Source organism: Mucilaginibacter dorajii (assembly GCF_024808255.1).
Taxonomy (GTDB): Bacteria; Bacteroidota; Bacteroidia; order Sphingobacteriales; family Sphingobacteriaceae; genus Mucilaginibacter; species Mucilaginibacter dorajii.
This window is the reverse complement of record NZ_JANTYS010000008.1, coordinates 57,672-173,014: the sequence shown is the minus strand read 5'-3', so window position 1 is coordinate 173,014 and position 115,343 is coordinate 57,672. Positions and strand designations below refer to the sequence as shown.

Below are 115,343 nucleotides of genomic sequence, written 5' to 3'. Positions count from 1 at the left end.
TAAGCTTCCAGATCCTCGTTACCGGCAAAACCGGCCGCTCCTACTTTTTGGGCAGGTGTGGTTTGCATTTTATTTACTGCCTCAAAAACTTTTTGCGCATCAAAATCGCGGATGCCCATTTGGTAAGCGCTCACCAAAAGTGGAATTTCGTGTTCGGCAACCATCACCGGTACGTAGTTCATCCCTGCCGGGCCTTTGGCCAGCCAGCCGTTAGCATCATACATAGCCAATTGCGAATGCACCCATTTGGACGACCACTCCGGCGTAACCAAATTCCAATACTGGTTCAAATTCCAAAACGTGTTCCAAAATGCGTCGCACCCTAAAGCCACCGAATTTGCATCTTTAAATTGCTGCACCCGTTTTGATGCATCAATCCATTGCCCGTTTACATCGCTCCAGGTATTGCGGCTGGCAAGGCCACGGTACATGTTGGTATAAAAACGCATTTTTTCGCGGTAATCATTGCTGCTGATCTCCAGCCGGCCAAATAAATTATTCCAGGTATCTTTTTGCGATTGACGTACTTTATCAAAGCCCCAGCCAAAAGGTTTGGTAATTTCTGTTTCCAGGTTTTGACCGGCATTATCAATACTCACCAACGAGATCCCCGTACGTACCTGGATCACCGGATTAACATTGGTATCAAACTCTACAAATGCGCCTGCTTTTTTGGGGTCGATAGCGGCATTTACATCTTTATCAGTAACCTCGTTATTTACCCAGGTACCAAATTTTTTAAATGGCCGGTCAAACTCAATCACAAAGTGGATGGTATAATCCTGATCGACCCCGCCCGACCATACATCTCTTGAAAACTGCTTGCTGTAACCCTCAATACGGGTATCACTGATCTTTTTAAAGCTGATGTCCTTCAGGTTATACCCGTACTCGGCAGGTATTTTCAAATCGATCATTACCCGGGCATTGGTACCCCTGGGATAAGTGTAACGCATAAAGCTGCAGCGGGTAGTAGCGGTTAGCTCAGCTTTGATGTTATAATCGGTAAGCTGTACCTTATAATACCCTATTTTAGCTTCCTCAGTAGCTTTGTCAATTTTTGAACGATAACCATCGCCATCTTTGGCCTCATCGCCTACCCTTGTTTTTAACGCTCCGCTTGTCGGGAAAATCCCCAACCCGGCCATTGTCCATTCATGAATATGGCTAAAAGTGCCCACACTTTCAAAAGCAGGATCGTACCCGGCCGACCAGCCCGCGTTTTGATTATCCGGACTTAGTTTAACCATACTGAAAGGCATCCATGGGCCGGGCGCTATCATCCAGCGCGAATGGGCGGTACCTATACGGGTGTTCCCATAGTCGGCAGGAGTAGCAATCGTTTGTGCAGATCGTTTAATCGTACCGCTCTGCAACAAGACACCATTACTATACACGGCATAGGTGCTTGTTTTGGCGGATGTAACCGCGGGCATAGGAATCTCTAACTGGTACCTTGCCGAATCGATGCTTTGCTCAAACACCTGTTTACCATCAAGCTTAACCGAAAGCTTTGGCGTACCGCTTAAGTGCTGCACATCAACCAACAGCGGCTGAAAGTAAGCGCCGTTATCATTAACCTCATAATCGGCGGCTTTAACCTCGCGCACAAAAATATCTTTGGGCTTTACCAACTCCAGCTTTTGCGGCCCGGTCATCACCACCTGGTCAAAAACCATCCAGGAGCCATCAAGCGTGGTCAATTGAATTTCGTTGCCCCCTTTATGCAACATGCCTGGTTTTATGTCGATAACTATTTTATAAGGATTGCTTTTTTTTAAGTTGCCGTAAATTGAACTATCTTTTTCTGCCTTTTTGGGAAACTGGTATTTAAACTCCCGTCCGTTTACCACTACCTTAAACAATGGCGGTTTCTCGTTATTATAACCGGCAAGATTAATTACAAGGCTACCAAATGTGTTTTGAGGCAAATTTGATATCCCAAAAAGGATATTCAACACATTGGTACGCGTGCCAGATGTAGAGCCGGTACCGCCCCAGCCATCTTTAATGCCGGGTAAAGTATACGGCCAGTCGGTTTCTGGTTTAGAGAAGCCTATGAGATAATAGCGGTCTTCCCAGCCAAAATCCTTGTATAAAAAATGATCGTAATCGGCAGGGGCTAATGCCATGCCGGCGCTGCTGTTATCGGCTTTGCCTATTTGCCATATCACTTTTTGCTGCGCCGATGTGGTTAACAGGTTAAAGCATAGCAAAGTTGTTAAAATGAATAATCCTTTTTTCATGTACATACGGAAGCAATCCGATTTATTTGTTGTATTGTACAAACATATTAAATTAGATTAAATTTACAAGCCATCTAACAGAGATTTTTTGTTGAATTTCATTTTCATGAACTTTACTGCTTTAATATAAAAAGGTTACTTTTTTGAGGTTTCTATAACACCTTTAGGCCCTGCTTCAAGTGTAAGTTCATTACCTGCATAATAAATGTTAGATAATTTTCCCGAAAATGAACGTGGTGTAGATGGATCAACAAGAATACGCGCATTATCGGCTTCAGGACCAAAGCCGAAAAAAGTAGTTATCACAACATCACTAAAGGCTACGCCACTAATACATTCTTTCATACAACCCTGCCTTTCTGCAATACGCACTGGTGCGTCGTATCCTGCACGGTTAGCACCAAAAAACTCCCGGGCCTGGGCAAAAGGACCTTCGCTTGTAACCACTGCCGTACGGCAATAGAATTTATAGGCGCTATCAGGATCGCCCAGATTCCACATGGTATTAACAGTTAGCGGAATCCAACCGTCATAGGCTCCCATTGGTCCGTGATCCGGCCGGTCTGAATTAATCGCCGCAGAATCCTTTAAGCTCATTGCACGCATCCAATCACGGGTAAGCAGTTCATGTTTAACAAATGAGATCATCTCTGATTTTTGCGTTGCGGAGATATCTCTTTTTAAAGCGTTGCCGGCATAAATAAAATCTACACAGTGACGTAGTTCCACATGCTTGCCATTTAACTGCCAGGTATTCCACACACCTGTACCTGGCTTGTAAAGCGCCATCACTTTGGGAAGCAAAGTGGCAGCTTTTGTTTCGAGTTCTTTTGCACGTGCCATATTATTATGCCGCGCATACCACTTTGCCGTTTGCCGCATCATCCAAATATCCTGCGCGTTACATGAGGGTACACAATTGATATAAGCCGGCGCGCATTCAAGAAGGTTATTATTCTCGCCGTAATTGGCCAGTCCATTATGCCCCTTTGGCAGAGTTTCCCAATCCGTGGCAAGCGCATCTAACGTTTCTATAACGCTCTTGCCATTCTCCAGTTTTTCATCAAGGAAAGCGTAATCTTTTGTCACACGCAGGTATTCGTCTACCGTTTTGAAAATAGTGCAGGCGTTGAATGCATAACCATTGATGCGGCTATAATGAGTTGTATCAAATCCTTTGATACTCCTTAAATCAAGCGCATATCCGCTGGCCTGCCCACTCCGCGGGTTTTGCACCAGCCACCGGCGTAGTGTTACCTTCATACCTATAGGTTCAAGGAGCGCCCATGTAGTTGCCTGCATAGATGCATCCCAATAATACTGGGTGCCATCTTCGCGCTCACCACTGGTAACAAACGAACGTTTGTAAACCGGAAACTGGGTACGTTCTAAAGCTAACATTGTCCATATACCCACATAATAGTTGCGTATAAGTGCAGCGTCATTACTTTTCAAAATGGGTAAATGTCCTGAAAAATGTTTGTTTCCCGGTGTGAAAGCATCGGCCCAGCGATTCTCCCAGCTTTCTTTACAAGCATCGAAACAAGAGTTAAACCTTGCGGCCCATTTAGTGACATTAACGTCGGTTTGAGCACTTTGCGCTGCAGCCTCATCTCCTACAGCAAATGCAATATTTGTAGACCCTCCTTTAGGAAGTTTCACTATCCAGCGCCAAATTACGGTATCCTTTTCCACTGATACTGCATCAGGCTTACGTGCCGGTCGTACAATAGACACCACACCCGTACGTTGCCAGTTATTTGAAACGCCAATACCATCGGCCATAAGCTTACCCGGCACACGGAGAGTAAGCGTGATACGCCGCTGCAATATGGTTGTATTGGTTGCAGTAATACGGCACATTACATTTCTTGATTCATTAAGCATGCGAATATCGGTTTCCACAGATGTGCCATTGCAATACCGATTGCGGCGAAGAGCCTTATAGGGAAAACAGCGGGTTTCCATTGCTTGATATTCCTGCCCATCTACGGTCAATCCTATCATGGGATGTCCTTTTTTCCTGGGATACAATCCACCAGGGTAATAAAAATAGGAAGTCAAATCACGATTTACTTCCAACATATGGTTGAAATTATGAACAGCCGGCATATTTTCAACCTGCGTCATCGTAACCCAGTCGCCAGCCAGGTTATCAAGTGTTGGAATACCTAATGCTTCGGCGCGCCTTGCTGGAGAATTTGAAATAGCGCTGCCAGGGTGATTGTGCAAAGCAGCGACTGAAAGTGCGCTAAAAATAGAAGAAGCGAGAATGAAGTAAGCTGTATAAAATTGTTTTTTCATTACAATATTTCTTTAGGATTAGAAATCAGGCTTTGATAGAAGGGGCATATATTTTTACCCTACCATAATTTATAAGGTGCTTCTAAAGATCCCCGATCCGTTTTACTCTTTAAGTATGTATTTGCCTATTTACATTAAGCGGTTTAATTATGAATTATATATAGGTCTTTATTGGGCCATCCGGCATGTATTCTGCTATATTTGATTGAACCTACATAATTGTTGTAATGTACATACATGTATGCTAATATCATAATTTGTTTTACAATTTAAAGCTGAATAACGCTTTTACCCCAACAGTATAGCGCTAATGGCAAAATAAAATTATACTTAGCAGACCTGTAATTATGGCATGCTGCACTCAAATAGCCGTTATCAACATAAATCGCAAAAAAGCCATAATTGCATTTACCTTTGCCCTCACCGGCATTGAAATACACCACTAAATTTACCAATACTTAGGTTTTTATATCTGATGATTACCATGATATTTTGTTACTGTTCTATGGTCACTTCCGTTATTCGTCAAATTTGAATAGTAACGAAAACAAAAAAAGGAATATAAAAACAAAAGAATAAGAAAGACAAAATTGAATTTTGATACAGTTAATTAGTTTTGCGGCGGAAAATTATAAGGTATCCATTGCGGGTAAACAGAAAGTTCTTTATTTACGCTATCGCTGATGGTTACGCCCCAGGTGTTCCAAAATGGCGCCAGGTTTCTTTTTACGATGTTTGAATAGGTTTTTACCCATAAATCCCGGCTTTGCTGATCGTTTAACTCACCAATGCCCGGGCCAATTTTTTGGTATTCTCTAAAAAAAGCTTTAAAGCTTTCCCATCCAAAACCCTCTTGCATTTGGCGGAACATGATTAAACCCAAAAACGGGTCTTGTTTCCATTTTTCGTAATTAGCACCTTCGGCAAAATACTTTTTCATCTGCTTTTGTGTGTTGGCATTTGAAATTGCTGTGTGTGCATTATCTCGCCCACCCATCAGCCTATCAAACATGTACAACGAGAAAAAATTATTACTTACCTCGGTAGTACCGCCAAATACCCAGTTCAGATTTTGCATATTATGGCCTATTTCGTGAAAAAAGCCCCAATTGGCCCCACCACCGCTGGGTTTCATCAAAAGCCCGGGATTGGCCATAATTTCGTTGGATAACATATGTTTTGTAGGCGAGTGATGTATCATTATTGGATAACCACTATGCATATAGCCGCCGCCAATTTGCTCATCGGGCACCAAACGCTGCGCTCTGTAAAATGGCAATGGCATTTGAGCAAGTTCCATTTCTCCCCCAATAATCAGGTCCCACAACTTCATTACTTCCTGTGGGTTTTTAACGGTTTGCAAAACACTATCGGGCAAGGTTAAAATTACGTTTCCGGTAGCCATTTCACCCCAGGGCGCTTTGTTATTTTTGAGCTGGTTCTCCCATTCGCTTTGTGTGGTTTTGCCCAATACAAAAAGCGGGGCGGTTACTACATGACTAATTTTAAGATCGATTTTTCTGCTTTGGCTTTTCGGGTTTAAGTTAATGTAGATTAAACCACCAAAAGGCGAGGCCAGTCTGTTTACACCAATCACCAATTTTTGTGTTTTGGTAATAACTGGCATACGGCGCCAATCCTCAGTGCCCGCTACCCAATAATCCAGCCTATCAGAATGAGCACCAATTTGCACTTCCAAGCTATCGGTATTGGTATTTTTGGGTACATCTATCTCAATATACTGCCCGGCTACCGCATACAGGCCGGTACTATACATGATATCATGATCGTAACCCGAATAGCCTAAAGTGGATACAATACCTACCAGGCTATCCACTATTTTTTTGTGCCAGATACTTACAGTTTGGCTTATCAATTGATAACCTGGTTTTACCGCACCCGGAAAAACTGCCGATGAAGATTGCGCTTTAATGTTTCTATAATTGGTACTTTTCAATATTTCATCGCTCCATTTCACTATTGCTTTTCTAAAATCGGTATCGTTTTTAGAAAGGGTTTGGTGAGGTGAAATAAGAACTGTTGCCGGATCTTGTTTGACGGTCTGTGCGTATCCGGTAAGCCCGGCGACTAAAAATACAATGGTTAATAACTTCTTCATTAAGTGATTATATACAATATGTGATAAATTTAGCATCAGGTTATTTCCGATCTTGTTAGCAATAACCGTTGGATTTTTTGGTGTCCTAAATATAGAGTCCGGATACTAACAATCGCAATAAAACACTGCACAAACGTTTGATAAGTTACTATTTAGCTGCTCCTTTTTGCATATCGCCCCTCAATTCTTTTTTAATATAAGGCTATCTGATTTCCCTGATTAATGATTTTACTGCTATGGCATTTGCGCCTTTATATTTTAGATGCTAAAAATTGACACTTACACTAAATATATTTATCAACTTTGCCAAATGGCCGGCATCTATATCCATATTCCTTTTTGTAAACAGGCATGTCATTACTGCGATTTCCATTTTAGCACATCGCCCCAATATAAAGACGAACTGGTACAGTCCCTTGTTGCCGAAATTGGCCTGCAAAAGAGTTACCTGAATGGTGAAACCATCGAAACCATTTATTTTGGTGGTGGTACGCCATCTGTGTTGGCGGCCGACGAGATCCACCTGCTCATCAATACCATTACCGAACTGCATACCGCAGCATCAAACGCCGAGATCACCCTGGAAGCTAACCCTGATGATTTGGATGCCGCCAAAATAAAGGCTTTGCGCCAAACAGATGTTAACCGCTTAAGCATTGGCATTCAATCTTTTTTTGACGAGGATTTGGTTTGGATGAACCGGGCGCATAGAGCTAAAGAATCAGAAGCGGCCGTAAAACGGGCGCAGGATGCCGGTTTTGAAAACATCACTGCCGATCTGATTTATGGCTACCCCCTGCTTACCGATACCAAATGGAAACACAACCTTGATAAAATGTTTGAGCTGAACATTCCGCATATATCGGCTTACTCCATGACGGTTGAACCCGAAACCGCGCTGGCAGCATTCATCAGCAAAAAGAAACAACCGCCCATGAACGAGCAGCAAAGCGCCGCCCAGTTTATGGTACTGATGCAGGCCATGACCGATCATGGCTTTGAACATTACGAGATCTCGAATTTTTGTCGCCCCGGCCATTACTCCAGGCATAATTCAAACTACTGGCAGGGCGTAAAATACCTGGGCATAGGGCCATCGGCACACTCCTATAACGGCGAAACCAGGCAATGGAACATAGCGAACAATGCCAAATACACCAAAGCCATTACCACCGGCAAAATACCCGCCGAAACCGAAACCCTGACGGAAGAAAACCGCCTGAACGAATACATCATGACCTCCATCCGCACCATGTGGGGGCTCGATCTTAACCGGTTAAACGGTATAGCAAAAGGCTCGGCAGATGAGTTGATGACAAGCGCAGACGAGTACTTTGATAAAGAATGGGTCACCCAAAAGGATAATACCCTGTTTTTAACCCCCACCGGTAAATTATATGCCGATCATATAGCCGCGGGTTTATTTTTTTAGCAAAAACCGGTTTCAAATAACAATTTGGCAAGTATTATAGTGGTGACATTATTTTGTCAGTACACAAGGGTTTTTCGGGATAAAAAATACCAATTTTAGCGTAATGCACTAATACACAGCGCTTAAAGCGTTCCAGACTACCAACTTTTCAACAATACCTAATTTCCTGATTATCAAAAGCATGAGTGTTCCGGGTGTTCCATGCGTTCCACCCGTTCCGGTGGAACACTTATAGTGATTAGTCCTGCATTTGGTTTACACGTCGTTGCCAGCACTACGGGTTATAAAGCACCCGGATAGTCAGTAAAGGTGTAAGAAACACGGGCGCGATTAAAACCGGATTGCAATACCTCCCGTATCTTCATTAAATAACATACACTACCAGGCGACGGAAATATCAAGAGCTCGTGATTATTTCATCGCCTAAAAACAAAAACAGGCTGCACATTACGTGCTGTTAAACAAACATTCATAAACGAAATTACAATCATGAAAAAATTGATCATAGTGGCGCTTGCATTAGCAACCTTTGCATTAGCGCCAAAAGCAAATGCCCAAACTAAAATGGTAGGTGGCGCAGCCATGTACCCAACTAAAAACATTGTTGAAAACGCGGTAAACTCAAAAGACCACACCACTTTGGTAGCTGCTGTTAAAGCCGCGGGTTTAGTTCCTACTTTAGAGTCGGCCGGTCCGTTCACCGTATTTGCACCAACTAACGAGGCTTTTAACAAATTGCCGGCCGGCACAGTTGACAACCTGGTTAAGCCAGAAAACAAAACAGCTTTAACCAAGATCCTTACTTACCATGTTGTAGCCGGTAAATTAAGTGCGGCCGATTTGTGGGCAAAGGTAAAAACAGGTACGGGTAAGGCCGAATTAAATACCGTAAGCGGTGGCAAATTAACCGTAATGGCCAAAGGCAAAAAACTATACCTGGTTGATGAAAAAGGCGGCAAATCATGGATCACCATTGCCGATGTTAACCAAAGCAATGGGGTTATTCACGTTGTAAACGCTGTTTTACTGCCAAATTAATCAGTTTGCAGTGGGCGGTTAGCCGTTTGCTTTGCTACTTTTCCAACTTTGAGTTTGCAGCCTGTTGTGTGCAGTTTGCAAACTCATTTTTGTTTTATGGAGATTAGTAAGGTGTGTTTCATAGCACAGTTGCATTATTTTAGCTTAGGGTAGATACCTTTTGAGATTTTATTTCGTTCCTTTGTTTACTTTTTGGTAATATAAAAAGTATCCTAATTTAAATTAACACAACCGGAAGGTAACATATATGAGTTTTATACTTAACCCGATTGATACTGTTGAAAATATTTCTCCTGAAGATTTTAAGAAGAACTATTTAGATCCACGCCGCCCCCTGGTAATTAAAGGCCTTACCAAAACCTGGCCCGCCCGCGAAAAATGGACGCCGGAATACCTTAAGGAAGTAGTTGGCAAAAAGGTGGTGCCTTTGTATGATAACTCCAAAGCCGATCCTTCAAAACCCATCAACTCATCGGCTACCGAAATGCCTTTTGATGAGTATATGGACCTCATACGCAGCCAGCCTACAGAATTGCGCATTTTCTTTTTCAATATATTTAAACAGGCACCACAGTTGCTTAATGATATCGTATTACCCAAAGACCTGATGGGTGGCTTTTTAGAAAGCATGCCGGGCATGTTTTTTGGGGGATCAAACTCGGTTACGTTTTTGCATTATGATATTGACCTGCCGCATATTTTCCATACCCACTTTGGCGGCCGCAAACATGTGATATTGTTTGAAAACAAATGGAAGCGCCGTTTATATTGTATACCCAATGCCACGTACGCGTTAGAGGACTATGATGTACTAAACCCCGATACCAAAAAATTCCCCGCACTGGATGGTGTAGAAGGAACTGATGTGCATCTGGAACATGGCGATACCCTATTTATGCCTACCGGCTACTGGCACTGGATGAAATACATTGATGGCTCATACTCGCTGAGTTTACGTGCCTGGGATGCATCGTTAACCCGTAAAGCTGCGAGCCTTTATAACCTGGCCGTAAAAGGCGGCGTAGATAGCGTACTTAAAATGGTATTTAAAGAAAAGTACGCCAAATTTCGCGAAGAGCTGGCCGTAAAATGGGCCAACAAGGAATTGGCCGCAGGTAAACCTTATTAAGCTTAGGTTCGGGTAGCGTAGTTCCGTGTTGGGGATTTGCTTAATGGAAATTTTAATTTAATTACTTTACAAGCTAAGTTTATACATATATTTGCCGGATATTTAGCTTTTATATTACACAATATGAAAAAGATTTTAGGGCTCGCAGTTACATTCGCCGGTATTTTAGCTGTTGCATACGGCTTTATTTTTACCCCAAAACATACTTTTAACGCTGCCGACTCAGTTAGCGGTTTAGATGCTTCAGCAGCATTGGTTTTTAGTGGTTTAATTGTATTTGGTATCGGCCTTGTAATTTTCATGGGCACCCTGCCTTACGCCGGCGAAAAGAAAGCCGAAGCATAGTATTCTTTCAAACCCGTATATTTCTATTATACCCAATAATAAAAAGCGTACCTGTTTACTTGTTAAACAGGTACGCTTTTGCGTATAAGCGAAAAATTAAACAACAGTTTTCTGATACCTCAGATCGGCGCGCTTGGATAAGATTGCGCTTTATAAATTTACACTTCCGGTTTTTATATACTGCACAGCCGCCTTGCCGGCTTTCTCAAACCGTTCGTCCCAGTCATCGCCCTGGATTAACACATATTTGATATCCCGTTCTGCTAATTCACGTTTATGACTTTCGTCGAGTTTAACCCTGTCCTCTTCATTAAGCCGGGTACCATCTTGTACGTAAGGAGCATCTACATCAAGATACAGGTACAAATCGAAATGATTGGCGGCTTCTACCCATTCGGGCACTTGTAGTTCCTTATCAAACAAAAACCGACTATAGGATCGGGTAATGTTAACATCGGTATCAACAAACAGGATTTTATTGGCCCGCTTTATTTGTTCGTTAATGGCTTTGGCGTGCAGTTCGGCTATTTGCAGCAGATCGGCTTCGGTACACTCATTGGTATGCTCCAAAATATCGCGCGCCATTTCGGGTACATCTATAGTATGAAAGTGATGCGCCAGCCTTTTAGCCATGGTAGTTTTCCCGGTAGATTCCGTACCTAATAGGCAGATCTTTTTAGTAAAGTAGGGTTTGGCAGCATCGGCCAAAAAGTTCCAATAAGCAAAAGGTTTTTCCCTGATCTGGGTAGCAGATACGGGAACCATTGTTCGCGGCTCGTCAAAAATCACGCTTTCGCAATTCAGGAAACGCCCCATATAAGCGCCATAAGGTTCGGATGCAAAGATCACATCAATAGGCGGCAGATGTTTCTGCAGGTAATTGGCCCAAATACGGGAAACCCCTTCTGATGATACCGAGGTATTGGGCAAAACAGCCTCATCGTAGTTAAGCAGCCAGGGCCTTACTTTAGTGTTATCCTTGTAAGTTTCTTTAAGCCACTCCAGCCTTTGACTGCCCCATATGGGTTCATCGTAACTGGCGCTTACCAAAACTATCAGGTCATCGCATTGCTGCAAAGCAAAATCAATTAAAGCGATATGCCCCTTATGCAACGGCATAAACTTGCCTATAACCAAACCTGTTTTCATGCATTAAGCTCTCGCCGCAAATGTAAAGTTTTTGAGCAAATCTCAAATCAACATTAAAAGAGCGGAGGTAGCATTTTGGAGTTGGATATTTTTTATCTGGACCTTGATTCACCAGATTGAAGAATTAACGTTTTTCATCGTAGCACACATGTCAAATCCAGGAAACTGCTAAAATCTGCAGAATCGCGGTTCAGACAGAATCCTGTCAAATCTTTAAATCCTATAAAAAATCCCCAAATCCTGTATATCTTTGATTTTACAGGCCTAACAACAATCTATTTATGAAAAATCAGGTATTATGCTTTGGCGAAGTTTTATGGGATGCCTTTGGCGATGGTAAAAAAGCCGGTGGCGCGCCAATGAATGTTGCCCGTCACTTAGTGCAGCAAGGGATTAATGTTGCCCTGGCAAGTTCTGTAGGAATGGATAACAGCGGCGATATACTGATTGAGTTTCTGAAATCAAACGGATTATATAGTGACCTTATTCAACAGGATGATGAACACCCCACCTGCGAGGTTACCGTTCAGCTTGATGAAAACAACCAGGCTACTTATATTATACCCGAGCCGGTTTCCTGGGATGCTATTGAAACAACCGATGCACTTAACATGGCGGCAAAAAACTCTGCTGCTATTGTATATGGTAGTTTGGCCTGTCGCCTGGCTCAAACCCGCGAAACCTTGCTTAACCTGCTTGACGAAACCGATGCGTTGAAAATATTTGACGTCAACCTTCGGCCCCCACACTATACGCTTTCAACCATCGAAACATTAGTGGCCCGTGCCGATGTAGTGAAGATGAATGAAGAAGAAGCGGCCCTGCTTATAGGAGGTAGCAGACGCTCGCTAAAAGACCAGATCAATGAGTTTCGCTCCAAATATCACAGTCGCACCATTTGTGTTACCCGTGGCGAACATGGCGCTATAGTTTGGCACGATCATGAATTTTATGAAAGCCCCGGCTGCCCCGTACAAGTAGCAGATTCGGTAGGCGCCGGCGATTCCTTCCTAGCTACCTTTATAGCCGGCATCATGGCCAACCATCCCATGCAACGTGTGGTTGATAAAGCCTGTTCGGTAGGAGCCTTTGTGGCCAGCCAACGCGGTGCAAACCCCGTTTACCCGCCGGAGTTGCTGCATAGCCTGGCGTATTTGTAAAGGCAAAATTCAAAAGTAAAAATTCAAAAATAGGAACAGTCGATAGCTAAATAGCTGTCGACTGTTCCTATTTCAAAGGCTTTGCATTTTCAAATTCTCAAATCTTCAAATTCTCAAATCAAAAACCAGCACATCTACCTTTTGTCATACTTACCTAACAATTCATTATAATAGCCGTGCCGCCAAACTTTTCCTGAAAATTATCCGTTCCTTTATAGTACAGAAAGGATAAAATATGCGCGGTTTTGGATTTTCCAAGTTTAAACCCAACCAGATCCCTAAAGGCGGATTTGAAGAATTATTGAAATTATTCCTTGAGTTGCTCAACTATACTGCGGGCGATGCAGGCGAAGCTTTAGCCTGGCTAAACGAGCTTGATAAACAATATAACCTTACCAACGATGATTATGGTATGGGCGATTTTATTGATGAGCTTAAACAAAAAGGATACCTGAGCGATGATCAGCAAAACGGGGGTTTTAACATCACTGCTAAAACTGAACAAAGCATTCGGCAATCGGCATTGGAAGAAATTTTTGGCAAGCTCAAAAAATCGGGCAAAGGCAATCACCGCTCGCCACAATCGGGCCAGGGCGATGAAAAAAATGCCGAACGCCGCGAATTTGAGTTTGGCGATAGTTTGGACCAGATAGATATGACCCAATCTATCCACAATGCCCAGGTTAACCACGGCATCGGCGATTTCATGATGACCGAGCGCGACCTGGAAGTAGAAGAAATGGATTATAAAACCCTAACTTCTACCGTGTTGATGATCGATATATCGCACTCCATGATCTTATACGGCGAAGACCGGATAACCCCGGCCAAAAAAGTAGCCATGGCACTGGCCGAGCTCATCCGTACCAAATACCCTAAGGATACATTGGACATTGTTGTATTTGGTAACGATGCCTGGCCTATTACTTTACAGGACCTGCCCTATTTACAGGTTGGCCCTTACCATACCAACACCTATGCCGGTTTGGAGTTGGCTACAGATCTGTTACGTCGTAGAAAAACGCACAACAAGCAAATTTTTATGATTACCGATGGTAAACCTACCTGTTTAAAGGAAGGTACCAAGTATTATAAAAACAGTATAGGACTGGATAGAAAAGTGGTTAACAAAACCCTGAATATGGCCGCCCAGTGTAAACGCCTTAAAATACCCATCACCACCTTCATGATAGCTAAAGACCCTTACCTGCAACAGTTTGTACGTCAATTTACCGAAACAAACGGAGGCAAGGCTTTTTACAGCTCATTAAATGGCTTAGGCGAGTACATTTTTGAGGACTATATCAAAAACAGAAGAAAAACGGTAAGATAAAGCCCCCCAGCCCCCTAAAGGGGGAGCGAAAACGGCTGTTATCGACTTAAAAAACTAATCGGTGGAATCACTTTTCTATCGGTGAAATCAACATAAAGAATGAACAAATTACAAGATATTAAAACCCTTGGCGAACTAAAAAAAACGAACTATAAAAGCCGTTCGGTTAAAGATGAATTACGTGCCAATTTAATTGAGCAGTTAAAAAAACGCGAAGGTGGCTTTGAAGGAATTATCGGATTTGAAGATACCGTGATTCCAGATCTGCAGACTGCTATTTTATCGCGTCACAATATTTTATTGCTTGGTTTACGTGGTCAGGCTAAAACCCGTATCGCGCGCTTGCTGATCAACTTATTGGATGAGTATGTGCCATACATTATTGGCTCCGATCTGTTTGATGATCCTTACGCCCCAATTTCATGGTACGGGCATAACGCTATAGAAGAAAAAGGCGATGATACTCCAATAGGCTGGATCCATCGCTCCGAACGTTATACCGAAAAACTGGCTACCCCCGATGTTACCGTTGCCGATTTGATTGGCGATGTTGACCCAATTAAAGCAGCCACGTTAAAGCTAACTTATTCTGATGAACGGGTTATCCACTTCGGCCTGATCCCGCGCGCGCATCGTGGTATTTTTGTGATCAACGAACTACCCGATCTACAAGCCCGTATCCAGGTATCGCTATTTAACATTTTACAGGAAAGAGATATCCAGATCCGTGGCTTTAAATTACGCCTGCCTTTAGATATCCAGTTTGTGTTTACAGCCAACCCCGAAGACTATACCAATCGTGGTTCGATAGTAACCCCACTTAAAGATCGTATTGAAAGCCAGATCCTGACACACTATCCGCGTACAGTAGAAATCAGCCGGAAGATCACCCAACAGGAAGCCCAGCTTACCGATGAGCAACGTAAAACTGTTGAAGCTGATGACCTGGTGAAAGACCTTGTTGAGCAAATTGCTTTTGAAGCACGCAACTCCGAATACATTGATAAAAAATCGGGCGTGTCGGCTCGTTTAACTATATCGGCCTATGAAAACCTGGTCAGCAATGCCGAACGCCGCATGATCATGAACCATGAGCCAAGCACCTTTGTACGCATTACCGACTTTTTAGGTGTTATTCCTGCCATCACCGGTAAAATTGAGCTGGTTTATGAAGGCGAATTGGAAGGCCCGGGTAAAGTGGCTAACATACTGATTGGCAAAGCCATTAAAACACTGTTATTAGCATTCTTCCCTGATCCTGAAAAAGCTAAAAAAGCAAAAGGTGTAAACCCGTATGCCAGCATCATCAATTGGTTTGGCGAAGGCAATAACCTGGCCCTGGTTGATGATATGCCATTCCAGGATTATAAAAAGGAATTGAACGAAGTTGCCGGATTAAAAGACCTGGTTAAAAAACAGCACCCGCGTTTAAACGAAAATCAGCAGCTATTATTGATGGAATTTGTACTGCATGGTCTGTCAGAGTTTTCGCAATTAAATAAAGGATTTTTAGATAATGGCTTCGCGTTTTCAGACATGTTTAACAGCCTGTTTAATTTACAGCCCGATGAAGATGACCTGGATTTAGACGACGACCGCTATTAATCGCTACCTTTGTTTAAATGACCCTGGAAGCGCTTAATATTTTACTCATCGTTTCGGCACTATTACTTGTTGACCTGTACGTGCTACACGGACTGCGGGGCGCATTCCCAAAATGGAAATTCCTGCACAAAAGAGAATTTAACTTCTTTTATTGGGCAGCTAATATCTTGCTAATTTGTGGGTTATTAACCGGGGCCTATATCCGTTTTGTTGGCCTTGGAGTACGTGCAGCCGGCTTATTGGCGTTTTCACTCCTGTTTATAGGAAAGCTGGCCTTTTTGCCTTTTTTATTGATAGATGATATAAAACGCCTGCGCATATGGCATAAAAACCGGTTCAAAAACTTATCGGCCGATAGCCCTGCTGTTCCTATTCCAGACGCTATCCCACGTTCAGAATTTCTATTAAAAGCGGGCTTATTGGCAGGGGCGGTGCCATTGGCTGCCATAAAAATAGAAATGCCCAAAGGCTTGTACGATTACCACGTAAGGTATCAAACCCTTTACCTGCCTAACTTGCCAAAAGCGTTTGATGGTATTAAACTTGGGCAGATCTCCGATATACACTCTGGGAGTTTTTATAAAAAAAAGGCCGTGTTGGGTGGTGTGGAGATGCTGCTGAAAGAAAAGCCCGATCTTATATTTTTTACCGGTGACCTGGTTAACGGGCAGGCCAGCGAAATGACGGATTACCAGGATATTTTTGCTAAAGTAAAAGCCCCCCTGGGAGTTTATTCATCTTTAGGGAACCACGACTACGGCGATTATGGCGACTGGCCGAATCCGGCTGATAAAAAGAAAAACCACGAGGATTTGATTCTTACCCATAAAAACATGGGTTGGGATCTGTTACTGAATGAAAACCGCCGCCTTAAGGTAGATGGTGAAGAAATAGGTATCCTTGGTATCGAAAACTGGGGCGAATACAGCCGCTTCCCCAAATATGGCCGCATGGACCTGGCTACCAAAAATACCGATGATCTGCCTGTAAAATTACTATTGTCACATGATCCATCGCACTGGCGGGCCCAGGTTTTAAAAGACTATCCGCAAATAGATGCCATGTTTTCGGGTCATACCCACGGGATGCAGTTTGGGGTACGTACCAATGAGTTTCAATGGAGCCCGATAGAAATGATTTACAAAGAGTGGGCGGGGCATTACCAACAGGGCAACCAACAGCTATACGTTAACGTTGGTTATGGCTTTGTTGGCTTGTACGGAAGAGTTGGAATATTACCGGAGATTACGATATTTACATTAAAAGCCGGCCATGATCCCGCTGTTAAACAGACATAAAGATCAAGGTGGTCCAGTCATTACCGATGAAGAGAATATTTAAACTTGTTTTTGATTTTCTGCTGTTCAGTAATATTTTCATGGCTCTTTGCGCTGTGGCGCAGGCTTTGGTTACTTTTCATTTAATAGGTTCAAAACCTGTTTTGTCTGTTTTAGGATTGTTGTTTACATCTACCCTCGGCATTTACAACTTTTGTATTATTGTTACCAAGCCTAAAAAGCCCGAAACATCTCCTTATTTTAGGGTACGCTGGTTTTTTGCCCACTACAGGCTCATGGTTACGTTTACCATTGTATCGCTGCTTTGCCTTATTCCCCTCTTTTTTTTGATCACTACCGAATCAAAAATATTGCTCATCTTTTTGGGCGCATTGTCGTTCTCTTACAGCTTGCCATTATTTGCCATTGGCGAACAGAAATTTGGGTTACGCAATATCCCTGGCTTAAAGCCATTTTTGATTACACTGGTGTGGACTTTAAGTTGTGTGTTATTTCCGCTGTTGGAGTCTATGCACCTGCATCTAACAAACATTTCGATGCATGATACCACTTTGCTTATTGCCAAGCGCTTTTTATTTATTGGTGCGCTCACAATACCATTTGACATCCGCGACCTGTTTGACGACCTTAAAATGGGCCTTAAAACCATCCCTACTGTTTGGGGCGAAAAAAAAGCTTACCTGTTTTGCCAGGTATTGCTTGCCGGTTACATTGTGTTACTTTTCCTGTTCAGACAAAACGGTTTTAGTGTCGATTTCTTCGCATTAACCCTCACCACCTTTTTAGCCGGATGGCTCATTTTTAAATCTGCCTGGAAAAAAGACGAATACTATTACTTCTTTTTTATGGATGGTGTATTGATCCTTCAATATGTAGTACTTGTGTTAGCCGGCCTGATATTCAAAAGCCATTGATATGGCTGCCAATTTTAATAATTCTGCCTGGTTTTATGATCGTTTATCCCGGTTGGTTTATGGCAAAGCCATCATCAGCGCGCAGCTTTATTTAATTGGCCATATAAAACCGAATAGTAAAATCCTTATAGTTGGCGGCGGCACCGGCTGGATATTGGAAGAAATTACCAAACGTTATCCTTCGGGCCTGCAAATTACGTATGTAGAGGTGGCCGCGGCTATGATGAGCCTATCTCAGAAAAGAAACACCGGCGATAACGAAGTAATTTTCATTAATGACGTAATTGAAAATGTGACCTTAGCAAACGATTTTGACGTAGCCATAACTCCGTTCCTGTTCGACAACTTTACCGAGCAAACTTTAAAAACCGTATTTAATCAAATCCACACTTTACTTAAGCCAGGAGCGTTATGGCTTAATTGCGACTTTCAATTAACCGGTAAGTGGTGGCAGGCGTTTCTATTGAAAAGTATGTTTTTGTTTTTTAGAGTGCTATGTGGTATTGAGGCGGGTAAGTTGCCGGGGATAGTTGCCTGCTTTGATTTGAAACGGTATAACGTTATAGCTGAAAGGACTTTCTTTGGTGATTTTATTGTAGCAAGAGTATATGGGAAATAATCAGGGTAGCCATTCTATTTGGGTTAACATAACTTAACATATTTTAGATAAAATACATCATAATTACCTAATAATCAATATTTTATATTTTTACATGGTTAACACAAAAATGATGTACCGCGCAACTTAGGCACACCCAATATTTGTGCCTGCTGCTGGTCAATAAAAGTACCGTTTGATGCTTATATCTTCCTGACGTCATAAGCCAATTCCGTTACCTATTATTAAATAACAGCTTATCCCCGTTAATTATTTAGATACGTTTGCCCTGGGGAAATAATAGCCTTATTGCTATACGATTCTTAAATTGTTATATTTGATTATGGAAAGATTGATGATACAGGTTCCCGAAAAGAAATCAAAATTGATAAAGTCCCTGCTTAAAGAGTTAGGTGTAATTATTGAGAATGATAGTTTCAAACTTGCCACAGAGTTAAACGCCATGATTAAACGTGGTAAAAAGCCTACTATGGATGAAATAGTTGAGGAAGTACGTGCTGTTAGAGCAAAGCACTAATGATTGTTGTACTTGACTGTAATATCTGGGTATCTCTTGCACTAACACAACAATTAGATTTCATATCTCATCTTCAAAAAAGCAAAATCACAATAGCCGCCTGTCAGGAGTTACAAATTGAGCTCATAGAGGTTCTTTTAAGGCCAAAATTTAAAAAGTATTTTACTAAAACTTACATCGGGCAATTAATTCAGTTCTATAAGTTAACTACTATACAGTTTGAAATTATAATAGTTACGAAAGTGGTAGCCGATGAAAAAGATGATTATCTATTTGCTTTATGCGAAACTGCAAATGCGGATTACTTTGTTACCGGGGATAAACTTTTGCTTAGAGAAGTATCCTATAAAAACACTTCCGTTATTTCATTAACAGCGTTTAAAATAATGACAAATAAGTAAAGTATACCTTACTTTGAGCATATCATACTAAAAACGCCATTGCTTCATATGCAATGGCGTTTTATATTAAACCACAAACCCGAAGTTTCGGTTATTGATTATACACAAACTTATACCCAATCCCCCTAACAGTTTGTAAATACTGAGGCGAATCGGCATTGGTTTCTATCTTTTTACGCAGGCGAACAATGTGCATGTCCAGGGTACGGGTATTTACATCGGCGTTATAGCCCCAAACTTCCATCATCAGCTCTTCGCGGTTAATTACCTTGTTTTTATTTTTCAAAAAGTAAAGCAGAATCCGGTTCTCCAATATCGTTAACTCAATTTTACGACCATCCCTGATAAGCAGATGGGTATTTGGCAAGTGCTCCATGTTGGCAAACTTGTATGATTCGGCCTTTTCACTGTTCAGGCTGAATTTAATCTTGCTGTCAATCATCGCCACCAGTACATCCATATTAAATGGTTTGGTAATGTAGTCAGATACGCCAAAATTGTAAGCCTCAATCTTGTCAACATCCTGGGCTTTGGCGGTCATCATAATCACCAGTTTATCATAGCCCTTTTCACGAATGCTGCCGCAAACTTCGGAGCCAGTTTTGCCGGGCAGCATCCAGTCAAGCAGCACAATATCCGGCTGCTCGGCCAGGATCATTTCTTCGGCATCGCTGCCATTGTCGGCTTCCAAAACTTTATAACCTTCGGTTTGCAAACGCTCTGCAACCAGGAAACGCAGGTTCTCATCATCTTCAACCAGCGCAATCTTAATTTCTTTATTCATAATTTAATTTTCGTTTGGAAGCGTAACTATAAATTCCGAGCCCTCATTAACTTTACTGTTAACAGTGATTTCTCCGTTCATAAAATTAACCAGTTCTTTACAAAATGCCAAACCCAAACCTACGCTTCCGTTTTGGTTATATTGGTTCTCTATTCTATAAAATTTCTTAAAGACATTTTGGTGCTCGTTTTTAGGAATCCCTATCCCTCTATCAATGAACGAAAACACCAGGTCCCCTTTTTTTTGCGTAATGTTTATGCTCAATTCCTTCTTTTTAGGATGCGAGTACTTGTAAGCATTCTCTATCAAATTTTGAAAAACACTGCCTAAAAGCACTGGATCTGTATAAAAAACATGAAGGCCATCCGCCTTGTAATTTATCTTAAAATCGGGATATTTAATTTTAAAAGTATCTATATAGCGGCCAACAAAGTCATCAACCACAACTTCCTCTTTTTTAATGTTGATGGATTTATTTTCGAGTTGGGTGAATGATAACAACTTGTTCATCAAATCGTTTAACTTATCTGCCTCTTCATCCAAAATTTTACCATAGTGCTTGCGCTGCCGTTCAGTTAACTCTCCATCGCCCCGCAAATTGGAGCCCGCAATTTTAATTACGCTTACCGGGGTTTTAAACTCATGGGTAAAATTGTTAATAAAATCGTACTGTAGCTTAAACAGCTTAAGGTTAACATTCAGATTACGATAAATAAGCCAGCCTATAGCTACTAAAAACAGGGTGATCACCAAAACGGCTGCACCAATAGGCATAAACCTGCGATTGATCTCGGCCGTAAGATATCCCTGGTCAGAACTGAAGAACAGTTTATAATCTGAGAATGCCTTCGGGAAAGAAACTTCGGTGATCAGTTTATTTCCCTCACTGTCAATGGGGTCATAAACCAGTGGCTGGATAGATACATTCTGATATAACTCGTGATGCGTATTTTTCACCTTGAGCAAAAAAGGATCAAGATAAAAGGTCATCATGTTTTGCTTATAGGCCTCTGAAGGCACGATGCCATGCTGCAATTCGCGAAACACCTTTACATCTTGCCGGCGCAGGATATTGGTATAGGTTATTTTGTTTGGCTTTACATCCCAAAAGGTTTTGTATAACTCATCCTGGCTGGATACCCGTGTAGTATCAGAAAAAGCAATATAGATGCTTAGCTTGGCCGCCATCTGCCTAAAATCCGATTCATCGGCAGGGTGTATTTGCTTCGTACTCCAAATTCCATCTTTATTATGCCCAAACACGTAAGTTGCCTTAAGCGAAATATCCAAATTATTAAGCCGGGTACTAATGGCAGTGGGATGCCCGCCAATTAAAGCATCATAAAAAACTACTTTCTTAACAAACCCGTAATCCTGAAAAACCGAAGCAACGTATTTACGGGCCGATGTGGAATCAAGAAACCCCTGATAAGAGGTGATCTCGGGAATCTTGTTCTGAAAAAAATCGTTATAGGGCTTAATGGTTTGCTCCAATACTTCTATTTTTTTTGATGCGAATTCATTCTCCACATATTTTGAAGTAAGATTATAAGAGATGAAAAGTGCTACCACAAACGTGATGGAAATGAGCACCAGGAAAATGACGATCAGCGAAAAATTTTTTCGGTAAGCATTCTTTTGTACCGGCATAACCTCTATGGTTTAACCCTCATATTATCCGCCAAAAATCGCTCTATCTCGGTATACATTTCAAGGCGGTTATGCTCACTTCTAAAATAAGCACGCTCATTGGGTTTTAAAAAGTATTTAACATCCACATCGTGCTTTCGCAATTCGCGCACATACTGGTTTAACTCGCTGATATTGGCCCGCTGGTCTTTTGCCCCCTGGAAAATGATCAGCGGCACTTTTATTTTATCTGTATGAAAAACCGGCGAAATAGCCCGGAACAAATCGGCATCAGTTTCGGGGTTGCCAACCATTTCGTAGGTCATTTTTAAATACGGCTTAACAAAAGGCGGCGCATCTTTGATATAAGTAAAAAAGTTGATCAGCCCATATTGAACCACAGCACAGTTGTACAATTCGGGATGGAATGATAAGCCATATAAAGCCGAGAAACCACCAAAACGGCCACCAAAGATTGCGATCTTTTTAGGGTTGGCAATCTTTTTATTGATAAGCCAATGTACACCATCAGTTATATCCTCCTGAATTTTACCGCCTACCTGTTTGTAGCCGGCGCTTCTGAAAGCCTTACCATAGCCCGTTGATCCCCGGTAATTTACCTGAAAAACAGCATAGCCCCGGTTGGCCAAAAACTGCACCTGCTCATCGTACCCCCATGAATCGCGCGCCCAAGGGCCATCATGCGGCAACACCACAACAGGCAGGTTAGTTTTTTTATCACCCAAAGGCATCGTTAAATAGCCATTGATGGTTAAACCATCGCTTGCCTTGTAACTTATTGGCTGCATAGCGCATAATTCACCCGGCACTAAGGATGAGTTTACGTCGCCAAGCTTACTTAGCTTGCAGGTACTACTTTCATACAAGTAAAACGACCCCGGGTTACGGTCGGTATAGGTACTCAGAATAAATTTATTTTCAGAACTATCACGATCAACCACTCTTATTTCATTGCCTTTTAACTGCTCCTGTAACGTGTTGTAAATATGTTCAATATCTGGTGCCAAAAAATGTTTATGGGGCCTTGCGTCGTCCCAGCTGGCAAATTCAACACGATGTTTGTTTTTGGAATACTCCACAAACATCACATCGGCACGATCATTACTAAAAATAGTGCGTTGCTCTTTACCATCTTCCGCGTTAATTTCCACCAAAGCTGTTTTGTCGCGGTTTACGTTTGATAGCGCGTAGAAATTATTTTTCACACCGGTAAATGCAATGGGCCTTACCGAATTTTTAAAATTATTTTGAATAATAGGTTTAAACGGCGATGCATCATCCGGGCGGTACAAAATAGTTTCGTCCACCCCGTCGGATGCCCTCACCAGGCGAATCTTGCCATCAGCATCAGGAAACCATTCCGTTATGTTACCTGGGTTTATCAGATATGGGGTAAGTTCGCCGGTTTTTATATTGAGCCTGTAAATATCAAAATTAGCAGGATCACGCTTATTCATTTTAACGGTTATTATATCCGGCTGCTGTCTGTTGCGGTTTACCAGACTTACCCTTACTTTTTCTAACGATAAAATAGTGCGCATCTTTTGCGCGACCACATCCAGCGCGTACATTTTAAACCCATCGTTAGCCACAATATCCTGGTTAAAAACCAGTTGATTATTGTACGTCCAAAAGTAATCGCCACGTACGGGATAATCCTCAAAAGAAGTTTCCATATGTTCCGCACCATCGGCAAGCGATTGGATAAACAGGTTTTGCTTGTCTTTATAGGGCTTTAAATAAGAAATGTATTTGCCATCGGGCGATATTTTAAAAGCGCTTTTTTCTGGTGTTTTAAAAAAATCGGCAATAGGAATTTGCTTGATATGCTCTTTGCAGGAGCATATAAGGGTAACCGAAGCAATAAATAACAAAATCCTTAAGCGATGAAGCATATTCAACTTATCGTGTTTTATTAATCAGGTCAAATTAGATAAATAAGTTAACGTTATCAAAATGTCACTACAATTTTACCCTGTTGTACCGTTATACGAATAATAACTAAAAACGGCCGTGGTATAAATATTAATTACCTATTTTTGATTAGATGAGGGTTTTATTTGCAATTATTATTTTTGTTTTGGCGGGTACAGGCACCCTGTTTGCGCAAGACAACGAACTGCAGCTTGCCATGCAATATAACACCAATGGCGAGCCTCAAAAAGCATTGGAGATTTATCAAAAACTTTTTAAACAAAACAACGAAACCTACTACTCCTATTACGTTAACACCCTGCTAAGCCTTAAAAAATTCAGCGAAGCCGAAAGCATCACCAAAAAACTGATCCGCAAGCACCCTAACGTTAATGAATACCAGATAGTATTAGGTACGGTATACACCCAGCAAGGCAGCCTTGATAAAGCCAACGGCATTTACGATGATATGCTGAAAAACCTGCCTGCCGATCAAATGGAGATTGCCAACCTTGCTAATCAGTTTTACCAGAGTACTAATACAGATTATGCGATAAAAATTTTCTTACAGGGTCGTAAGTTGTTAAAAAACGACGAATTGTTCACTTATGAGCTCATCAACCTGTACCGTTTTAAGCGGGATAAGGTTTCGCTTACCGAAGAGTATCTAAATTTTTTGCCAACCAACCCTAATTTTATTACCCAGGCCGAAAGTAACTTTGCTACCATATTTGAGGGTGAGGCCGATTACGCGCTATTAAAATCGGCCTTATTGAGGCGGATACAGAAAGACCCTCAGCAAACCATTTATGCAGAATTGCTTACCTGGCAATACATGCAGCAAAAGGAATATGACCTGGCCCTTAACCAGGCACTGGCCCTTAGCAGGCGGCAAAATGACGAGGGCAATAGTATTTATGAGCTATGCCGAACGCTTACTACCAACGAAGCCTATGATACTGCCATCCGTGGTTATGAATATATTATTGCCAAGGGCACGGGTAATCCACTGTATGTTCCAGCCAAAATAGAGCTTATCAATACCAAAAACCTAAAGGTTACCACCGGTAAATATTTACCTGCCGACCTGTTAGGGTTAGAACAGGATTACCTTGCTTTACTTACCGAATTTGGCCGCAATAATAACACCGTGTTTGCCATGCAAAAGCTGGCCAGCCTGCAGGCCTTTAAACTCCATAAGCTTAACGACGCGCAAAAATTGTTAGAAAGCGCCGTTGCCATCCCCAATATCCGGGCCGAACTATTAGCCTCCTGCAAATTGGATTTAGGCGATATTTACCTGTTAAATAACCAGCCATGGGAAGCAACCCTGTTATACAGCCAGGTTGAAAAAGATTTTCCTAATACCCCCATTGCCCAGGATGCCAAATTTCGCAACGCAAAAATGGCTTACTATACCGGTGATTTTACCTGGGCTAAGGGGCAGCTTGATGTGTTGAAGGCCGCTACATCACAACTGATAGCCAATGATGCCCTTAATTTGTTACTGCTGATTAATGATAATGTGGCCATCGACAGCTCGGGAGCCGCGTTAAAGACCTATGCCCGGGCCGATCTGCAAATCTTTGCCGAACAGCCCGCCAAAGCGTTAGTGGCGTTGGATAGCATTGATAAAAAGTTTCCGGGTAATAGTTTAAGCGACGATATCCTGATGGCCAAAGCCCGCATCCTTATTCAACAAAAAAATTATACTGATGCGGTACCCTTGCTCAAAAAGATCTTTGATGACCACCCAACCGAGCTTTGGGCCGATGACGCTGTTTTTATGTTGGGCGACATTTACGAAAACCATCTTGATGATAAAACCAACGCCAAAAACTGGTACCAAAAGATCATAACCGACTACCCCGGCAGCCTGTATATCAACGAAGCCCGCAAACGGTTCAGATTGCTGAGGGGCGATAAGGCGGATTCGTGATTTTGGTTCATTCGTTCACTGGTTCATTAGTTCATTGGTGAAAAGTTCATTAGCTAATTTAAATTAACACGGATAGATTAAGTTCGCAATAGCCCGACGCCATTGGTAAAAAGCTTACTATCTAAAATTAATACTAATGAACCAGTGAACTAATGAACCAATGAACTAAATTTGAAGCCATGATTGTATACAACGATACCATAATATTAGATGAGGCCATACAGGACGAATGGCTTCATTACATGAAAACCATTCATATCCCGGCTGTAATGGCTACCGGTTTGTTCAGTTCATATCGCATTTTAACGGTTATCGATTCGCCAAACGAAGGCGTTACCTATTGCATTCAATACCATGCCGAAACTATCGAACATTTTCAGCAGTATTACATGAACCACCTGCATAAGTTACAGGCAACGCACCAGGCAAAGTTTGATGAAAAGTTTGTGATTTTTAATACCTTAATGGAAGAGGTAGAATAAAGCTATGAAAGACTTACGAAGTTTTAAAAACTTCGTAAGTCTGGCTTTTGTGAAACGCCTATTTCTTCGCTTCGGCTTCAACCAGTTTCCCCACCCGGTTGTTAAAATTCGCTTTAGTAATTCCGGTTATCTTTTCCAGCGCTTTAAAATAGTTTTCATTATCGGCTTCCTTTTTACCGCAGCTAATCAGTTCAATTACCGCGGCAAATCCCTTATCCTTTTCAAGCTGTTGAACGATCAGGGCGTTAATTACATAGGATACGTATAGGTGATATTGCTGATTAACACCAAAGTTTTTATTATCGTTAAAAGCCGTCAACCAATCTTTATTATCGCCCATATAGCTTTTAAACCGTTTAAATATCTCGGGCCAGCTTATGCCCCAACTGCCACCGTATAAATAGGCGCTGGCTTCATCAAGTGGCTTGTTTATCACTGCTACAGATACCGCACGGTGCAGCCTGCTATGCCAAAGATCGTGCAGATCTAAAGCCGCCGGATCATTTACCTCCCGGCCCGTTAGGGATAGGTCAATGTTATTTTCAAAGGCCGATAAATTACTCTGACCGTAACCGTTGTAATCCAGTTTATAGTCAATCCCCAGCAGGCGCATGGCGTTGGGCAGGTTATTGCACAGGTAAATTTGCGTTTGGTAAACAGGGGCATGCAAACGCTTATCAAACTCCCTGGCCTTTTTCACATAAATATTTACCTTATCCAGGTTAAGCGCAGTGCTGTAGTAAAAAGAAAAGCTTCCATCACTTTTGAGCTTCCATCCCCTGGTATTACTTTTCAGTGGCGAGCTAAAATAAAACCGGCCTTCGGCTTTTTGCGCGGTAAACGTAAAGGCGGCCCGCAATACGGGTACCGAATTAGTTACACCCATGTATGCAAGCTGAATCAGGTAGCTTGCACTATCTAACATAGCCGCATTGGTTAAATAACAAGGGTAAATATCCTTTTTATCCGCGCCCTTGCCATCGGTCATGTTCCTCATTTCATCAAGCAGGGCAGATGTTTCTGGCAAAGCATCTTTTAACACCAGGGTATTTTCTTTGTTCGGCTTTGATAACTGGCTTAAAAGATCATTCAATGATGCTATCAATTGCTTTCCTTGAACCGAGTCACCCTGTATGTGGAGGTATGGCGGAATAATAACCGGTTTTGTTTGGGCATAGCTGCCAATTGCGCACAGTGCAAGCAATAAGGCAAATGTGTATTTCTTAAACATGTGAAATATTTTAGGTAAACTAACCTACATAATATTTTTCATGATTACTATTTGCATTGAAGCAGCTTCTTAGAAGCTGTTTAAAAATAAGAAAAATAGATTGTTACTGCCTTTGGTAAGATTTTCGATATCTGAAGGACAGCATGACGTGAACAAGGCGCAGACGACTCACCCCGACGAGGCTACGCACGTCTTCCCCTCTCTCCGACTGCGTCGCATAGAGGGGGCGGAAAATAAAAACAGTTTTTACCCTCTTTGCGGCTTTAGCCGGAGAGAGGGTCGGCCAGCGAAGCGCTGCCGGGGTGAGTCGTCTCCAGCGTTCTACCGATACCAAGAAAACGAAATACATCATTATGAACGTAAACAACGAAGCAATGCGATTTTTTTGACTGTAATATCTTTCCAGAACCGTTTTTAAACAGCTTCTGAGTGTTATAAGTCAAATTTATAGCGTTGCCTGCTGCCCGTGCTATCCGCTCATACTACACAGGCCTTAGCCCAACGCCATTAAGCTAAGAGCTTGAAAGGTTGCTCCATCGGAGCAAAAGCTTTGTAGCCATATGGAAATTAAAATTTTGCGTGCCGTAGGTACGCTACCCCAGGGTTCCGTACCTACGGCACGGAGCTTCATTTTTGGCTTTTTGCTACAAAGCTCTTCCCCCGCTGGGGGAGAAAATCCTCTAAATTAATGATATTCAAAACTGACTCGTTCGCCCAAATAACGAAAACGCTCCCGAATTTCTTCGGGAGCGTTTTTGTTATTTGGTGATCAGGTTGTACAACTCATCCAGTTTTGGTGTTAACACAATCTCAATTCTTCGGTTTTTTGTTCGCGCCTCGTCTGAATTTGTGGCATCTATCGGCTGAAACTCGCCCTTACCGGTAGCTGTTAACCTGTGCGGATCAACCATTTCAACTTCGGTTAAATAGCGCGTTACCGATGTGGCACGCAGTACGCTCAAATCCCAGTTGTCTTTGATCTGCCCAAGGTTTTTTACTTTCTTATCGTCAGTATGGCCTTCAACCGCCATGTTGATATCGGGTTCTTTGTTCAATACCACGGCCAATTGTTTAAGGGCCTGTTTACCTTTATCATCAATAATGATACTACCCGATGGGAACAACAACTTATCGGCAAGAGAAACATATACCTTTCCATTACGGATATCAACAGATAAGCCGCTGGCCTGGAAACCAAGCAAAGCCTGCTGTAGCTTATTCTTAAGGGCATTGGTTGCTTCATCACGCTTTTTCAGGATGTCCTCTACTTCCTTTAACCTGGCTTCCCGTTTTTGCAGGTCGGCAGACAGCTTTTGCAAATCGGCACTTAATTGATTGGCTTTGGTTGATGTTACATCAAGGTTGTTGTTTAGCGCCAGGTTATTATTGCGCAGATCATTAATCTGCTTGTGCAGGCGCATGGTATCGTTTTGCAGTTGCGCCAATTGTGTCTCCAGGGTTTCGGTACGTGTATTTAATGAATCGCGTTGCGCGACCAGGGAGCGGTACTCTTTAGGCGACAGAATTTTGCACGAGCTAAAGCCAATGCAAAGGGTAAGGGCTAATAAAAGATATTTAATTTTCATGTGCGTAAATTATTATGCAAGGGCATTTTTCAAAAATACATTAAGCGGATAAATTTTGCTACAGGCATCGGCAACTAATTGTACCGCGTTACTGCCGGTAATTTCCTTATCAGTAATTTTATGCCAGCCCACAAAGCTTTTCAGCTTCAGCAGGTCGATATTCTCATTATCCGCGCCATATTCCCGCGGAACGGATTTCAATTGCTCCTGCTTCTTAAAATCGCCAAAAAGCTTCACAAATTCCTTGTCGTCGATGATCTGCCTCAACTCGCCGGCATTATAATCAATTTCCTGGCGAATGGTTTTTAAATTAGGCGCTTCGGGCATCCAGTAACCGCCGCCAATAAAGGAATTGCCGGGCTGGATCTGTAAATAAAACTCAACGGTACCGGGTTTCGATCCCATGGAAGGAATACTTACCCCAAAGTTATTCTTATAAGGTGTTTTGTTTTTGCTGAAACGGATATCACGATAGATGCGCATTACCCGTTTTTTCGGGTCCGTGCTTTCGTCGATAGCGGGATCAATCTTTTGCAGCTTGGCAAGCAGCTGCGCCGTAAAATCAACTACATTATCTTTGGCAACATCATAACGTTCACGGTTGGCTAAAAACCATTCGCGGTTATTATTCTCTGCCAGATCTTTTAAAAAATCAAGACTTTCCTGGTAAATCATCGGTATCTAAGTAAGCCTGGTAGTGTATTTTGGGCGATAACCAATATAACAGCAACACCCGCGAATATCTGAAATTTATAGGTGCCAGTACAAAGCAGCCTAATATTATCACACTAAGATATAACCAGGGCGAATCGGAATTATGTGTAACTAAATAGGTTAACCAGGCCAAACCCAATGCTTCGCCAACGTTAAGCGCGTAGCTCACATACATGGCCGCGTAAAAGTATCCCGGCTCAATTTCAAAGTGCAGGTTACAATGCGGACAGTTTAAATTTATTTTGTTTGCAAAGCTGTAGGCACCGCCCATAAACATATTGCCTCTTCGGCACCGGGGGCATTTACAATGAAGCATGGCCCATGCTTTGGGGGTTTCGGGCATGGCAGGTGTTTAAAATAATCGGGCTATTAGTTAAGGTTTAATTTTTCGTCGCGCATGTTAAGGTTAACATTTTTACGGCGATAGTTTTTATACCAGACATAACCACCTGCCGCTACAGCAAGGTATGGGGCACCTAATAAAAACAGGATGCCTTTATTAAGGCCTTTAGCGGCGTTACCGCCCTCTTTGGTGTTGGTTTCTACCGTTGCGGCACATTGCGCGCACTGGGCCTTTACAGGCTGCCTAACAGCCATCATTAGCCCAAGGGCCATTACGAAAAGAACAATTTTTGAGATCCGTTTCATAGCGACAAATTTAAGGAATAATAAATTAGTAACAACTCAGTAAACAAGCCTGTTTTTACCCACTATCAAAAGTTATAGTAAGGCTTAATCATCAGGTAAACAATAACGCCGGTAACGGTTACAAATAACCAGATAGGAAAAGTCCAGCGTACCAGTTTACGATGTTTGGCCACCTGCATTTGCAGACCGCGGTAAAAACTCAGCAATATCAATGGCAATACCCCGGCGGCTAAAATAATATGCGGCACCAAAATAGAAAGATATAAGGTACGCATCCCACCAACATTTTCGCGCTCGGCAGGCGACAGTACACCATCAAAATTAGCATCACCGTAAAGTGTATCATGACGCATGAGGTAATGGAACAAAATATACGATACAAGGAAAGTGGATGACAGGCAAAAAGTGATAATGTTAAGCCGCTTGTGAACTGCTATGTTGCCCTGCTTAATATAGTACAATGAAGTAAGCAAAAGTATAGTACAAGTACCATTAAGCACAGCATTAAGCATGGGCAGGTACGGGGTAAACGCAGGTGCTACTTCGGGGCCCGGGATCAGGTGACGGTTCAATACAACAACAACTGTTATTACAAATACAGTTACTGCCGCCACGAAGCGAAATATAAATTTATCGGTCATGATGTTTAATATAGGGCCTTATCCACTTTGCGCAGCTCTTCGGCTATTAATACTTTAATCTCGTCGTTAAGGCGGTTTACATCGGTTGTGTTAGCGCCGGAGTAGTAGCCCCTGATGTGTTTATCCTGGTCAATCAGGATGAGCTTATCACTATAAATAAAATCGTCCTTCCCAGCCTGTAAAGCATCTACCAGGAAGCCTTTGCGGGCCAGACCATAAATAGATGTGGTATCGCCGGTTAAAAACAACCAGCGGTTTGATTCGGGCTTATAGCTTTCAAGATAGGATTTTAAAACATCCGGGGTATCCCTGTCAGGATCAACCGTAATGCTGGTAAAATACACCATTTTGTTTTTCCAGTAGGTACCTACCAGGTAGCTCAGATTTTTGTTGATGGTAGTACAAACCGTGGGGCAATGGGTGTAAAAAAAGCTGGCTACAAATATCTTTCCTTTAAGGTCGGCTTCGCTGAACGGCTTACCGTTCTGATCGGTGAGCTTAAACGCCGGAACTTTATAATAGATGGTATCCGGGATATCCTGGCCATGAAAACGGTGACTTGTTTTGGCAACCACTTTAGGGCCAAAAAAGGCAAGCGGTTTATACCTGTTTTTGCCTTTAGCGGTTAGTAAATAATACAAAAATCCTGGTACTGCTAAAATGAGCACCAGGACTGTAATTTTTTTCCAGATGGCTGCCTTCATTACACCCGCAGATCAACCCAGTGGTGGCTTTCGTTAGTAAGTACCAGGATTAAACCTATGATAAATAAGATCGGGACAATGATAGCTAAAGCCAAACCCAGTTTCTCAAACTTTAAGTGCATAAAGAAAGCTACGATGTAAAATGCTTTAAGCAAAGTCAATACAATATACACCGGGTTAGCATAATGTATTGGCACAATACCTTTGGGCACCAATATTAAAGCTATAATAAATTCTACCGCAGTGATAGCAGAAAGGATAAGTGCTACTTTGATGATCCTTCCTTTGGTCATTGACTGGTGTTCGCCTTCTTCGTGGTGAACTTCGTGTGATTCTGTCGACATATAAATAATATTTTTAAACTAAGTAAAAGAAGGTAAACACAAATACCCAAACAAGGTCTACAAAGTGCCAGTACAAACCAACCTTTTCAACCATTAAGTAACTGCCACGTTTATCATAAGTACCCATCAATACGTTTACAGTAATGATGATATTGATGATAACACCGGTGAATACGTGGAAACCATGAAAACCGGTAATGGTAAAGAATAAGTTAGCAAACTCCTGCGCTGTCAGGTGCTGCGCAGCGGCAGTACCACCGTTAAAAAATTCCTTTAATGCTTCAGCACTTGGCGTACTTCCCCACCAAAATCCTTCGTGATGTAAGTGGTTCCACTCTAAGGCCTGGCAACCCAGGAACATAAAACCACCTATAACTGTTAATATCATCCAGGTAACAACTTCTTTTCTTGAGTTGCGGTGACCAGCCTCAACAGCTAACACCATTGTAACAGAACTCAGGATGAGGATAAAGGTCATGATACCTACGAAAACCAATGGCGCGCCATGATCAATCGAGGTGCCTGGTACCGATTGGAAAACTTTATCTGCCGCGGGCCAAACAGCCGCGCTGAAGCGCAATGCTCCGTAAGAAATCAATAATGACGAAAAGGTAAATGCATCCGAAAGGAGAAAAAACCACATCATAATTTTTCCGTACTCAACATTGAAGGGAGATCTCCCTCCCGACCACGGAGTTGTTTTTACTTCATCAATTTGTGATACTGCTGTACTCATTTGTACTTAAATAATGGTGTGTTAATTTTGGTTCAAAAGTAAAAAAACATACAGATAAATCCATATAATTCCGACAAAATGCCAAAAAATAGAAGTCATTTCCATTTTAAACAGGTTCTTAACCTGCGGAATGTTTCTGTATGATCCTGTTAAGGTATTCAATATTAATAATAAGCCTGCAATGATGTGAATCAAATGCATGCCGGTAAATATATAAACGAACGAACGCGAAGCATTCGGATCGGTTAAATAAACGTTCATTTTGTAGGTTAACACGTACCAGCCATATACCTGGATGGCAAAAAAAGCCACCCCAAGGGCGAAGGTTAACCACAAATACAATTGCTGCACACCAAACTGCAAATTTTTTGCTGCCTTATGTGCCAAAAACAAAGTACCACTGCTTAATATGATTACCGCGGTGCTGTACATAAAAGCGCTGGGCATAATCACGTTAAGGCCGTGACCTTTGCCCCCGCTATAAACGATAAAGCCACTGGTTAAAGCCGCAAAAAACATCGACGACGTGAATATAAAGATCCACATGTTGAATTTTTTGGGGGCCAGGTCAAGCTTATCGCCATTTTTCTGAATCGAAGCCATCATTTTCACTTTCCTATAAAATCAAACAAAAACATTAACTGTACCACCGGCAAATACATAAACGAGCCAAACATCAGTTTGCGGGCCGCTTCTATTTGCTGTGTGCGTAACAGGTTATACGCCTGGTACAAAAACACTACGCTACATGCTAACGATACCGCACCTACATAGTAACCGCCATAACCGTAAATAGTTGGCAATAAACTTACAGGCAGTAATATCAGTGTAAATATAAAGGTAATTATCGCACTTCCTAAATCGCGGTTGCCGGTTGGCAACAACCTGAAACCCGCCAGCTTATAATCATCATCCAACACCCAGGCGATAGCCCAAAAGTGAGGGAACTGCCATACAAACTGAATACCGAACAATATCAACGCGATGGTATCAATCTTACCGTGCGCTGCCACATAACCGATAAGTGGTGGCAAAGCGCCCGGTATAGCACCTACAAATACCACTATAGGCGATTTACGTTTTAGCGGCGTATATGCAAACGCGTATAGTAATATCGAAAATACCGATAACAAGCCGGTAAGCAGGTTAAGGCTGCCCAACAGATAGGTGCCTGCCATGCCCATGCCTAAACTTAACACCAGGGCCTGTCCGTTGGTCATCTTGCCTGAAGGCAGCGGCCGGTCCATGGTGCGTTTCATCAACTTATCCAGGTCTTTTTCAATGATCTCGTTAAAACCATTGGCCGCTGATGTTACTAAAAAGCCACCTACAATCAGTTTTACCCAGTTAAGCCAATCTATATGGCCGTTGGCCTTGCTGCCTATCAAAAATGATATCGATGCAGAAAACGTAACCAAAAAGGTTAACCTCAATTTTATCAGCTTTGAATAATCGCTCCACTTCATTTGCTTATCCCCCTAACATTAACCGACTGATGTAAATTCAACAGCAAATAAAACTGAGCACCAAATATTAAACTTGCCAATAAAATATGGGCTGCCTGCGCTACCGGCGGCAATGCCCAGTATGATAATAATACGCCTGTAACCATCTGCAGCATGATCATTAAAAAGTTAAAGCTCATTAACTGCTGATGAATAGAATGCCTGTTAAAACGCTTACGAATAAGGGCGTATAACGCCACGTTGATGATAAAAACCAATGTTGCCAAATCGCGGTGATTGGTAAAAATTTGTCCGGCACCTTTTATCCAGTTATCGCGGTAGCCGCCCTGGTAATGTGTTGCCACAGCGTCGATCTTTTCACGTACTTCGGTACCAAAGGTAATTTGTACTATGCTTAACACCAGCGCTATAATAGTAATGATATAAATAGCAGGGCTGGTATTCAATTTACTATTGCCATAAACCCGTGCCAGGTGGTATGTGTAAATACAAATGGCTAATATAGCCAGGGCCAGCAGCATATGCACAGTAACTATCCAGGCCACCAAATTGGTTGATACCACTATGGAACCCAACCATCCCTGGAAACCTACCAGGATGAGGTTAAAAACACTCAGTACGGTTATCTTTTTATCCTTGCCCCAATAATCAAATGAATAAACGGCTGATAGCAACAGGAAGATGCCAGAGATCATCCCGATTAAACGGTTAATATATTCTGTCCAGGTTTTGCCTGCATTAAATTCTTCAGGGATCAGGATAGAGCGATCCTCGCGGATCCGTTTGGCAAGGTCGCTATAGCCAAAAACATCAAGGGTTTTGGCAAAACGTTCATTCTTGGCTAAACGCTTTTCAACATACGTTTGCTTGTAATCCTTAGGTAACTCGGCACTGTTTGTGGGTGGAATGTAGCGGCCAAAACATTTAGGCCAATCGGGGCAGCCCATGCCAGAACCAGAACTACGCACAACACCCCCTGCAAGTATCAAAACAAACAGGCAAACTATTGTTATGAGGCCTATATTCTGGAAACGTTTATTAGATGCGGCTATGCTCATTTTACGATTTGAGAATTTGAGCATTTGAAAATTTGAAGATCAGCATTTTCAAATGCTCAAACTTTCATTTATTAAATGCGCCTGCGCCCACTTTTAGAATTTGAGAGTTTGAAAATTGGCATTTTCAAACTCTCAAATTTTCAAATTCTCAAATTAAAAATTATTTTACTTTTTCTTCAGCTTTCAGCGTAGTATTGAATTTATTCAACGCTTCTAAACCGGCAGGATTATCTTCAAAGTCATGAGGTAAGTTAGAGCTCATGGTTTGAGAGAAAGGTACTGTCTGCGGGATAAAATCCTCTTCGGCACCTGGCTTGCTGTAATCATATGGCCAACGGTAAACGGTAGGGATTTCGCCTGGCCAGTTACCATGTAAATGCTCTACAGGAGTTGTCCACTCCAGGGTATTTGACTCCCATGGATTTTGCGTGGTTTTTTTGCCTGCAAATATCGATGTGATGAAATTGTACAAGAAAGCAACTTGCGCTAAAGCTGCCATGATAGCGGCCCAAGTAATAAAGGTGTTAATGGTTAACCATTTTTGCATTGAAGCAAACTCGGTAAACGCGTAGTAACGACGAGGAACACCATCCAGACCCATAAAGTGCATTGGGAAGAATACCAGGTAAGCACCGATGAAAGTTAACCAGAAGTGCAGGTAACCTAATTTCTCGTCCATCAGTTTACCAAACATTTTAGGGAACCAGTGGTAAACACCGGCAAGCATACCAAATATAGCTGCCGAACCCATTACCAGGTGGAAGTGAGCTACCACAAAGTAAGTATCGTGCAGGTTGATATCCAAAGCGGCGTTACCCAGGAAAATACCTGTTAAACCACCAGAGATAAAGAATGACACCATGCCTATAGCAAATAACATAGCAGGTGTAAACCTGATGTTACCACGCCATAATGTAGCCAGCCAGTTAAATGTTTTTACCGCAGATGGTACCGCGATGATCAGCGTAGTGATCATGAACACACCACCAAGGAATGGGTTCATACCGGTTACAAACATATGGTGACCCCATACAATGAATGATAACACGGTGATACCGATAAGTGAGTAAACCATCGCGTGGTAACCAAAGATTGGTTTACGTGAGTTTACAGACATAACCTCCGATGAGATACCCATCGCAGGCATAATTACGATATATACTTCGGGGTGACCTAAGAACCAGAATAAGTGCTGGAACAGGATTGGGCTACCACCTTCATAAGGCTGGGCTACACCGTTCAATACAATGTCAGATAAATAGAAGCTGGTACCAAAGCTACGGTCAAATATCAGCAATACAACACCTGCAACTAATACAGGGAATGCAAGGATACCTAATATGGCAGTAAGAAATAAAGCCCAGATAGTTAAAGGCATTTTCCAAAGGTCCATACCTTTTGTACGCATGTTTAATACGGTACTTACGTAGTTGATACCACCCATTAATGACGATGCCACAAACATAACCATACTGATTAACCACAAGGTCATACCCTCGCCAGAGCCTGGCATTGCTTTTGGCAATGCAGATAACGGCGGGTAAATTGTCCAGCCACCGCTTGCAGGGCCTTTTTGAACAAAGAATGATGACAACATAACCACACTGGCCATAAAGAAGAACCAGTACGATAGCATGTTCATGAATGGCGAAGCCATATCACGTGCACCAATCTGCAATGGGATCAATAAGTTGGCAAAAGTACCGCTCAAGCCAGCTGTTAACACAAAGAATACCATGATGGTACCGTGAATGGTCACCAGCGACAGGTAAAACTCAGTACTGATACGGCCATTAGGTGCAAAGTGACCTAATAAAGTAGTCAATAACGGGAAAGTCTTATCAGGATAAGCCAATTGGATCCTGAAAAGTATTGATAATATCATTGCGATAACCGCCATAGTAATACCTGTGATCAGGAATTGCTTGGCGATCATTTTATGATCCATGCTAAATATGTATTTAGACACGAAAGTTTCTTTATGATGTTCGTGACCGTGTTCGTCGTGATGTGCTACTCCGTGGTCGTGAACTGCTAATGTTGACATATCGCTCTTTATCTTATATTAATTATTTAACGCTAACCTATTTTGAGACACAGTTTTTGGCGATTCCGCATCGGCGAAATGCAATTCCTTTTTTAAAGCATCGCTTAAATAAGGTTTTTGATGAGATAACCAGGTCTGGTATTCGGCCTCAGAAACTACACGTACAATTTTTTGCATGTTATAGTGACCGCCGCCGCATATTTTGTTACAGTACACTAAGTACTCAAATGTAGGGTCGTTCAAATCGGTCCGCATTTTTGCGGTTGTAATAGTTGGGGTAAATCTAAACACGGTGGGTAATCCCGGTACCGCGTTAAGCTGCACCCTGAAGTGTGGCATGTAAACGCTATGGATCACATCCTGAGCCTCAATGTTTAACCTAACAGGTTTGTTAACCGGCAGGTACATGGTATCGGCAGAAAGGTCATCAAAGCTGCTTTTCTTTTTAAAATCAACTCCTAATTTGTTGCTACCGGTAACCAGTTTAAAGTTTTTAGGGCCCAATTTACCGTCTTTACCCGGGTAACGTAATTCCCATGCAAACTGGTGGCCGGTGATATCAACATTCAAATCGCCTTTTACCTGGTGGGTATCCATAATTGATTGCCAGGTAAAGAAACCGAACACTACCAGCACAGTTAATACAATAGCAGGTACAATAGTCCAGATCTTTTCGATGGTATTATCATGCGGCAAGAAGTGCGCACGACGTTTATCAGAGTGACGGTATTGAAACAAAAAGCCAAACAACAGGATCTGGGTAACGAAGAAAACGAACATGGTTAATACCGTAGTAACAGTAAACATTTCGTCGACCTTTACACCGTGTATAGACGCCGCTTCTGGCAAGGTCATGCTTCCTTGAACGGTAAACGACCAGTAAGCACCATATAGGCCTGCCAATAGGAACACAAGGCAAATTACGCCCATTACGTTATTCCACTTAAGGCCTTTTTTACCCTGAATTTTTAAGCTAAGATCATAGATCTTTAAAATTTTACCTATTACAGCAACACCAAGGCATACCAGGAAAAATAGCAGCACATAATACGCTACACCGGTCCAGTCAACCTGTGGGGCTTCATCGCCGGTTCCGGCCGCTGCAGCCGCAGTTTGCGCCATCAGCAGGTTTGTGCCAAGAAGCATAAACGCAGCGAAGAACGATAGTATGAATTTAGAATTTATTAATTTTTTGAATGCCATTTTAATGTTTGTTTGGTATTCTGTATTTGATGCAAAAATAACAATTATTATATCTGATGATGTAAGCTCTCCTCCAGGAATGGATGTTTTTTAGGTATCGTTGACTTGAAGCTGCTTAATGCTGTCATCGTGGTGAAAACAAACAGACCGGCAAAGCCAAGGAAAATACCAATTTCAAGAGGACCAATTTCCATCCACCACTCAGCCTGAGGGCCTACGGTGCCGGGCATTATCATTACAAAATAATCAAGCCAGTGTCCAACAATCAACAAACCGCAAGTCCATGCCAGTACTTTTGTGCTACGTTTTGAATCACGCGCCATGATGATCAAAAGCGGGGCTAAAAAGTTAATCACGATATTTAACCAGAACCATGGTTTAAATTCAGGCTCCCACCTTTTCAGGAAATAAACAGCCTCTTCAGGAATATTGGCGTAATACACCAACAGGAACTGAGCAAACCAGGTATAGGTCCAGAAGATAGAGAAACCAAACATTAACTGACCAAGGCTGTGCAAGTGATTTTGAGTGATCCATTGCATATAACCCTGGCTTCTTAACCAAATAATGGTAAGGGTAATGATAGATAAGGTACTTACCCACATGGCCGCAAAATTATACCAGCCAAACATGGTTGAAAACCAGTGTGCCTCTAATGACATGATCACGTCGAAAGCAAACAAAGGAGTAGTAAAACCAAATATTACCAAAAACGCTGCTGAGATAGTAAAGCTTTTGCTGTAATAAAATACACCACCTAATTCGTCTTCAGTTTGTGAATATTTATTAAGTAACCATCCAAAAATTGAATAGGCTCCTAAAAATCCAATAATACGTGCTAAAAAGAAAGGCCTGTTCAAATACCCCGCTTTTCCGGCAATAACCGCGTTGAAATTTTCATTGCCTTTAACGGTAACGCCATTAACGGCCCACAATTTATAAAGGTAAGGAGCAACTACCGATTTGCCTTCAATATCCTGTGGATGGGTTAATGATAAACCGGCTATGATGATTATTATTAATATCACCGCGGCTAAAGGCAATGTTTTAGCAAAAGCTTGTGGTACGCGCAGCAACGATGCCGACCAACCTGCCTGGGAAACGTACTGTAATGCGCAGAAAAATACGCCAGCCATACAAACACAGGTAAAGTAGTAACCCATTAACAATAAGTTAGCAAATGTTTGTAGACTATGATTGGTTACAAAACCAGCAAGTATGGTAATGATACCTATTGCTATACCAACCAGGCTGTAAGTTTTTGCCTTGCCGGTAAATTCAAAGTGCTCGTCAAAACTATTATGAGTGCTCATTCAATCTAATCTTATAAAGTTTGTAAATGGTGAACATACATGATCACTTTCCAGCGCTCTTCAGGGTTAAGCTGTGAAGCATATGACCCCATGGCGTTTACGCCGTAAGTAATAGTATGATAAATTTTACCGTCTGTTAAATCTTTCATGGCACCACCACGTGATGATTGGCCACTTGAATATGACGGTGGAGGCGGAAAGCCATGTTTTACCACTTCACCATCGCCTAAACCTTTAAGGCCGTGGCAGGGAGAGCAAAAATGCTCAAACAAAATTTTTCCGTCTTTATAGTTTGCCTGGGTTTGTGCCAGTACAGTTTTAACCTCAACACTCGCCAGTTCATAACCATCCTTGGTATTAGGATAATCAAACTTGGTAAAGCCTACCGGGATAGTTCCGGCGGGTGGTACCTGCGCGGTTTTACCATCCTTAAAGTTAGGGTTCTTTTGATCAGGATCATAAGCAGTATGCTCGTACATGTTAGGAGCATATTCCCAACCCGTGCTTCTTTTATCCTTGCACGATGTTACGGCTATCGAAGCAGCGATAGCGATAACTATTGTACCTAATATTCTAAATTTATTCATAGCTAACATATTTTCTTTCGTTATGCTTCACTTCAACAGCTCCTGCTTCTTTTAACAAATTGGTGATATCATCATGTGCGCCGTTTATGCGTGCATCAATGGCAAGTATAAATTTATCATTAGTGGCACGCAGGTCCATTACCCTTGGCGCACGGCCCGGGAAAAGGTGTGTGGCAAAAAAGAAAGTAAATGTCATACCAAAGGCCGTCCATAATACCGTCCACTCAAAAGTAACCGGTACAAAGTTAGGGATGGGGAAAAAGTTTTTACCGCCAATGTTTATAGGCCAATCATGCGTAAGCATGTAATAAACCATCGAAAACATGATCGATCCGCCTAAACAGCCAAACATGAAGGCTGCATAACCAAGACGTGAATCTTTGATGCCTAATTTAGCATCGATGCCGTGAATAGGGCAAGGCGAGTAAACGTCGTAAATAGATACGCTGTTTTTTTGTAATTTATCAATCCCATGCATCAGATCATCGGGATCATCAAAAACGCCTAATATATATTTGGTGCTGCTCATTTGTTAATTATACTTTTTCGTAATCAGATTGTTCAACACTATCAAACTTGATCAATGATTTCTTGTAGAAATCAACATGTGATTCATCCAGGTGCCCTTCGGCGATTAATTTACGTTTAGCCTGGTCACTTGACGATTTCAGGATCAATTTCACTTCGGCCATTGCCACTGCTGGTAATACTCTTAAGAACAGCAGGAACATGGTGAAGAAGATACCAATTGAGCCGATGAATACGCTAACATCTACCCAGGTTGGATAAAACATAGCCCAGCTTGATGGAATATAATCGCGGTGTAATGATACTACGATGATCACGAAACGCTCAAACCACATACCAATGTTTACTACTATAGATAGTACCCATGAGATAGCGATGTTGGTGCGGATCTTTTTTGACCACATTAACTGGGTCATCAATACGTTACAGCCATACATCATACAACCTGCCCACCAGTACGGACCGATAAACCTGTTTAAGAATGTGTACTGCTCATATTCGCCGCCAGAGTAGTAAGCGATAAAGAACTCGGTGATATACGCCACACCTACAATTGAACCTGTTACCAAGATGATCTTGTTCATGGATTCGATGTGGAACATGGTGATGTAATTTTCTAAACCTAATACTTTACGTGTTACCAGCAACAAGGTTTGCACCATGGCGAAACCAGAGAAGATAGCACCCGCAACGAAGTATGGAGGGAAGATGGTGGTGTGCCATCCCGGTTCAAGCGATGTTGCAAAGTCCATTGATACAATGGTGTGTACCGAAAGTACCAGTGGGGTTGAGATACCTGCCAAAATCAATGACACGGTCTCGAAACGCTGCCAGGTTTTAACAGAACCTGTCCAACCGAATGACATTACCGAATAGATACGACGGCGTAAGCCAGTAGCACGGTCGCGGATGGTAGCGATATCCGGTAATAAACCAGTATACCAGAATACCAATGAAACCGAGAAGTAAGTTGAAATCGCGAATACGTCCCAGATTAACGGAGAGTTCCAGTTAACCCAAAGTGAGCCGTATTGGTTAGGTAAAGGCAAACAAAATGCGGCCATCCATGGGCGGCCCATGTGAGCGGCGATGTAAGTAGCCGCGCAAATTACCGCGAAGATGGTCATCGCTTCAGCCGACCTGTTGATGGAGTTACGCCAGTTTTGACGGAACAACAACAATACCGCCGAGATCAGCGTACCGGCGTGACCGATACCTACCCACCATACGAAACCTGTAATATCCCAGGCCCATCCTACTGTTTTATTTAATCCCCATTCACCTAATCCAAACCAGAATGTATAGCTGATGGCTACTACCCAAAGCATAGCGCCTAACGAAGCCACACTAAAACCGATCCACCAGGCTTTACCCGGCATATTCTCTACGGGGCGTAACACATCGTCAGTAATCTGACTGTAGGTGATGTTTTTACCCGTAATTAACGGTTCCCTTATTATTGATTCACTATGAGATGACATATATTTTAATATCTGTATACAAAAATTTTAAGCCTCTGTTTCTGATAAATTCCTAACCTTAACCTGGTAACCGATACCTGGTTGCACGTTTAACTCTTCAAGCACGTAGTAAGTTCTTTCGCTTGCCAACGCTTTTGAAACTTCGGAGTTAGGATCGTTTTTGTTACCGAAAACGATAGCGTTAGCCGAACATGTTTGCTGACAAGCCATTTTAACTTCGCCATCTTTAAGCGGGCGTTTTTCAATTTTAGCCTGCAGTTTACCAGCCTGGATACGTTGAACACACATGGAGCATTTTTCCATTACACCACGGAAACGTGTGGTAACATCCGGGTTTAATACTAATTGTGTATGCTCATTATTCAGGTAGTTATCAAAACGAGAATCGTTCCAATAGTTAAACCAGTTAAAGCGACGTACTTTATAAGGGCAGTTGTTTGCGCAATAACGTGTACCTACGCAACGGTTATAAGCCATTTGGTTTAAACCTTCTGATGAGTGTACTGTTGCTAATACCGGGCAAACTGTTTCGCAAGGTGCGTGATCACAGTGCTGGCAAAGCATTGGCTGGTGAACAACCGATACGTTATCGAAGTTATCCAATTTAGCGATAGCATCTTCTTTGGTTACCGCTTCTTCGCTGTTACCATGATCGTTATAGCTGTAATAACGGTCAATACGGATCCAGTGCATTTCACGACGACGTTTAACTTCGTCTTTACCTACAACAGGAATGTTATTTTCTGCACTACAAGCTACGATACAAGCGCCGCAACCTGTACATGCATTAAGGTCGATAGCCATAACCCAGTCATAAACAGGGCGGTCATGATCGTCCCAAAGGCTTTCTTTGTTATAATCTTTGTGTTCGCCCTCTTTACCGCTACCGGCTGCAGGGTTCTTTTTGTATTCGGTAAATGAAGCCTCGCGGATAACGCTCCTACCCTCATATGAGTGGTGGGTTTGTGTTTGCGCCAGGGTAGATATCATGCCGGTTTTACCAAACTTGCTGATAGAAGCCGTAGTTTGTAAAGTACCGTTACGGTAACTATAGAAAGGATATGCGTTTTTACCTACGTTGTTACCTACCAAACCAGCGCTTGTGCGGCCATAACCAACAGCGATAGAGATAGTACCCTGTGCCTGACCTGGCTGTGCTAACACAGGCAGCTCAACAGTGTAACCGTTGGCTTCAATTTTAATTACGTCGCCTTCTTCGTATTTAAGCTTTTTAATGTCGGCAATTGACATAGCCGCGTAGTTATCCCAGGTAACTTTAGATACCGGATCTGGCATTTCCTGTAACCATGGGTTGTTAGCACGCTTGCCATCGCCCATACCTACTGACTGATAAACCTGTAATTCGAAGTTATCACCAGATACCAGGCTGTTGCCGTGGTCAACAATAGTTTGTGCTACTGCATTTAAGTCGTGGCTAAAGGTATAGCTACCGGCTGCTACAGGAGCAGTTTTGATCATACCTTTTTGCAATAACTCTTCCCAGCCTTTTTGACCAGATAAACCACCTTTTGCCAATAAGCTGGTATTCCAGGTATTGCGTACAAAAGTGTAGTAATCTTTAGTTGTGCTTTCGGCCCAGATCAATAAGCTTTGCTCGGCCTGGCGGGTGTTGTAAACCGGGTTGATGGTTGGCTGTACAACAGTGTAATAACCTTCGGTAGCGTTAGCATCGCCCCATGACTCTAAATAATGATGATTTGGCGCCACTACATTTGATAGTAATGAGGTTTCATCAGCATGATCTGAGAATGATATTTTTAAACGTACTTTTTTAAGCGCGTCTGTAAATTCTTTTGCTTTAAAGTAATCGTAAGCAGGATTAGCGTTAAGGAATAATACCGCGCCAACTGCACCAGCAGCCAGCTCGCTAACAAATGCAGCAAAATCCTGGTCGTTACCGGCGTATTGTTTTGATGGGTTATCCAGATCGATGGTGTTGCCATAGCTACCCAGTAATGAGTTGATGGCGTTTACCAAAGTTTGTGTAGCAACATCATTTGAACCTGCAACTACCAATGCTTTGCCTTTGGCAGCTTTTAATTCTGTTGCGGCAAGGGTGATGGCGTTATCAACTGCTTTATTAGATACTTTTTTTGAACCGGCAAGGCTTGTACCGGCAATAGCGTTATATAAGCTTAATAAAGCGATACCTTCTTCAGATGGTTTTACCGGGTAACGGTTATCTGCGTTGGTACCTGTCATGCTCATACCAGTTTCAAACTGAATATGGCGAGACATCTTTTTGCTTGCCAGTGATTTGCTGTTACGGTTTGATACGTACTGACGGGTAAATTCTTCAGGGGAGATCCAGGTACCCAGGAAATCGGCCCCGAAGCTTACAATAACGTCGGCTTTATCAAAATTGTAGTGTGGCAATACGGCTTTACCAAAGCTGTTTTGATTAGCCTGGATGATACCTGTATAAGATATTGCCTCGTAATTGATGTGTTTTGTAGTTGGGTATTTTGCAGTAAACTCGGCAATAACAGCTAAAGTAGATGGGCTGTTGATTGTTGAAGTTACAATGCGGATGGCTTTTCCAGAAGCTGCAACAGCTGCAAGCTCCCTCAAAACAAAGGCATCAACTTCTGGCCATGCCGCGTCACCACCATCAATTTTAGGATCTTGGGTGCGGTTTGCATCATACAGATCTAAAACCGAAGCCTGGCCTTGCGCGCTTAAACCACCTTTGGCGAAAACATCGTTAGGGTTACCTTCTACTTTAATAGGGCGGCCTTCACGTGTTTTTACCAATATAGCCTGTCCTTCATAAGTTGAAGAATAGTAGTTGGCTACACCAGGTGTAACTTCCTCAGGTTTTATAAGGTAAGGGATTGATTTATGTACAGGTACCTTTTGACAAGCAGCCAGTGTAACCGCACCAACACCAAAACCAAGCGCCTTTAAAAAGTCGCGGCGGGGAGTTGGAGCCGATAAGCCTGATCCGCTTAACAAATCCTCGATAGGGATAGGCTCTGCAAACTCGTTTTTATTTTTCTCAACAAATTCTGGTGTTCTGTTTAGTTCTTCTAAACCTTTCCAGTATTTTTTATTGCTGTCCATTTAAGCTATATAAACTGTAATGCTAAATTCTTATTGATTAATAGTGGCATTTGCCGCACTCGATACCACCTAAAACAGCGGCAGTAACTTTCTCACCCTTCTTGATCTTATCGTGAGCAGCAAGTATGCTATCGTAATAAGCGTTGCCTTTACCGTTAACTTCGGTACGTTTGTGGCACTGGATACACCATTTCATAGTAAGCGGTGAGTACTGGTAAACCTCTTTCATGGTTTGTACCGGACCATGACAAGCCTGGCATTTGATACCTGCAACCTTCACGTGCTGTGAGTGGTTAAAGTAAGCCAAATCTGGCAGGTTATGTACCCTAACCCATTGAATAGGTTTAGCTGCAGTGCTATCGTATTTCTGAGTTTTTGGATCGTAACCCAAAGCGTCGTAAATTTTATGAATTTCAGGCGACTCGGTTTTAACAACCTTGTGGCAGTTCATACACACGTTTAATGAAGGGATAGACGCGTTTTTTGATTTGTATGCACCAGAGTGACAGTACTGGCAATCAATTTTCATGGTACCGGCATGTAACTCATGTGAGTATTTAATAGGCTGTACCGGTTGGTAACCTGTGTGTACGTTGGTGTTCCACAAAGTAACCCATCCCCAGCTGCCCATCGCGATGGTACCGCAAACAAGTATAAAGAATACTAATTTTTTATTCTTAAGGATCTTTTTAAGCAGTACGTTTTTATCAGCTTCAGCAACAACGGGCTCTTCTTCAATTACCAGGTCTTTGTTTTTAGATACCAGGCGCTCTAAAGTACCAACTACCTTGTTTAATACCAGTATTACAATAAATGCAATAACAATGATACCAACTAAGCCCCAAACAACCAGTTCGCTCGGGCCTTTTTCTTCGGCAACAGCACCACCGGCAGGTGGTTGTGTTTTTTCCTTTTGAATCCTTGCCCAATCAGCACGGATAAAAGTAATTACGTTACCTACATCGCCATCAGAAAGATCTGTAAAGGTGGTCATGCCTTTTTGCTCAAACTTGTTGAAAATGGCAAGGGCTTTAGGATTTTTAGCTGCTATAAGGGCCTGGTTGTTCTGAATCCATTTGATAAGGTATTTATCATCTGTTTCTTCAGTAAGTTGCGGGCCAAGCGCCGGGCCGGTTAAAACCTGGTCGATTTTATGACAGGCTGTACATTTGGATTTGAAAATGGCCTCGCCCTTTGCCGCGTCTGTTTGCGCGTAAGCGGCAGAAAAACCCCAAAAAGCAAACCCAACAATCAGCAGAACCGACCTTGAGAATTGTTTAAAAATCAATGAGAAACTTCTCATAAAGTGTATTTATGCTAAATAATTTTTATATTAATGTTTTATTCTGCTGTAAAGATGTGTGCCGCATCTGTGTTTTACAGCCACAAAAGTAAAATTTATTACACTATCGCTGACACATAAATGACAGTAACCTATAATTTATAATCGTTCTAAATAAATCAAAAACCCCCTTTAAAATACGCTAATGGCATATTATAACATTTAGCAAAATTTAAAAGGGTTTAATCATTGTAAGCAATTATAAAATTTCTTTATTGTTTTAAAATCCAGGCAAATATTAATGGCGCAACAATAGTAGCATCACTCTCCACTATAAATTTAGGGGTATGAATGTCAAGTTTGCCCCAGGTGATCTTCTCATTTGGCACCGCGCCCGAGTATGAGCCGTAAGATGTTGTTGAATCCGAGATCTGGCAGAAATAGCTCCAGAATGGTACATCGTGCATTTCCATATCCTGGTAAAGCATTGGCACAACGCATATCGGGAAGTCGCCTGCTATACCACCACCTATCTGGAAAAAGCCTATGCCCTTGCCCGATGAATTTTTGGTATACCAGTCTGCAAGCCAGGCCATATATTCAATGCCGCTTTTCATTGTTGAGGCTTTTAACTCGCCTTTGATAATGTATGATGCAAAAATGTTGCCCATAGTTGAGTCTTCCCATCCCGGTACTACGATAGGCAGGTTCTTCTCGGCCGCGGCCAGCATCCATGAGTTTTTAGGGTCTATCTCATAGTATTGCTCCAACTCGCCGCTCAGCAATATTTTGTACATGTATTCATGCGGAAAATAACGCTCACCGCTATTATCAGCATCTTTCCATATTTTATGAATGTGCTTTTGTAACCTGCGGAAGGCTTCTTCTTCGGGGATACAGGTATCGGTAACACGGTTGTAGTGATTCTCTAACAAATCCCATTCTTCCTGCGGACTTAAATCGCGGTAGTTGGGTACTCTTTTGTAATGAGAGTGCGCTACCAGGTTCATGATATCTTCTTCAAGATTTGCCCCGGTGCATGAAATTATAGCTATTTTATCCTGCCGAATCATCTCGGCCAGTGAAATTCCTAACTCGGCGGTGCTCATGGCTCCGGCCAGGGTAACCATCATTTTACCGCCTTCATCAAGGTGGGTCTCATATCCTTTGGCAGCATCCATTAGTGCTGCTGAGTTAAAATGCAGGTAATTTCTTTCAATAAACTGCGAAATAGGTCCTCTTGTGATGCTCATAGTGTGTCAATAAATTTCAGGTGCAAAAGTAGGCATTTTACTTAATTATGATTTTTTAAATCAAAATACATTAAACTGCGTAGATACCGAAGTAAAAATGAGCCTATATTAGCGCCCTATTCTTTATGAAGATATTTGTAACCATATTATTATTTGTTTTTTGCGTGCAAACCAGCCAGGCTCAAACGCATGTACTGCCAAAGTTTATCCGCAAAATGTTTTTTAATAAGGCAGATAGTACAAAAAAAAGCAGCTTTGTTGTATTACCCGCAATCAGTTCTGCCCCCGAAACAGGCCTGGAAGTTGGAGGCGCCGGTTTATATTCATTTTATACCGATTCGGTTAAGAGTGATACCCGTGTATCAAGCATATTTGGCTATGCAACAGTTGCCACAAAAGGTCAAAGCAAGTTTAGCATCAATACCAACTATTGGACTCCTGGTAACAGCTATCACTTTGCCGCTGGCATAAGCTATTATAACTTCCCCTTTAGTTTTTATGGCATTGGCAACGATACCCGTAGCGCCGATGTTACTCAAATTGATCAGCAACGGCTAAAATTTTACCTGGGTGCCGAAAAAAAACTAACCGATGAACTTTATGTGGGCTTTGTATCTGGAGCCCAGCGGTTTCACATACCACAAACATCTTACAAAACTATCTTTTACACCGACAAAAGGGTTGAAAACCATGGTGGTGGTAGTAATATTTATGTTGGCCCAAGCGTAACTTTTGATAGTCGGAATAATAATACGTACACTACAAAAGGCGCAATAATCACCAGCTCTTTTGAAGTAATACGAGGATATGGCAAAACTGATTATAGTGGCGGTTTTTTAAATGTAGAATATTCCCAGTTTTTTGCTTTGAGCAAGAAGTTTGTTTTGGGCGTTGATATCCAGGAACAAAGTCTTACAGGCAGCCGGTCGCCATTTTATTTGTTACCGGCATTGGGTAATGACGAAATGATGCGGGGCTATTACAACGGTCGCTATCGCGATAGAAATATGCTGGCTGGCCAAACCGAATTACGCTACCGGCTAAGCCCAAGGTGGGGCCTTGTTGGATTTGTTGGTACCGGCGAGGTATTTAACAAAAGCTTTAGCTGGGCTGAGTTAAAACCAAATTATGGTGGCGGCGCACGCTACTTCTTTGATATTGAAAAAGGCCTGAGCATTCGTGCTGATTATGGTATTGGCCAAAAAAATCCGGGGGAGAGCAGGCAAAGCGGATTCTATCTGGCACTGGGGCAAGCGTTTTAATTAGTTCATAGGTTATGGTTGATAGCCTATGTTCAGGTGCTATTTTTTTACTTACCACCCTTTTTACATGTAATTAAAAAGAACGGATAATTTTCGGTAATTTCTGTGATTTCAAATAATCCGGCTTTGCTAAACTCTGCTTTAATCGACTCTTTATCGTAAAAGAACATCTTAACGCCATCGAATATTTCATATCTGTCTGTGCTAACAAATTTACCTTTACCATAGGTGGGGGCTTCTTTAGAGATGGCTGTAAAAACCATATACCCGTTTTCTGTTAGTTGATCATAGCAGTCCCGGATAAGTTTTTCCCGCTCACTTTCACTCAGCAAATGAATTAACGCGTAACAAAATATCCCATCATATTGGTGATTATCAAAGGGCATATCGGTCACAGAACCATGAAAGATGATCATATCTGTTCCATAATACTTCCAGGCCATCTCAATAGCGGTTTTTGATATCTCGATGCCCGTTACAGCTATTCCGTTATCCTTGAAAACCTGCGCGTTGCGACCGTAACCAATTCCGGGAATGAGCATATTTTTCACTGCTTTTTCAACAAAAAAGTCCTTTGTCAGTACTGCGGATTTCGCCGGCTCAAAACCCCACATTTCCTTCTTTTCAATAAAGCTCAACTCCCAAAATCCGGGCTTCTCAGGTTCATTAATCATGATCTTTTCCTAATTAAGTTATACTATTGCTAAACTTCAGTACTTTATTTTAAAATGCTCTTTTTCGGCCCTGCCCAATTTAAAAAATACCAGCCCTATCCAAAAAAGATCGATAGTTAACGTAACCCGCGGATGCGCCTTAACCTGGTCCCAAACCCGTTTGGCATCTGTATTGTTATGAACGCCGGTAAATATCATTATGGTATCCGGATAAACTGCAGTAAGCAATGTTTCAAACACTTGCAGGTTTAAAACATCATTATTGAAAATAACCATGTCTGCGCAGGTAGTTAATCCGCCTTTTAACTCCGCATCATTAACGTTATCTATTTTTGCCAGGGGTACTGCTTTTTGCAAATAATGCGATGTTCTCCCCCCCTCTCCTACTTCAACAATTGATGATGGGTTAAAATGTTTTGTTAACCGGTAAATGAGTTTTAATACTTTAACCGGCAATTTTCTTTCCGTAGCTATGTTCTGCCCGCTAAGCTCAATTGCTATCTCATGGTACGCTTTTTGGTTGTGGTAATTATAAATTACGGTATCTATCAGTTGGTAAACAAACGGAGAGTGGATCCCGTGCCGGTTATTCGCTGTAAGGCGGTGCCGCAAATAATCTTGCACAAATGTGAAACTTGCCATCGCCACAAAAGTAAAAAAGTTTAGTATTTTAGCATTACAGCGTATGATAAATCCAACAGAAGTAAACTCTTTGATCCGCTTGCTTGACGACCCCGATGCCGGCATCTATGAACACGTTCACGATAAACTGTTGGGCTACGGCATTGAAGTTATCACTTATCTTGAAAATGCTTTTGAACAGGCTTTTGATGCCATACAACAAGAACGTATTGCCAACCTGGTACATGAAATTCAATTCGGTGCTTTAAAGGACGACCTTAAGTTATGGGTTCAGAGCGGGTCGTTCGACCTGCTACAGGGTATCCTGATCATTAACCGTTATCAATACCCGGATCTTGACGAGCAAAAAGTGATTAACCAGATTGAGGCCATTAAACGGGATATCTGGATCCAGATGATGAACCAGGGTAGTCCCAAGGAGCAGATTAAAGAGATCAACCACGTATTTTACCATATCTACGGTTTCAGGGGCAATACCTCAAACCATCTTGATCCGCAGAACAGCTTTTTGAGCCAGGTACTGGAAACAAAAAAGGGTAACCAAATTTCATTGGCTATTATATATTCCATCATTGCCCAAAAGCTTGATATTCCGGTATATGGCGTAAACCTTCCGAAGTATTTTATACTGGCCTATGTTGACGAAAGCCTTCAAAACGACTTTGAAGGAGGCGTACTTTTTTACATCAATGCTTTTAACAGGGGTATCATTTTTGGCCGCCGGGATGTAGATATTTTTTTAAAACAGCTTAACCTTAAGTTTGATAAACAGTTTTATGAACCCTGCTCCAATACAGATATCATTAAACGCGTAATCCGTAACCTCATTAGCGCCTATGAAAACTTAGGGTCGGCAGAAAAGGTGGCGGAGTTGAATGAATTGTTGAGGATATTGGAATAACGCTCAAACCGAAGGACGACAATTTCCAAACAATCAACTATTCCTTTTTATTCCTGCTTCTATACCTGCGTTTATCATATTGCCATAACCATCAACAGCAAGATAATGTGAGGCTTCCTTTGCATATATGTAATTTTTAAGAGCAAGTTCATTCTCACCTAAATCTTCGTATGATTTACCAAAGTTGAGATATAATGATGGGAAGTAAGAAGCTATCACCTCGTCGTCAATTTTTAAGGCATACTGCAACGATACCACATTCCAATGCAATTTATCCTGAAGTTGTTGCTGATTGCGCGCCACATAATGTGCAGCAGTAAAGTGTTCGAAATCATTGCTGGCAATTCCCCAGGCTTGCATAAACAGCTCATGAGCCTCGTCAAGCTTCCCCTCGCCCTCTGTCATCATACCTTGGGCGCATAGCTTCACAACTTCATTGTCGGGATCGAAGTCCATTTTACTTCGCCTTTAAAAAGCCATTCTCATCCAGCCAGTTGGTGGCCCAATCAAACCACTTGCCTTTGTTTTTTGAGTTGTTAAGCCCGAACCCATGGCCCCCTTCCTGGAAAAGGTGCATTTCGGCTTTTACTTTGTTTTTCAGTAGGCCGTCATAAAACATCAGGCTATTTTGTACAGGCACCACGTTATCATCTTCGGCATGCACCAAAAATGTGGGCGGGGTGTTGGCAGTAATCTGGTTTTCGTTTGAGTACTGGGCAACCTGCGCTGCAGATGGTGTTTTGCCTACCAGGTTTTCGCGCGACCCTACGTGAGCCTGATCGCCAAAGCTGATCACCGGGTATAACAGGATCATAAAATCGGGTCTAAGACTGATATTCTCTTTATTTTCGATAACCGGCTTATCAAAATGCGTCCCCTCGGTAGAAGCCAAATGGCCACCTGCCGAAAAGCCTATAATGCCGATCCTTGCCGGATCAACACCCCATTCTTTGGCGTTTTTACGCACGGTCAAAATAGCCATTTGCGCGTCCTGTAGCGGACCGATAGATCTATCCACCATAATTTCATCGCTTGGCAACCTGTATTTTAACAAAAATGCGGTAACACCTATTTTATTAAACTCCTGGCAAATGGCCATACCCTCATGAGCATTGGCTAAACCAGCATAACCGCCACCAGGGCAAACCACTATAGCTGCACCGTTGGCCTTGCCTTTCTCAGGCAAATAAGCGGTAAGCGTTGGCACGCTTACACCGGTAATCCAGTTGCTTTTATCTGTTTTTTCAACATAGGTCGCCGGAGTTGGCTTTGAGTTTGGGATCCCTTTAGGATATAAAGGCATCGATTTTTCCTGCCCGTAAGCTATGGTTGCTACAATGGTCAAAATAAAGGCTGATAAAATGATTTTCATAATTTATTAGGTATGCACAATTATAGCTTTTTTATCATAAGTATTATGATTGAAAAACATCCGTACTCACAAAAATGTATTTCATAGATAATCAAAAGAGGTTATTTATGAAACAGCAAGTAATTGAAGATGTAAACATTATACCTCATTTAAATAAAGCCTGTGGCCTTGATATGCACAAAGATAAGATCCCCGGCTTTATCTCGGGGAAAAGATGGCAGCATCAGGAGTTTAATGAATTTGGCACTTACACCTGCCCGCTCAAACAGATCGGGGATTGGTTACAGAATTGCCCGATGGAAAACACAGGTATTTGTAGGATGAGCTTATTTATCTTAAAGAATTGCCACTGGGTAGGATTTACAACAAACAATAAAGCCATCCATATAATTTATTAGACTTTTATTCGGAATTAATAAAGATTAAAAGTATTGGGAATTTTATTCTTTTTAAAATCTTCGTATGAAATTTTTATGTAGATGACAAGATCATAATCATTCATTGTGTCAATTTGTTTCAGCGTTGGCATATATTCTAATTCAAAGCTTTCAAGCTGATTATCCGGTATAGGAATAACTTTTTTTATACTTTCATCATTAAATCGCGCGGAAACTTTGCTTGCGGCTAATTCTTTACGTGCATATCTATTAAACCGGCGCGCATCAATAACTTCACTTTTAAAATTTTCGTAAATAAAGGTCATCGGCTTTAAAAAAAGATAATAGTAATGTGGCGTGCCGGTATAAAATACACTTTTTTCTCTATAACCTCTTTGTACTTCTTTAATATCGCTTTTCAATGAATTTTCCTTAATTACAACTTCGTTGAGTTGAATTATTGGAGTCATAAATACAACTTTGTCTGTAAAATCTTGAACTATAAATTCAGTCGTCTGATAATTATCACTTTTGAACTGCAATGTATCACCAGCTTTCGAAGAAATACTAAAAACGCCATAAATATTCGAACGTACCTGTGTCGAAGTTCTTTTATTCAAAACGATAACGCTTCCAATCCTCAAATTAGTCCCGTTCTTAAACAATATTCCCTTTTGGATTTGGATATTTTGAGCAAATAACGGACTCAGCCTTACAACACCAATCAAGAATAAAATAATAAGCTTTTTATTAATCATTTTATTGTCAACTGAAACGATAAATCTCTATCTATTCAAATTAAATTAATACTATAAAGTTAAAAGAATGGTGTCAGATCTATCGAACGAAGAATGTTAAATCTTGTTAAGTTCAATATCTGCGTTATAAAAGGAAGTATTAAGTAATACTTCGCCCTAACCTATTTTTACCCTAAACTTTTATTGAGCGTTTCTTTTACCATATCCCTGTTTTGGCGCGAAATAGGTATTTTAGTTTGATCATTGAGCAGCAGCGTGCCCCCATCCTCTTTTAAATAGCTTTTTATAAAAGCCTGGTTAACCAGGTGCGATTGATGGGTGCGGACAAACTGGTGAGGCTTTAACAAATCCGCAAATTCTTTAAGCGTTTTACAAACTAATACCTGCTCCTTGTTTTGCAGGTAAAAAAGCGTGTAGTTGTTGCTGGCTTCGCAACGCACAACATCGCTAACCTTCACATACATTATTTCGGTAAGAGTAGGTAACGCTATTTTGGGTATTTCATTTTGACCGGATTTGATATAAGCCAGCAGGTTTTCGATATTATAATTTTGTTTACGACTACCTATCTTTTGCTTTCCCTTTTCAATGGCCAGTTTAAACTCAGCAATATCTATCGGTTTCAATAAATAATCTAAGGCCGAAAACTTGATGGCCTGTATGCCGTATTTATCATAAGCGGTGATAAATATCACCTCAAAATCAACTTTGTCAAAGGCCTTCAACACTTCAAAGCCCGATTGACCCGGCATCTGGATATCTAAAAACACCAAATCGGGCTTATGCGTGTTTATAGCAATTACAGCATCCGCCGCGTTCGACGCCGTTGCTACAACCATAACATCTGGACAGTTAACTTTGATAATATTCTGCAGGTTTTCAATATTATTCAGCTCATCGTCAACAATAATGCTTTTAATCATCGGCATATAAAATTAAATCCAGTTTGATAAACGAATGCAAACCACAGTAACAGGCTGTTTAGTTATAGTTAAGGTTACCGGCTGCCCTTTGTACAGCTGGTTCAATAAAGCGATACGCTCTTCACTCAATTTTAAACCGTACCCACTCACTACCTCATCGTTACTTTTATCTATCCATTTACCGTTATCGGTAATGCAGAATAACAGGTCTTTTTCCTGTCGGGTAATAGCAATATCAATTTTACCATTTTCTTTCAATATGGCCACACCGTGTTTAACAGCATTTTCGGCAAAGGGCTGCAACAACATGGCCGGAATTTCGGCATTCGCGCTATTTATGGTGCTATCAACAGTTATTTTAAATTCAAAGCCAAAGCGTAGCTGCTCCATTTGCAGGTAATCATCTAAAATGTTTATCTCCTGCTCCAGGCTTAGCAACTCCTCGTTACCGGTATCCAGTACCTGCCGGGTTAGTTCAGCAAATTTGGATAAATAATGATTGGCACCCGCGATATCATTTTTGTTTACCAGGTTTTGGATAGATGTTAAGGCATTGAACATAAAGTGCGGGTTAAGTTGTGCTCTTATTGACTGCAGTTTTAAGCCCGCGGTTTGCTTTTCCTGTGCTGCACGTAATAGTTTTACCTGGTTACGCCTGTAATACCCTCCAAACAGCAAAACAACACCCGTGAGTGTTGCTATGATGTAAGGCAAGGCTTGTTTGATGGTAATGGCTGCCTTTTTATCGGGCGGAGTTAAAACTTCAAAGGGTATTTTTATTGACTGGCTATCCCCTCCGCGTTTGCCAAAACTCCAAATAATAACCTTGTACCTGCCGGGGCTTTTAAACATATCCGGCGTAACCGTTATATAATTATCAAGTATTTTGTCATTTATTAATGTAGTATCCTTTTTGCCGCCTATTTCCTTAACCAGGTAAGCAGCATAAGCATAGGTTTCGTGGTGCATAAAAGTAACGTCGAAACCATATAAACTATCTGCAAAAAATTTCAAATCCAGGGGCATCCCTGTTTTAGGATCAAACTTTTTTACATAACCTTTTCCCGCTTTTGAGTTGGTAATATCAATACGTTCGCCGGTCTTTTTTACTCCAATGAATATTCCGCCCACCTGGGGTTTAAAATTCACCCGCCAGTCAAATATTACCCCATCTCTTATATTATAATCGTGAATATTTACAACCTCCACCAGGAGTTGTTTACCGGGCCTGTTAAACTTACCCATAAAACCATAAGGATATTTGGCACCATATTTTTTTTCAAGCCGGGGTTTGGTCCATGGCACAACCTCTACGCTATCGTTTTCAACAACATGATAACGGTAGTCGTTTACATTTTCTTTAGTAATACCCAGGGCCATTAATTCGGCATCTGTACTATCGGCAATAATGTAGCTTTGGTATTGTTTCGAAATAGAATATACCCGGTTACCAAAAAAGTACTTAAGGTTGGGGTTAAGTTTTACAGCCAGAAAAAGTGTTTTTTTGGCAAAGCGGTTGTCTTTATATTTTTGAATTTCTTTTTGTCCGAACCAAAGCTGATCATCTAAAAAACCAATATTATCTCCCTGTACAACATGCCCAAAAGGTGGTTCATCACCCTGCTGTGCCTGTGCTTTAAAAACGTTACCCATACCGAGCGTTAACCACCCAATTAATACTAAAATTCCTTTTTTCATGATGTGTGTTTAAGTTTATGATTTAATTATCACATCACAAAAATGTATTTACAGCCGGTGCCGAACAACGTACATTGAGTATTTGGTAATGGGGATTTAGAATTTGGCGGTATCTGGCAAAAAAATAGCGATGGGTTAATACCCATCGCTATAACAATATCATTATTATTGCCTTATTCTTTAACTTTTAGGCCCACCAAATTCCATCAGGTAAGCCTTCAGGAACTCGTTAAGCTCACCATCAAGCACGGCTGCGGCATTTGAGGTTTCATGATCGGTACGTAAATCTTTCACCAGTTTATATGGATGCAGTACATAGTTGCGGATCTGTGAGCCCCACTCTATTTTCTTTTTGTTGCCTTCAATGGTATTGGTAATTTCCAATCGTTTGCGCATCTCGGCCTCATATAGCTGCGATTTCAGTAAGCGGATAGCGTTATCCTTATTCTGTAACTGCGAACGCGACTCCTGGTTTTTAATAACGATGCCCGATGGTTTGTGGTATAAACGTACCGCGGTTTCTACCTTGTTCACGTTTTGGCCGCCTGCACCGCCAGAGCGGAAGGTTTCAAACTCGATATCGGCAGGATTAATATCAATCTCGATGGTATCATCAACCAAGGGATAAACATATACCGATGCAAACGAAGTATGGCGTTTGGCGTTGGCATCAAACGGCGATACACGCACCAGGCGGTGTACACCATTTTCGCCTTTTAAATAGCCGTAGGCAAAATCACCTTCCAGTTGCAGGGTTACGGTTTTTACACCGGCCACGTCACCCGGCTGGTAATCCTGCTCGGTAACTTTATAGCCGTTCTTTTCGCCCCACATAATGTACATACGCATGAGCATGCCTGCCCAATCGCAGCTTTCGGTGCCGCCTGCGCCGGCTGTGATCTGCAGCACGGCATGAAACTGGTCTTCTTCGGCCGAGAGCATGTTTTTAAACTCAAGCTCTTCTACAGCCTTTATAGTAAGGTTATATTGCTCCAGCATTTCGGCCTCGGTGGCGTCGCCGGCCTGGTAAAATTCAAATAACACACCGGTATCCTCAATAATGGCCATCAGTTTTTGAAACTCATCTGTCCATACTTTTTTTACTTTGATGGATGCCAGTACCTTTTCGGCTTCTTTAGGGTGGTCCCAAAAATGCGGACCAATGGTTATTTCCTGCTCTTCTTTTAGCAGCTCAAGCTTCTTATCAATGTCAAAGATGCCTCCTCAGGGACGCTGCTCTGTCCCTTAAATCCTGAACTTGTTCTTTAGTCATGCGGCAAATATAGGCAAATGTATTATCGGCATAAATAAAAAAGGCCTGCAAATTGTTTTATCAACCTGCAGGCCCGTTTTATAGGTAAAATGTATCTTATATTAAGCAACCATAGCACGGTCAACCAGCAAACTCAAATCTGCACGGTTACCGTTAAGCTTGGTAAGCATATTAATTAACTTAAATTCTTTGATCTCTTCGCTCTTTGAAGCTTTAACCAGTTCGGCCATTACCTGTGGGATAAGCGATTTCGCGGTAGCAAACGCAGCAGTAGCATCCACATCATAAAATGTGTTAAGCCTGTTGGCAAACCTGTTTACCATGCTTGATACCAATGATTGATTGTAAACACCCGACGACTTAAAATATTTAACTAAGTCTTTCAACTTACCATTCTCCATCTGGCCTTTTAAAACCTCGATTATAGAACTTGAAGCTTCGATCATTACTGCTTCATGGTGTTTTGCAGCAATCAGTGGGTTGTTAATAACTGCCGTCCCGGCGTTATTTTTTACAAGCAAAAACAGTTTTCCAAACATTGTAGTAAATAGTTAAAAATTAAAATTTACAAATTGATGATAAATCACTCATTTGACTATCAATAATACAAAGATATTAAATAATCATTTGAAATATCAAAACATTTGTCAATTTTTTTTAATATTATCGTAATTTTCAGGTGTAAAACAAACACTATGTAAACCGTGTTATTACAACACTAAGATTACTTAGTTTTACATTTAATATCTGCCTAACAATTAACTTGTTACTTTTGCTTAAAAACACATCAACTATGCTGCCAAATACGGATTTTACCACCACGCAGAGCTATAAATATTTAGCCGACCACTACATTGATATTGTATCAAAAAGTCTGAAAGAATTATTTGATGCTGATGATCAACGATTTAATAAATTCTCCATTCAGTTTGAAGAGATCCTGCTGGATTACTCCAAAAACCGCATTGACGATGAGACTATAGCTTTATTGATACAATTGGCTAAGGAATGTTCAGTAAATAAGGCAATAGAGGCCATGTTTGCCGGCGAAAAAATCAACGTTACCGAAGGCCGCCCGGTGTTGCACATTGCCTTGCGTAACCGCAGCAACAAACCAATTTTGGTTGATGGTAAAGATATAATGCCCGATGTAAACAAAGTGCTTGACCAGATGAAAGCTTTTAGCGAGGCTATTATATCGGGTGCATGGAAAGGTTATACCGGCAAACCTATTACCGATGTGGTTAACATTGGCATCGGTGGTTCTGACCTTGGCCCGGTAATGGTTACCGAAGCACTTAAAGCTTATAAAAATCATTTAACCCTTCACTTTGTAAGCAACGTGGATGGTACCCACATAGTTGAAACCCTGAAAGCAGTTGATCCGGAAACAACCTTGTTCCTCATCGCTTCAAAAACATTTACCACCCAGGAAACTATGGGCAATGCCCACAGCGCGCGCGACTGGTTTTTAGCTGCCGGTGCTACCGAAGCTGATGTGGCCAAGCATTTTGCAGCGCTATCAACCAATGCCGCCGCTGTCGAAAAATTTGGCATTGATACCAAAAACATGTTTGAGTTTTGGGATTGGGTTGGCGGCCGTTACTCTTTATGGAGCGCTATTGGCTTATCAATCGCCTTGAGCATTGGCTTTGATAATTTTGTTGAACTGTTAGAAGGCGCCCATGCAACTGATGAGCATTTCCGTACTGCCGAATTTGAGCAGAATATCCCGGTTACTTTGGCCTTGATCGGCATTTGGTACAACAACTTCTTTGAAGCCGAAACCAACGCCATTTTACCGTACGACCAGTACATGCACCGTTTCGCTGCCTATTTTCAGCAAGGCGATATGGAAAGTAACGGTAAACATGTTGACCGCAATGGTAAACATGTTGACTACTCAACAGGCCCAATCATTTGGGGCGAGCCTGGCACCAACGGTCAGCACGCTTTTTACCAATTGATTCACCAGGGAACCAAACTGATCCCTTGCGATTTTATCGCTCCGGCGCAATCACACAATCCGCTTGGCGAACATCATAACATGTTGTTATCAAACTTTTTTGCCCAAACAGAAGCTTTGATGAACGGCAAAACCGAAGAGGTTGTTATTGAAGAGCTTAAAGCCGCCGGTAAAACCGATGCCGAAATTGAGGCAATCGCTCCTTTCAAAGTATTTGAAGGCAACCGCCCCACAAACTCATTCCTGCTTAAAAAGATCACCCCGCACAGCCTGGGCTCATTAATAGCCATGTATGAACACAAGATATTTGTACAAGGCATTATCTGGAACATTTACAGCTTTGACCAATGGGGTGTTGAATTAGGCAAGCAATTAGCCGGCAAAATTCTTCCCGAATTGAAAGATGATGCCGAGATCAGCAGCCATGATTCATCAACCAATGGTTTGATCAATTTGTATAAGGCCTGGAGGTAAGCCCCCCAGCCCCCTGAAGGGGGAGCTTTTTGAATAGCATAAATAAGAATGGCCGGTTTCTTTTGAAACCGGCCATTCTTATTTTAAAATCTGCATATTTGGAATCTGAAATCTGCACATCAGTTCCCCCTTCAGGGGATTAGGGGGCTAAACTTCACCTGGTACATTTTAGGCCATTTTTTGCCGGTTACAAAGATGCGCTTGGTAGCGGCATCATAGGCTATCCCGTTTAATACGTTATTGCCCCAATCGCGACCAGCTGGTCTTTCAGATTCGGGGTATAGGTTTTTCATGTCTATTCTTTGCTCTACGGCACCGGTTTTAGGGTTGATCACCAGGATATCGTCCGTTTGATAAACATTGGCGTATAACTTGCCATCTATGTATTCCAGCTCGTTTACCGAGTCTATTTGTTTTTTATCGTCGCAAACATCGATGTAGCCAGTTTGCTGGTAAGTATCTTTATCCAGGAACCAGATGCGGTTGGTACTATCATCCAGGTAAAGCTTTTTACCGTCGAAACACATACCCCAGCCTTCAACGCCCACGTTATTGGGGAATGTTTTTAACAGCTTAAGCGTGTTTTTATCATACACAAAGCCTGTTTTTTCGCGATAGGTCATTTGCACCACCTTATCGCCAATTACTGATAAACCTTCGCCAAAGTATTTGTCTTCCAATTTGGTTTGCACCAATACTTTGCCGGTTTGCAAATCCACTTTGCGGATAGTTGAATGGCCGGGTTCGCCGGTACTTTCATACAACACGCCATCAATGTATTGCAAACCTTCAGTATAGGCGCTGGTATCGTGCGGAAATGTTTTTTCAACCTTATAAGTATATTCTTCGGGGGCTTTGCCTGCAAGGAGTAAAATATTGGTGGTAACATCCTGGCTTTTGCCGCCCTCGTAAACCTTAGCCATGAGTATTTTAATCCCCAGGGGAACAGTATCGGTATTTAAGCTGATGCCGGCAGTATCTTTTGATGATCCAATGCGGGTAGACTCCATCATGTATACAACCGAATCTGGTTTCGCATCAGCAGGCAAAGCTACTTTTATTTTTACCACATCGCCGGCTTTGTAGGTAGTACCCGCTTCCGGGCTTATGGTATAATCGGCAGCGCCTGCTGTTGTTTTTTGCTTACAACCATTACAGCCAAATGCCAGTAATAAGCCGGCTGCAAAAAAGATCTTTATTTTATTGTTCATGGTTAACTTAAGTTCCTGTCGGCCAAAACGCATCTTCTATATGGTTTAGTGTGTAGTTTTTTTCTTTATCAAACAAAATGGCAATAATATCAAACCGTACATCGCCCTGGTGATTCATGAGGTAAATATATTCATCTGCCGCGTTTGCGAGTAATTTTTGTTTGCGGGCATCTACAAAATCTTCGGGCATGCCAAAGCCGGTGCCGGTACGCGTTTTTACTTCGATAAATATAATCACCCGGCCTTTATAGGCAATCAAATCTATCTCGGCCTTACCGTACGTCCAGTTCTCGTCCAATATTTCATAACCGGAATTTTCCAGGTGCGTTTTGGCTAAAGCTTCGCCCGCGCGACCAAGATCAAGGTGTTGGGCCATTATTTGATAATTACCGAGCCCAAAAAGTCGGAGATACTTTTTTCAACCTTTTTCATGCGTATATATTTATCAAGCAAAATTTCCTGGTCGGCTTGGTTGTCAGCATTTTTCAACTCCGTTCTAAGCCCCTCCAGTATCTTTTCTACCTTATGTTTTTTAAGGTGAAAGATAGCGCCAAGAATAGTAGCTTTCATATTTGACGTTTCATCATGAATCATGATGCCATGCATATCCATCCAGTTATCGCTCAGCGTATATTTAGAGGTTAACAGATCTACCGTAATATCAACAATACCCTTATCCGGGTGATGAATAAAGTGGCTATCTTCTGGCAGTACGCCATTTTCTACCTCTGCACGATAAAGTTCAACAAACATTTTGCATACAGCATGCTCAAAGGTAACATCGCCCAGTTCCGCTATGATGAACGGACCAATATAAGTATTGGCAATACCGTCCCAGTCAATCATCTTGCTGCCGTATAACAACAGCAAACGAATGATCTCTTTTTCCTGAAAACTCTCCTCTTTGGCTGGTTCGGGTATAATTACCGGTTCGTCAAAAAAGTGAGGCTCATCAGGCATCTCCGCATATCTTGATGCCGATGATTGTTGCTGCCCATCTTTTTTGGCCTTGGCCTGGCGCATTTTATTAAGTTCGGATAATAAAGCGCGCTCATCAATCTGCAGTAAAAAGCTACACTCCTTAATAAAAACAGAGGCCTTTATCGAATCCGGGATCTTGGCAATACTCTCCACAATTTCGCGGATGATACCCGCCTTTTTTATCGGGTCGTTACCAACATCTTTTAAAAGTGTGTTGGCTTTAAAAAGGATAAAGTCCTTTTTATTTTCGTCGATGTGTTTTTTGAAAGCGGCAGTGCCTACGCTGCGTACGTAGGAATCGGGATCATGTCCCTCGGGGAAAGAAACCACTTTTACATTAAGCCCTTCCTCCAGGATCATATCCAGCCCGCGAAGCGAAGCCTTGATTCCAGCCGCATCCCCATCATATAAAATGGTAATGTTTTTGGTAAACCTGCTGATGAGTTTAATCTGCTCTACTGTTAACGATGTACCAGATGAGGCCACCACATTTTCGATACCGGCCTGTACTACCGAAAGTACGTCGGCATACCCCTCAACCAGGTAGCAATTATCGTCTTCACGAATGGCCTTCTTGGCAAAATAAAGCCCGTAAAGCACGTTCGATTTATGGTAAATATCGCTCTCGGGCGAGTTTACATATTTGGGGACGTTCTTGTCTTTTTTAAGCGTGCGGCCACCAAAAGCGATGATCCTGCCGGTAAAATTATGGATTGGGAACATTACCCTGCCACGGTAACGGTCATACAAATTACCGTTGTCGCGCTTAACAGAAAGTCCGCTTTCTGTCAAAAACTGTTCTTTGTAACCTTCTTTAAGCGCGCTGCTGGTAAAGGCCTCCCATTGATCGGGCGAGTAGCCTAACTCAAATTTTTTAATGATCTCGGTACTAAAACCGCGCTCTTTAAAATAGCTTAGGCCTATGCTTTTACCTTCGTCGGTATCTAATAAACTTTCATGGAAAAATTTGGCAGCATAGGCCGTTACAATCATGAGGCTTTCGCGACGAAGCTCTTCTTCCCTGTTTTCGGGGGCTTCTACCGTTTCTTCAACCTCGATGCCGTATTTTTTGGCCAGCCATTTGAGCGCCTCGGGGTAGCTGAATTTTTCCAGTTCCATCAAAAACGTTACTGCCGAACCACCCTTACCTGTAGAAAAATCTTTGAAGATGCCTTTTGCCGGCGATACCGTGAACGATGGTGTACGCTCATTGGCAAACGGCGATAAGCCCACATAGTTTGCACCACGTTTTTTTAACTGCACAAACTCCCCTATCACCTCCACAATGTCGGTGGCTTCCATAATACGGTCGATAGTGGATTTTATGATCATAAGCTGAATGCAAATGTAGGGCAAATCATCAAACGATGATTAACAAACGTTAAGATACAACTTTATTTGGTTGATTGCGTGGCTTTAAAAATGTTACGGCTATGCCGCCAAGCACAATTACGCTACCCGCAATTTCATTAAATTCTAATTTTTCATTCAGCAAAATGGCAGCAAGTATGGCTGCGAAAACCGTTTGGCTCAGTAAAGTAATAGCCACTTTGGTCGATTCCAGGTAGCGTAACGAGTAGTTGATGGTAAGCCAACCTGCCAACTGGCATATGATACCCATGCCTAAAAAGCAAAGCCAAACTTTTAACGAAAAATGCATGATACTGGCGCCTACAAAACTGTTTACAATCAGCAGGAAAACGCTTGAACCTAACATGCTGTAAAACATAAAAGTGAATACATCAATACCCGCCATTATGTTTTTAGTTACCATAATGTAGCTGGCATAAAACAGGCTGGCTAATACGGCTAAAAGGATGCCGGCATTAAGTTCCAGGTGTAATATATGCTGATAGCCTACCAGTACTATCATACCCAAAATGGCTATTGCCGTACCTATCCAAAACAGCACGCCGCCGCTTTTCTTGAAAAGTATAAAGCTGAACAAACCTACCCAAACCGGGGCCAGGTTAGCTATCAGGGTTGATACCGTAGCGCTGATCTTTAACAGCGACAGGTTCCAAACTGCCACATCTGATGCGAAAATGATCCCGGCTGTAATAGCGATGATCAGTTGCTTACGCTCAACCTTAAACTTCTTTTTTATAATGCAGTATGGCAGCAGGCAAAGCCAGGCAAAAAACACCCGGTAAAACGCGCAGCCTATGGGCGATACCCCGGCAAGCTTTACAAATATTGGCGAAAAGGAAATACACAAAATGCCAATGACCAGGCTCAGTTTGGGGTTCATTACTACAATTAATATAAGGCGCAAACTTAATGAAAAGGTGTCCAAATAGCAGCCAAATCAAAGTACGGTTACAGAAATAATTGTATTTTTGCCACTCAAAATTTATACATTTTTATACATAATTACACATTATGAGTCAGCGCACAAAGATCAAAGCATTGCTGCAAAGCCAGCAAACGGAAATTGATGTAACAGTTAAAGGATGGGTTCGCGCCTTCCGGTCAAATCGTTTTATTGCTTTGAATGATGGCTCAACTAATAATAACATCCAAATCGTTGTCGATTTTGAAAATACCGATCCTGCCCTGCTTAAACGCATCACTGTTGGCGCGGCACTTAGCGTGCAGGGTAAACTAATCGCCTCTTTAGGTAAAGGTCAAACGGTAGAGGTTGTTGCTACCGATATTGAGATCCTTGGCGATAGCGATCCTGAAAAATACCCAATCCAGCCTAAAAAACACAGTTTGGAGTTTTTAAGGGAAAATGCGCATCTGCGTTTCCGTACCAGTACTTTTGGGTCGATATTTCGCCTAAGGAACAGCCTGGCATTCGCAGTACACCAGTTTTTTCAGGAACGTGGTTTTGTTTATTTGCACACACCGGTTATCACACAATCTGATGCCGAAGGCGCGGGTGAGGCATTTCACGTAACCAACTTCGATCTTAACAACATCCCCAAAACCGATACCGGCGAGGTTGATTACAAACAGGACTTTTTTGGTAAATCAACCAACTTAACAGTATCCGGCCAGTTAGAAGGCGAGCTTGGTGCAATGGCCTTAAGTGATATCTACACCTTCGGACCAACATTCCGTGCCGAAAACTCAAACACTACCCGCCACTTAGCAGAGTTTTGGATGATTGAGCCGGAAGTTGCCTTTAACGATCTGGCCGATAACATGGACCTTGCCGAGGACATGCTGAAATACGTGATCAGGTACGCGTTGGATAAATGCCCGGAGGATATTGAGTTTTTAAGCCAGCGCCTGCAGGAAGAAGAAAAACAAAAACCCCAGAACGAGCGATCTGAAATGACCCTGCTTGAAAAGCTGCAGTTTTGTTTAGATAACAACTTTGAGCGCCTTACTTATACAGAGGCCATTGAAATATTAAAAGAATCGACACCGAATAAGAAGAAAAAGTTTCAGTATCTGATTGAAGGATGGGGAACCGACCTGCAAAGCGAGCACGAGCGTTATTTGGTAGAGAAACACTTTAAAAAGCCGGTGATCCTAACCGATTATCCTAAAGAGATCAAATCGTTTTATATGCGCCAGAATGACGATGGCAAAACAGTTGCCGCTATGGATATCCTTTTTCCGGGCATTGGCGAAATTGTAGGCGGCTCGCAACGCGAAGAGCGTTTGGATAAACTGGAAGTACGGATGGATGAATTGGGCATCCCTAAAGATGAGCTGTGGTGGTACCTGGACACCCGCCGTTTCGGCACCTGTGTACACTCGGGTTTTGGCTTAGGCTTTGAGCGCCTGGTGTTATTTGTTACCGGCATGAGCAACATCCGCGACGTGATCCCTTTCCCAAGGTTTCCGAAGAACGCGGAATTTTAAACACGATTAATAGATTTTGTAGGATTAATAGGATTTTTTTGATGCATATTTTCATCAAAAAAATCCCATTATTATTTAAACCAAATGCTTAAAATCGTATAAATCTTATATAATCCTAAAAATCGTGTCCATCATCGAACTTGCTACCCATATCAACGCGCCAATAGCCAAATGCTTCGATCTGGCAAGGAGTATTGATATGCATGTGAATTCGATGCAACAGAGTGGCGAAACTGCGGTGGGCGGTCGCGTTAGCGGCCTCATTGAACTTGGCGAAAGCGTTACCTGGCGGGCTAAACACTTTGGTATCCGGCAAACGCTCACCTCAAAGGTTACCGAAATGGAGTACCCCAGCTACTTCACCGACGAAATGGTTGAAGGTGCTTTCAAAGCCTTCAGGCACGAGCATTATTTTTATGCCATTGGCAATCAAACCCTCATGAAAGATGTTTTTACGTTTGATGCCCCCTTAGGTTTTTTAGGACTTATAGCTGATTTTCTATTTCTGAAAAACTATATGCGGAGGTTATTGGAACAACGAAACGAAGTAATCAAACAAGCTGCGGAAGCCCCCTAACCCCCTGAAGGAGGAATTGGAACAAAGGTATAAGTTAAAGAAATCCTGTTAATCCTTTAAAATCTTAAAATCGTGTTTAAATCAACCATTTTTATCATTCCGGGGCTGGGCAATTCCGGACCAGAGCATTGGCAGTCACTTTGGGAAAAGCGTTTTGGCTTTACCCGTATTGAGCAGCAGGATTGGGAAACGCCTGTTTGTGCCGATTGGATCACCACGCTGCAAAGCTATTTAGATACTCATAACCCTGCAGATGTGATACTGGTTGGTCACAGCCTGGCCTGCTCAACCATAGCTTATTGGGCAAAGGAATATAACGTAGCTATCAAAGCCGCCCTCTTAGTTGCACCAAGCGATACAGAAGCACCAAGCTACCCGCCTGGAACAACCGGCTTTGCCCCCATGCTGCTCAACAAGCTACCCTTTAAAACTATCGCCGTAATGAGTACTAACGACTTCTATGTAAGCCCGCAACGTGCCGAACAGTTTGCGAATGCATGGGGCAGTAAGCTCATCAATATTGGCGATGCAGGGCATATTAATGGTGCATCAAATTTAGGGGAATGGGAAGAAGGATTGGAGTTTTTGAGAGAATTGGATGAGGAGTAATATCTACATACAAATTGTTTAAAATTCTGTCATTCTGAGTTGTAAAATTTTGCGAATTTCTGAAGGTGGAATGACAAACCGGCGAAAAACTTACGAAGTTTTTAAAACTTCGTAAGTTTGGGATTTACAACTTGCCATGGGTAGGCACGAAGCAATCGCGAACTTTGCAGATTCGCCCTGTAAACTACGAGATTGCTTCGTGCCTTATAATGACATAATTTTACAGACACTCATCTTTACGCTAACTTAACCAAAAACGCTCGCCTATTTCTCAATAGCCGGGCGTTTTTATTTTATGCAGAATTTACTATCTGATTATATTAAACAGCCTTCTCCAACGGATCTTGTTAAAGAATGAAGCGTTGTCATCAACGCTCATCCAGATGAATAACGCTTTACCTACGATGTGATCTTCGGGAACAAAGCCCCAGAAACGTGAATCTTCGGAGTTGTGGCGGTTATCGCCCATCATAAAATAGTAATTCAGTTTAAAGGTGTATTGATCTGTTTTTACACCGTTAATCAAAATATCTTTACCAACTACCTGTACTTTATTGCCTTCGTAAATCTCTATCGCGCGCCCATATATCGGGAAGGTTAAACTATCCAGCTTTACGGTCATTCCTTTTTTAGGTACCACAATAGGTCCGTAGTTATCCTGGTTCCAGTTAAAGGCAGGAAACGGCGCGGTGATCTTATAATTAGGATATCTTACCGGGTTAATGGGGTACGATGGATCGGGCACACCCGGCGCGTTCAACTCTGGTGTAACCGATTTGATATTTGAAAACCCTTTTAACTTATTAGCCGATGTTACAGTAGTGTTTGTTGTAAACTCGTTTACCTTATCCGGATTGATATCTTCCAGGTGCAGATCAGTAGCTAAATCAGGGTTGATGGGCGTTCCGTCATATTTAACGCGGTAGGTTATTTCACCATTTGGCGGCGTAATTGAAGGCTTACCATTGATGGATACCTGCGCTTTAATAATTCTTAACGTATCGCCCGGCGTACCCTGGCAGCGTTTAATAAAGTTTTCGCGTTTATCAACCGGCCTGTACAAAGGCGAATCGGCATCCATAGGGTAGTTAAATACTACTACGTCGCCCTTTTTAATATCACTGAGACCGGGTAAACGGTAATACGGCAGTTCGATACCATCCCAGTAAGCTTTGGTGTTAATCAAAGGCATGGTATGGTGCGCAAACGGGAAAGCGACCGGTGTCATCGGTATACGTGCACCATAATTTACTTTACTCACAAAAAGGTAATCGCCAATAAGCAACGAACTTTCCATCGATGCACTTGGAATTACATAAGCCTCAATAAATAAGGTGCGGATTAGCGTAGCGGCTACCACTGCAAAAATAATGGCATCAGCCCATTCGCGACCGGTAGATTTCTTTAAGATTTTTTTATACTTCTCTCTAAACTCCGGGCTGGCCGATTGGCCTAAATATTGAGTATTGGGATCAAAACCCCATTTTGGAAAATATATAAATTCAAGAGCAACAGCTGCTGCATGCTGCGCAAACGTAAACTTACCATACGATTTTGCAAAATCGACCATCAACCCCATAAAAACTAAAAAGTTTATTCCCGGAATTAAAAGCAGAACGATCCACCACAATGGCCGCCCGGTTATTTTGATAATCACAACAAAGTTGTAAAAAGGGATCAGGGCCTCCCATCCAAGTCGGTCGGCTTTTATAAACAATTTCCATAAGCCAACATAAGGCAAAATGATAAGTATTATGAATGCAATTAAAAATCCTACAACGTTCACTATATGCTTTTTTAAATTATTTTACTTAATACCCCTGAACAACCTGCTCCACCTTATTTTGTGGGCAAAGGATGCTGTACTATCAATACTCATCCAGGTAAATAATGCCTTGCCAACTACATGATCCTCGGGCAAAAATCCCCAATAGCGCGAATCTGTTGAATTATGGCGATTATCACCCATCATCCAGTAGTAGTTCATCTTAAAGGTGTAAGTATCGGCTTTTTTTCCGTTTATAAAAATATCCTTACCATTAACTTTTACGGTATTATGCTCATATACAGCAATGGCCCTACCATATATCGGGAAGCTAAGGCTATCCAACTTAACCGTCCATCCTTTTTTAGGGATAATAACAGGACCAAAATTATCTACATTCCACCCGTACCGTGGCATGGTGCCAATTTTATAGTCAGGGTGCGATAAAGGGTATACCGGGTTAAGATCGTCAACTAAGCCTTTTATAGCAATGTTAGGCGTTACAGATTTGATGTTTGAATATGCTCTTAATTTAGCGGCAGAAACTTCAGTAGTATTAGCGGTAAAATCGGTATTGTTGATCACTGAAAATTCTGTTAAATGCAGGTCATCGATCACATCCGGATTGATTGGATTTCCATCCGATTTTACAACATAATTCATTTCACCGTGTGTTGCCGCATACTCGGGCTTGCCATTAATATACACCTGCGCGTTGGCCAGGCTTAGAGTATCGCCGGGCGTACCCTGGCAACGCTTAATAATATTTTCACGCCTGTCAACCGGTCGGTACAAGGGCGAATCGGCTTCCATTGGCAGGTTAAATACAACAATATCTCCTTTTTTTATATCGCTGAAACCCGGCAGGCGATAATAAGGTAACTGTAAGCCTCCCCAGTATGATTGTGTTTCGGTAAACGGAATAGTATGTGCCGTAAACGGGATGCCGATAGGGGTTATAGGCATGCGGGCACCATAATTGACCTTGCTTACAAAAAGGTAATCGCCAACAAGTAAAGAGCTTTCCATCGATCCGCTGGGGATCACATAGGCCTCTATAAATAAGGTGCGGATGAGTGTTGCCGCAATCACGGCAAAAACAATGGCATCAAACCATTCGCGCGTGGCGCTTTTTTTTACCTTCGGTTTAGTTTTATCTTTTTTCCAGAATTTCCAGGTCATATTACAAATGTGCAGATTTCAAATGTGCAGATATGCAGATGATCGATCTTTTAAATTACTGATCATATGCGCCATACAAATTTGTCAAAATTTTTAGATGAATATATTATTTATTAACCCTATGACTATCATGTAAGCGATATGTTACCGGGCAAATGTGCAAATTCAGTTGTGCAGATATGCAAATTTCAGATGTGCAGATGATTAAAGTAAATTATTTATCCTGAATTTAACTTTTAAAATCAAACATGGCATCAACCGTATAAAACCCTTTTTTGCCGTGAATCCACTCTGCAGCCAAAACTGCGCCTAAGGCAAACCCGTTACGGTTATGGGCAGTATGTTTAAATTCGATAGTATCCACTTCAGAATCGTAAATAACGGTATGTGTGCCCGGTACGCTGTCAATCCGCATAGATTCTATCAGCAGTTCTTCTGATTTTACATTTTTATCATCATCGCTGTCGTCGGTTGTCAGCACATTAACCCAGTCGGTTTTAGATGATAGATTATCAATAATTCCCTCTGCAATAGTGATGGCCGTACCACTTGGGGCATCCAGCTTTTGCATATGATGAATCTCTTCTACCTGTACATCATAATACGGGTAGTTATTCATCACTTTAGCCAGCAAACGATTAATATGGAAAAATATATTTACGCCAACGCTAAAGTTGGTAGCATATAATAATGAGCCGTCACTGGCTGCACACTTTTGTTTAATCTCATCCAACCTATCGTACCATCCCGTTGTGCCTACTACTATAGGTACGCCGGCATTAAAGCAATGCTCAATATTACTTATTACCGATGCAGGCATAGTAAATTCAATTACCGCATCGGCCTTTTGCAGGTTTTCGGCAGTAAGCTCATGCAGGTTTTCATTATCAATAGTTAAAACAATTTCATGCTTGCGGCTAAGGGCAATCTTTTCGATGATTTTGCCCATTTTTCCATAGCCCAGTAACGCTATTTTCATTTTTAAAGTTTATGTTGATTAACAGCTAAGCTATAAATATGCTGTTAAAAAGTAAAGGTAACTTTTATAGCCGGAACATAGCTACTTTGCGCAAAAAGCGGCTGATTTATAACCGTCGGTGTTACTTTCATGCTGAAGTTATTATCTACCGTATAGGCATTAATAAACTTGGCTTCAATGTAAGCTTCAACGGTTTGAATGCCCCAGGCGCCCAAAATGCCCAAAATGGCTAAGTCGCGGTTACGGCGATAGCTATCCAGGTAATCGTACACGTTTTGCGCGGGTACCTGGGCATCGGTATAGGCCTTCCACTCTTTATAATAGGGATCGGTTGTTTTTGGTGTTACCCCACTTTGATAATAATGGGCAACTACATCAAATTGCTTATAATATCGTTGATTAAAAATAACTGCCGAACCCAATAAACCAATACCACCATAAATAATGGGCACTTTCCACCAGCTATGGTTATAAACCTGGCCCCAGCCCGGAATCATCAACGAATGCATCACCGCTTTATGTGGGCTATGGGTACTATCGGGGTGATATACTTTTTCTTTTTTTATAGGTGGCGCAAATGAACCGGGCGCTGTATTTGATGGCTTTTTAAAAGTATCTTTTTTAGCTACGTTCGCGGTATCGGCGCGTGGCGTTTGCGCCTTTGCAGTAAAGGCAAACAGCACCATAAAACCAATAATTAACAAATATTTATACATTTTTATATGATAAAGTGTTATAAGCAGGGTTGCCGTTATCGCCCTGATGTAATTGCAAAGGTAATTTTTATACCCGGACTAAATACATTCTGTTGATTAGCAGCATACATGCCCCTGCCAAGTACATCTGTAACTGGTTTAACGGCCAAATTATTATCTACACTAAAGGCATTTATAAATTTGGCATCAATATAAGCATCAATAGTATTCAAAACCCATATCGCCGCAATGCCTAAAATACTTATATCGCGGTTACGCCTAAAGCTTTCTGCCAGGTCGCCAACCTGGGTATCGTTAAAATACTGGTAATATCCATACTGCGTTTTATATTTTACATACAAAGCATGGTTGGGATTTTGCGCAGATGTGAGCGGGACGGCATAAGTGTAATGCTTCAACCTGTATACAGCTATCAATTGCGCGTAATTCTTTTGATTATTAATTGCGGCAGCGCCCAGCAAACCAAAACCAGTATAAATAATCGGTAGCTTCCACCAGCGGCGGTTATATAATTGCCCAAGCCCCGGCCAAATTAACGAACGTATAACAGCGGCATGCGGTTTGTGTAAGCTATCGGTATGATAAAACTTTTCTTTAAAGGCAGGAGAAAACGATAAAGGAGAATTTTTATTTAAACTTTGTGGAGTAAGGGTTTGGGTTTGCCCTTTTGCAGAAAATGCAAACAGGGCAAATCCTGAAAAAGTTAATAATAAATATCTAAACATTTTACCAATCCAGCATCTCAAGGATACGGCCCAGGTCATCTTCTGACAGGAATGGTATTTCAATAACGCCATTGCCTTTGCTGCCTACCTTAAGTGTTACCCGTGTACTAAACTTTGAAGCTAAGTCGTCCTGGATCTTTTGCATTTGGTATGATACCGGCTCGGGCTGTTTGCCTTCTTTTTTTACCGGTGCCTTCTGCATCTCCCTAACTAATTCTTCAACCTTACGAACGGATAAACCTTGCTGAATGATATGCTGATGTAAATATAATTGTTTGGCAGGATCATCTATGGTGATCAATGCCTTGGCATGGCCCATGCTTAAAGCACCATCGCGTATTGAAGCCTGGATGCTTGGTGGCAATTTTAATAAACGCAGGTAGTTGGTAACTGTCGACCGGTTTTTACTCACCCTATCGCCCAGTTCTTCCTGTTTAAGGTTACACTCCTCAATCATACGCTGAAAGCTAAGGGCAACTTCAATGGCGTTCAGGTTTTCGCGCTGAATGTTTTCTATCAGTGCCATTTCCAGCATTTGCTGGTCATTGGCGGTACGTACATAAGCAGGTACCTGGGTTAAACCAGCCAGCTTTGATGCCCGGAAACGACGCTCGCCCGAGATCAATTGATATTGATGCGCATTAACCCGCCTTACCGTAATTGGCTGTATAAGGCCCTGAAGTTTAATGGAGTCGGCAAGTTCATTTAGCGTCTGCTCATCAAAATCGGTACGCGGTTGAAAAGGGTTTACTACAATTTCGCTTAAGCGAATCTCGTTAACCGACCCAAGGCTATTAACCTCGGCAGCCGATGTTGTTGCCTCTTCCTTTTTACTGTTTTTATTTTGGTATGGTTGTACGTTTACAGAGTCATTCAACAGCGCACTTAATCCTTTGCCCAGGGCATTTCTTCTTTCACTGCTCATTTACTTATACTGTTGCGGTTGCCGTTGTTACCTCGCTTTTTACAAGGCCATTTTTACTTAAAATTTCGCGGGCAAGGTTTAAATAATTGATAGCGCCTTTACAGGTAGCATCGTGCATAATTACCGATACACCAAAACTTGGGGCCTCGCTTAAGCGGGTGTTACGTTGTATAATGGTATCAAACACCATATCTTCAAAATGCGTTTTTACCTCGTCAACAACCTGGTTGCTCAGGCGTAAGCGCACATCATACATGGTTAACAGAATACCTTCAATTTCCAACTGCGGGTTAAGGCGTGATTGAACTATTTTGATAGTATTTAGCAATTTACCCAAACCCTCTAACGCGAAATACTCGCATTGTACCGGTATAATAACCGAATCTGCAGCGGTAAGGGCGTTAATGGTAATTAAACCCAATGAAGGCGAGCAATCAATGATGATAAAATCATATTCATTTTTTACAGCTTCAAAAACCTGTTTCATTTTATACTCGCGGCCGCTTAGATTGATCATCTCAATTTCGGCACCCACCAGGTCGATATGCGCTGGAAGCAGGTCAAGATTAGGGGTCTCTGTTTTTTGAATAGCATCATGAGGATCAACCTGGTTGATGATACACTCGTAAATGCTGTTCTTAATATTGCGGGGGTCAAAACCTATCCCCGAGGTTGAATTAGCCTGAGGATCGGCATCAACCAATAACGTTTTAAAATCTAATACAGCTAAACTTGCAGCCAGATTTATAGATGATGTAGTTTTCCCTACGCCACCTTTCTGGTTGGCTAAAGCAATAATTTTACTCATTCTATATGTATATATTTGATATTACGATGATTTATAATAACGTAAAGTAGATTTAGAAATTCTACTTTCGTAAAGTTTTATTCCAATGCGTAAAGATACGGAATTAAACAATTAGGAAATCCACAGGTTTAGTCAATTTACAAACATAATTGAGGCAATTATTGAATTACTGATTTATTGAATTATCAAATCCAGGCTCATTTTGCGCGCATTTTACTTTGCGTAAAGTTTATTAACCCAAGTATTCTTCAATATAAAACTCAGTAATTCAGTAAATCAATAATTCAATAATTATAAATGATAACTATCGTAGCATCAACCAATCGCCCGGGCAGCTCAACTTTAAAAATGGCCAAATATTACCAGCAAAAGCTGCGCGAAAAAGGTGTTGAAGCAGGGCTGCTATCATTAGAAGAATTACCCCCAAATCTGTTACAAACCGACCTTTACGGCAAACGCAGCTCAGAGTTTGCCAAAATCCAGGAGATCGTCACCCAAACCGATAAATTTCTATTTGTGATCCCCGAATACAACGGCAGTTACCCTGGTGTGTTGAAAGTATTTATAGATGCCTGCACATTTCCTGATAGTTTTTATGATAAAAAAGCCGCGCTGGTAGGTATATCATCGGGCAAATACGGCAACATCCGCGGGATAGATCATTTCACCGGTGTGTGCCATTATGTACACCTCAATGTAATGGCCCTAAAGCTCCACATAGCAGCCATCCACAAAGAGTTTGATGCCGACGCTCAATTGGTAAATCCCGACACCTTAAAATTTATTGACGAGCAAATAGACAAGTTTATCGCCTTTTAAAATGCAGCTATCTTGATTCTTAACTCTTGATTCTTGACTCTGTTTCTATTTCACCAGTAATACCCAGCCCGATAATTTAGGTGCCCCATTTTTCAGATCAATAATGTAATAATAAGTACCTGTTGGCAAAGGGATACCGTTATAAGTGCCTCGCCAGGGTTTGGCGTATCCTATGCTTTTATAAACAGCCTGCCCATAGCGGTTAAATACGGTTAACAGGCTTTGGGGATACGTAATAAGCGCTTCAATATCCCAGAAATCATTGGTACCATCGCCATTGGGCGAGAAAGAATTGGGGATAACGATCTTTTTAAAAACCCGCACAAAAACACTGCTTTCGGCAACGCCGCAATTATAGGTTGACGATGCATGCAGGGTATAAGTGATATCATCGGTTGGGTTGGCTATTGGATTAAGAATGGTGGGGTCGCTTAGTCCTGTAGTTGGTGTCCACGAATAAACGTTGGCGCTTTGCGCTGTTCCGTTCAGGGTAATGGATTGCCCTTCAAATATAGGCCGGGGGGTGCCTGCATTGGCAACGGGCGGCGGCAGCACGTTTACTGTTACTTTGGCCGAATCTATACATCCTTTATCTGTTGTTACAATTACGGTATAGATGGTTGTATCTGCCGGCGAAGCCGTGGGAGTTGGCGATGTAGGATCATTTAAACCTGTAGTTGGTGCCCATTGATAACTTATCCCCGTTGGCGATGATACATTTATATTAGTATTAGCGCCTTTACAAATGGTATAAACAGCACTGGGAACCGTTATAACCGGCCTGGCATCAACAGTAACAGTAGTATTCTTTGTAGCAGTACAACCGGCGGCGTTGGTTACCGTTACCGCATAATTTCCAGCGGCGGCAAGTGTAGCCGCGTTTATAATAAGTGGATTTTGGTTTTTATTGGCTACTGTAATGGCAGGCCCCGTCCACTCAAAAGCAACACCGCCCGATGCCGTCAATATTAGTGTTCCCCCTTCGCAGCCTTCAACCGGCGGTATATCCGGCACAACAGGAAACGCGTTAACTGTAACGCTAAGCGGCGAAGAAGAAACCCTGCAATCAGGCGATCCGATGTTTGACTGTTCGGCCGCCGAAAGCCGGTATTGATAAATCTTTGCCGTGTTATCGCTTATCGTAAAATTATAAGTATCGGTTGTTTGCCCGGCAATATCCAGCCAGCCATTCCCATCCGATTTGTTGATCTGCCATTGTAATGATGGATCGGTATACCCATCTCCTACCTGCGCTTTTAAAGTATAATTTCTTGAATCGCCTACACATTGATTTTGCGGTTGATTTGCAGTTATGGTTGAAAAACCTGTTTGAATTACCGGCCCACAGGCCCTAAACTGGATATCATCTAATAACAGGTCATTACCGTTACCGCCGGGGGCTTCATTTGATAATTCAACGATAACGCTGTTCACATTTGCGGGTGTTGTAAAAAACAAACTAAATTTTTGCCATTCGGGATCAGCGGTTGGAGGAACAATGTTTTCACTGGATTTTAAAATGGTTCCATCAGGTGCCTTGATGGTAAACTTAATATCTGGCTGAATCGTTTGATCATTACTCGCCGATAACTTAATCAGGTTTAGCACATAAGCCGAAAACTCATAGGTTGTTTTTTGACATAGCTGCAGGTTGATAGGCTGGGTATAAAAAACGCTTTTAGCAAAGGAAGCATTAATAAACATAAAATACCCGTTGGGATCGCCGGTATGATCATGGGTTACCGTATGCCAGGAGGTATGGCAACTGCCTCCCAGATTGGGATCAGCCGTGCTATTAGCTATCGTATAAGATCCATCATCGGGGCAAAATGAACTAACGTAAAACATGCTGGTATAAGGTAGTGCCCCACCAAAATTACTGCCGGCACCAAAAGTTTCATTAACCACGGGATCGCCCAGGGAACCTTTACATACATCGGCAGTTTGCGCGTTAGCCCTGGTGAAAGCTAATACGAATGCCATTATCATCAATAAAAATAAATTAAGGGTATGCCGGCGCATCAATTGGTTTAACTTTAATAAGTTATCCTTCAAAAGTATATTTTTTTATCGAAGCGGGTGTAAAAAACACACATGGAATGGCATTATATCGAAATGCTTACAAAGCAACGGGCTAACTGTTAAAAAAGTTAACTATTAAGAAGTTGTTTAAAAACGGGTTCGTAAAATATTATAGCCAAAAGAAACGTTATACGAGTTTCTAAATTCGCAGACTGTGAAGGTGGAAATGACAAAGCGACGAGAGACTTACGAAGTTTTAAAAACTTCGTAAGTCTGGGCTCTACAACTTGCCATGGGTAGGCACCTTGCAATGACGGCGCTTTTTAGGAACGCCCCCTACTCTTTCCTGTAATCCTTATGCACAATTAAAAAACTCGCGCGTTCTTCTTTGTGGAAAGGGATATTCCAATTGCCCTGGTAGGTGATTTTGATAGGCAGCAGCTGACCGTTAAAATTATTGAGTTCGATATTCATCTGCACATTAAAATCGATGAACATATTGCTGAATTTAAGATCGATGTAACGCCCAAGAATCTCGAAGGTCCGTTCGTCAAAAATGGTCGTCATTTCTTTGATCATCGTGTCACCGTCAGACGTACTGGGCTTGCAGCGAACCTTAAAGCGGTAAACCGGGATGGTATCCAGGTACTTGCCACGGGCAAATTCGTAGTAGTAAAACTCCTGCATATCTTTGCTGAAGATCTCCGTTTTATCGCCAATAAAGGGGATTCCCCTCACCCGCCTGCCTGGGGTAAATACCAGTGTTTTTAATTTGGCCTTGTATCCTTCGTTTTTACCACCAACACCGGGTAAACCATCGCCTTGCGCTACAAAATCGGAGTTGTAGGCATTCATGAAGATGTAGTCAAACATCTCTACAGTGTACAGCTCATATTTGCCGTTCTTTTTATAAACCGCGCCACTATCCCGCTTAGCCAGGTATTCTATTTTATGCTGACCGACCACATTGCTGTGCCTTAACTTTCGGTAAACTTTGCCATCAACTTTATTCTTTTTATCATAAGTAAAAATACGGTTCTCGGCAGTAAAAGCGTAGCCTTTCATATTTTGAAACGCTTTGTAAAAACTGGTATCGGCCATTACAGCGTCAATAAAATCCTGCGCGCGAAGCTTGTGCGATTTGATATCGACCAATGAATCGATAACAATGGTACGGATGGTATCGGGGTTAAAACGCTGAATTTGCTGTGCAAACGCAAAGCTGCTCACAATAGTAAATCCTACAACTAATATTAATTTCTTCATCACTAACTATTGACGGTTAAACAGCATGCACTGTTACAACTTAAAAACCCCGTCATTGCGAGGGGGAACGACGAAGCAATCCCCTACTTACGGAGCGGATCTGCATAGTCGGGGATTGCTTCGTGCCTCGCAATGACGTATTTTGTTTTTGAGGTGAGTAGGCTTGTCAGTCTGAGCCTGTCGAAGACTCGTGCGCAGAGGCCTTTACCCGCGTGCTTCGACAGGCTACCCATGACAAGTCCACCATGTCATTGCGAGGAACGAAGCAATCTCATGCTCTACAGGGCGAATCTGCACAGTTCGCGATTGCTTCGTTCCTCGCAATGACATAGCTTTATATTGTTATTCCACCTTCAGAATTTCTCGAAATTTTACAACTCAGCATGACACCCTTTTATAATCCTAATTCCCCAACTGCTTAATGGCTAAATACGCCATTAAACCGGTACTTATTTTAAAAGCATCCTCTTCTACATCAAAAGTTGGGGTATGTACTGATGACGTAATACCACGGGCTTCGTTGCGGGTACCTAAGCGGTAAAAACAGCTATCGGCAACCTGCGAGTAGTATGCAAAATCTTCGGCTGCCATCCATATATCCAGGTCGAGCACGTTTTCTTTACCTAAATAATCTTCGGCATGACCACGGGTGGCGTTTGTTAAAACTTCTTCATTGATCAGGAACGGATAACCGCGCATAATGTTGAAATCGCAGCTACCGCCCATGCTTTCGGCAATGCCTTCGGCCATTTTTTTCATGCGTTTGTGAGCCTCAGCACGCCAGTTTTCATCCATAGTACGGAAAGTGCCTTCCAGGTAAACCTCATTGGGGATCACGTTAGTAGCGCCATTGGCAATTACTTTACCAAATGACAATACCGACGGGCTTTTAGGATCGGCAAACCTACTTACCACTTGTTGCAAAGCGGTTAATATATGAGCCGTAATAATCACCGGATCGATGTTTTGCTGTGGCTGCGCACCATGGCCTCCCTTACCTTTTACAGTAACGTAAAGCTCATCTGTTGAAGCCATGTATTTACCTGCACGAAAACCTACTTTACCGGCCTCTATTAAAGGCATCACGTGCTGCCCCAATACAGCCTGTGGTTTCGGATTTTCCAGCACACCTTCTTTGATCATTAAACTCGCACCGCCAGGTAATTTCTCTTCGGCTGGTTGAAAGATGAGTTTTACAGTGCCTGCAAACTGGCTTTTAAGTTCGGTTAAGATCTTAGCCGTACCCAATAACGATGAAGTATGCGCATCATGACCGCAGGCATGCATTACACCAACGTTTTGTGATTTATAAGGCACATCATTCGCTTCAGTAATAGGCAGCGCATCCATATCGGCACGCAGGGCAACTACTTTATCAGATGGTAAATCGCCTTTAATTAAAGCAACCAAACCGGTATCGGCCATTTTCTCGTAAGTCAATCCCAATTCTTCCAGCTTTCCCGCTACAAAGGCAGATGTTTTTTGCTCGTGAAAAGATAGTTCGGGATTAGTATGCAGGTGGCGGCGGTTGGCTACCACATCATTAAATATTTTTTGGGATAACTCCTGTATTTTTTCCTTAATCATTGTTGGCATCTGCTTTAGGTAGATTTATTTTTTCGGATATGATAAACAGGCTTGGGAACTGGGGTCGCAATTGCTGCATCAGTTTCTCGGCTTCCAGTCGTGTCCTGAAATCGCCTGCACGCACTTTAAAATTTGGTTCGCTGTATAAAATGTAGGTACGCAGTTCGGGGTATTGATTCTGCAACCGCGTTTGAGCATTATAAGCATCCTTACGGTTCGATCCACTAAAGAATTGTACGCGGTAACCATAGGATGACGATACGCCTGGGGCTACGCCGGTTTCCTTATTCAACGTAAATCTTTTGGCTATCAGCGTATCAAGCAATGGATCTTTAACCACTTCAACCTTGCCCCGGGTTTGGGCAAATGTTTGGGTTGATAACCCTATCAGCATAAAAAAAAAGCAGTACTTGATTAGGGCTGGTTTAGCTTTATGATCAAATACTGCTTTTTTCATTTTAGCCCCCTCTAAATCTCCCCCGGTAGGGGAGACTTTGTTTTTTTTTGTTAAAATTATTTTTAAGCCCTCCCTCCCGGGGAGGGTTTGGGAGGGGCTGTTTGGCTTCTTAATTTTGCCCTACGCCGTGACAGTTTTTAAACTTCTTGCCGCTACCGCAAGGACAAGGATCATTGCGCCCTATCTTTTGCTCAACCCTTACCGGGGTTGCTTTTTGAATTTCCTGCGGAAAATCATCCATTGGTACGCCATTGCTTTCGCTTACCATTTCGGCTTTGGTGGTTTTTAGCTTACGCAAATCCAATTTTGGCTCTGGTTTGGCTTCCCTCACCTCTTCGGCTTGCTGCTGAACCGGGATTCCGCCACGGAACAGGAAGCTAACAATCTCTTTATTCACATTGGCCAACATGCCGCGGAACAATTCAAAGGCTTCAAATTTGTAAACCAATAACGGATCCTTTTGCTCATAAACCGCGTTTTGTACAGATTGTTTTAACTCATCCATCTCGCGCAAATGCTCTTTCCAGGCATCATCAATCAGGTACAGGGTAACGTTTTTCTCGAAAGACTTAAATACCTCATGACCATGGTTTTCAATCGCTTTTTTCAAGGGAACAGAAACCTGGATGCCATGGATGCCATCGCTAAACGGTACTACAATATTTTCCACATACTGGCCACGGGTATCATAAACATCTTTCAATACCGGGTAAGCTTGTGCAGCAACCGCATCGCCTTTACGTTTGTAAAAGTCCATCACGGTTTGGAAGGTATGATCAACCAGCGCGTTGATAGAGTTTGCACCAAATTTATCGGCATCAATCTCCACATCTACAGAAAACAGGCGAATCATTTCTAACGTAAAGCCTTCGTAGTTGTTAGCTTCTTTATATTCGGTAGTGATATCTTCAACCACATCAAAAATGGTGTTGCTCAAATCAACATCCAGGCGCTCGCCAAATAACGCGTTTTTACGTTTGGTGTAAACTACGGTACGTTGTGAGTTCATCACGTCATCATACTCCAGCAAACGTTTACGGATACCAAAGTTGTTTTCTTCTACCTTTTTCTGCGCACGCTCAATTGATTTGGAGATCATGGAGTGCTGAATAACTTCGCCCTCTTCAATACCCATACGTACCATCAGACCCGAAATTCTTTCCGAACCAAATAAACGCATCAGGTTATCCTCTAACGATACAAAGAACTGTGAAGAACCAGGATCGCCCTGGCGACCAGAACGACCGCGTAACTGCCTATCCACACGACGTGACTCATGACGCTCGGTACCTACAATGGCTAAACCACCTGCAGCCTGCACGCCTTCGCCCAGTTTAATATCCGTACCACGACCAGCCATGTTGGTAGCAATGGTAACTGTACCTGCCTTACCAGCTTCGGCCACAATATCGGCCTCCTTTTGGTGCATTTTGGCGTTCAGTACATTATGTTTTATACCGCGCAGCTTAAGCATGCGGCTTAATAATTCAGAGATTTCAACAGAGGTTGTACCTACCAACACCGGGCGACCGGCCTGTGTAAGTTTCACAATCTCGTCTGCAACGGCATTGTATTTTTCACGCACGGTACGGTAAACCAAATCCTGCCTGTCCTCGCGGCTTGCAGGCGTATTGGTTGGAATTTCGACTACGTCTAATTTGTATATTTCCCAAAACTCACCTGCTTCGGTAACGGCAGTACCCGTCATACCGCAAAGCTTGTGGTACATCCTGAAATAGTTTTGCAGGGTAACGGTAGCAAATGTCTGGGTTGCATCTTCAACCTTTACATTTTCTTTAGCCTCAATAGCCTGGTGCAAACCATCAGAGTAACGGCGGCCATCCAATACACGGCCGGTTTGCTCATCTACAATTTTTACCTTGCCATCGTCCAGGATGTATTCAGTATCCTTTTCAAATAAGGTATAAGCCTTTAATAATTGATTCACCGAGTGGATCCGCTCAGATTTAATCGAGAAATCACGCATCAATTCGTCCTTACGGGCAATCTTTTCTTCGGTGCTTAAGGTCGATTTTTCGATGTTGGCTATTTCGGTACCTACATCAGGCATTACAAAGAAATGAGGATCTTCGCCCGATGAGGTAATTAACTCGATACCTTTTTCGGCCAGTTCAACCTGGTTATTTTTTTCGTCGATAACAAAAAACAGTTCGGCATCTACCTTAGGCATATCCTTACCCTGGTCCTGCATATAGTGGTTCTCCACCTTTTGCAATACGCTCCTGTTACCGCCTTCGCTCAAAAACTTAATTAAAGCCTTGCTTTTAGGCAAACCCCTAAAGGCACGCAATAAAGCTAAACCGCCGCCATCAACATCTAAGTTGCCGTCATTGATAGCTTTTTTGGCCTCGTTTAATACCTGGTTAACATATGCTTTTTGGGCATTAACCAAACGCTCAATGCGCGGTTTCAACTCATAAAACTCATGCTCGTCGCCACGTGGGATAGGGCCTGATATAATTAAAGGTGTACGGGCATCATCAATTAACACCGAATCGACCTCATCCACCATCGCGTAATGTAATTTGCGTTGAACAAGTTCTTCGGGACTACGTGTCATATTGTCACGCAGGTAATCAAAACCGAACTCGTTATTTGTGCCAAAAGTGATATCGGCAAGGTAAGCAGCACGGCGTTCCTCAGAATTTGGCTCGTGTTTATCAATACAATCAACCGATAAACCGTGGAATTCATACAATGGCCCCATCCACTCGCTATCCCTGCGTGCCAGGTAGTCATTCACGGTTACAATGTGTACACCCTGACCGGCAAGCGCGTTAAGGTATGCAGGCAGCGTGGCTACCAGCGTTTTACCTTCACCTGTGGCCATTTCAGATATTTTACCCTGGTGCAATACGGCACCGCCTATCAGCTGCACATCGTAATGAACCATATTCCAGGTAACTTCATTACCTGCGGCAATCCAACTATTGTGGTGAATGGCTTTATCGCCTTTTATAAGCACGTTGCTTTTACGCGCGGCAAGCTCCCTGTCAAAATCGGTAGCGGTAACTTCAATCGTTTTATTTGCAGAGAAACGGCTCGCGGTTTCTTTAACCACAGCAAAAGCCTCTGGCAATATATTGATCAATATATCTTCCAGCTCTTTATTGCGGTCTTTTTCAAGCTTATCCAGTTGGGTGTATAACTCAACCTTTTCAGCTACATCCATATCAAGCTCAGTTTCTGTACGATCCTTTATAGCTTGTATCTCGCTGTCGATGCCAGAAAGGCCTTCGGCGATAGTTTGTTTAAAACCTATTGTTTTAGCTCTAAGCTCATCATTGCTGATGTTTCCGAGTTTCGCGTATTCGGCCTTGATCTTCTCAACCAATGGCCTGATAGCTTTTACATCCCGTTCTGATTTGCTTCCAAAAAGCTTACTGATAAAATCTAACATATTAATTTGATATGATCCTACAAACTCAATAATTACGCCATAGCGACAATTGAGGCCATATTGACAGTCAAAGGTACGAAGCCCCCTCTAAATCTCCCCCAAAGGGGGAGACTTTATTTTTTTAAATGCCTTATTTACCTGTTTTTTCAAGTCCTCTCCTTTGCCCTACTGTGTGTACACATCTTTCTTGATAAAGAAAAATGTCATTTCGAACGAGCAAGGGTAGGGAAAAGTGGGGCGCGAGGAGAAATCTTGTACGATTTGCATGGCCGAATGTTAGCTTTTAGAAGATTTCTCCTCACCTCCGGCGCGCAATCCCACCTCGGTTCGTTCGAAATGACAACGTTTTTTATTTATGTGTTAAAAAGCAAAAGATGTGTACACACTGTAGTCCTTTGGAGAGGATTTAGGTGAGGCTCTTCAGCACATCCACCTTATCCTGGGCCAACTGAACTTTCAATTCATCTAACCCGGCAAACTTTACATCGCCGCGCACATAGTGGTGAAATTCCATTTTGATGGTTTGATTATAGATCTCCTGGTCGAAATTAAAAATATTGACCTCGATATTGCGGGTCAAACCGTTTACTGTTGGGCGGCTGCCAATGTAGGCCATGCCTTTATAAGTTTGACTATCAATGACTACGGTTACGGCAAAAATACCATCGGATGGGATGAGCTTATATTTTTCCTCCACAACAATATTGGCCGTTGGGTAGCCTATTTGCCTGCCAATTTGATCGCCACGCACTACTTTACCGGTAATGAAGAAAGAGTAACCCAGGAAAGCATTCGCCAAATCTATTTTTCCATCTAACAGCGCGGTACGGATACGGGTTGAGCTGATAGCTACTTCGTTTATATCCTGCTCTGGAATTTCCACCACATCAAAACCATAAACAGGGCCAAGCTTTAGCAAATCTTCCAACCCTCCCTGGCGGTCTTTACCAAAACGGTGATCATAGCCTATCACTATTTTTTTTGTGCCGATCTTATTTACCAGCACATCACGAATATACCCTTCGGCCGTTTGATTACTAAAATCCCTTGAAAATGGGGTAATGATTAAATGATCTACCCCTAAAGCTTCCATTAGCTGGGCTTTTTCGGTAATGGTGGTGATCAGCTTGATGCTTTCATCTTCGGGATGTAATATCATCCTTGGGTGCGGGAAGAAGGTAAGAATCACCGTTTCGCCGCCAATTTGCTCCGCGAGTTCTTTGATACCGGCGATAATTTTACGGTGGCCTATATGTACCCCATCAAATGTACCAATGGTGACAACCGCATTCTTTATCGCTGTAAATTCGTCTATATTATTGTATATCCTCATTTGATGAGTAAAAACACAAATTTAATTTTTTAGTTTACCGGGCTATCTTACAGCCGTTTTTTTGACCGGGATATGTATATCATCCTTAGCTTTGATCGGCAATCGGCTCAAACGGTGCTTTCAATGCCCTGATGGTATTTACCAGTTCCATTACTTCCCAGGCATCTTCAACGCGGTAATTACCACTACGGGTACGCCTTAATTTTGACAGGTACGCTCCATTATTTAAAACCGCCCCAAAATCATGAACTAACGACCGGATATAGGTCCCCTTGCTACAAACCACCCTGAAATCAACTTCGGGCAGTTCAATACGGGTAAGTTCAAACTCACTGATTGTTACAAAACGCAGCCTACGTTCAACCTCCTCACCCCTACGGGCTTTCTCGTATAAACGTTCACCATCTATCTTAATTGCCGAGTGCGCGGGTGGATATTGCTGAATATCGCCGGTAAACTGTGCGCAGTTATTACGCAGCTGTTCGGCGGTAAGTTGGCTGATATCGAATTTATTGTCGGGCTCTGTTTCCATGTCATACGATGGAGTGGTAGCACCCAGCACCATGGTACCTGTATATTCCTTTTCTTCGGCCTGGAAAGTATCTATCTGTTTGGTCATTTTACCGGTGCAGATGATCAACAGACCGGTAGCCAAAGGATCAAGCGTGCCCGCGTGGCCAACCTTTAGCTTCAAAGGTTTGAATGAATTGCGAATTTTGCCAACCACATCAAAGCTTGTCCACTGGTAAGGTTTGTTCACCAACAGCAACTGACCTTCGGCAAATTCTTCTATTTTATTGTAGGATTTCTTCAATTATTGCTTTTAAAGCGGCAAAGGTAGGGAAAAGCCAATCCAAATCTTTTAATATTTTTAAGTAGATGTTTTTATCCCCATCGGGGGAAGAGCGTTGTAGAATAAAAACAATTTGACACCGTGCCGTAGGTACGGAACCAAGGGTAGCGTACCTACGGCACGCAAAAACGTTTATTAACGTATGCTACAAAGCTTTTGCACCGCTGGTGCAACCTTTCAAGTTGTTAACTTGCAGTTGCTTATTCTGGACAAAAGGAGGCTTTTAAAGCGCCTGCAAATCGTGGCCGCTCAGGATTAAACCGATAATCACGATGCCAACAACGATGCGGTACCAGCCAAATAGCACAAAGCCTTTTTTCTCCAGGTAGGTAATAAAGGTTTTGATGGCCAGCATGGCTACTATAAAAGCAATTACGTTACCTATAGCTAATAGTTTAATTTCTTCGCCGGTAAAAGTATTTCCTTCTTTAAAAAAGTCGTACAGTTTTTTACCGGTTGCTGCAAACATGGTTGGTACAGCCAAAAAGAAAGAAAATTCAGCAGCTGCTTTACGGGTTAGTTTTTGCGACATACCACCAACAATAGTAGCTGCCGAACGCGATGTACCGGGGATCATGGCCAGGCACTGGAAAAACCCGATTTTTAAAGCGGTTAAATAATCTATATCCTTTTCTTCCTTAATAGTTGGTTTGTTAAACCATTTATCAACAAATAATATAACTACACCGCCTACCAGCAAGCTAACGCCTACCACATACACATCTGATAAAAGCGCGTCGATCTTTTTACTGAAAAGCAAACCGAAAAAAGCTGCAGGTAAAAAGGCAACCAATAGCTTAAGGTAAAAATTGATTGATTGGAAAAATCTTTTCCAATACAACACCACAACCGATAAAATAGCGCCCAGTTGCACAGCAATGGTAAAGAGCTTAATAAACGGATCGGCAGCGATGCCCATGATAGACGAGGCTATGATCATGTGCCCGGTTGATGAAACCGGTAAAAACTCTGTTATTCCTTCAACTATGGCAAGTACAATAATGTGTATTAGTTTCGCGGTATCCATGTAGGGGTTGGTGATGGGTTAGATTTTAGAGTTGATTAAGTTGGATTGGGTTGATTAGGTTGGATTGGGTTGATTAAGTTGATGACATAACCAATTTAAACAGAACAGTCGATCAGGAAAACCAATCAACCATTCACTCAATCAACCCAATAAACTATTTGCTTGCTTCCGGCTTTTTTAAAATAGCGTAAAACCCTAAACCGAAGCCGGCCAAGACTACAATCGGCGCTATAACAATTTTGGTAGTGCTGTAAATATCTGTGGTGCCAGACATCAGTACAAAACCAAAAGCAACAACCAATGCACTGATGATTAAAAATTTGTAATTGCTTTTGTCAAATATAAACTCCACAGGCTCGGTGCTGATAGTTTTTGCAGCTTTTGGAGCAGTTGCCGTTGCCGATGTTTTTAAAGGCGTAGTTGGTTTAAATTTTTGTGCCATTTTTTTAATTATTGAATTACTGATTTATTGAATTACTGATTGAATCCGCAAATCAATTTTTGACTTTTAAATTTTGAATTTTGACTTAAGATCAAAACCTTTCAGCTTTAACCTTTCGCCTTTAACCTATCTATATAGGTCGTATATTTTTAACCGTAAAAACTTGTTAACTGCCAGGAAGGTGCTAAAGCCGGATATGAAAATACCCAGGCCAACAACCCCTAAAAATACGATGCCAAATTCGGTATAGTTTTGCAGGAATACCAGTTCAGGAATATTTTGGTAGGCCACGTATAAAGTACCTATAAGCAGAATAACAGCGATCAGGCCGCCTAACAAACCATGCCAGATGCCATACAGTAAAAACGGCTTGCGGATAAAACCCTTGGTTGCACCTACCAGCTGCATAGATTTGATCAGAAACCTTTGCGAATAAATGGCCAAACGAATGGTATTATTTATAAGCGCGACCGATAGGATCACAAAGATGCCCGCGAACGTAAGGATGATCAAACTGATCGCCTTCACGTTCTCGTTCATCCTATCAACCAGTGATTGCTGGTATTTAACTTCTTTAACCAAGGGGTTTTTAAGCAGTTCGGCTTTAAATTTTTCTATATCCTTATTATTGGCATAATCTGCCTTCAGGTAAATATCTAATGATTGCGATAGCGGGTTATACCCCAGGAACTTTACAAAATCTTCGCCCAGGTCTTTTTGCAGGTTACGCGCGGCAAGCTCTTTACTTACGTATTGCGTTTGCTTAACCATTACATTGGCATCCAATTGTTTCTGCAACTGCAATACATCGGTTTCATGGGCGGCATCGTCAACAAAAATATTCAGTACAATATTTTCTTTCACATAGCGCGAAATGTTATTGGCATCAACCAGTAATAAGCCCAGTAAACCAACCATTAACAACACCATTGCAATACCAAATACAGTTGAAATGTAAATGGTTTTGGTTTTTTTTGCCGATGCACTTGCTTCAAATTCTTCCATATCTCAGATTTGAGATATGAGATTTGAGATTTGAAATGAAAACAGCCCCGCTTTGAAGCTTGTCTCACATCTCACATCTCATATCTCACATCTATATTTGTGCGAAATTAAGAAACACGCCTTAAAGGTAAAAGTTTATTAGTTATAAATAATGCTTAATAGTGTAATAGCGTGCAGGTTTTAACATTTATTAACGAATTGGTCTGAACCGGAATTAAAGAATTATTAAAATTTCCATAATGACGCATCCCTCACCAGGGAAGTCGCTTTTACCCATAGGTAATGTATTCGTGTTATCTTAAGGCACCTTTTTTTGAGTCAGACACGAATAGCCGCCGACCCGGTTAAAATTCAATCGAATTTCACGAATGATCCAGGATCGAAGGGACTTGTATTGGCCAACAACAGGCACAAATATTGGATGCGCCTAAATTGCACCATAAATCAATTTAGTGTTAACCATGAAAAAATACAAAACATTGATTATAAGATAATTAATATGTATTTTATCTAAAATATGTTAAGTTATGTTAACCCAATTAGATGCGTTTACGCTGTAGCACCAAATTAAAATGTGATTGAAAAAAAATCATAAAATTACTGTAACCTACCTTACAGGCAATTAAACTTAGTGTTTACGCGACGCTCTGCTTGTGAGAAAATAAAGTAAAATATGAAAATCGATTTCCTTCAGCTCTCATCAGCCATATTCCATAAATTCTATTAATTCCGTAATTCCGGTTCAGACAGTATAAACAATCCATTATGCTCCATGTTATATCAACATGACAAAGCCAGCAAACAACAAACAGAAACAATCCCCATCGGATACACCAACCGACAGGCCAACAGACAACGGCGGCAAAAGCAAGGTTAAAAAGCAGGATAAGCAATACAAAGCCAATGAACCACACGGCGGCGATATAGCCAAAAAACACGAAAAAGAAGAGCAACCGGTACATTCTGGAGATAGCCTCACCTAAATCCTCTCCACAGGAGAGGACTTTTGATTTGCGTGGCGGTGGACGCTTTATATTGGAAATGTCTTTTGATTTTGCGGGTGGATAACCACGCAAATCAAGAACCCTCTCCTTTGGAGAGGGCAGGGAGAGGCTCTCTCGCTATCCCCGCCGAGTTAAACTGCAGGTCATACAACTTCCGATAGTGGCCATGCTCTATTTTGAGAAGTTCCTGGTGGGTGCCCATTTCCATGATCTCGCCATGATCAAGTACAATAATGCGGTCGGCATTTTGGATGGTTGACAGGCGGTGGGCTATTACAATAGCCGTGCGGCCCTGCATCAGTTTATTGATAGCATTCTGTATCAGGATCTCGGTTTCAGTATCAACCGATGAGGTGGCCTCGTCCAAAACCAAAATAGCGGGGTTATATACCAGCGCCCGGATAAAGGAGATCAACTGAGCCTGCCCTGCCGATAAGGTCGATCCCCTTTCCATTACATTATAATCATAGCCGCCGGGTAGGCGTTCAATAAATTCATGCGCGCCAACATCTTTTGCCGCAGCAATAATTTGCTCACGCGTGATCAGTTCATTATTCAGGCTGATGTTGTTAGCGATGGTATCGGTAAATAAAAAAACATCCTGTATTACGGTAGCAATCTGCGAACGCAAAAATTCAACCTCGTATTCCCTGATATCGCGACCATCAACTTTGGCACTGCCCTTCCCTATTTCATAAAAGCGGTTAAGAATATTAATGGTTGATGATTTGCCCGCGCCGGTAGCGCCAACCAATGCCAGCGTTTCGCCGGGCTTTACATGAAAGCTAATGTCTTTAAGCACCCAGTTTTCGTCGTTATAGGCAAACCAAACTTTGTCGAATTGAATTTCGCCCTGTAGCCTGCCGGTTTTCAGCGTTCCGTTATCAACAGCAACCTCATCAGTATCTAATACTTTAAAAATCCTATCGGCACCCACCATGCCCATTTGCAGGGTATTAAATTTATCGGCCAGCTGACGGATGGGGCGGAAAAGCATATTCAACAACACAATAAAACTGGTTATCAACCCGGGCGTAATTCCCTTGCCCGATGTGGTTAAAGCCATTTGCTGACTATCCGACAGCATCCGTTTACAACCATACCAAACCAGCAGGCCCATGCAAATAGCAAACAAGATCTCTACAACCGGGAAAAATATGGAATAGTACCAATTGGAGCGGATGTTGGCATCGCGGTATTTCAGGTTAACAGACTTAAACTTGCGCATCTCCTGGTCTTCCCGCGCAAAAAGCTGAATAACGCTGATACCCGAGATATGCTCGGCCAAAAAGGTATTCAGTTGCGCTACCTGTGTACGCACTTCCTGGAACGATGATTTAATAGCCTCTTTAAAAACATAAGTTGAAGCAAACAGGAAAGGCATTGGGATAAGCGTAATGAGCGCCAGTTTCCAATCTTTAAACAGCATTAAACCAACCACAGCAACTACCAATAGCATATCGCCCATAATAGAGATCAGGCCTTCTGAAAATATATCGGCAATGGTTTCCAGGTCAGATACCGTGCGGGTAATAAGCATCCCGATAGGTGTACGATCAAAATATTTTAAACGCAAACTGGTGATATGATTAAAAATATCGATCCTCAGATCGCGAATTACGGATTGCCCAAGGGAATTGGTGAGATAAGTTTGATAATATTGGGCAATGGTTTGAATAAACAGCTGTGCTACCATTAGCCCGACCATAAAAACCAGGCCATCGTAATTATCATTCAGGATATCAACATCCAATGTATGTTGAATAAGAATAGGTTGTAACAGGGCGCTAACCGCTAAAAAAACAGTCAAAAAACCGGCTATTATAAAAGTGGTATTATAGGGTTTTACATAATGCATCACCCGTTTTAACAATTTCCAATCAAGCGCCTTCCCGGTAACGGTGCCCCCTGCAGAGCCCCCCCCGCCCCCTGAAGGGGGAGCTTTTTGATTAGCAGTATGGTCTGCTTTTTTTTCAGTCTCTTGTTTATTCTTATTCACTTATTCAAAGATAGAATATAAGTTATAAATTTTGTTCCGCCAACCTTTTGTTCCCCCTTCAGGGGGTTAGGGGGCCTGGGCTTAATACCTAACTTCCGTTAAATACAACCCACACGCCGGTACACTCATGCCGGCGTTTGAGCGGTTTTTACTTTCAATGATCTCTTTTACTGCTTCGGGTGGTATTTCGTGTTTGCCTACCATCATTAGCGTGCCAACTATAGCCCGCACCATGTTGCGCAGAAACCTATCTGCCGAAATATGGAAAACCATGCCTTGCTCCGTTAGCAGCCACTCTGCCCTGCTTATCTTGCAGTTATTGGTTTTTACCTGGGTATTTGATTTGCTGAAACAGCTAAAATCAATATAATCCAGCATCATAGCCGCGGCCTGGTTCATCAAATCGATATCCGGCACATCGCGCAGCATCCATGAACCACCTTGTAAAAAAGGATCTTTATTAAAATGCACATGGTACTGGTATGACCGTAGCGTGGCATCAAACCTTGCATGCGCGTCGGCATGAACAGGGATAATATTTTTTATTGCGATATCCGGCGGAAGAATGGCATTAAGGCCGCGGATTTTGTTGTTGAGCTGCGGGTTCATGGTTGATGGTTCATAGTTCATGGCAGAGGCTTCTGATGCACCTTCTGCGTTCTTCCTATGATCTATGATCAATGAACTATTAACATCTTCCTTCCTACTATGATCTATTAACAATGAACCATGAACCTCTTCAGCATCAAAATGGGCAAAAAACTCTTTGGCATGCACGCCGGTATCCGTGCGGCCACAACCGGTGGTTTCAATGGGTTGACGTAAAACAGTAGCAAGCGCTTTGTTTAATACCTCTTGCACACTAATGGCATTTTGTTGTATTTGCCAGCCATGATAGTTGGTACCATCATAAGCGAGTTCAATAAAGTAGCGTTGTTTACCCGTCACGCGGCAAAGTTAGTTATTATGGCGGCACCCAGTATTCATAATTTGGTCAAAGTTAAATCTTCATTCGGCCACTGGCGTGCTGATATACGCTTTATAGATCCCCTCAAACATCAGCTTGTCCTCTACCGCCTGGTTAAATGGTTTATCCAAAAAGGTATTGCTATACCCTACAGTCTTGGCCAGGTTTTTCAATACTTTAAAATAAGTTACCTCAATCCCTTCAACCAATTGCAGGTAAAACACAATAAAAACATCGCGTTCTATCGGCGTTTTGCCCGACCGGATGGCGGTTATATAGGCCTCCAGCGTCATTGCCTTCATACCGAGTACACTTATCTGCGATTGGTCTTCGCCTATAGCTTTAAATATCCCGTCCATATGTTGGATCTGGCTCCGGGCATCATCGCAGCATTCCTGTATCGCATCTTTTAAATACTGTAACGTTGCCAGTGTTTTTATCTCTTCAAAAAAGTGAATGAGATGTTGCTTACCGCAATAAATACTGTTTAAATGTTCAAGGAATATTTTTTTGAGGTGGGCATCTTCAAACTTTACCTCCTCTGGAGATAGGCTTTTATCGGGGCTGGAGGTCATCACTTAATAATTAATGTAAAATCAGTTTAAATATACTATAATAATTATCATTAAAAGCAAATTATTGCTGTATTAAAAATGACTCAAGGCAATTGCTAAAACATCTATATTTGCCATTATAATTTTAATATTATGCTACAAAGAATACAAAGCGTTTACCTGTTGGTTGCCAGCCTGGCATTGTTCGCCCTTTACCTTTTTCCGCTTGCGCACAACGTTTATATAAATGATATTCCCGTAACTATTATGGTTACCGGCATTTTCCAGAATATTAACGGCGTTCAAAAACATACCGATTCGTTTACAGCGCTTACTGCTGTTACTGCTATAGTGGCCATCATTCCGTTGGTGATCATCTTCCTGTTCAAAAACCGTAAACAACAAACAGCACTTATTTACAGCACCATCCTGGTACTTTTTGGCTATAGCTTCTGGATGGCACAAACTGTAAAAGAAGCGGTAGGCGAAGGTGTACAGCTGGGCACCAAAACAATGGGTATCGGTCTGTTTTTAACTTCTATCAGCATCGTTATGTTACTGATGGCTGTAAAAGGCATCAAAAACGATGAAAAACTGGTAAAATCTGCCGATAGGTTACGGTAATCCCCTCTTACTAATACCTGTTAATGGGTATTTTCATTAGCGTAATTATTCCATTACATTTATATGAATGTATGTGATGGGCCGTTTTTTGCAACCTAACAAACTTAAGGGTGTTATTTTGCTGATGATATTATTTATCAGCGGCGGGGTATCGGCACATACTATTGATACCCTATTTGTTAAAGGCCCAGTTGATGATTACCTGAGCAATTACTACACCTGGTTTAAAGATGCCAAAGGTACCTTAACCCCATCGGCCGCGTTTGATAGTCTTCGGGCGCACAAATTCAAATCAGAACATGGCCACAAGGTATTTAACCGCGGTTTTACCAACAACAGCTACTGGCTGGCGGTTTATGTTAAAAACGATACAACCATCAGGCTCCCGCTATTGTGGAGTTTTTATAATAACTACCTGTCGTTTGATCTTTACGAAGCCACTGAGGGTAAACTGCCTTTAACATTTCACGGCACACAATCCAGCCTGCTCCCGCTTTCTGAACGCGAATACCCGGTAAGAAGCACTTCATTTAAAGTTGTCCTCTTACCGCAACAAACCAAGCTGCTATTGGTAAAGGTACATACCGTTAATGCCGATAATATTTATTTCCCTACAGATATCACAACCGTTCAGGATTACTTACAATATGAAACCCATTACTCTTTTTTATTAGGCCGATTTTTAGGATACTTCACATTTGCCCTCGTATTTAACATCCTTTTGTGGTTTGCGCTTAAGAACAAGCTGCATTTGTGGCATGCGGCTTATGTGCTTTCGCTTATTGGTTTCAACATCAATGAGTTTATGTTTGATACTTTTATCTTTCCCGATTGGTTTTATAAACTATGGGCACATCTGCCTAAAACATTATTCCTGCTTTTGCCGGTTTACCTGGGTATTAATATCCTGCAGATCTTTATCAATCAAAAACAGGATTTTAAAACGCTGTACCGGCTTTTCAGGGTTTACAAAATTGTTACACTGATAGCGCTCGCGGTTATCACCATCAATGCTTTTGCACTTCCGTTTAACAACATTTTTGTAAAATACAGTCGTGTTGTTGCTTATTTCCTGGCGTTCACAGGCATTATACTTATTGGTGTTAACGTGGTTGCGGGCATCGTCAAAAAACATTATTACACCATAATTTATTCGATATCGACTATTTTTCTCCTGTTCGCGTTCCTTGATTTTTTGCTGAACACTTTAGAAGTTGGACAATTGTTTTTTATCCCACCCGGTAATATCATTGTGGCTTTTACCTTCGAGATCCTGGCGCTTACCGTAATATTTGTGTTTCGGTATAAAAAGGAAAAGAACGACAGCATTTTAGCGCTCAACGAAACATTCAGTATCCGCACCAGCTGGGCACGCGAGATCATCAAAATTCAGGAGCTGGAGCGAGAACGTATAGCCCGCGATTTGCATGATGATGTGGGTGCAACCTTAAGCACCTTAAAACTGCACCTCAGTAATCATCCCGAAAAAGCCAAAAGCAAACAGGAAATTGCCGATTACCAGCGGTCAATAGACCTGATCTCGAAGATCACCAACGACGTAAGGGCTATTTCGCACGACCTGCTCCCGCCTGATTTTTCGCAGGATGGCTTGTTTAACGCACTGCAAAACCGGGTAGACGAAATTAACTACCATGGCAAGATCAAATTCCAGTTAGTTACCGAGGGCGATGAAGAAAAAATAGATAAGGTTACCACAGCCATTTTAATTTATCGTATTATTAATGAATTAATTACCAATATCATTAAGCATTCCGATGCATCGGAAGCCAGTGTGCAGTTAGCGGTACTGATCAACGAAATTCAGATCATTATTGAAGATAACGGCATCGGCATGACCAACGTAGTGAACAAGGCTGGCATTGGCCTCAAAAACATTGCATCAAGAGTTGAATTTTTAAACGGCGAGATCCACATCGACACCAATAAAAAGGGATCGACATTTATTATATCTATACCCATTGATTTAAAGCAAGCCACTATTGCCGATGACTACGCCAGCTAACAACGCCATACAGATCATCATTGCCGAAGACCACCCTACCTTTTCGTTGGGGGTTGAGCAGTCGTTAGCGCGGGCCGGTAACATGGTGGTGATGGATAAGGTAAGCAATGGTAAACAGCTAATGCAGCTGCTAAACACCAAAACGCCCGACCTGATCCTGATGGATATCCTGATGCCGTACATGAATGGCATCGAAGCCGCTAAACAGATCAGGAAAGATTTTCCGGCCATCCGCATCATCTTCATATCTATGTATGAGGAAAATAACATCATCAAACAATGCATGCAGTGCGGTCATGGCTATATCCCCAAAGCATCCACTACCGACGAGTTAATCTACATCATCAATACCGTAATGGCCGGGCAAACCTATTACTATAATACCCGGCAACAACCTTTCCCCCAAAACTACAGCGACGACCTGATCAAAAAATACAAACTCACTAAACGGGAGATAGAACTGATCCAGCTATTAAAAAATGGCCTCACTACCAAAGAAATAGCCAATAAATTGTTCCTGAGCAGCCTTACTATCGAAACCCATCGCAAAAATATTTTCAGGAAGCTGGAAGTAAAGAACATTACCGAGCTGATAGTTTTTGCGCTGAGCAACCGCATAGTGGATTGATAAATGCCGCTAAAAACCGAAAATAACGCGGTGAAAAATTACGACATCCGTAATTAAGTTACTATTTTAAAGGCATTTAGCATTAAAATGAAAATAATTGCCAAAAAGTTAAACTGATTGTTTATCCTTATTGCTTTTTAAAAATATTAGCGCTATCTTTGCGCCCGATTTGGCGATGTTGCCAAATTCGTTATTTTAATTCATGAACCCATTTATTCAACTGGGAATCCGTCATGATATTGTTAATGCCATCTCTGAGTTAGGGTTCGAAAACCCTACGCCAATCCAGGAACAGTCAATTCCGGTATTGTTAACAGGCAGCAACGATTTTGTCGGATTAGCCCAAACCGGGACCGGTAAGACTGCTGCCTTTGGCCTACCATTATTAGAACTGCTGGATTTCGAAGAAAATCATCCACAGGCACTTGTTTTATGCCCAACACGTGAACTTTGTTTACAGATCACGAACGACATTAAAAATTACTCCAAAAAAATGGACAACGTTCACGTTGTTGCCGTTTATGGCGGAGCAAGCATTATGGATCAGTTACGCCAGATTAAACGCGGCGTACAGATCGTTGTGGCCACACCAGGCCGTATGCTTGATATCATTAACCGTAAGGCGATAGATTTTTCGAGGGTAAAATTTGTAGTATTGGATGAAGCTGATGAAATGCTCAACATGGGCTTTCAGGAAGACATTGATAATATCTTATCTACCACGCCAAACGAGAAAAAAACCTGGCTATTCTCGGCCACTATGCCTGCAGAAGTTAGGCGTATCGCTAAAAAGTACATGGATAATCCATTTGAGCTTACCATGGGCGAAAAAAATACCGGCAATGCCAACATTGAGCATGAGTACTATATAGTACGTGCCCGTGATAAGTATGCCGCTTTTAAACGCATTGTTGATTTTAACCCTGATATTTTTGGTATTGTATTTTGCCGTACCAAAATTGAAACACAGGATATTGCTGAGGCCCTGATCAAAGACGGTTACAATGCCGACTCATTACACGGTGACCTTTCGCAACAACAACGCGATAAGGTAATGAAACGCTACCGCGAGCGTAACCTGCAGTTATTAATTGCTACAGACGTTGCCGCACGTGGTATTGATGTTAATGATGTTACACACGTTATTAACTACTCGTTACCAGATGAAGTTGAAAATTACACTCACCGTAGCGGTCGTACAGCCCGTGCAGGTAAAACCGGTGTATCTATTTCAATTGTTAACGCAAAGGAATTAGGCAAAATACGCCAGATTGAGCGCACTATAGGTAAAAAATTCGTTAAAGCAGAAATCCCAACCGGTTTTGATGTTTGCGAAAAACAATTATTCTCTATTGTTCACAAAGTACATAACGTAACTGTTAACGAAGAGCAAATTGAGCAATACCTGCCGCGCATCCTTGATGAGTTTAAAGATTTTAGCAAAGAAGATTTTATTAAACGTTTTGCTTCAATTGAATTTAACCGTTTCCTTGACTATTATCAAAATGCCCCTGATTTGAACGCAAGCGTTGAAGAAGGACGCATAAGAGAGCGTGATGACCGTGGTCCACGTAGCGCGTCAAGCGGCCCATCGGCTTACACCCGTTTGTTTATCAACCTGGGTTCTGTTGATGAGTTTAACCGTGGCGATCTGTTAGGTTACATCTGCAACACATCAAAAATTAGCGGCCGTTCGGTTGGTAAAATAGATGTAAAAGGTGTTTACTCTTTCTTTGAAGTACCTAACGAGGACGTTGAGAAAGTAAATGCAGGTTTTGCAGGTGCCGAGTACAAAGGCCGCCCTGTAAGGATAGAAGTATCCGGCGAAGGTACAAGCGATCGTCGTGAAAGCAGTGGTGGTGGTTACCGTGGTGGCGGCGAACGTCGCGAAGGCGGTTACCGTGGTGGCGAACGTCGCGAAGGTGGCGGTGGTTACCGTGGTGGCGACAGGCGCGATGGCGGCAATAACCGTGGTGGCGAACGCAGAGAAGGTGGCGGCGGTTTCCGCGATTTCTCTGGCAAACCCCGCGAAGATCGTCCGGAACGCAAAAGAAGATTCTAAAGTTAGAGTCAAGAGATTAGAATCAAGAGTTAAGACAACTGCAAACGCGGTTTCCTTAAATTTTGATTCTAATTAAATTAAAAAGAGCCAGGAATCAAAAACAGCTATTGTAGCTCTATCTTGATTCTTGACTCTTAATTCTTGACTCTAATAATAAAGATAGTTTTCATGAGCTTCCCCTGGTAAGGAAGCAAGTTTTAGTTTAGTTTTGTTAACAGAGCCTTCAACTGCCGCCAGCAGTTATGAAGGCTTTTGTTTTTTTAAGGAATGCCACCCAAATATGTCATTGCGAGTGCAGCGCGGCAATCTCGTCGCCATACAGAGCTAATAAGTATAGCAACGGAATTGCTTCGTACCCACCCATGGCAAGTTGTAGATCCAAACTTACGAAGTTTTAAAAACTTCGTAAGTTTTTCGTCGCTTTGTCATTCCCACCTTCACAATCCGCTGATTTTATTACTCGCAAAGGCATAATCATAAATCTTCCTTACCGTGAAAACTCCACAATATCAGAATCCGGATAAAACAGGGTAAGTTTATGATCATCCAGGTTTTTAATCAGGAATTTGGTAAAAGGCCTGCTACCCTGGTACGACGTAAAAATGGTATCGTTTTTCACAAAATAATCTTCCGTAATTGGCTGCCCATCATCGGTAGTAAAACCTTTATCTGTAATTTCCAGCTTGGTTTCGCCATCTTTTGCCTTCCATTTACCAAGCAATTTTTTATTTACCGGGCTGCTGCCATTATTGCTGTTACAAGCAACAGAGAACAATATAAGCGCGCCTACTGCGTGGGCCAATATTAAGGGATATTTTTTCATGATAGGTTATTTGATGCCTTTTACCCTCAAGATATAAAAAATTAATGAGCAGGCTTATTAATCAGTTGAGATTCTTTAACGTAAACCCGATGGCCTTTTTTGTTAACGTAGTAGTATTTTGAGTTTTTGTCGATGTAAACATTGTGATTGCCCGGCGCTACTTTTCCGTTATATTTTTTGTCTACAATTGTCGATTCGCTGTTAGCGGCTATCTGCGATGTTTTATGCCCAACCTTTACAGCGGTAGTTTTGGTTGTGTGGCTAACTTTTTTGGCGGTTTTACTTATTTTTTGACCAAAGGTAGTATCCTTATGAGTTTGGGCAAATACGGGTGAAATAACAAATGGTCCGGCAGCAATTAATGCTATTTTGAATAGATTTTTCATAATAAATTGAGTTAATGTTATTTTACTAACTCAATTTATCGGCCAAATTCCTCATTTCCTGCACAGGGGACTTTTTTTGATATAAAATAGCGTATACAGCATCGCAAATAGGCATATTCACCTTGTATTGTTTATTAACCTGTTGTAGGCAATTTACTGCATAATAACCTTCGGCAATCATGTTCATCTCCAACTGGGCCGATGTTACTGTGTACCCCTTACCTATCATATTGCCAAAAGTACGGTTACGGCTAAATTGCGAGTAGGCAGTAACCAATAAATCGCCCAGGTAGGCCGATTCTTTGATATCCCTGTCAATAGGGTGTACCACATCAACAAAACGCTCAATTTCCCGTATTGCGTTTGAAATCAATACCGCCTGAAAGTTATCGCCATAACCAACACCATGGCAAATACCTCCGGCTATGGCATACACGTTCTTTAACACAGCTCCCCACTCAGTACCATAAATATCGTCAGATACGTTGGTTTTAATATAACGGGTATTAATGAGGCTGGCAAATTCGGCAGCAAGAGCGGCATCACCAGAAGCTATGGTTAAATAGGAAAGTTTTTCCAATGCAACCTCCTCGGCATGGCATGGCCCGCTGATCACTATAAAATCCTCGAATGAAATCCCGTATTTCTGGTTCAAAAACTCGCCAATAATTAAATTTTCATCGGGTACAATGCCCTTAATAGCCGATACTATTTTTTTACCGGCAAGGTCGGCAGGTGTAATTCCCGTAAGCGCCTCTTTCAAAAAAGCGGCGGGTACGTTCAGCAAAACAATATCGGCAACCTGTATCAGGCTTTTTAAATCTGTAGAAATATTTTCTTTAGGCAGTTTTATCTCAACCGAGCTTAAATAATAGGGGTTGTGACCAAATTTATGCAGGTGCTCAACCGCCTGCGCGTTACGCATCCACCAAAAAACTTCCTTTTCGGTAGTATTATCAACCAGCATTTTAACATTGGCTGTTGCCCAGCTTCCGCCGCCTATAACGGCTATTTTCTTTTTATACATTAAACAATTAAGCAAAAATGCCAGTTGTAAGTTTTAATTGACACAGCAAATTAATGAAATATTATTTTCTTGGACGAAGGATTATTGGACAAAAGACTTTTGGACTCTTTTTGGAGCAAGGAGCAAAGATTTTTGGAGGAAGGATTTTTTGTAGCGAATTAAAACCTTGAACTAAATTAGTTAAGTTTGTTTGTAACAAGCCCCTCCCCACCATCGCGGAAGGAAGGACTTTAAAGTCTCCCCTACCGGGGGAGATTTAGAGGGGCTAATAATCACACCTATGAACCCATCTGCCAGGAAAAAATTCAATGCCGGCTTTACCAAAAAGAAGTACGGGCAGTTTTTAGATAAGCTTAACCAGGGCCTGCATACGCCCGTGCAATTCCGCGTTGCCGAAACCCCTGTTTTACTTACTGCCGATTTTAGGGACAGACTGATTGCCGCGGGCAATGATATCATAGCCACCATTTTGCAGCCCGATTTTAAAGAGCTCACAGAGCGCGCCATTCCCGATAAATGGCGGGTAGCCAACGAAAACGACCATCCCCATTTCATCGCCTTAGATTTTGGGATTTGTAAAGACGATGTCGGCAATATTGTTCCAAAGCTCATAGAGCTACAGGGCTTCCCATCGTTATATGGTTTCCAGGTTTTATTGGGCGACACTTACAAGGAGATCTTTGATATCGCAGATAACGAAACCATATTCTTTAATGGATTAAACAGATACGAATACCTCGCCCTACTTAAAAGAACCATTGTTGGCGATTACAAACCAGAAGAGGTGGTATTGATGGATGTTAACGCCCCCGAGCAAAAAACAGTTATTGATTTTTACCTCACCCAAAAGTACCTAAACATCCCGGTAATATCATTAAGCGATTTGATACAGCACAGTACAAACCTGTTTTATAAAACCGACGACGGTGCAGAACAGCAGATTCGTCGTATTTATAACCGGCTGATATTTGATGAGATAGATAACGATCCGCAGATATTTGACAAAGTTGTTGATATAAGACAGGCATTGGATGTGGAGTGGATAACGCACCCTAACTGGTTTTACCGCGTCAGCAAGTTTACCATGCCGTTTTTGAAAGGCGATTATATTCCCAAAACACAATTCCTGCATAAGGTTGATCTCATCCCCGCCGATTTAGAAAACTACGTTTTAAAACCCCTTTTCTCCTTTGCGGGCCAGGGGGTTATTATTGATGTTACTTTAGATGATATCCGCAGCATTAAAGATCCGGAGAACTGGATATTGCAGGAAAAAGTAAATTACGAGCCTGTTGTACAGGCACCTGATGGTGGTGTAAAGGCCGAGATTCGGCTTTTATACCTTTGGCCCAATGGTGATGAAACGCCAACGCTGGCTATAAACCTGGCCCGTTTAAGCCGCGGAAAAATGATTGGGGTGCGATATAATAAAGATTTTGACTGGGTTGGCGGAACAATTGCCTTTATGCCGTGTTAAACTTTATACTATTGGATAAGTCTATACGTATATATTAAAAATTAAGTATTTTTGTAACATGAACATCCAGGTAATCTTAGTTATTTTACTTTTTGCCGGCGCTATATTTTATATCGGCAGGATGATGTATAAAAGCCTTACAGCTAAAAAAAGCTGCGGCGGTAACTGCAAGTGCGGCGTTGATTTTTCGGGCATTGAGCCGGGCAAAACACGCCAATAATCAGGCAGTAACCATTCATCATATCTTCATTCGTTACCAATACTTTTATTAAAAGTAACCTTATTAATGTCCTCAAGCAAGCAAGTTTTTCAAGCAGATACCCCAGGCAGATGGAACCGTTTCAAGTGGCTTAGCCGCTTTTTGTTAGCCTTCCTCGTTATTGGTATCATTGCCGTAATAGTAACAATTAAATCAACGTACTATCCCGATCTTCCGAGTCTCGACCCTGCTCCCAAAAGGATGTCGAAGGAAGAGCTTGAGCAAATTAAAAAATCAACCAAATACCGGTCGTTTAAAATACAAAAAGGCGAGCTTGAAAAAATGGAGCGCACCAAGCGTATCCATCAACGCAAGCACCCCAATAATAAAGACCGTATAAACGCTGCTTTTTATCGCCCCTGGGAACCGCAGGCCTATTACTCCTTGCTTGATAATATGAACAAGCTGGATATGGTAGTGAGTGAAGGTTTTTCTATCGCCCCAAATGTTGATACGGTTATTACCAAGGTTGATACAGGCATCGTCAACCTTAATAAGAAACTTAACAAACCTATTATACTTACATTATCAAACTATGTAAATATCAATAACCAGGCCGGCGGTTACGATTTTAAGGATGTTGAACGCATCTTTAAAAACCCAAAGCTGCGGGCTGGCTTTATCAAAAGTATTGTAAACGCGCTCCATAAGTATAAGTTCAAGGGAATCAACGTTGATCTGGATGAGATTAAGGACCGTAACAGCAAACACTATGTTGCTTTTCAAAACGAGCTTTACGCTACTTTAAAGGCTCAAAACCTGCTGGTTACACAAAACGTTGTGCCCGAAGACGATACCTACGACATTGTAAGGTTACAGCACGTAAACGATTTCCTTTTCATTATGGCCATTGACGAGCATAGTGAAAACAGTAACGCCGGCGACTTATCCAACCAGCATTGGGTTGAACAGATCCTGGATGATGTGTGCAGCAAAGTACCCAGCGAAAAGATCATATTAACCTTTGCAGCAGGGGCCTATGACTGGCGCGAAAGTAGTTTAGGAAAATCCATAGGCTATCAGCAAGCCATTAGTACGGCCGAAGAAAACCAAAGCAAGATCATTTTTGACCCGGTTTCGGCCAACTCGCATTTTACGTATATGGATAAGGATAGCCTTGACCATACTATCTATTTTGCCGATGCTGCCACCAATTTTAACGTAATCCGCATGGCCGACGATTGGGCAACCGGCGGCGTAGCCTTATGGCGTATGGGTACGGAAGATCCACGATTATGGTCGTTTTTCCAGAAAAACCTGTCTATCGATTCATTGCGTAAAACCGGGGTCGACCAGAAACGGTTAACTTCCGTAGGTTTAAACAGCCGCAAAAACGTAGAGTATGATGGCGACGGCGAGGTACTTGATTTGATCACTACCCCTCAAACTGGCGAAATAGCGATTAGGCTTGATACCAGCGATTTTACCATTAGGCAGCAGCAATACAAAAGATTGCCTACAAAATACATGATCCGTAAGTACGGATATAAGCCCAAAAAAGTTGTTTTAACTTTTGATGATGGCCCCGACCCGGATTTTACACCGCGCATTTTAGATATCCTTCAGCGCGAAAAGGTCCCTGCCGCATTCTTCGTGGTAGGCTCCATGGCCGAAAAAAACATCCAGCTGCTGAGGCGCGAGTATGAAGATGGCTACGAAATTGGTAACCATACCTTCTTCCACCCGGATATTTCAACCATTAGTCTACAACGCGTGGTATTGGAATTAAACGCCACCCGTAAGATCATCGAATCGGTTACCGGGCGCAGCACCATACTATTCCGCCCGCCATTTAATGCCGACGCCGAGCCCGAAACCCTTGCCGAAGTTATCCCGGTAGCAGAAAGCCGCAGGCAAAGCTATATCACCATTGGCGAGTCTATCGACCCCTGGGATTGGCAGCCTGGTGTAACAGCCGATAGTATTGTAGCCCGTACCATCCGCCAGGCAGGTAATGGCTCTATGATATTATTGCATGATGCCGGTGGTGATACCCGCGAAGAAACGGTAAAAGCCTTACCAGAAATTATTCATTACTTTAAAACACACGGCTACCAGTTTACCACCATTGCCGATGTACTTGATAAGACCAAGGATGACCTGATGCCGCCGGTTAAAAGTGACACAGGCATATTTGCGCCATTGTATGATATGGCTGTTCACGGCTATTACTATTTTAACTGGTTCCTGATCTATGTATTTTTATCGGCTATCTTCCTGGCTATTGGCCGTATTGTTTTAATTGCTATACTGGCGATTAGGCAAAACAGCGAAAATAAAAAGTCGGTCAAAGCCCGTGCTGATATACCATTACCTCCGGTAAGCATCATTGTACCGGCTTATAACGAGGAAGTAAACGCAGTAGCAACCATACAAAGCTTATTAAAAACCGAGTACCCGGTATTTGAGATTATTTTTGTGGATGATGGATCAAAGGATAAAACATTTGAGGTGGTAACTGCGGCATACCATGATAATCCATTGATAAAAATCCTGACCAAGCCTAACGGTGGTAAAGCATCGGCACTCAACTTTGGTATTACCCATGCTACCAGCGATTTTGTAGTATGTATTGATGCCGATACCCAACTTAAAAACGACGCTATTTATCACCTGATGAGCTATTTTACCGATGAGGAAATTGGCGCAGTTGCGGGTACAGTAAAAGTGGGTAACGAAACCAATATCATCACCCGCTGGCAGTCAATAGAGTATATCACCGCCCAGAATATGGATCGCCGTGCTTTTGATTTAATCAACAGCATTACGGTGGTGCCTGGTGCCATTGGCGCATTCCGTAAATCGGCCATTTTCCGTGCAGGTGGCTTCACTTATGATACCCTGGCCGAAGATTGCGATTTAACCATGCGCATCCTTAAACAAGGTTATGTGGTAAAAAACTGTGCCGAGGCTATTGCGTATACCGAAGCCCCCGAAACAGTTAACATGCTGCTTAAACAACGTTTCCGCTGGAGTTTTGGGGTAATTCAAAGCTTCTGGAAAAACCGCGACGCGCTGTTCAACAAAAAATACAAGTTTTTTGGTATGGTTGGGATGCCAAACATCCTCATTTTCCAGATCATCCTGCCATTGTTTTCGCCCTTGGCCGATCTGATGATGATCTTTGCCTTGTTTGGCGAAAAGCCGGAGAAGATGCTGATCTACTACGTAGCCTTCGTGGTTATCGATTTCATTGTGGGCATCATCGCTTTCCGTATGGAAAAAGAGGATTACAGGAAGCTCATCTACATTATACCGCAACGCTTTATGTGGAGGCAATTGATGTACTATGTGCTATTTAAATCAATGAGGAAAGCCCTAAAAGGCGAACTGAGCGGCTGGGGCGTATTAAAACGTACCGGTAATGTTAAGATACAAAAAGATAAACCAGAGGAAGGGAAATCCTAAAAGCTAATATTGAAGTTATGAAGAGGTGTTGCCGGTAATCGGGGCACCTTTTTTATTGGATATAATTAATCGATGACTTATAAAAAACCGTCATTGCGAGTTGTAAAATCCACGGACTGTGAAGGTAGAAATGACAACGCCGAAAAAAACGGGTCATGCTGAGCCTGTCGAAGCACGCGGGCAAAGGCCTCTACGCGCGTCCTTCGACAGGCTCAGCATGACCGCCCCGCTTAAAAACAACTTGTCATGGGTAGGAGGTACGACGAAGCAATCCCCAAGAAGAAGAGCGGCCTTTCAGATTTGCTCTCTATAGTTCGGGATTGCTTCATGCCTCGCAATGACGCGTTTTTTTTGTCATCGAAGCTATGACGACCTATTTTATTTTAAAACAGTTGCAAGAAATTCCCCGATCAGTCCCGCTCAATCAAACAAACCGCGTAAGCCACAACGCCTTCCTCCCGGCCTATAAAGCCCAATTGTTCGTTGGTGGTTGCTTTGATGGAGATATCCTCTTCGCTTATGGAAGCGGCTTTGGCTATATGAATTTTCATAGCCGGAATGTGCGGGTTTATTTTGGGTGCTTCCAGGCATACCATGGCATCAATATTACCAATGCTAAAGCCTTTTTCCTTGATCAACACTACCACCTGTTGCAGTAATAACAAGCTACTGATGCCTTTCCAACGGTTATCGGTATTTGAAAAATGAAAGCCTATATCGCGCAGATTGGCGGCCCCAAGCAGGGCATCGCAAATAGCGTGCAGCAACACATCAGCATCAGAGTGACCGTAAGCACCGGCATGGTGTTCTAAATTAACCCCGCCTAAAACAAATGGGTGATTTTCTCTTAACTGGTGTACATCAAACCCAAAACCTACCTTAATTTTACCCATTATTTTGACACATTAGACGTACCACCAAAGTTTGCCGACAGCGTGAAACGCAAGGTATTGGCAAGCGGACTATTTTGCTGACTGGCAGCCAGGTACGAGAAATCGAAATTAAAAACATCGTATTTAACACCAAAACCAAGCGTTACATAGCGCCTGTCGCTGGTGCTTGGGTTTTCATAGTGATAGCCTGCCCTTATAGCAAACTGGTTATTATACCAGTACTCGGCCCCCGGCGAAAAACTATACTCTTTGAGTTCCCCGTTGAAGCCTCCCGGTGCATCGCCGAATGATTGAAAGATACCTGCCGGTACCGATACATCATCGTTTTTACCACTGATAATAACACCATTTGAATCCCTTACCGGTGGGGATGGCGTCAATTGCTTATTGATATCAAAGGCAACAGTTATCAGGTTATCATCATCAAGTTTCCAGGTGTTGGCAGCGCCGAACCTTAAATTTGTGGGTATAAAATATTTAGGCCCGTTATCGCTGTAGCTTATCTTGGTGCCAATGTTGGATATATTAACCCCAAAAGCAAACGAATTGTCGTCGCCATAGGTATTTTTATAAAACATGGATGCATCTGCCGCAAACGCATTACCGGGTTTACCCGTTTGGCTTGAGCCTGGAGTGGCAAACGAAATACTGGAAATACTGGAGTGGATATACCTCCCGGTTAAACCCAATGAAAAGTTATCACCAAATTTACGGGCAAAAGTAACATCAAAAGAAAATTCGCTGGGGGTATATGTCCCCTGGCTGTTGGATTGGTCGTCATTCAGTTGCAACGACCCATAGTTGAAATATCTTAACGAAGCTCCAAGCGTATTACGCTCATCTAATTTATGGGCATAGCTTAGGTAGGATAAGCTGATATCGGGTACCAGGTGCCTTAACCATGGGCTATAGGATAGCGAAACAGCATCGTTGCTTTCTAAAAAAGCAAGTTTTGAGGGGTTCCAGAAACTGGCATTTACATCTGGCGATAAAGCTACACCGGCTTCACCCATTGCCCCCGAACGGGAATCAGGTGTTATATTTAAAAAGGGCACCTCCACCCGCGATCCCCTGAATGTGCTTCCATCGGTACTTGTTTGCGCAATGGCCACAAACGGTGATAGATAAAGCGAAAGAAATGTGATATTCCGAACGGTAAAAAGCTTCATTGGGTGCAATTTAGGTTTATTATTTCAAATGATAAATACAAGGTTATAATTTGATCCGGTTTTAAAACGAACATTTCATTGATAACTTATCAAATAAAACAAATTTTCGCAACCAATTCTATGGTTATTGCGTTAAAACCACCAATAACGGTTTGATATATTTAGAAGAATGATCTAAGTGGGTTAGCATTATATCCATTTTTTTCTAAATTTACGTCGCTTAATATAATTGTAAAATTATGAAAATACTTTTTACTAAAACTGCTTTAGTGTTTGTGGCCGCGGCTGCGTTGGTAAGCAGCTGTAGTAAACCGCCGCAATCTTCAAAGACCGGTTTAGTTTATAACAACAAAAATAATGGGGGCTATGAGCGCTACAGGCAAACACACCCGGCACCCGGTCCTGGTTTAGTGCCTATTGAAGGCGGTACCTTTGTAATGGGTGGCAGTGCAGATCAGGATGTAACTTATGATTATAACAATGTACGCCGCAGGGTATCTGTTCCATCATTTTATATGGATGAAACCGAGGTAGCCAACCAGGATTGGCTGGATTACCTGCACTGGATAAGCGTTACTTTCCCACAGGATCGTGAGTTATACTACAACGCGCTGCCAGATACCCTGGTATGGCGTAAACCACTATCATATAATGACCCCTATGTTGATAACTACTTGCGTCACCCGGCGTTCCAGGATTATCCTGTTGTAGGTGTTTCATGGGATCAGGCACAGGAGTATTGCCAATGGCGTACCGACCGTACAAACGAAAATATTTTGCGTGAAACCGGCAGGTTAGTTACCTGGAAAGATCAGAGTGCTAAAGGTAAAAAAGGCGCTGCACCTGCTACAGGAACAACGTCTGAACCTTTTAATACAGTTATTTACCTCAATGGCCAAACCAAAGGTCCAGGCATTGATGGTAAAAAAATGATGCCTAACATCAGCCCCAATGCTGTTGCGGGTACCGGCAAAAATGCAAAACCGGTAAGGCCGGTACGTATGGAAGATGGTATATTAAAACAAGCCTACCGCCTGCCTTCAGAAGCCGAGTGGGAATACGCTGCTTTGGCGCTTGCCGGCAATACCGAGTTTGAAAACATCAACGACGGCAAAATGTATGCATGGAACGGAATGGGCGTAAGATCATCAAAAAGCAAAACCCGTGGTTTAATATTAGCCAACTTTAAACGTGGCGCTGGTGATAACGCCGGTGTTGGTGGTTACCTGAATGACAAGGCCGATATCACGGCGCCGGTACGTTCATACCCGCCAAATGATTTTGGTTTGTTTAACATGTCTGGCAACGTTAATGAGTGGGTGCAGGATACTTACCGCCAAACTTCCTTTGAAGAGACAGAAGATTTTAACCCTTTCCGTGGTAACCAATACACCAACAACCGCTTAGCCGACCCAACCAAAGGTTTGTATGCAAAGGATAAATACGGCAGGCCTATTAAAGATCCGGCTAAATCAAACAAAAAAATGAAATATGCCGATTACCTGGCTTTACAGTTAGGTCAGCAGCCAAATACTGTTAACAGTGCTACGCCTCCAAATGGCGCAAATGGTACTGCCGCTGCACCATCAAACGGCACTACACCGGCACCTGTTTCAACCCTGGTTAAAGACTCTGGTAAAAAATACGATCCGGATTTCAGAGGCGAAAAAGATACCGTAAACACTACCCTTTATGGAACCACCACTTTGGTTAACGATCACTCAAAGGTTTACAAAGGCGGTTCATGGAACGATCTGGCTTACTGGATGAACCCAGCTACACGCAGGTTTATGGACGAGGATGAATCAAGTGCCGAAGTTGGTTTCCGTTGCGCTATGACCCTGGTAGGTGCACCAGAAATTTATCCTAATGGTAAACCACATTACCCGGTTAAAAAACCAAAAGGCTTTAAAGCTAAGTAAAACAACCAGCTATAAATCATAAAGCAAGAAGGCCGTTCAGTATTGAATGGCCTTCTTTGCTTTTGAACTGTTTGATTATTATAGTGTCCCTGTAGAGGTTTTAGGCTATATAACTCTCAGATTATTTTGCCGCTACCTGTAAACGTTTGTCATACCATATCGCAAAAGATCTATCTTGCGCGATGTTTGTTAGCTTACGAATAGATGCTTTGCAACTATCCATAATAACTTTCCATTGTACTTTTGCGAGCATTAGCGCGGCAATCTCGTAGCCCTATACAACGACAAGCATAGCAACGTGATTGTTCTGTTCCGACTCATGGCAAATTGCAATAACGTGAACTTTCAGCCGATTCTATCGAAGCCCCGCGCGCAGGGGATTTCGCCCGTGTGCTTCGACAACATGACCCTATTTTTGGTCTCCGTGTTGTCATTCTCACTTTAATAATCTGCGAATTTATAACTCGCAATCCTGGCAACCGTTGACCACTAAAGGGCAACAAAAAACCCCGGTGATTTTAAATCGCCGGGGTTTTAATTATTTAGCGGATAATTAATTAGTATAGCCTGGGTTTTGTACCAGATTTTTATTGGCATTTATCTCGATTTGCGGAATCGGGAATACCAGTTTATTTGAATTCCAGGCCTCGCCGCCAATAGTTTGCTGAAGGCGTTTCCCATCGTGTAAAAAGAAACCTCCTTCAAATGCAAGCTCCAGTTTTCTTTCGTTTAAAATTTGAGTTAAGGTAACGGTAGCAAGCGAAGATAGTCCAGCTCTGTTCCTGATCTTGTTAATATCACTTACCGGGGTTGCGCCAGATGATGAACCCAGGCGCGAATTACATTCTGCCCTGATGAGGTATATTTCGGCAAGACGAATTACATGAGCGTTACCGTAAAGGTTATCAAATTTATCGCATCTCAGTGTCCCGTCAGAATCTTCATTATATACCGAAAGACGATCATCCCCACTTGTAAAATTGTTTAGAAAACTCGATTTTACAATAATATCCCCCCTGCCACCGTAATCAGCCGATGCATAATAAGTGTTAAAAGTATTTGTACCCTGCTGGGTGGTTACCTGCATTGCAAATATGTCCTCGCTGGTATTATCAACGTGGGTTGCTGATTGATTTGGGAAAGGAAACTCATCAGCATAATTGTCAACCAATGAGTATTTCCCCCCGCTGATAACTTTATTAGCTTCTACCAAGGCTTTTGCGTAATCTCCCTGCTGCAGGTATAGTCTTGCCAGGATAGCCGACGCTGAGTAGCTATTGGCATAAAAACTAACACTGGTGCCCATTTTACTTTCGGCACTCGTTAAATCAGTTATCGCTTGTTGATAAACCTGGGCAACAGTTGACCTTGATGGGTACGAATCTGAACCAATAACCGTGGTAGGCTTTAATACAAGAGGCACAGCCAGGTTGGTGGTTGGCGTTCCGTCGTTCCATGCTTTGCCGTACATCCTGGCCAGGTCAAAATAAGTCATGCCGCGTAAAAATTCTGCCTGTCCTTCGGTATTGTCTCTGGAGGCTGCATCAACCTTACTTACATTGGCAATAACGTAATTGGCCTGGTTAATGATACGATAGGCATTGTACCACATACTGTTTACAAACGCGTTATTGATGGTAATTTGCTGATCAACCATATTGGTCAGATCCTGGAAGGTGCCTTGCCAGGTTATAGCCGATTGAGAGCCCATTAAATCCGGCTCAAGGAAAAATCCTCCGCCATATACGTCAGAGCCACCTGCTCTGTTATAAGCGCCTATAAGGATACTTTGAACGTCTGCCGACGTGTTTATAGCCTGATCAGACTCAATCTGATCATGTGGCTTCAAGTTCAATTCTTTATTACATGCGCTGAGTGCGGCTACTGTAGTAAAGACTGTTATAAATTTTATATATGATCTAATTTTTTTCATCTCTGTAAGTATTAATAATTACAATCCAATGTTTACGCCAAAAGTAATTGTACGGGGTTGCGGAGCCGAGTAAAAATCAACGCTCAGGTTATAATTACTTGCCTGGTAATCCGAATTAACTTCCGGGTCCCACCCTTTGTATTTGGTTATCAGGAAAAGGTTATAAGCGTTTACAAACACGCGCGCCCTATCTAATTTAATTTTAGCTAAAACATCCTTAGGAATATTATAACCTAAAGAAGCCGTTTTTAACCTGACATATGATGCACCAGATAAATAACGGGTTGAGGTACTTGTTCCGTTGGCATAAAATAAACGGGGCTCGGGCACATTGGTGATATCACCAGGTTTATCCCAGTAACTCATTTGATCAACAGTTTGGTTGTCAAATCCGTTACTTGCGTTGGCACTCATGTATTGGCCACCGCTGTTAAATACCTTATAACCAAATGCACCTTGAAATGTAAATGAAAGATCAAAGCCCTTATAAGAGAAGGTGTTAGTAATACCGCCATTCCAGGGAGGTGTTGGATTACCCGCGTTGATGCTTTGAGCCTTGTTGTAGTCATTAGTTTTGGTACGATCTAACTTCCCATCGGTACCTTTTGTATTTAAATAGTACAATGCATCGCCATTGGCCGGGTCAACACCTGCATATTCGGGCATATAAAACTCACCAATTGGCTGGCCTTCGCGGGTGTAGTTGATGTTATTTTTTGTAATTACCTGCCCGTTTAAGTAAGTAACCAGGTTTTTGTTGTAAGCGATATTGAATGAAGTTGACCATTTAAATTTGCCTACAAAGTTGTCTGATGAGATACTACCATCAAAACCCTGATTATACAATTTGCCCAGATTTTGAGTTTGCGTAGCAATACCCAAACTTTGCGGAACGTTTACATCAAGCAATAAATCGCGGGTATTCTTTTTATAGTAATCAAAGCCGGCTGTTAACCGGTTATTAAAGAACCCTACTTCAAAACCGATATCAAGCTGTGCCGTTTTTTCCCATTTCAAATTGGGGTTAGCTAACTGATAAAAGCGTTGTCCCGGTACGCCGTTGTAGCCGGCATCGCCGTAAAACAAACCTAAGGCCGCGTAGTTAGAAATTTCGGCATTACCAATTAAACCGTAACTGGCTTTAACCTTCAAATTACTTACCAGGTTTGAATTTTTCAAAAAGTCTTCTTCACTCAACACCCATCCTACTGATCCCGCAGGGAAAAAACCATATCGGTTATTTGCCCCAAATCTCGAAGACGCATCAGTACGGCCGCTTACAGATAACAGGTATTTACTTTTGTAAGCATAGTTTGCCCTTGCAAAATAAGATACAAAAGAATACTCTGTTTGAGATGAATAACCACCCGATTTAACAGCAGCGTCAATTATCTGTTTATACGAATCTGACGGAAACTGTTGTCCCTGGATATCATTGCCCATGTAATGGTTGTACTCATAGCTGGTACCTAATGTTGCATCCAATGTATGATCGTTTCCGAAAGCGTTTTTATAAGTAAAATAGTTATTTACAGTATAATGAACTATGGTCGTATTGGTGTTTTCACCTGTACCGTTTGGCTGGCTGGTGTTCCTGAATACCAAACGGCCAGAATAACTATCCTCATTTTGGTTTGTTTGATCAACACCAAACTCCGAGCGGAAGGTTAAATGTTTTATGATTTGCCAGTTTGCATATATATTACCTAAAGTTCTGTAAACGTTTGTATGGTAATATGCGTTATCAACATTTAGCAAAGGATTAAAATAAACCGGGTAGCTACTGGCCGAACCTGGCAAGCTACCACTTAACAAACCTGTGCGCGGGTCAATAACCGGTGTTACCGGCGAAAGCGCTACAATTTGAAGCGGCGTACCAAATGAATCGTCGTTATCAACACGTTTATTTAGCGAGTGGTTGAACGTAAGGTTCATGCCTACATCAAAGTTTGTAAAAACTTTTGAATCAAGATTGATCCTGCCAGACATCCTCTTAAAATTATTGCCCTTTAACATACCCGTTTGATCAAGGTACTGACCGCTTATATAATATTTGGTTTTATCGTTACCGCCAGAAATATTTAAATCATACTGTGCTTGCGGAGCACTCTGAAAAGCTTCTTTTTCCCAATTAGTGTTAGTTTTAGTCCAATCGGTACTTCCGGCAGAGTATGCTGTAAACTTTCCTTCTACATATGATTTATAATCGGCAAGCGCATCGGCCATTGTATCATAAAGGCCAGCTGCATAGTCTTGTTTTGCGGCACCTACACCAGCTCTCTCTTCTATTTTAAGCCATTGGGCTGTATTCAGGAACTCGCGGTGACGTGCCGGATTACTATTACCCCACTGGGCGTTAAGGTTAACTTTTGCATCGCCATTCTTTCCTTTCTTTGTAGTGATCAAAAGCACACCGTTACCGGCCCTTGCACCATATATAGCGGCGGCAGAAGCATCCTTTAATATATCTACAGATTCTACATCATTAAAGTTGATATCGGCTAATGGATCGGTAGCTGCAGATGTACTGGACAAGTCGCCGCTATTGATAACCACACCGTCAACCACAACAAGCGGATTGGTGCCGGCGGTGAGCGACGCTGTACCGCGAACGCTTATTTTTATGCCCTGCCCAAGCTTACCATTATTTGCCTGGATGTTTACACCGGCAGCTTTACCTTGCATAGCTTGCTCCAATGTAGTTACAGGCGTGTTTTGAATTTCCCTTGCAGACACCGATGTGATAGAACCTGTTATAGACTGCCTTTTTTGCGATCCGTAACCTACTACCACTACCTCGGTAAGCTGTTTTGAATCCTGCTCTAATTGTGTGCTCAGCGTTTTTCCTCCGATAGGAAGTTCGGCTGGCTTAAATCCCACATATCTAAAAACCAATACCTTTGCGGTAGCGGGTACGGTTATGCTATAAGATCCTGCAACATCGGTTTGCGTACCGGTATTGGTACCTTTCACGGTTACGCTTACCCCAGGTAAGGGTGACCCATCTTTTTGATCTGTTACTTTACCTGTAATAACCCGGTTTTGTGCAAAA

99 protein-coding genes (2 of these 99 cut by a window edge) are annotated in these 115,343 nt (G+C 42.1%); 31 read left to right on the top strand and 68 right to left on the bottom strand.

Annotation, left to right across the window (positions count from 1 at the left end; genetic code table 11):
• From FHS10_RS13010 to FHS10_RS13000, 3 genes are all read right to left on the bottom strand, one after another.
• Positions 1–2,246 carry the 5' portion of a glycoside hydrolase family 92 protein gene (locus FHS10_RS13010; RefSeq protein ID WP_259091286.1) on the bottom strand. It extends 907 nt beyond the left edge of the window, so only the first 2,246 of its 3,153 coding nucleotides appear in the window; it begins with the start codon at positions 2,244–2,246; its stop codon lies off the left edge, out of view.
• Between the two features lie 135 nt (positions 2,247–2,381).
• Positions 2,382–4,550 carry a hypothetical protein gene (locus FHS10_RS13005; protein ID WP_259091284.1) on the bottom strand — a complete coding sequence of 723 codons (2,169 nt, stop codon included), beginning with the start codon at positions 4,548–4,550 and terminating at the stop codon, positions 2,382–2,384.
• Positions 4,551–5,160: 610 nt separating this feature from the next.
• A complete protein-coding gene (locus FHS10_RS13000; RefSeq protein ID WP_259091282.1) occupies positions 5,161–6,669 on the bottom strand; it encodes a M60 family metallopeptidase in 1,509 nt (502 codons plus the stop codon).
• 310 nt (positions 6,670–6,979) lie between these two features.
• Between FHS10_RS13000 and hemW the strand changes: the two genes are divergently transcribed.
• The 4 genes from hemW to FHS10_RS12980 all read left to right on the top strand — a co-directional run bounded on the left by hemW (position 6,980) and on the right by FHS10_RS12980 (position 10,613).
• Positions 6,980–8,101, top strand: a complete 1,122-nt coding sequence (hemW, locus tag FHS10_RS12995; protein WP_259091281.1) for a radical SAM family heme chaperone HemW — start codon at positions 6,980–6,982, stop codon at positions 8,099–8,101.
• Positions 8,102–8,590: 489 nt separating this feature from the next.
• A complete protein-coding gene (locus tag FHS10_RS12990; protein ID WP_259091279.1) occupies positions 8,591–9,139 on the top strand; it encodes a fasciclin domain-containing protein in 549 nt (182 codons plus the stop codon).
• Between the two features lie 247 nt (positions 9,140–9,386).
• Positions 9,387–10,268, top strand: coding sequence for a cupin-like domain-containing protein (locus FHS10_RS12985; protein ID WP_259091278.1), 882 nt, complete (start codon positions 9,387–9,389; stop codon positions 10,266–10,268).
• Between the two features lie 123 nt (positions 10,269–10,391).
• A complete protein-coding gene (locus FHS10_RS12980) occupies positions 10,392–10,613 on the top strand; it encodes a hypothetical protein (RefSeq protein WP_259091276.1) in 222 nt (73 codons plus the stop codon).
• A 150-nt stretch (positions 10,614–10,763) separates the two neighbouring features.
• On the opposite strand, the gene FHS10_RS12975 is transcribed toward FHS10_RS12980, so the two are convergent.
• Positions 10,764–11,762 (bottom strand): AAA family ATPase, encoded by a 999-nt coding sequence (locus FHS10_RS12975; RefSeq protein ID WP_259091275.1) that lies wholly within the window; start codon positions 11,760–11,762, stop codon positions 10,764–10,766.
• Between the two features lie 281 nt (positions 11,763–12,043).
• On the opposite strand from FHS10_RS12975, the gene FHS10_RS12970 reads away from it, so the two are divergent.
• From FHS10_RS12970 to FHS10_RS12935, 8 genes are all read left to right on the top strand, one after another.
• On the top strand, positions 12,044–12,922 hold the full coding sequence (locus tag FHS10_RS12970; RefSeq protein ID WP_259091273.1) for a carbohydrate kinase family protein: 879 nt from the start codon (positions 12,044–12,046) through the stop codon (positions 12,920–12,922).
• Between the two features lie 235 nt (positions 12,923–13,157).
• A complete protein-coding gene (locus FHS10_RS12965; RefSeq protein WP_259091272.1) occupies positions 13,158–14,255 on the top strand; it encodes a vWA domain-containing protein in 1,098 nt (365 codons plus the stop codon).
• 99 nt (positions 14,256–14,354) lie between these two features.
• Complete coding sequence (locus tag FHS10_RS12960; protein WP_259091265.1) at positions 14,355–15,860, top strand: sigma 54-interacting transcriptional regulator; 1,506 nt, start codon at positions 14,355–14,357, stop codon at positions 15,858–15,860.
• A 17-nt stretch (positions 15,861–15,877) separates the two neighbouring features.
• Positions 15,878–17,158, top strand: a complete 1,281-nt coding sequence (locus tag FHS10_RS12955) for a metallophosphoesterase (protein WP_259091264.1) — start codon at positions 15,878–15,880, stop codon at positions 17,156–17,158.
• Between the two features lie 26 nt (positions 17,159–17,184).
• Positions 17,185–18,072, top strand: a complete 888-nt coding sequence (locus tag FHS10_RS12950; protein ID WP_259091262.1) for a UbiA prenyltransferase family protein — start codon at positions 17,185–17,187, stop codon at positions 18,070–18,072.
• Position 18,073: 1 nt separating this feature from the next.
• Positions 18,074–18,691, top strand: a complete 618-nt coding sequence (locus FHS10_RS12945; protein ID WP_259091261.1) for a class I SAM-dependent methyltransferase — start codon at positions 18,074–18,076, stop codon at positions 18,689–18,691.
• Between the two features lie 322 nt (positions 18,692–19,013).
• Positions 19,014–19,208: a hypothetical protein gene (locus FHS10_RS12940; protein ID WP_259091259.1), complete on the top strand. Its 195-nt coding sequence runs from the start codon at positions 19,014–19,016 to the stop codon at positions 19,206–19,208.
• Positions 19,208–19,609, top strand: a complete 402-nt coding sequence (locus tag FHS10_RS12935; RefSeq protein ID WP_259091257.1) for a putative toxin-antitoxin system toxin component, PIN family — start codon at positions 19,208–19,210, stop codon at positions 19,607–19,609. The genes FHS10_RS12940 and FHS10_RS12935 overlap by 1 nt, the downstream gene beginning before the upstream one ends.
• Before the next feature lie 91 nt (positions 19,610–19,700).
• Here FHS10_RS12935 and FHS10_RS12930 read toward each other — a convergent pair whose 3' ends face one another.
• From FHS10_RS12930 to FHS10_RS12920, 3 genes are read right to left on the bottom strand one after another with little or no spacing between them, the layout of a single operon-like run.
• On the bottom strand, positions 19,701–20,393 hold the full coding sequence (locus FHS10_RS12930) for a response regulator transcription factor (RefSeq protein WP_259091256.1): 693 nt from the start codon (positions 20,391–20,393) through the stop codon (positions 19,701–19,703).
• Positions 20,394–20,396: 3 nt separating this feature from the next.
• A complete protein-coding gene (locus FHS10_RS12925; RefSeq protein WP_259091254.1) occupies positions 20,397–22,043 on the bottom strand; it encodes a sensor histidine kinase in 1,647 nt (548 codons plus the stop codon).
• Between the two features lie 5 nt (positions 22,044–22,048).
• A complete protein-coding gene (locus tag FHS10_RS12920; RefSeq protein ID WP_259091253.1) occupies positions 22,049–23,938 on the bottom strand; it encodes a S9 family peptidase in 1,890 nt (629 codons plus the stop codon).
• A 152-nt stretch (positions 23,939–24,090) separates the two neighbouring features.
• Here FHS10_RS12920 and FHS10_RS12915 point away from each other — a divergent pair, with 152 nt between their 5' ends.
• On the top strand, positions 24,091–25,896 hold the full coding sequence (locus FHS10_RS12915) for a tetratricopeptide repeat protein (RefSeq protein ID WP_259091251.1): 1,806 nt from the start codon (positions 24,091–24,093) through the stop codon (positions 25,894–25,896).
• A 179-nt stretch (positions 25,897–26,075) separates the two neighbouring features.
• A complete protein-coding gene (locus tag FHS10_RS12910; RefSeq protein WP_259091250.1) occupies positions 26,076–26,378 on the top strand; it encodes a DUF4286 family protein in 303 nt (100 codons plus the stop codon).
• 58 nt (positions 26,379–26,436) lie between these two features.
• On the opposite strand, the gene FHS10_RS12905 is transcribed toward FHS10_RS12910, so the two are convergent.
• The 21 genes from FHS10_RS12905 to FHS10_RS12805 form a co-directional block, all read right to left on the bottom strand.
• Positions 26,437–27,609 carry a hypothetical protein gene (locus FHS10_RS12905; RefSeq protein WP_259091249.1) on the bottom strand — a complete coding sequence of 391 codons (1,173 nt, stop codon included), beginning with the start codon at positions 27,607–27,609 and terminating at the stop codon, positions 26,437–26,439.
• 758 nt (positions 27,610–28,367) lie between these two features.
• A complete protein-coding gene (locus tag FHS10_RS12900; RefSeq protein ID WP_259091247.1) occupies positions 28,368–29,195 on the bottom strand; it encodes an OmpA family protein in 828 nt (275 codons plus the stop codon).
• 12 nt (positions 29,196–29,207) lie between these two features.
• Positions 29,208–29,870 carry a DUF2461 domain-containing protein gene (locus FHS10_RS12895; protein WP_259091246.1) on the bottom strand — a complete coding sequence of 221 codons (663 nt, stop codon included), beginning with the start codon at positions 29,868–29,870 and terminating at the stop codon, positions 29,208–29,210.
• A complete protein-coding gene (locus FHS10_RS12890; protein WP_259091245.1) occupies positions 29,848–30,252 on the bottom strand; it encodes a DUF983 domain-containing protein in 405 nt (134 codons plus the stop codon). The genes FHS10_RS12895 and FHS10_RS12890 overlap by 23 nt, the downstream gene beginning before the upstream one ends.
• Before the next feature lie 26 nt (positions 30,253–30,278).
• Complete coding sequence (locus FHS10_RS12885; RefSeq protein WP_259091243.1) at positions 30,279–30,557, bottom strand: CAMCR motif-containing small membrane protein; 279 nt, start codon at positions 30,555–30,557, stop codon at positions 30,279–30,281.
• 65 nt (positions 30,558–30,622) lie between these two features.
• Entirely contained in the window at positions 30,623–31,198 is a 576-nt protein-coding gene (locus tag FHS10_RS12880) for a DUF420 domain-containing protein (RefSeq protein ID WP_259091242.1), read from the bottom strand.
• Between the two features lie 5 nt (positions 31,199–31,203).
• Positions 31,204–31,902, bottom strand: a complete 699-nt coding sequence (locus FHS10_RS12875; RefSeq protein ID WP_259091241.1) for an SCO family protein — start codon at positions 31,900–31,902, stop codon at positions 31,204–31,206.
• Entirely contained in the window at positions 31,902–32,246 is a 345-nt protein-coding gene (locus tag FHS10_RS12870) for a cytochrome C oxidase subunit IV family protein (protein WP_259091240.1), read from the bottom strand. The genes FHS10_RS12875 and FHS10_RS12870 overlap by 1 nt, the downstream gene beginning before the upstream one ends.
• Positions 32,247–32,259: 13 nt before the next feature.
• Entirely contained in the window at positions 32,260–32,982 is a 723-nt protein-coding gene (locus FHS10_RS12865) for a cytochrome c oxidase subunit 3 (protein ID WP_259091238.1), read from the bottom strand.
• Positions 32,983–33,003: 21 nt separating this feature from the next.
• The gene (locus FHS10_RS12860) at positions 33,004–33,588 is read right to left on the bottom strand and encodes a cytochrome c oxidase subunit 3 (protein ID WP_259091236.1); all 585 of its coding nucleotides are present in this window, start codon (positions 33,586–33,588) and stop codon (positions 33,004–33,006) included.
• Between the two features lie 2 nt (positions 33,589–33,590).
• Entirely contained in the window at positions 33,591–34,448 is an 858-nt protein-coding gene (gene cyoE, locus FHS10_RS12855; protein WP_259091235.1) for a heme o synthase, read from the bottom strand.
• Complete coding sequence (locus tag FHS10_RS12850) at positions 34,445–35,506, bottom strand: COX15/CtaA family protein (protein ID WP_259091230.1); 1,062 nt, start codon at positions 35,504–35,506, stop codon at positions 34,445–34,447. Before FHS10_RS12850 ends, cyoE begins: the two co-directional genes overlap by 4 nt.
• A gap of 160 nt (positions 35,507–35,666) precedes the next feature.
• Positions 35,667–37,553, bottom strand: coding sequence for a cytochrome c oxidase subunit I (locus tag FHS10_RS12845; RefSeq protein WP_259091229.1), 1,887 nt, complete (start codon positions 37,551–37,553; stop codon positions 35,667–35,669).
• An 18-nt stretch (positions 37,554–37,571) separates the two neighbouring features.
• Positions 37,572–38,756, bottom strand: coding sequence for a cytochrome c oxidase subunit II (locus FHS10_RS12840; protein ID WP_259091227.1), 1,185 nt, complete (start codon positions 38,754–38,756; stop codon positions 37,572–37,574).
• A 47-nt stretch (positions 38,757–38,803) separates the two neighbouring features.
• The gene (locus FHS10_RS12835; RefSeq protein ID WP_259091226.1) at positions 38,804–40,069 is read right to left on the bottom strand and encodes a quinol:cytochrome C oxidoreductase; all 1,266 of its coding nucleotides are present in this window, start codon (positions 40,067–40,069) and stop codon (positions 38,804–38,806) included.
• An 11-nt stretch (positions 40,070–40,080) separates the two neighbouring features.
• A complete protein-coding gene (locus tag FHS10_RS12830; RefSeq protein ID WP_259091224.1) occupies positions 40,081–40,665 on the bottom strand; it encodes a c-type cytochrome in 585 nt (194 codons plus the stop codon).
• A complete protein-coding gene (locus FHS10_RS12825) occupies positions 40,649–41,185 on the bottom strand; it encodes a DUF3341 domain-containing protein (protein ID WP_259091223.1) in 537 nt (178 codons plus the stop codon). Before FHS10_RS12825 ends, FHS10_RS12830 begins: the two co-directional genes overlap by 17 nt.
• Before the next feature lie 7 nt (positions 41,186–41,192).
• Complete coding sequence (nrfD, locus tag FHS10_RS12820) at positions 41,193–42,665, bottom strand: NrfD/PsrC family molybdoenzyme membrane anchor subunit (RefSeq protein WP_259091221.1); 1,473 nt, start codon at positions 42,663–42,665, stop codon at positions 41,193–41,195.
• Positions 42,666–42,692: 27 nt separating this feature from the next.
• Entirely contained in the window at positions 42,693–45,749 is a 3,057-nt protein-coding gene (locus FHS10_RS12815; RefSeq protein ID WP_259091219.1) for a TAT-variant-translocated molybdopterin oxidoreductase, read from the bottom strand.
• Positions 45,750–45,786: 37 nt separating this feature from the next.
• A complete protein-coding gene (locus FHS10_RS12810) occupies positions 45,787–47,052 on the bottom strand; it encodes a c-type cytochrome (RefSeq protein WP_259091217.1) in 1,266 nt (421 codons plus the stop codon).
• A gap of 251 nt (positions 47,053–47,303) precedes the next feature.
• Entirely contained in the window at positions 47,304–48,284 is a 981-nt protein-coding gene (locus FHS10_RS12805) for a deoxyhypusine synthase family protein (protein ID WP_090642359.1), read from the bottom strand.
• A gap of 125 nt (positions 48,285–48,409) precedes the next feature.
• Between FHS10_RS12805 and FHS10_RS12800 the strand changes: the two genes are divergently transcribed.
• The gene (locus tag FHS10_RS12800; RefSeq protein WP_259091214.1) at positions 48,410–49,546 is read left to right on the top strand and encodes a BamA/TamA family outer membrane protein; all 1,137 of its coding nucleotides are present in this window, start codon (positions 48,410–48,412) and stop codon (positions 49,544–49,546) included.
• 47 nt (positions 49,547–49,593) lie between these two features.
• Here the strand turns inward: FHS10_RS12800 and FHS10_RS12795 are convergent, their stop codons facing one another.
• Positions 49,594–50,220 carry a class I SAM-dependent methyltransferase gene (locus FHS10_RS12795; RefSeq protein ID WP_259091212.1) on the bottom strand — a complete coding sequence of 209 codons (627 nt, stop codon included), beginning with the start codon at positions 50,218–50,220 and terminating at the stop codon, positions 49,594–49,596.
• 36 nt (positions 50,221–50,256) lie between these two features.
• Positions 50,257–50,862, bottom strand: a complete 606-nt coding sequence (locus tag FHS10_RS12790; protein ID WP_259091211.1) for a hypothetical protein — start codon at positions 50,860–50,862, stop codon at positions 50,257–50,259.
• 43 nt (positions 50,863–50,905) lie between these two features.
• Here FHS10_RS12790 and FHS10_RS12785 point away from each other — a divergent pair, with 43 nt between their 5' ends.
• A complete protein-coding gene (locus tag FHS10_RS12785; protein ID WP_259091209.1) occupies positions 50,906–51,763 on the top strand; it encodes a transglutaminase family protein in 858 nt (285 codons plus the stop codon).
• 33 nt (positions 51,764–51,796) lie between these two features.
• On the opposite strand, the gene FHS10_RS12780 is transcribed toward FHS10_RS12785, so the two are convergent.
• Together FHS10_RS12780 and FHS10_RS12775 are read right to left on the bottom strand one after the other, a co-directional pair.
• On the bottom strand, positions 51,797–52,219 hold the full coding sequence (locus FHS10_RS12780) for a hypothetical protein (protein WP_259091208.1): 423 nt from the start codon (positions 52,217–52,219) through the stop codon (positions 51,797–51,799).
• 1 nt (position 52,220) lies between these two features.
• A complete protein-coding gene (locus FHS10_RS12775; protein ID WP_259091206.1) occupies positions 52,221–53,135 on the bottom strand; it encodes an alpha/beta hydrolase in 915 nt (304 codons plus the stop codon).
• A gap of 107 nt (positions 53,136–53,242) precedes the next feature.
• On the opposite strand from FHS10_RS12775, the gene FHS10_RS12770 reads away from it, so the two are divergent.
• Entirely contained in the window at positions 53,243–53,533 is a 291-nt protein-coding gene (locus FHS10_RS12770) for a hypothetical protein (RefSeq protein WP_259091201.1), read from the top strand.
• 14 nt (positions 53,534–53,547) lie between these two features.
• On the opposite strand, the gene FHS10_RS12765 is transcribed toward FHS10_RS12770, so the two are convergent.
• The 5 genes from FHS10_RS12765 to FHS10_RS12745 form a co-directional block, all read right to left on the bottom strand.
• Entirely contained in the window at positions 53,548–54,270 is a 723-nt protein-coding gene (locus FHS10_RS12765) for a hypothetical protein (protein WP_259091195.1), read from the bottom strand.
• A gap of 167 nt (positions 54,271–54,437) precedes the next feature.
• Positions 54,438–55,193 (bottom strand): LytR/AlgR family response regulator transcription factor, encoded by a 756-nt coding sequence (locus FHS10_RS12760; protein ID WP_259091193.1) that lies wholly within the window; start codon positions 55,191–55,193, stop codon positions 54,438–54,440.
• 12 nt (positions 55,194–55,205) lie between these two features.
• Complete coding sequence (locus FHS10_RS12755) at positions 55,206–56,891, bottom strand: sensor histidine kinase (RefSeq protein ID WP_259091192.1); 1,686 nt, start codon at positions 56,889–56,891, stop codon at positions 55,206–55,208.
• Positions 56,892–57,071: 180 nt separating this feature from the next.
• Positions 57,072–58,164 (bottom strand): peptide chain release factor 2 gene (gene prfB / locus FHS10_RS12750; protein ID WP_259091190.1). Its coding sequence is split into 2 segments (ribosomal slippage): positions 57,072–58,103 and positions 58,105–58,164, totalling 1,092 coding nucleotides; the frame shifts between segments, so codons are not numbered across the junction.
• A gap of 101 nt (positions 58,165–58,265) precedes the next feature.
• Complete coding sequence (locus FHS10_RS12745; RefSeq protein ID WP_259091189.1) at positions 58,266–58,703, bottom strand: hypothetical protein; 438 nt, start codon at positions 58,701–58,703, stop codon at positions 58,266–58,268.
• A 254-nt stretch (positions 58,704–58,957) separates the two neighbouring features.
• On the opposite strand from FHS10_RS12745, the gene pgi reads away from it, so the two are divergent.
• Positions 58,958–60,604, top strand: coding sequence for a glucose-6-phosphate isomerase (gene pgi, locus FHS10_RS12740; RefSeq protein WP_259091187.1), 1,647 nt, complete (start codon positions 58,958–58,960; stop codon positions 60,602–60,604).
• A gap of 131 nt (positions 60,605–60,735) precedes the next feature.
• Here pgi and FHS10_RS12735 read toward each other — a convergent pair whose 3' ends face one another.
• From FHS10_RS12735 to FHS10_RS12720, 4 genes are read right to left on the bottom strand one after another with little or no spacing between them, the layout of a single operon-like run.
• Positions 60,736–61,815 carry a glutaminyl-peptide cyclotransferase gene (locus FHS10_RS12735; RefSeq protein WP_259091181.1) on the bottom strand — a complete coding sequence of 360 codons (1,080 nt, stop codon included), beginning with the start codon at positions 61,813–61,815 and terminating at the stop codon, positions 60,736–60,738.
• Positions 61,816–61,822: 7 nt separating this feature from the next.
• Entirely contained in the window at positions 61,823–62,191 is a 369-nt protein-coding gene (locus FHS10_RS12730; protein ID WP_259091179.1) for a YraN family protein, read from the bottom strand.
• Positions 62,191–64,128 carry a DNA primase gene (gene dnaG / locus FHS10_RS12725; RefSeq protein WP_259091178.1) on the bottom strand — a complete coding sequence of 646 codons (1,938 nt, stop codon included), beginning with the start codon at positions 64,126–64,128 and terminating at the stop codon, positions 62,191–62,193. Before dnaG ends, FHS10_RS12730 begins: the two co-directional genes overlap by 1 nt.
• Positions 64,129–64,177: 49 nt before the next feature.
• A complete protein-coding gene (locus tag FHS10_RS12720) occupies positions 64,178–65,047 on the bottom strand; it encodes a DMT family transporter (RefSeq protein ID WP_259091176.1) in 870 nt (289 codons plus the stop codon).
• 131 nt (positions 65,048–65,178) lie between these two features.
• Here FHS10_RS12720 and asnS point away from each other — a divergent pair, with 131 nt between their 5' ends.
• The 3 genes from asnS (at position 65,179) to FHS10_RS12705 (ending at position 67,801) form a co-directional block, all read left to right on the top strand.
• Positions 65,179–66,615 carry an asparagine--tRNA ligase gene (gene asnS / locus FHS10_RS12715; protein WP_259091174.1) on the top strand — a complete coding sequence of 479 codons (1,437 nt, stop codon included), beginning with the start codon at positions 65,179–65,181 and terminating at the stop codon, positions 66,613–66,615.
• Between the two features lie 124 nt (positions 66,616–66,739).
• On the top strand, positions 66,740–67,192 hold the full coding sequence (locus tag FHS10_RS12710; protein WP_259091167.1) for an SRPBCC family protein: 453 nt from the start codon (positions 66,740–66,742) through the stop codon (positions 67,190–67,192).
• A gap of 72 nt (positions 67,193–67,264) precedes the next feature.
• Positions 67,265–67,801 (top strand): RBBP9/YdeN family alpha/beta hydrolase, encoded by a 537-nt coding sequence (locus tag FHS10_RS12705; RefSeq protein WP_259091165.1) that lies wholly within the window; start codon positions 67,265–67,267, stop codon positions 67,799–67,801.
• 307 nt (positions 67,802–68,108) lie between these two features.
• Here the strand turns inward: FHS10_RS12705 and lepB (FHS10_RS12700) are convergent, their stop codons facing one another.
• The 7 genes from lepB (FHS10_RS12700) to FHS10_RS12670 form a co-directional block, all read right to left on the bottom strand.
• Positions 68,109–69,587, bottom strand: a complete 1,479-nt coding sequence (gene lepB / locus FHS10_RS12700) for a signal peptidase I (RefSeq protein ID WP_259091163.1) — start codon at positions 69,585–69,587, stop codon at positions 68,109–68,111.
• A gap of 21 nt (positions 69,588–69,608) precedes the next feature.
• Positions 69,609–70,748 (bottom strand): signal peptidase I, encoded by a 1,140-nt coding sequence (gene lepB, locus FHS10_RS12695; protein WP_259091162.1) that lies wholly within the window; start codon positions 70,746–70,748, stop codon positions 69,609–69,611.
• Positions 70,749–70,977: 229 nt separating this feature from the next.
• Positions 70,978–71,727 (bottom strand): 4-hydroxy-tetrahydrodipicolinate reductase, encoded by a 750-nt coding sequence (gene dapB / locus FHS10_RS12690; RefSeq protein ID WP_259091161.1) that lies wholly within the window; start codon positions 71,725–71,727, stop codon positions 70,978–70,980.
• 44 nt (positions 71,728–71,771) lie between these two features.
• Positions 71,772–72,443, bottom strand: a complete 672-nt coding sequence (locus FHS10_RS12685; protein ID WP_259091159.1) for a DUF5683 domain-containing protein — start codon at positions 72,441–72,443, stop codon at positions 71,772–71,774.
• A gap of 35 nt (positions 72,444–72,478) precedes the next feature.
• On the bottom strand, positions 72,479–73,168 hold the full coding sequence (locus FHS10_RS12680) for a DUF5683 domain-containing protein (protein WP_259091158.1): 690 nt from the start codon (positions 73,166–73,168) through the stop codon (positions 72,479–72,481).
• A 1-nt stretch (position 73,169) separates the two neighbouring features.
• The gene (locus tag FHS10_RS12675; protein ID WP_259091157.1) at positions 73,170–74,093 is read right to left on the bottom strand and encodes a ParB/RepB/Spo0J family partition protein; all 924 of its coding nucleotides are present in this window, start codon (positions 74,091–74,093) and stop codon (positions 73,170–73,172) included.
• A 4-nt stretch (positions 74,094–74,097) separates the two neighbouring features.
• Entirely contained in the window at positions 74,098–74,901 is an 804-nt protein-coding gene (locus tag FHS10_RS12670) for a ParA family protein (RefSeq protein WP_259091155.1), read from the bottom strand.
• A gap of 297 nt (positions 74,902–75,198) precedes the next feature.
• Between FHS10_RS12670 and FHS10_RS12665 the strand changes: the two genes are divergently transcribed.
• Complete coding sequence (locus tag FHS10_RS12665; protein WP_259091154.1) at positions 75,199–75,720, top strand: NADPH-dependent FMN reductase; 522 nt, start codon at positions 75,199–75,201, stop codon at positions 75,718–75,720.
• Positions 75,721–75,765: 45 nt separating this feature from the next.
• On the opposite strand, the gene FHS10_RS12660 is transcribed toward FHS10_RS12665, so the two are convergent.
• The 10 genes from FHS10_RS12660 to FHS10_RS12615 all read right to left on the bottom strand — a co-directional run bounded on the left by FHS10_RS12660 (position 75,766) and on the right by FHS10_RS12615 (position 89,133).
• The gene (locus FHS10_RS12660; RefSeq protein WP_259091152.1) at positions 75,766–77,703 is read right to left on the bottom strand and encodes a T9SS type B sorting domain-containing protein; all 1,938 of its coding nucleotides are present in this window, start codon (positions 77,701–77,703) and stop codon (positions 75,766–75,768) included.
• 375 nt (positions 77,704–78,078) lie between these two features.
• Positions 78,079–79,008 carry a hypothetical protein gene (locus tag FHS10_RS12655; RefSeq protein WP_259091151.1) on the bottom strand — a complete coding sequence of 310 codons (930 nt, stop codon included), beginning with the start codon at positions 79,006–79,008 and terminating at the stop codon, positions 78,079–78,081.
• Positions 79,009–79,410: 402 nt separating this feature from the next.
• Positions 79,411–80,595, bottom strand: a complete 1,185-nt coding sequence (locus tag FHS10_RS12650) for a M20 metallopeptidase family protein (RefSeq protein WP_259091149.1) — start codon at positions 80,593–80,595, stop codon at positions 79,411–79,413.
• Complete coding sequence (locus tag FHS10_RS12645; protein WP_259091147.1) at positions 80,588–81,052, bottom strand: SPOR domain-containing protein; 465 nt, start codon at positions 81,050–81,052, stop codon at positions 80,588–80,590. Before FHS10_RS12645 ends, FHS10_RS12650 begins: the two co-directional genes overlap by 8 nt.
• A 109-nt stretch (positions 81,053–81,161) precedes the next feature.
• A complete protein-coding gene (gene secA / locus FHS10_RS12640; protein ID WP_259091145.1) occupies positions 81,162–84,473 on the bottom strand; it encodes a preprotein translocase subunit SecA in 3,312 nt (1,103 codons plus the stop codon).
• A 406-nt stretch (positions 84,474–84,879) separates the two neighbouring features.
• Entirely contained in the window at positions 84,880–85,806 is a 927-nt protein-coding gene (locus FHS10_RS12635; RefSeq protein WP_259091144.1) for a bifunctional riboflavin kinase/FAD synthetase, read from the bottom strand.
• Between the two features lie 85 nt (positions 85,807–85,891).
• Entirely contained in the window at positions 85,892–86,620 is a 729-nt protein-coding gene (gene truB / locus FHS10_RS12630; protein WP_259091142.1) for a tRNA pseudouridine(55) synthase TruB, read from the bottom strand.
• Positions 86,621–86,882: 262 nt separating this feature from the next.
• Positions 86,883–87,686: an undecaprenyl-diphosphate phosphatase gene (locus FHS10_RS12625; protein ID WP_259091141.1), complete on the bottom strand. Its 804-nt coding sequence runs from the start codon at positions 87,684–87,686 to the stop codon at positions 86,883–86,885.
• A 154-nt stretch (positions 87,687–87,840) separates the two neighbouring features.
• Positions 87,841–88,128: a DUF3098 domain-containing protein gene (locus tag FHS10_RS12620; RefSeq protein WP_259091139.1), complete on the bottom strand. Its 288-nt coding sequence runs from the start codon at positions 88,126–88,128 to the stop codon at positions 87,841–87,843.
• 126 nt (positions 88,129–88,254) lie between these two features.
• On the bottom strand, positions 88,255–89,133 hold the full coding sequence (locus FHS10_RS12615) for a cell division protein FtsX (RefSeq protein ID WP_259091138.1): 879 nt from the start codon (positions 89,131–89,133) through the stop codon (positions 88,255–88,257).
• 785 nt (positions 89,134–89,918) lie between these two features.
• Between FHS10_RS12615 and FHS10_RS12610 the strand changes: the two genes are divergently transcribed.
• Entirely contained in the window at positions 89,919–90,116 is a 198-nt protein-coding gene (locus FHS10_RS12610) for a hypothetical protein (RefSeq protein WP_259091136.1), read from the top strand.
• A 94-nt stretch (positions 90,117–90,210) separates the two neighbouring features.
• On the opposite strand, the gene FHS10_RS12605 is transcribed toward FHS10_RS12610, so the two are convergent.
• From FHS10_RS12605 to FHS10_RS12595, 3 genes are all read right to left on the bottom strand, one after another.
• The gene (locus FHS10_RS12605; RefSeq protein ID WP_259091501.1) at positions 90,211–91,995 is read right to left on the bottom strand and encodes an ABC transporter ATP-binding protein; all 1,785 of its coding nucleotides are present in this window, start codon (positions 91,993–91,995) and stop codon (positions 90,211–90,213) included.
• A gap of 222 nt (positions 91,996–92,217) precedes the next feature.
• The gene (truA, locus tag FHS10_RS12600) at positions 92,218–93,084 is read right to left on the bottom strand and encodes a tRNA pseudouridine(38-40) synthase TruA (protein ID WP_259091134.1); all 867 of its coding nucleotides are present in this window, start codon (positions 93,082–93,084) and stop codon (positions 92,218–92,220) included.
• A gap of 60 nt (positions 93,085–93,144) precedes the next feature.
• Positions 93,145–93,678 (bottom strand): DUF892 family protein, encoded by a 534-nt coding sequence (locus FHS10_RS12595; RefSeq protein WP_259091133.1) that lies wholly within the window; start codon positions 93,676–93,678, stop codon positions 93,145–93,147.
• A gap of 132 nt (positions 93,679–93,810) precedes the next feature.
• Between FHS10_RS12595 and FHS10_RS12590 the strand changes: the two genes are divergently transcribed.
• From FHS10_RS12590 to FHS10_RS12575, 4 genes are all read left to right on the top strand, one after another.
• Positions 93,811–94,281: a DUF4293 domain-containing protein gene (locus FHS10_RS12590; RefSeq protein WP_259091131.1), complete on the top strand. Its 471-nt coding sequence runs from the start codon at positions 93,811–93,813 to the stop codon at positions 94,279–94,281.
• A 124-nt stretch (positions 94,282–94,405) separates the two neighbouring features.
• Positions 94,406–96,304, top strand: coding sequence for a sensor histidine kinase (locus FHS10_RS12585; RefSeq protein ID WP_259091129.1), 1,899 nt, complete (start codon positions 94,406–94,408; stop codon positions 96,302–96,304).
• Positions 96,288–96,932: a response regulator transcription factor gene (locus FHS10_RS12580; RefSeq protein WP_259091128.1), complete on the top strand. Its 645-nt coding sequence runs from the start codon at positions 96,288–96,290 to the stop codon at positions 96,930–96,932. The genes FHS10_RS12585 and FHS10_RS12580 overlap by 17 nt, the downstream gene beginning before the upstream one ends.
• A gap of 202 nt (positions 96,933–97,134) precedes the next feature.
• Positions 97,135–98,994: a DEAD/DEAH box helicase gene (locus FHS10_RS12575; RefSeq protein ID WP_259091126.1), complete on the top strand. Its 1,860-nt coding sequence runs from the start codon at positions 97,135–97,137 to the stop codon at positions 98,992–98,994.
• Positions 98,995–99,481: 487 nt separating this feature from the next.
• Here FHS10_RS12575 and FHS10_RS12570 read toward each other — a convergent pair whose 3' ends face one another.
• From FHS10_RS12570 to FHS10_RS12560, 3 genes are read right to left on the bottom strand one after another with little or no spacing between them, the layout of a single operon-like run.
• On the bottom strand, positions 99,482–99,817 hold the full coding sequence (locus FHS10_RS12570) for a hypothetical protein (RefSeq protein ID WP_259091124.1): 336 nt from the start codon (positions 99,815–99,817) through the stop codon (positions 99,482–99,484).
• A gap of 41 nt (positions 99,818–99,858) precedes the next feature.
• On the bottom strand, positions 99,859–100,203 hold the full coding sequence (locus tag FHS10_RS12565; protein ID WP_259091122.1) for a hypothetical protein: 345 nt from the start codon (positions 100,201–100,203) through the stop codon (positions 99,859–99,861).
• 25 nt (positions 100,204–100,228) lie between these two features.
• Positions 100,229–101,230: an NAD(P)H-dependent glycerol-3-phosphate dehydrogenase gene (locus FHS10_RS12560; protein ID WP_259091120.1), complete on the bottom strand. Its 1,002-nt coding sequence runs from the start codon at positions 101,228–101,230 to the stop codon at positions 100,229–100,231.
• A gap of 280 nt (positions 101,231–101,510) precedes the next feature.
• Between FHS10_RS12560 and FHS10_RS12555 the strand changes: the two genes are divergently transcribed.
• The 3 genes from FHS10_RS12555 (at position 101,511) to FHS10_RS12545 (ending at position 106,374) form a co-directional block, all read left to right on the top strand.
• Positions 101,511–102,707, top strand: a complete 1,197-nt coding sequence (locus FHS10_RS12555) for a hypothetical protein (RefSeq protein ID WP_259091118.1) — start codon at positions 101,511–101,513, stop codon at positions 102,705–102,707.
• A gap of 58 nt (positions 102,708–102,765) precedes the next feature.
• The gene (locus FHS10_RS12550) at positions 102,766–102,927 is read left to right on the top strand and encodes a FeoB-associated Cys-rich membrane protein (protein ID WP_259091116.1); all 162 of its coding nucleotides are present in this window, start codon (positions 102,766–102,768) and stop codon (positions 102,925–102,927) included.
• A gap of 66 nt (positions 102,928–102,993) precedes the next feature.
• Complete coding sequence (locus tag FHS10_RS12545; RefSeq protein WP_259091114.1) at positions 102,994–106,374, top strand: trifunctional glycoside hydrolase family 18/polysaccharide deacetylase/glycosyltransferase family 2 protein; 3,381 nt, start codon at positions 102,994–102,996, stop codon at positions 106,372–106,374.
• Between the two features lie 410 nt (positions 106,375–106,784).
• On the opposite strand, the gene ispF is transcribed toward FHS10_RS12545, so the two are convergent.
• Positions 106,785–107,267: a 2-C-methyl-D-erythritol 2,4-cyclodiphosphate synthase gene (ispF, locus tag FHS10_RS12540; protein WP_259091102.1), complete on the bottom strand. Its 483-nt coding sequence runs from the start codon at positions 107,265–107,267 to the stop codon at positions 106,785–106,787.
• Positions 107,267–108,436 carry a type IX secretion system outer membrane channel protein PorV gene (porV, locus tag FHS10_RS12535; protein ID WP_259091097.1) on the bottom strand — a complete coding sequence of 390 codons (1,170 nt, stop codon included), beginning with the start codon at positions 108,434–108,436 and terminating at the stop codon, positions 107,267–107,269. Before porV ends, ispF begins: the two co-directional genes overlap by 1 nt.
• Positions 108,437–108,675: 239 nt before the next feature.
• On the opposite strand from porV, the gene FHS10_RS12530 reads away from it, so the two are divergent.
• Positions 108,676–110,358, top strand: coding sequence for an SUMF1/EgtB/PvdO family nonheme iron enzyme (locus FHS10_RS12530; protein ID WP_259091091.1), 1,683 nt, complete (start codon positions 108,676–108,678; stop codon positions 110,356–110,358).
• Positions 110,359–110,911: 553 nt separating this feature from the next.
• Here FHS10_RS12530 and FHS10_RS12525 read toward each other — a convergent pair.
• Positions 110,912–112,291, bottom strand: coding sequence for a RagB/SusD family nutrient uptake outer membrane protein (locus tag FHS10_RS12525; protein WP_259091085.1), 1,380 nt, complete (start codon positions 112,289–112,291; stop codon positions 110,912–110,914).
• An 18-nt stretch (positions 112,292–112,309) separates the two neighbouring features.
• Positions 112,310–115,343: the 3' portion of a SusC/RagA family TonB-linked outer membrane protein gene (locus tag FHS10_RS12520; protein WP_259091084.1), read on the bottom strand. The gene runs 53 nt beyond the window's last position; only the last 3,034 of its 3,087 coding nucleotides appear in the window; the start codon falls outside the window, past its right edge; the stop codon is at positions 112,310–112,312.

Bases quoted from the DNA above. Each gene is read 5' to 3' on its own strand.
- FHS10_RS12810 (WP_259091217.1), bottom strand. From the start codon at position 47,052: ATGAGAAGTTTCTCATTGATTTTTAAACAATTCTCAAGGTCGGTTCTG.
- porV (WP_259091097.1), bottom strand. From the start codon at position 108,436: ATGAAGCTTTTTACCGTTCGGAATATCACATTTCTTTCGCTTTATCTA.
- FHS10_RS12805 (WP_090642359.1), bottom strand. From the start codon at position 48,284: ATGAGCATCACAAGAGGACCTATTTCGCAGTTTATTGAAAGAAATTAC.
- FHS10_RS12965 (WP_259091272.1), top strand. From the start codon at position 13,158: ATGCGCGGTTTTGGATTTTCCAAGTTTAAACCCAACCAGATCCCTAAA.
- FHS10_RS12800 (WP_259091214.1), top strand. From the start codon at position 48,410: ATGAAGATATTTGTAACCATATTATTATTTGTTTTTTGCGTGCAAACC.
- FHS10_RS12525 (WP_259091085.1), bottom strand. From the start codon at position 112,291: ATGAAAAAAATTAGATCATATATAAAATTTATAACAGTCTTTACTACA.
- FHS10_RS12585 (WP_259091129.1), top strand. From the start codon at position 94,406: ATGATATTATTTATCAGCGGCGGGGTATCGGCACATACTATTGATACC.
- FHS10_RS12665 (WP_259091154.1), top strand. From the start codon at position 75,199: ATGATAACTATCGTAGCATCAACCAATCGCCCGGGCAGCTCAACTTTA.
- FHS10_RS12985 (WP_259091278.1), top strand. From the start codon at position 9,387: ATGAGTTTTATACTTAACCCGATTGATACTGTTGAAAATATTTCTCCT.
- FHS10_RS12720 (WP_259091176.1), bottom strand. From the start codon at position 65,047: ATGAACCCCAAACTGAGCCTGGTCATTGGCATTTTGTGTATTTCCTTT.
- FHS10_RS12650 (WP_259091149.1), bottom strand. From the start codon at position 80,595: ATGATTAAGGAAAAAATACAGGAGTTATCCCAAAAAATATTTAATGAT.
- FHS10_RS12920 (WP_259091253.1), bottom strand. From the start codon at position 23,938: ATGCTTCATCGCTTAAGGATTTTGTTATTTATTGCTTCGGTTACCCTT.
- FHS10_RS12825 (WP_259091223.1), bottom strand. From the start codon at position 41,185: ATGAGCAGCACCAAATATATATTAGGCGTTTTTGATGATCCCGATGAT.
- FHS10_RS12560 (WP_259091120.1), bottom strand. From the start codon at position 101,230: ATGTATAAAAAGAAAATAGCCGTTATAGGCGGCGGAAGCTGGGCAACA.
- FHS10_RS12950 (WP_259091262.1), top strand. From the start codon at position 17,185: ATGAAGAGAATATTTAAACTTGTTTTTGATTTTCTGCTGTTCAGTAAT.
- FHS10_RS12990 (WP_259091279.1), top strand. From the start codon at position 8,591: ATGAAAAAATTGATCATAGTGGCGCTTGCATTAGCAACCTTTGCATTA.
- FHS10_RS12880 (WP_259091242.1), bottom strand. From the start codon at position 31,198: ATGACCGATAAATTTATATTTCGCTTCGTGGCGGCAGTAACTGTATTT.
- cyoE (WP_259091235.1), bottom strand. From the start codon at position 34,448: ATGAAGTGGAGCGATTATTCAAAGCTGATAAAATTGAGGTTAACCTTT.
- FHS10_RS12625 (WP_259091141.1), bottom strand. From the start codon at position 87,686: ATGGATACCGCGAAACTAATACACATTATTGTACTTGCCATAGTTGAA.
- dapB (WP_259091161.1), bottom strand. From the start codon at position 71,727: ATGAAAATAGCGTTACTGGGCTATGGAAAAATGGGCAAAATCATCGAA.
- FHS10_RS12760 (WP_259091193.1), bottom strand. From the start codon at position 55,193: ATGATTAAAAGCATTATTGTTGACGATGAGCTGAATAATATTGAAAAC.
- FHS10_RS12860 (WP_259091236.1), bottom strand. From the start codon at position 33,588: ATGATGGCTTCGATTCAGAAAAATGGCGATAAGCTTGACCTGGCCCCC.
- secA (WP_259091145.1), bottom strand. From the start codon at position 84,473: ATGTTAGATTTTATCAGTAAGCTTTTTGGAAGCAAATCAGAACGGGAT.
- nrfD (WP_259091221.1), bottom strand. From the start codon at position 42,665: ATGTCATCTCATAGTGAATCAATAATAAGGGAACCGTTAATTACGGGT.
- FHS10_RS12575 (WP_259091126.1), top strand. From the start codon at position 97,135: ATGAACCCATTTATTCAACTGGGAATCCGTCATGATATTGTTAATGCC.
- FHS10_RS12735 (WP_259091181.1), bottom strand. From the start codon at position 61,815: ATGAACAATAAAATAAAGATCTTTTTTGCAGCCGGCTTATTACTGGCA.
- FHS10_RS12890 (WP_259091245.1), bottom strand. From the start codon at position 30,252: ATGCCCGAAACCCCCAAAGCATGGGCCATGCTTCATTGTAAATGCCCC.
- FHS10_RS12680 (WP_259091158.1), bottom strand. From the start codon at position 73,168: ATGTTTAGATATTTATTATTAACTTTTTCAGGATTTGCCCTGTTTGCA.
- FHS10_RS12905 (WP_259091249.1), bottom strand. From the start codon at position 27,609: ATGTTTAAGAAATACACATTTGCCTTATTGCTTGCACTGTGCGCAATT.
- FHS10_RS12775 (WP_259091206.1), bottom strand. From the start codon at position 53,135: ATGAAAATCATTTTATCAGCCTTTATTTTGACCATTGTAGCAACCATA.
- lepB (WP_259091162.1), bottom strand. From the start codon at position 70,748: ATGACCTGGAAATTCTGGAAAAAAGATAAAACTAAACCGAAGGTAAAA.
- FHS10_RS12790 (WP_259091211.1), bottom strand. From the start codon at position 50,862: ATGGCAAGTTTCACATTTGTGCAAGATTATTTGCGGCACCGCCTTACA.
- FHS10_RS12555 (WP_259091118.1), top strand. From the start codon at position 101,511: ATGAACCCATCTGCCAGGAAAAAATTCAATGCCGGCTTTACCAAAAAG.
- FHS10_RS12620 (WP_259091139.1), bottom strand. From the start codon at position 88,128: ATGGCACAAAAATTTAAACCAACTACGCCTTTAAAAACATCGGCAACG.
- FHS10_RS12895 (WP_259091246.1), bottom strand. From the start codon at position 29,870: ATGATTTACCAGGAAAGTCTTGATTTTTTAAAAGATCTGGCAGAGAAT.
- FHS10_RS12785 (WP_259091209.1), top strand. From the start codon at position 50,906: ATGATAAATCCAACAGAAGTAAACTCTTTGATCCGCTTGCTTGACGAC.
- FHS10_RS12955 (WP_259091264.1), top strand. From the start codon at position 15,878: ATGACCCTGGAAGCGCTTAATATTTTACTCATCGTTTCGGCACTATTA.
- FHS10_RS12675 (WP_259091157.1), bottom strand. From the start codon at position 74,093: ATGAGCAGTGAAAGAAGAAATGCCCTGGGCAAAGGATTAAGTGCGCTG.
- FHS10_RS12910 (WP_259091250.1), top strand. From the start codon at position 26,076: ATGATTGTATACAACGATACCATAATATTAGATGAGGCCATACAGGAC.
- FHS10_RS12685 (WP_259091159.1), bottom strand. From the start codon at position 72,443: ATGTATAAATATTTGTTAATTATTGGTTTTATGGTGCTGTTTGCCTTT.
- ispF (WP_259091102.1), bottom strand. From the start codon at position 107,267: ATGGGTAAAATTAAGGTAGGTTTTGGGTTTGATGTACACCAGTTAAGA.
- FHS10_RS12615 (WP_259091138.1), bottom strand. From the start codon at position 89,133: ATGGAAGAATTTGAAGCAAGTGCATCGGCAAAAAAAACCAAAACCATT.
- FHS10_RS12945 (WP_259091261.1), top strand. From the start codon at position 18,074: ATGGCTGCCAATTTTAATAATTCTGCCTGGTTTTATGATCGTTTATCC.
- FHS10_RS12970 (WP_259091273.1), top strand. From the start codon at position 12,044: ATGAAAAATCAGGTATTATGCTTTGGCGAAGTTTTATGGGATGCCTTT.
- FHS10_RS12660 (WP_259091152.1), bottom strand. From the start codon at position 77,703: ATGGCATTCGTATTAGCTTTCACCAGGGCTAACGCGCAAACTGCCGAT.
- FHS10_RS13005 (WP_259091284.1), bottom strand. From the start codon at position 4,550: ATGAAAAAACAATTTTATACAGCTTACTTCATTCTCGCTTCTTCTATT.
- FHS10_RS13000 (WP_259091282.1), bottom strand. From the start codon at position 6,669: ATGAAGAAGTTATTAACCATTGTATTTTTAGTCGCCGGGCTTACCGGA.
- FHS10_RS12670 (WP_259091155.1), bottom strand. From the start codon at position 74,901: ATGAGTAAAATTATTGCTTTAGCCAACCAGAAAGGTGGCGTAGGGAAA.
- FHS10_RS12940 (WP_259091259.1), top strand. From the start codon at position 19,014: ATGGAAAGATTGATGATACAGGTTCCCGAAAAGAAATCAAAATTGATA.
- FHS10_RS12745 (WP_259091189.1), bottom strand. From the start codon at position 58,703: ATGTTTGGAAAACTGTTTTTGCTTGTAAAAAATAACGCCGGGACGGCA.
- FHS10_RS12570 (WP_259091124.1), bottom strand. From the start codon at position 99,817: ATGAAAAAATATCCCTTAATATTGGCCCACGCAGTAGGCGCGCTTATA.
- FHS10_RS12530 (WP_259091091.1), top strand. From the start codon at position 108,676: ATGAAAATACTTTTTACTAAAACTGCTTTAGTGTTTGTGGCCGCGGCT.
- FHS10_RS12645 (WP_259091147.1), bottom strand. From the start codon at position 81,052: ATGAAAAAAGCAGTATTTGATCATAAAGCTAAACCAGCCCTAATCAAG.
- FHS10_RS12930 (WP_259091256.1), bottom strand. From the start codon at position 20,393: ATGAATAAAGAAATTAAGATTGCGCTGGTTGAAGATGATGAGAACCTG.
- FHS10_RS12635 (WP_259091144.1), bottom strand. From the start codon at position 85,806: ATGAGGATATACAATAATATAGACGAATTTACAGCGATAAAGAATGCG.
- hemW (WP_259091281.1), top strand. From the start codon at position 6,980: ATGGCCGGCATCTATATCCATATTCCTTTTTGTAAACAGGCATGTCAT.
- FHS10_RS12915 (WP_259091251.1), top strand. From the start codon at position 24,091: ATGAGGGTTTTATTTGCAATTATTATTTTTGTTTTGGCGGGTACAGGC.
- FHS10_RS12925 (WP_259091254.1), bottom strand. From the start codon at position 22,043: ATGCCGGTACAAAAGAATGCTTACCGAAAAAATTTTTCGCTGATCGTC.
- FHS10_RS12765 (WP_259091195.1), bottom strand. From the start codon at position 54,270: ATGATTAATAAAAAGCTTATTATTTTATTCTTGATTGGTGTTGTAAGG.
- FHS10_RS12755 (WP_259091192.1), bottom strand. From the start codon at position 56,891: ATGAAAAAAGGAATTTTAGTATTAATTGGGTGGTTAACGCTCGGTATG.
- FHS10_RS12605 (WP_259091501.1), bottom strand. From the start codon at position 91,995: ATGCATTATGTAAAACCCTATAATACCACTTTTATAATAGCCGGTTTT.
- FHS10_RS12595 (WP_259091133.1), bottom strand. From the start codon at position 93,678: ATGACCTCCAGCCCCGATAAAAGCCTATCTCCAGAGGAGGTAAAGTTT.
- FHS10_RS12980 (WP_259091276.1), top strand. From the start codon at position 10,392: ATGAAAAAGATTTTAGGGCTCGCAGTTACATTCGCCGGTATTTTAGCT.
- FHS10_RS12590 (WP_259091131.1), top strand. From the start codon at position 93,811: ATGCTACAAAGAATACAAAGCGTTTACCTGTTGGTTGCCAGCCTGGCA.
- FHS10_RS12840 (WP_259091227.1), bottom strand. From the start codon at position 38,756: ATGGCATTCAAAAAATTAATAAATTCTAAATTCATACTATCGTTCTTC.
- FHS10_RS12870 (WP_259091240.1), bottom strand. From the start codon at position 32,246: ATGTCGACAGAATCACACGAAGTTCACCACGAAGAAGGCGAACACCAG.
- FHS10_RS12545 (WP_259091114.1), top strand. From the start codon at position 102,994: ATGTCCTCAAGCAAGCAAGTTTTTCAAGCAGATACCCCAGGCAGATGG.
- FHS10_RS12580 (WP_259091128.1), top strand. From the start codon at position 96,288: ATGACTACGCCAGCTAACAACGCCATACAGATCATCATTGCCGAAGAC.
- FHS10_RS12975 (WP_259091275.1), bottom strand. From the start codon at position 11,762: ATGAAAACAGGTTTGGTTATAGGCAAGTTTATGCCGTTGCATAAGGGG.
- FHS10_RS12830 (WP_259091224.1), bottom strand. From the start codon at position 40,665: ATGTTAGCTATGAATAAATTTAGAATATTAGGTACAATAGTTATCGCT.
- dnaG (WP_259091178.1), bottom strand. From the start codon at position 64,128: ATGATCATAAAATCCACTATCGACCGTATTATGGAAGCCACCGACATT.
- FHS10_RS12655 (WP_259091151.1), bottom strand. From the start codon at position 79,008: ATGAAGAAATTAATATTAGTTGTAGGATTTACTATTGTGAGCAGCTTT.
- pgi (WP_259091187.1), top strand. From the start codon at position 58,958: ATGCTGCCAAATACGGATTTTACCACCACGCAGAGCTATAAATATTTA.
- FHS10_RS12865 (WP_259091238.1), bottom strand. From the start codon at position 32,982: ATGAGTACAGCAGTATCACAAATTGATGAAGTAAAAACAACTCCGTGG.
- FHS10_RS12900 (WP_259091247.1), bottom strand. From the start codon at position 29,195: ATGAAAATTAAATATCTTTTATTAGCCCTTACCCTTTGCATTGGCTTT.
- FHS10_RS12565 (WP_259091122.1), bottom strand. From the start codon at position 100,203: ATGAAAAATCTATTCAAAATAGCATTAATTGCTGCCGGACCATTTGTT.
- FHS10_RS12935 (WP_259091257.1), top strand. From the start codon at position 19,208: ATGATTGTTGTACTTGACTGTAATATCTGGGTATCTCTTGCACTAACA.
- FHS10_RS12875 (WP_259091241.1), bottom strand. From the start codon at position 31,902: ATGAAGGCAGCCATCTGGAAAAAAATTACAGTCCTGGTGCTCATTTTA.
- FHS10_RS12795 (WP_259091212.1), bottom strand. From the start codon at position 50,220: ATGATTAATGAACCTGAGAAGCCCGGATTTTGGGAGTTGAGCTTTATT.
- FHS10_RS12550 (WP_259091116.1), top strand. From the start codon at position 102,766: ATGAACATCCAGGTAATCTTAGTTATTTTACTTTTTGCCGGCGCTATA.
- FHS10_RS12835 (WP_259091226.1), bottom strand. From the start codon at position 40,069: ATGAGCACTCATAATAGTTTTGACGAGCACTTTGAATTTACCGGCAAG.
- FHS10_RS12610 (WP_259091136.1), top strand. From the start codon at position 89,919: ATGACAAAGCCAGCAAACAACAAACAGAAACAATCCCCATCGGATACA.
- asnS (WP_259091174.1), top strand. From the start codon at position 65,179: ATGAGTCAGCGCACAAAGATCAAAGCATTGCTGCAAAGCCAGCAAACG.
- FHS10_RS12780 (WP_259091208.1), bottom strand. From the start codon at position 52,219: ATGGACTTCGATCCCGACAATGAAGTTGTGAAGCTATGCGCCCAAGGT.
- FHS10_RS12850 (WP_259091230.1), bottom strand. From the start codon at position 35,506: ATGAGCATAGCCGCATCTAATAAACGTTTCCAGAATATAGGCCTCATA.
- FHS10_RS12885 (WP_259091243.1), bottom strand. From the start codon at position 30,557: ATGAAACGGATCTCAAAAATTGTTCTTTTCGTAATGGCCCTTGGGCTA.
- FHS10_RS12845 (WP_259091229.1), bottom strand. From the start codon at position 37,553: ATGTCAACATTAGCAGTTCACGACCACGGAGTAGCACATCACGACGAA.
- FHS10_RS12730 (WP_259091179.1), bottom strand. From the start codon at position 62,191: ATGGCCCAACACCTTGATCTTGGTCGCGCGGGCGAAGCTTTAGCCAAA.
- FHS10_RS12960 (WP_259091265.1), top strand. From the start codon at position 14,355: ATGAACAAATTACAAGATATTAAAACCCTTGGCGAACTAAAAAAAACG.
- FHS10_RS12815 (WP_259091219.1), bottom strand. From the start codon at position 45,749: ATGGACAGCAATAAAAAATACTGGAAAGGTTTAGAAGAACTAAACAGA.
- FHS10_RS12770 (WP_259091201.1), top strand. From the start codon at position 53,243: ATGAAACAGCAAGTAATTGAAGATGTAAACATTATACCTCATTTAAAT.